The sequence below is a fragment of the Streptomyces sp. NPDC053367 genome (genome assembly GCF_044545925.1).
In the GTDB taxonomy this organism is placed as follows: Bacteria; Actinomycetota; Actinomycetes; order Streptomycetales; family Streptomycetaceae; genus Streptomyces.
Genome location: NZ_JBITYN010000005.1, coordinates 380,455 through 493,403, shown reverse-complemented (window position 1 = coordinate 493,403; position 112,949 = coordinate 380,455). Strand labels below are relative to the sequence as shown.

Sequence of the window (112,949 nt, the reverse complement as noted above, 5' to 3'; positions counted from 1 at the left end):
ACCGCCTGGGCGAACTCGGCGTTCTCGGAGAGGAAGCCGTAGCCCGGGTGGATGGCGTCGGCCCCGGACTCCCGGGCGGCGTTCAGGATCTTGTCGATGACGAGATAGCTGGTGGCCGGGGTGTCACCGCCCAGGGCGAACGCCTCATCCGCCGCGCGGACATGCAGAGCGTCCCGGTCCGGGTCGGCGTAGACGGCCACGCTGCCGATCCCGGCGTCCCGGCATGCACGGGCCACGCGGACAGCGATTTCGCCACGGTTGGCGATGAGCACCTTGCGCACGATTGAGGCTCCCTCCTTGAAACAAGCCGAGTTTAGGGACTGCCGACACGGCAGTTCGACCCGTCCCCAATGGTGAGCTGTGCCACACGGAGCGTGATGCGAGGCGTGCTCCACCCGTGAAATCCCTTGTCGTACCTCGGTACGCAGGACTTCTCCGGGCAACCCTAGCCCTCTCGTGTGGCCAAGGTCTCTGTGCGGGCGTGCTGCGGCCCACTCTGATTCTTTGTCGAGTCCCTACGAATGGCCCAATGATTCTTTGCCCGGCACCGAACCCTTGTCCGCTGGTTTACCCGTTAGTAGCGTTCGCGGTGGCTCGAACGTCGCGTTCGGAAGAGGGTGGGGACCCGTGGTGCGCAGACCTGTGGCATGGCTCTTGGCGCTCGTCCTGCTCCTGGAGGGCCTCGTGATCGCCGCGGTCAACTGGTTCCTCGGAGTGGTCGTCGAACGTCAGCGCATGTCCATGGGCGGCCTCGACCCGGACGTGATGTCCCTGGCCTCGAAGGGCGGCGGAATTCTGTTCGGTCTCTACTTCCTGCTGTGCGCCTACGTCGCCCTGCTCGTCGCGCTGCGGGATCGCGCGCCCGCGGGCTTCGGGCGTGTCGTGCTGGTCAGCGCGGCGGTCGTGCACGGACTGCTGGGCGCCCTGACCTGGGGTCTGGTGGGCCTGGGCGCCTTCCTGTCCATGGTCGCCGTACTGGCCCTGATCGTCCTGCTGCTGATGACGTACGACGCCCAGGGCGCCCGCGAGGAGAGCGCGGGCCCGGAACCCACGGGTGAGGCCGCGCCCGCGTAGTGACGGGGATCAGGTCCACAGCTCGGTGATGGAGACCCCCAGCCGGCCGAGCAGCCGGCGCAGCAGGGGCAGGCTGAGGCCGATGACGTTGCCGTGGTCGCCGTCGATGCCGTCGATGAACGGGGCCGAGCGGCCGTCGAGGGTGAAGGCGCCCGCGACATGGAGGGGTTCCCCGGAGGCGACGTACGCGGCGATCTCCTCATCGGTGGGCTCGCCGAAGCGGACGACCGTGGAGGCGGTCGCAGAGGCGTAGCGGCCGGTGTCCGTGTCCCAGACGCAGTGGCCGGTCTGCAGGACGCCCGCGCGGCCGCGCATGGACTTCCAGCGGGCGGTGGCCTCCTCGGCGTCGGCGGGCTTGCCGAGGGCCTGTCCGTCGAGTTCGAGCACCGAGTCGCAGCCGATCACCAGCGCGCCCCGCGCCTCGGGCCGGGCGGCCACCACGGAGGCCTTGGCCTCGGCCAGGGCGAGCGCCAGTTCGGCCGGCGTCGGCGCGCTGACGGCGTCCTCGTCGACGCCGCTCACGATCACCTCGGGGGCGAGCCCTGCCTGGCGCAGCAGCCCGAGCCGGGCGGGGGACTGGGAGGCGAGGACGAGTCGGCGGCGCGGCTGATCAGTCATGCCGCCAGCGTATCGGCGCGGTCCGCCGGTGGCAGGCCGTGTCTCACCTCAGGCCGATCGCGATCATCGCCAGCACCATGGCCACGGCCATGAGAACGCCCAGTCGCCGCAACATCGCCTGCATCTCACGCAGTTCCTCGGGCGGCTCGTTCTCCGGGTCGGACCACAGCATGACCGCAATGGTCCGGCCGGCGGCTCGGGCGGCGCCTGAGTACGCGTACTCAACTTCAGCAAACGGGACTCTGGTTCTGTTAGTCTAATGGCACTTCGGTTCCATTAAGATTCTTCGTCAAGGCCGGGAGGGCCCTGCCGTGTTCACCACCGTCTGGACCGCGTCACCCCAGCTCCCCAGCGAGGGCTTCACCCCCAACTGGTCCCGCGAGGGGTTCTGGCGGCAGTCCCTGCGCCAGGTCGTCCGGCTCTCCGGAGGGGGAGAGCGGGTGCGGATACGGCTGTCCCACGCCTACGGCACCTCACCCGTGCGGGTCGCGGCGGCGAGTGCGGGGCGGGCCGGGGAGCCGGGCTCGCTGCGGCGGCTGACCTTCGCGGGAGCGGCGGGCGCGGAGATCCCCGCCCGCGGCGAACTCGTCAGCGACCCCGCCGAACTCGCCGTCGGCGCGGGGGAGTCCCTCGCCGTCACCCTGTACTTCGACGGCGCGACCGGGCCCGCGACCTTCCACGCGCAGGCCTTCACCCGCAGCTACCGCGGCGAGGGCGACCTCACGGCCGCCGCCGACGGCTTCGACGCCGCCACCGAGTCCTGGTACTTCCTCACCGCCGTCGAGACGGACGCGGGCCGCCGGGACGCCGTCGCCCTCTTCGGCGACTCGATCACCGACGGCTTCGGCTCGACCCCGGGCGCGGACCGCCGCTGGTCCGACGCCCTCGCCGCCCGCACCGGACGGCCCGTGCTGAACGCCGGGATCGGCGGGAACCTGCTCCTCAACGACTCCGCGTGGTACGGCGAGAAGGGCCTGAACCGGCTCTCCAGGGACGTGCTCGCCCACCCGGGCGTGGACACGCTCGTCGTCCTGCTCGGGCTCAACGACATCGGCTTCAGCGAGACCGACGAGCAGCCCACGTACAAGCCGGCGCCGGTCGTGGAGGCGGCGGAACTGATCGCCGGGCACCGTGAGTTGATCCGGCAGGCGCGCGGGGCCGGGCTGCGCGTGATCGGAGCGACCCTGCTGCCGTTCGGCGGCTCGGACCACTGGGGCGAGCACGCGGCGAAGGTGAGCCACGAGCTCAACGAGTGGATCCGCGGCTCAGGGGAGTACGACGCCGTGGTGGACCTCGACCGGGCCCTGGCCGACCCGCAGGACCCCGGCCGGCTGCGGCCCGCGTACGACTCCGGCGATCACCTGCACCCGAACGACGCCGGGTACGCGGTGATGGCCGAAGCCGTCGCGGACGTGCTGTGAGGCCCTACGAGGGCCAGTACGTGCGGGCCCATGACGTCGGCCCCGCCTGGGGCACCCGCCGGCCCGAGATACGGGACGGGTCGGACCAGGAGTCCCTCGGGGCGGGCGCGCCGGACGGCACGGCCGAAGCCGCCGCGGCGCGGGCCCTGACCACCGCCAGGGCGGCGGCCAGCTCCTCGGGGGTCGGGTTGCCCCGTACGACCTTGATCGTCACAGCGGCTCCTTACAGAGGGATGTTGCCGTGCTTCTTCGGGGGCAGGGATTCCCGCTTGGTACGCAGCTGACGCAGGCCGCGCACGATGTGGCGGCGTGTGTCGGACGGGGCGATGACGGAGTCGACGTAACCGCGCTCGGCGGCGATGTAGGGGTTGAGGAGGGTGTCCTCGTACTCCTGGATCAGCCGGGCGCGCACCGCCTCCAGGTCCTCACCGTTCGCCTCCGCCTCGGCGAGGGTGCGCCGGTGCAGGATGTTGACCGCGCCCTGGGCGCCCATCACCGCGATCTGGGCCGTCGGCCAGGCGAGGTTGAGGTCGGCGCCGAGGTGCTTGGAGCCCATCACGTCGTAGGCGCCGCCGAAGGCCTTGCGGGTGATGACCGTGATCAGCGGGACGGTCGCCTCGGCGTAGGCGTAGATCAGCTTGGCGCCGCGGCGGATGATGCCGTCGTGCTCCTGGCCGACACCGGGCAGGAAGCCGGGTACGTCCACGAACGTCAGCACCGGGATGTTGAAGGCGTCGCAGGTGCGCACGAACCGGGCCGCCTTCTCGGAGGCCGGGATGTCCAGGCAGCCGGCGAACTGCATCGGCTGGTTGCCGACGACACCGACGGGGTGGCCCTCGACCCGGCCGAAGCCGGTGACGATGTTCGGCGCGAACAGCGGCTGCGTCTCGAAGAACTCGCCGTCGTCCAGGACGTGCTCGACGACCGTGCGCATGTCGTACGGCTGGTTCGCCGAGTCCGGCACGATCGTGTCCAGCTCGCGGTCCTCGTCCGTGACCGCCAGGTCGGCCTCCTCGGGGAAGGCCGGCGGCTCGGAGAGGTTGTTGGACGGCAGGTACGACAGCAGCTGCTTGACGTACTCGATGGCGTCCTTCTCGTCGCCGGCCATGTGGTGGGCCACACCGGAGACGGAGTTGTGGGTGCGGGCGCCGCCCAGCTCCTCGAAGCCGACGTCCTCGCCGGTGACCGTCTTGATGACGTCCGGGCCGGTGATGAACATGTGCGAGGTCTGGTCGACCATCACCGTGAAGTCGGTGATCGCCGGGGAGTACACCGCGCCGCCCGCGCACGGGCCGACGACCAGGCTGATCTGCGGGATCACACCCGAGGCGTGGGTGTTGCGGCGGAAGATCTCGCCGTACGCGCCCAGCGAGGCCACACCCTCCTGGATGCGGGCGCCGCCGGAGTCGTTGATGCCGATGACCGGGCAGCCGGTCTTCAGCGCGAAGTCCATGACCTTGACGATCTTCTGGCCGTAGACCTCGCCCAGCGCACCGCCGAAGACGGTGAAGTCCTGCGAGAACACCGCGACCGGGCGGCCGTCGACCGTGCCGTAGCCGGTGACGACGCCGTCGCCGTAGGGGCGGTTGGCCTCCAGGCCGAAGTTGGTGGAGCGGTGCCGGGCGAACTCGTCCAGCTCGACGAAGGAGTCCTCGTCGAGAAGCAGGTCGATCCGCTCACGGGCCGTCAGCTTGCCCTTGGCGTGCTGCTTCTCGACGGCACGTTCCGAGCCGGCGTGCGTCGCCTCCTGGATGCGGCGCTGGAGATCCGCGAGCTTGCCCGCGGTGGTGTGAATGTCGATCTCTTCCGGCTCGGACATCGGGATGCGGCTCCCTGCCTGCTCAAAAGGGGGGACGATTACTCATCCGTAGCGTAGTGCTGGGCCTACCGATCGGCAGTGCGGCGTACACCACACCTAGGGTGGCTTGCATGACGCCGCGAGAGCCTTCCGACAACCGCTGGTCCGACCTGGACCGGCCGCCCCTGAACGTCATGTCCCTGCGCCGGGGGCTGATCCGTGAGGGAGGGCTGTGGCGGGCCGTGGACGTCGTCCGCAGCACCGGCTCCACCAACTCCGACCTCGTCGCGCTCGCCGCCGCGGGCAAGGCCGGGGAGGGGACCGTGCTCGTCGCCGAGGAGCAGACCGCCGGACGCGGCCGCCTGGACCGGCAGTGGTCGGCCCCGCCCCGCTCCGGCCTCTTCCTCTCCGTCCTGCTGCGCCCCGCCGAGGTCCCGGTCGCCCGCTGGGGCTGGCTGCCCCTGCTCACCGGCGTCGCCGTCGCCACCGGCCTGTCCCGCGCGGCGGGCGTGGACACGGCACTCAAGTGGCCCAACGACCTCCTCGTCACCGTGGGCGGCGAGGAGCGCAAGGCCGGCGGCATCCTCGCCGAGCGCGCCGGAGACGACATGGTCGTCCTGGGCATCGGCATCAACGTCACCCTCCGCGAGGACGAACTCCCCGTCCCCCAGGCCGGCTCCCTCGCCCTCGCGAACGCCGTCAGCACCGACCGCGACACCCTCCTGCGGGCCGTCCTGCGCGCCCTGGAGGACTGGTACGGCCGCTGGCGCGCGGCCGGCGGCGACCCCGCGGCGTCCGGCCTCCAGGAGACGTACGCGGCGGGGTGCGCGACGCTGGGACGGACGGTCCGGGCGGAGCTGCCCGGCGACCGCTCCCTCGTGGGCGAGGCGGTCGCGGTCGACGGCGACGGAAGGCTGGTCATCGCCACGAAGGAGGGAGTGCAGGAACCAGTAGGAGCAGGAGACATCGTCCACTTGAGACCGGCCTAGGGGATGCGTGGCCGAGGGGCGCGGGGCCGTATCGATGTGCGGCTCCGCCGCGTGGGCGCGATGGGCACACGCAGCCCCGACGCGGCGAAACCCGGCGTAGCGAGGCCGTACAGTTGAGGCCGGTCGATATCTGACCGCGGCAGATCGGAAGGGCAGCAGGCGTGACCGTCGACGACACGGGCTCCGGCAGGGACCCGCAGGGCGCCGACTCCGGCGAGGACCCGCTGGCGCTCCGTCTCGAACAGCTCATCCTGGGCGCCGAGCGCCGCTACACCCCCTTCCAGGCTGCCCGCAGCGCGGGCGTCTCCATGGAACTGGCGTCCCGCTTCTGGCGCGCGATGGGCTTCGCCGACATCGGCCAGGCCAAGGCGCTCACCGAGGCGGACGTGCTGGCGCTGCGCCGGCTGGCCGGTCTGGTGGAGGCGGGGCTGCTCAGCGAGGCGATGGCCGTGCAGGTGGCCCGTTCCACCGGGCAGACCACGGCCCGGCTGGCCGAGTGGCAGATCGACTCCTTCCTGGAGGGCCTGACCGAGCCGCCGGAGCCGGGCATGACCCGGACCGAGGTGACGTATCCGCTGGTCGAGCTGTTGCTGCCCGAGCTGGAGGAGTTCCTGGTCTACGTCTGGCGCCGGCAGCTGGCCGCCGCGACGGGCCGGGTCGTGCAGGCCGCCGACGACGAGGAGATGGTCGACCGCCGGCTCGCCGTCGGCTTCGCCGACCTGGTCGGCTTCACGAGGCTCACCCGCCGCCTGGAGGAGGAGGAGCTCGGCGAGCTGGTCGAGGCCTTCGAGACGACCGCCGCCGACCTCGTGGCCGCGCGCGGCGGGCGGCTGATCAAGACGCTCGGTGACGAGGTGCTGTACGCCGCGGACGACGCGGGCACGGCGGCGGAGATCGCGCTGCGCCTGATCGAGACGATGGCGAACGACGAGACGATGCCGGAACTGCGGGTGGGCATCGCCTTCGGCACGGTCACCACCCGTATGGGCGATGTCTTCGGCACGACGGTCAACCTGGCCTCCCGGCTGACCTCCATAGCCCCGCGTGACGCCGTGCTCGTCGACAGCGCCTTCGCCGAGGAGCTGATCCGCACCGGTGAGGCGCCCGCCTCCGAGACGGAGGCCGCGGAGGCGGCGGCCGCCGCGGAGAAGGAGGGCGAGGAGCCGCCGGTCTACCGGTTCGCGCTCCAGCCCATGTGGCAGCGGCCGGTCCGCGGCCTCGGCGTGGTCGAGCCGTGGCTGCTCACCCGCCGCGAGGGCGCGCCCACGGCGTGACCACCGCGCGCCGCCCGTACGGCGTGTCAGTGCTCGTCGTCCAGTACGCACAGCCCGATGACCGGGAGGCACAGCCCCGGCGGCGGCGTCGGCCGGTCGGTGGCCGGAGGGGGCGAGGACGGCTGCGGGGCGGTGGTCGACGTCGGCTGAGGGGCCGGGGAGCGGGTGTCCGAGGGCGGCCCCGCGGTCGGCCGGCCGGTCCCGGACGTCGGGGTGCTCGGCGCCTGCGGGATGCCGGTGGCGGTCGGTACGGGCGCGACGGGCGCCTCGGAGACGCCGCTCGCGGAGCGCGACGGTACGGCGGCCGGAGCCCCGGAAGGTGTTCCGGCGGCGCCCGGCACCGGGGAGGAGCCGGCCCCGCCGAGCGGGACGGTCGCGGACGGGCTCACCCGCGGCACGGTGGTGACGGTGGCCCCCGCGTTCGTCGCCCGCTCGGTCCCCCGGTACGGATCGATCCGCGGCTCGGCCTCCGCCGTCCCCGTCCCTAGCCCCCCGATCCCGGTGTCCGGCGCCATCCGCACCAGGCTCAACGCCCCCGCCGCCAGCGCCAGTCCACCCACCGCCAGCACGGCCCTCCGGGGCCTCGGCCGCCGGTGCCGGCCCCGCGGCCGGACGGGTCCGGCGGGGACGGAGGCGCCCTCGGCCGTGGTCCGCGCGGTCCTGCCGCCGGTCCCTGTGTCCCTGGTCCCTGTGTCCCCGGTCGTGTCGTCCGTCATCGTGCCGCCTCCCCGATGCGCTCGCGCCCCCGTGCGCCGTGGGCGTGCACGCTATGCGCTCCGGCGGCGCGGGGCGGGGGAGTCGACCGGATGTCACTCGAACGGGTTGTCGGCACTGGACCGAGGGCCGCTCTTCCCCCGGAGGGGCCCGGCTGCGATGATCGGGTTGAGTGTTGTTAACCCGCGTTAACCGGAGGGTGTCATGAGCGAGGAGCGGTTCGGGGAGTTCGTGGCCGTGCGGCGGCACGGGGACGGGGGCCACGTGGCCGAGCTGGCCCTGGACCGGCCGAAGGCGATGAACGCCGTGTCGACGGAGATGGCCCGTTCCGTCGCCGGGGCGTGCGCGGCGCTGGGGGCGGACCGCGGCGTACGGGCCGTCGTGGTCACCTCCACCCATGAGCGCGCCTTCTGCGTCGGCGCCGACCTGAAGGAGCGCAACTCCTTCACCGACGCCGAGCTGGTGCGTCAGCGCCCGGTCGCCCGCGGCGCCTACACCGGCGTGCTGGAGCTGCCCGTGCCGACGATCGCCGCGGTGCACGGCTTCGCCCTCGGCGGCGGCTTCGAGCTGGCCCTGTCCTGCGATGTGATCGTGGCCGACCGCACGGCCGTGGTGGGCCTGCCCGAGGTCTCCGTCGGCGTCATCCCGGGCGGCGGCGGCACCCAGCTGCTGCCCCGCCGCGTCGGCGCCGCCCGCGCCGCCGAGCTGATCTTCACGGCCCGCCGCGTGGAGGCCGAGGAGGCCCGCGAGCTCCGCCTGATCGACGTCCTCGTCGACGAGGGCCGAGACCGCGAGGAGGCCCTCGCCCTCGCCGGCCGTATCGCCGCCAACTCCCCCGTGGGCCTGCGCGCCGCCAAGCGGGCCCTCCGCCTCGGCCACGGCCTCGACCTCCCCGCCGGGCTGGAGGTCGAGGACGCGGCGTGGAGGTCGGTGGCCTTCTCGGGGGACCGGGCGGAGGGGGTCAGGGCCTTCAACGAGAAGCGCAAGCCCCTGTGGCCGGGTGAGTGACGACCGGGACGGCGGAGACCCCACCTGTTCGCCACACAAACGCCCCACCCCACCCCAAATCTCCCTAACCTGGAGCAATGGGCGAGGACAAGCGACTCTCCGCGGTGGTCGCACTGGCGCAGGGCATGGCCGCGGTACACACTCCCCGCGAGTCCTGGCGCGCGGCGGCGCAGGGCGCCTGCCACGCGCTCGACGGCAGCTTCGCCGCGCTCTCGGTCTGGGAGCGCGAGCGGGGCCGTCTGAAGGTCCTGGTGAACGTGGGGGAGCGGGCCTTCGGCGAGGTGGAGTACCCGGAGGACGAGACCTACCCCGTCCACCAGTTCCCGGAGATCACCGAGTTCCTGCACGAGCGCTGGGCGGGGGGCGGTGGCCCCAACGCCTGGGTGGAGACCGCCGAGGGCCCCGCCGCGGGCCGCCCCGGCTACATCCACCAGCGCGTCGCGGCCCTGCGCCGCCGCGGCCGGGGCAGCTGCGTCGTCGCCCCGGTCGTGCTGCACGGACGGGCCTGGGGCGAGCTGTATGTCGCCCGGCCCGTCGGGGAGCCCGTGTTCGAACCGGCCGACGCGGAGTTCGCCACCGTGCTCGCCGCGGTCGTCGCGGCGGGCATCGCGCAGACCGAGCGCCTGGAGGAGGCCCGCCGGCTGGCGTTCACCGACGCGCTGACCGGTCTGGCCAACCGCCGGTGCGTCGACATGCGCCTGGACGAGGCGATCGAGCGCCATCGCGACCAGGGCGTGGTCGTCAGCCTCGTCGTCTGCGACCTGAACGGCCTCAAGCGGGTCAACGACACCCTCGGTCACGCCGTCGGCGACCGGCTGCTGGAACGCTTCGGCTCGGTTCTCTCCCTGTGCGGCGCGATGCTGCCCGGCGCGCTGGTCGCCCGGCTCGGCGGGGACGAGTTCTGCCTGCTGGCGGCCGGCCCGCCCGCGGACGACGTGGTCGAGGTCGCCGAGGAGGTGTGCCGCAGGGCCGCCGAGCTGGAGCTGGGCGAGGGCGTCGCCTGCGGGGTGGCGTCCACCGGGGACCCCATCGGGGCGGTCCGCTCGGCGCGGCGGCTGTTCCGGCTGGCCGACGCCGCCCAGTACCAGGCCAAGGCCGTACGGGCGCACAAGCCGGTGGTGGCCGGCCGCGAGGGCCCCGACGACCCCGTCGTGCGCCTCGCCGACGAGCCCGCGCACGAGACCGGGGCCGAGCGCCGCCGGTTCCGCGGCCGCCACTGACGTACGTCCACCGCGACGGCGTGGATGTGACGTATTCGGTAAGGGGCGAACCGGGGTCCCACTGGTGACATCTTCGTCTTCACTGCGTACGCTCCTGAATATGGATATGCACACTGTGGTGGTGGGGACGTCCGGCACGACCGCGTCCGACGTCCTCGCCGTGGCGCGCGGCGGCGCCCGGGTCGAGCTGTCTCAGGAGGCGGTGGCGGCACTCGCGGCGGCCCGCGAGATCGTGGACGCGCTGGCCGCCAAGCCCGACCCCGTCTACGGCGTGAGCACCGGCTTCGGCGCCCTGGCGACCCGGCACATCAGCCAGGAGCTGCGCACCCAGCTCCAGCGCAACATCGTCCGCTCGCACGCCGCCGGCATGGGCCCGCGCGTCGAGCGCGAGGTCGTGCGCGCGCTGATGTTCCTGCGGCTGAAGACCGTCTGCTCCGGCCACACCGGTGTCCGCCCCGAGGTCGCGCAGACCATGGCCGACCTGCTGAACGCCGGGATCACCCCGGTCGTGCACGAGTACGGCTCCCTCGGCTGCTCCGGCGACCTCGCCCCGCTCTCGCACTGCGCCCTGGCCCTGATGGGCGAGGGTGACGCCGAGGGCCCCGACGGGACCGTGCGGCCCGCCGCCGAGCTGCTCGCCGAGGCCGGCATCGCGCCCGTCGAGCTGCGCGAGAAGGAGGGCCTGGCCCTCCTCAACGGCACCGACGGCATGCTCGGCATGCTGATCATGGCCCTCGCCGACCTCGACACCCTCTACAAGAGCGCCGACATCACCGCGGCCCTCTCCCTGGAGGCGCTGCTCGGCACGGAGAAGGTCCTCGCCCCCGAGCTGCACGCCATCCGCCCGCACCCGGGCCAGGGCGACTCCGCCGCCAACATGCTGGCCGTGCTGCGGGGTTCCGGCCTCACCGGCCACCATCAGGACGACGCCCCGCGCGTGCAGGACGCCTACTCGGTGCGCTGCGCCCCGCAGGTCGCCGGCGCCGGCCGGGACACCATGGCCCACGCCCGGCTCGTCGCCGAGCGCGAGCTGGCCTCCGCCGTCGACAACCCGGTCGTGCTGCCCGACGGCCGCGTCGAGTCCAACGGCAACTTCCACGGCGCCCCGGTCGCCTACGTCCTGGACTTCCTCGCCATCGCCGCCGCCGACCTGGCGTCCATCGCCGAGCGGCGCACCGACCGGCTGCTCGACAAGAACCGCAGCCACGGCCTGCCGCCGTTCCTCGCGGACGACGCCGGCGTCGACTCCGGCCTGATGATCGCCCAGTACACGCAGGCCGCGCTGGTCAGCGAGCTGAAGCGGCTGGCCGTCCCGGCCTCGGCGGACTCCATCCCGTCCTCCGCCATGCAGGAGGACCACGTCTCCATGGGCTGGTCGGCCGCGCGCAAGCTGCGCACCGCCGTCGACAACCTCACCCGGGTCATCGCCGTCGAGCTGTACGCCGCCGCCCGCGCGGTCGAGCTGCGCGAGGGCCTCACCCCGGCCCCGGCGACCCGCGCGGTCGTCGACGCCGCCCGCGCGGCCGGTGTCGGCGGCCCCGGCCCGGACCGCTACCTCGCCCCCGACCTGGCCGCCGCGGACGCCTTCGTCCGCGACGGCTCGCTGGTCGCGGCCGCCGAGAAGGTCACCGGCCCGCTGCGCTAGGCAGCGACCGCGAAGGGCCCCGTCCGTGAGTCGGACGGGGCCCTTCGCGCAGGCGTACAGCCGGGGTTACTTCAGCTTGGCGCCCTGGGCGTTCACGACCGCCGCGGGGACCGTGTAGTCCTTGCCGGTCATCATCGCGCCGAGGTTCATCGTGAAGTACGAGGCGATGGTGTTGCCGTGCCGCACGACCTGGGCGTGGACGTCGGCCGTCTCGCCGGTGTCGGCGTCCATCTCGCCGGTCGCGGTGAAGGCCACGGCCTCGTCGCCGGTGGCGCCGACGGCCTTCGCCTCGGCGACCTTGTTGAACTTGCCCTCGTCGTCGGCGGAGGCGCCGTCCGTGGCGCTGAAGCCGCCGGCGCAGTCCTTGACCGCGTCGGAGACCGCCTTGAACGCGTCCGCGGCGCCCTCACCGTCGTACGAGGACAGCGCGACGACCGTCACGTCGACGCTCATCGCGTCCGCGAGGGCGTCCTCGGCCGCGCCGTCGGCCAGGTCGTCCAGCGACTTGGAGGCGGCGTCGGAGGGCTTCTTCTCCTGCGTGGCCATGGTGTTCGTCTCGGCCGGCGCGTCGGTGGGCGCCAGGCCGCTCATGACGTAGGCGAGCGGCAGGCACTTCTCGTCGCCCTTGAGCTTGCTCTTGTCGGTGCTGAGCTCCTTGTCGACCGGCTCGACCTTGTAGCCGGTCACATCGCCCTGGGCGATGATCAGCTTCTCCAGCTCGGCCTTGGTGTAGGTCTTCGCCTGCTCCGAGGAGCCGGCGTCCTTGCCGTCGCCGGAGCCGCCGTTGTCCGAGCCGTTGTCCGAGCAGCCGGTGAGGAGGGCCAGCGACAGCGCGCCCACCACAGCCGTGGCGCACAGACGCGCCCCCGTTGATCTGTTCATGAGCGGACTATGGGTGTTCGGTCAAAGACGCGTCAAGCTTGGGTATTTAGAACCCAAGTCGCTCTCTACGCACCGAATACGTCACGAATCCGGCGCCGACCGTGAGGAAGAGCGTGCCGCCCACGACGTAGGGCGTGCTGTCGAAGCTTCCGGTGTCGGCGAGTTCGGTGCCGCCGGACGAGTTCTGCAACGTCTCGGTGCTGGCCGCGACGGCCGCCCTGGCCTGGGTCGTCGTGGTCGTCGAGGGCTGCGCTCTCGCCGGGGAACCGTCCGTGGCGTTGGCGGACGGGACGAACCACAGGGCGCCCAGCAGGGTGGCCGCGGCGGTGGCGGTCAGCAACGGACGGCGAGCGGATGACACGGAATATCGATCCCCTTGTGGCGCTGGCGAATTGGCCGTGTGCGCCGATGCTAGGGCCTCTCCGCCGGATCAGGCCAGCCGTGCGAGGCGGCGCTTGTCCGCGCTGGTGGGCGCGGAGCTGGGGCGGCCCGCCGGTCGGGGGCGGGTCGCGGGAAAGCCCTGGGCGCGCGGAGCCGTACGCTCGCGGCATGAGCACTCCTGAGACCTCACGATTCGTACGGCTTCGCGTGGAACTCGTCCTGGAGGTGGACGACGTGGAGGCGGTGACCGGCGCCGCACTGGCCCGCATCGCCGAGAACGTCGCGGACGGCGCGATGCCCGACACCGAGCGCACCCACGCCGAGGGCGCTGTGACGGAGGACACGGCGGAGGCCCTCGCCTACCTCGTGGACCCGTTCGACCTGGTGGGCGACGTGCCCGGGGTCGAGCTGCAGCAGGCGTCCTGGAGCAGCGAGCTGATCGACTACGACCCCGATTCGCCGGACTGGGACCTCGACGAGGATGATGACGACGGCGACGACGGCGACGACGAAGCCGCCGACGAAGAAGGCGGAGAAGAAGGCGGAGAAGAGTCGGTCCGCTGAGCCGGATATGGGGAAATCGTGACCTCGGACGGCAACCGCCGTCCGGGGTTTCGTCGTCTCACGGACGGCAACCGCCGTCCGGCGACGTGGCGTGGCCCACACATACGGGACATGTGGAACGGGACGGGCCGGTCGTAGCGTTGAACGTTATTGGCGGGGAACTCTCCGGGTTTCCGGGGATTCGGCAACGATGGAGAAGCGTGTGATGACGAACAGTAAGCGGCGCAGGGGCCTGACGGTCGCGTCCGCACTGCTCGGCGGTGTACTGGTGCTCTCGGCCTGCTCCGGCGGCGACGAGGCCAAGGCCGACGGGGCCGAGGACACCTCGCAGGCCAAGGTCGACGAGGCGGCGGCCCAGAAGACCTCCGAGGCCCAGATCAAGATCACACCGGCGGACGGCTCGAACAACGCCTCCATCAACAACTCGGCCACCGTCACCGTGGGCAAGGGCACGCTCACCGAGGTGACGATGACCACCGCGGACGGCACCGCGGTCGCCGGTGAGATATCCGCCGACAAGACCAGCTGGAAGCCCACCGCCCAGCTGGAGCGCTCCACCACCTACAAGATCGCCGTGACCGCGCAGGACGCCGAGGGCCGTGAGGCCCACGAGAACGCCTCCTTCACCACGGTCTCGCCCGACAACAGCTTCATCGGTTCCTTCACGCCGGAGGACGGCTCGACCGTCGGCGTGGGCATGCCCGTGTCGATCAACTTCGACAAGGCGATCACCAACAAGGTGGACGTCCAGAAGGGCATCACCGTCACCTCCTCCAGCGGCCAGGAGGTCGTCGGCCACTGGTTCAACGCCAACCGCCTCGACTTCCGCCCCGAGGACTACTGGCAGGAGAACTCGACCATCACCCTGAAGCTGGCGCTCGACGGGGTCGAGGGCGCCGACGGCGTCATCGGCGTCCAGCAGAAGACGGTCACCTTCAAGATCGGCCGCAACCAGGTGTCGTACGTCGACGCCAACACCAAGCAGATGAAGGTCACGCAGGACGGCAAGGTCGTCAAGACCATCCCGATCTCCGCGGGCTCGCCCGACAACAAGACCTACGAAGGTCAGATGGTGATCTCCGAGAAGTTCAAGGAGACCCGGATGAACGGCGCCACGGTCGGCTTCACCGACGACGACGGCAAGGGCGAGTACGACATCAAGGACGTGCCGCACGCCATGCGCCTGACCACCTCGGGCACCTTCATCCACGGCAACTACTGGGGCGCCGACTCGGTGTTCGGCAACGTCAACACCAGCCACGGCTGCGTCGGCCTGAACGACACCAAGGGCGCCGACGACCCCAACACCGAGGCCGCGTGGTTCTACAACAACTCGATCATCGGTGACGTGGTCGTCGTGCAGAACACCGGCGACAAGACCGTCTCGCCGGACAACGGCCTCAACGGCTGGAACATGAGCTGGGCGGAGTGGAAGGCCGGCTCGGCCGTCTGACCCTCCCGCCGACGCCTCCCGCAGGCATCCCCGCTGCCGCCGCGCCCTCGGGCCCGGCGGCAGCGGCTTTTTGACGGGCGGTGCGCGCCGGGGCCGCCTGCCGGCCGAGACGTCCGGAGACCGGCGCCGGCGCGTCGCCCCAGCCGGAGCGGGCCGGCCTTCGTGACGGTCACGCACGACTCCGCGGTCGCCGAGCGCGCTCCACGCCTCGCGACGATCCGCAAGGGCGCCGTCTCGGTCACGGAACGCACGATGTCCTGAAAACGCTCCCTGTGCACGGGTTTTATGACCGAGTCGTGACGAAGTCGTGTTGAGGCGTCTGATCACCCCCCGGCATACTTCATCCTCCGGGGGGAGTACGCGCAGGTGTACGGGATGACCCCCGGCCGGGTGAACGGGGAAGTCGCCCGGCACTTCATCTCCCAGGGGGAGTCTTGCGCAGACAAGTGAAAAAGGTCGGCGCGGCCACAGTGGCCGGCGCCGCAGCCGTCGCCCTGGCCGCGGGTCTGACCAGCCCGGCCTCGGCCGAGGCCGGCACCCAGCACCATGACACCGCCGCCAAGCTGACGGACCGTCACCGCATCACCCTGATCACCGGCGACCGTGTCACGGTCGACGGCAAGGGCCGCATCCTCGGCCTGCAGCGCGCGGAAGGCCGCGAGAACATACCCGTCGCCGTCCGCAAGTTCGAGGGTCACACCCTGGTCATTCCGGCGGACGCGGCCCGTCTGGTCGCCGCCGGCAAGCTGGACCAGCGGTTGTTCGACATCACCGAGCTGAACAAGGCCACGACCCGCAAGTCCCAGAAGGACGGGCTGAAGGTCATCGTCGGCTACAAGGGAGCCGCCACGTCCGCCAAGGCGGACGTCCGGGACGCCGGCACCCTGCGCCGCACCCTGCGCACCCTGAACGCCGACGCCGTCCAGGCGGACCAGGCCGACACGCCCGAGCTGTGGGACGCGGTCACCGACGGCGACAGGACGGCCGCCGGTATCGCGCACGTCTGGCTCGACGGTGTCCGCAAGGTCACCCTCGACACCTCCACCACGCAGATCGGCGCCCCCACCGCGTGGGCGGCCGGCTACACCGGCAAGGGTGTCAAGATCGCCGTCCTGGACACCGGTGTGGACGCCACCCACCCGGACCTGAAGACCCAGGTGACGGCGTCGAAGAACTTCACCCCCGCCGCCGACGCCTCCGACAAGTTCGGCCACGGCACGCACGTCGCGTCCATCGCGGCGGGCACCGGCGCCAAGTCGGGCGGCAAGTACAAGGGCGTGGCCCCGGGCGCGACCATCCTCAACGGCAAGGTGCTGGACGACACCGGCTCCGGTGACGACTCCGGCATCCTCGCCGGCATGGAGTGGGCGGCCGCCGAGGGCGCCGACGTCGTCAACCTCAGCCTGGGCGGCCCGGACGGACCCGGTGTCGACCCGCTGGAGGCGGCCGTCGACAAGCTGTCCGCGGAGAAGGGCATCCTCTTCGCGATCGCGGCCGGCAACTCCGGCCCCGAGAGCGTCGGTTCGCCGGGCAGCGCGGACGCCGCGCTCACCGTCGGCGCCGTGGACTCCGGCGACAAGCTCGCCCCGTTCTCCTCGACCGGCCCGCGCGTCGGCGACGGCGCGATCAAGCCGGACGTCACCGCCCCGGGCGTGGACATCACCGCCGCGTCCGCCAAGGGCAGCGTCATCGAGCAGGAGGTCGGCGAGAGCCCGGCCGGGTACCTGACCATCTCGGGCACCTCGATGGCCACCCCGCATGTCGCGGGCGCCGCCGCGATCCTGAAGCAGCAGCACCCGGACTGGACGTACGCCGAGATCAAGGGCGCCCTGACCGCCTCCACCAAGGGCGGCAACTACACGGCGTTCGAGCAGGGCGCGGGCCGCATCCAGATCGACAAGGCCCTCAAGCAGACCGTGATCGCCGAGCCGGTCTCGGTGAGCTTCGGCACCCAGCAGTGGCCGCACACCGACGACACTCCGGTCAACAAGCCGCTGACGTACCGCAACCTCGGTGACACGGACGTCACGCTGACCCTCAAGGCCAGCGCCAAGAACCCGCAGGGCCTCGCCGCCCCGGCCGGCTTCTTCAAGCTGGGCGCCACCACGGTGACCGTCCCGGCGCACGGCAAGGCATCCGTCGACGTCACCGTCGACACCCGCCTCGGCGGCACGGTCGACGGCGCGTACTCCGCCTACGTCACCGCGACCGGCGGCGGCCAGAGCGTGCGCACGGCCGCCGCGGTCAACCGCGAGGTCGAGTCGTACGACCTGACCGTCAAGCACATCGGCAAGGACGGCCAGCCGTCGGGCCAGTACAGCACCGCCCTGTTCGGCTACTCCGGCCTCGCCAACGGCCGTCTGGTGGACGTCCCGCTGGACAACAGCGGTGTCACCACCATCCGTGTCCCGCGCGGCACGTACGGCGTGGACGGCTGGATCGTGAAGGACCTCAACTCCTTCGAGGGCGGCGTCGACTGGCTCGTCCAGCCGAAGCTGAGCGTCACCCGGAACACCACGCTGACGCTCGACGCCCGTACGACGAAGGCGGCCGACATCACGGTGCCCGACACCGCGGCCAAGCCGCTGTCGGCGACCATCAACTACTCCTACGAGGCCGGCGGCTTCGGCGTCGGCGTCCTGGCGTCCTCCTTCGCCGACCTGCGCATGGCCCATGTGGGCCCGACCGTCACCGGTGTCTCCCAGACCTGGAACGGCCAGTTCACCAAGGGCACGGCCACCGAGTGGGACGTGGCGCTGTCCTCGTCCAACCTCACCAGGGTCGTGGGCGACAAGGTCAAGCACTTCAAGGCGAGTGAGCTCGCGACCCTGAGGAACGTCCTGGCCTCGGCCACCTCGGGCAAGACCGGCGCGCTCACCGTCTACGGCCTGCTCCCGGACGACTTCGTGATGGGCCTCGCGGTCCAGCAGAAGCTGCCCGGCACCCGCACGGTCCACGTGTCCACCGCGAACGGTGTCGCCTGGGGCCTGGACTTCGAGCAGTTCGGCGGCGCCAGGGACGCCGACGGCTTCCCGATCGCCGAGGCGTTCTACACCTCGGACGGCGTGAAGGTCTACCAGGCCGGCAAGACGTACGCGACCACCTTCAACAAGCCGGTCTTCGGCCCGCGCATCACGGCCGAGTACGGCCTGTACCGCAACGGCAACAAGATCGGCGGCCTGCTGCCGCTGTACGCCGACTCCGCCGGTCACCCGGGCACGTCGGACTTCACCTCGGTGGCCACCACCCTCTACCGCAACGGCGTCAAGGTCGCCTCGCACGACGACCCGCTGCTCGGTGAGAAGGAGTTCACGGTCCCGTCCACGGACGCCGAGTACCGTCTGACCACCTCGGTCAAGCGCAGCGTCCGCGTCGCCGCCGCCTCCACGCGGATCGACGCCAGCTGGACCTTCCGCTCCAAGAAGCCGACGACCACCGACGACGTGGCGCTGCCCGCGTCCACCGCGGTCTTCGGTGCCAAGACCGGCGCGGACGGCCGTGTCGCGGCCGGCGCGACGCAGACCCTCCCGGTCACCGTCCTCGGTGCGGCGCGGGGTACCAACCTCAAGTCGCTCTACGTGTACGTGTCGTACGACTACGGCCAGACCTGGCGGAAGGTCACCGTGACGAACGGCAAGATCACCGTGAAGAACCCGGCGGCGGGCAAGGGTGTCTCCTTCCACGCCAAGATCACGGACAAGAAGAACAACAAGTCGACGGTGTCGATCTACAACGCCTACTACGGCAAGTGACGCACCTGCGGCCCGGTGAGCCGGCCTCGGCTCGCTGATCCGTCCTCGGCTCGCTGATCCATGAGTGGACCGCCCCCGGAAGCTCGGCTTCCGGGGGCGGTTCGTGTTTGTGTGCCTGTATGACCGCTGCTGTCACCGCCATGATCACCGCCGTCGTCGGTGTCCTCGGCACCCTCTTCGCGCCCGTCCTCAGCCAGCGGCTGACCGACCGGCGGCGTGCCGAGGAGGCGGCCGTCGCCGCGCAGGAACGGCGACTCGCCGAACGGCGGGAGGCGTACACCGCGATGAACCGCTCCTCCCGGCAGTTCCACACCCTGCTCAAGGACGCCCTGCACCGCCTCCGGGACGGTGTCTTCGGCGAGCCGGACCGCGATCACCTGGAGGAGGTGCGCCGGGAGTACCGCGACCGGTACGCCGAGGCGCAGATGATCGTGCCCGAGCGGATCCTGGAGGCTTCCCGGTCCGTCAACGAGGTCCTCGCCGGGGGCGACGCGGCCGTCAAGCGCCTGGACCGGGGCCTGGCCCGGGAGGGCGAGAACCCCGACACCGCCCTGCTCGCGCTGAAGGAGGCCGAGCCACGGCTGTCGGCGATGCGGCGGCTGATGCGGGAGGACCTGGGCGTGGCGGACTGACTCAGCCCTGCACGCCGCTGTCCTGCCCGGCGCGGGTCGCGTCCGTGCCCCAGCTCGCCAGCAGCCGGAGCACCTCCGCCGAGGGGGTGCCCGGGTCGGCGTGGTAGGTCACCAGGACCTGGTCGGCGTCGTCGGCGAGGCGGAAGGACTCGAAGCGCAGGGACAGTTCGCCCACCAGCGGATGGCGCAGCAGCTTCACCCCGTGGCTCTTCTCCTTCACGTCATGCGTGGCCCACAGCCGCCGGAACTCCTCGCTCTTCACCGACAGCTCGCCCACCAGCGCCGACAGCCGCGGGTCGTCCGGATAGCAGCCGGCGTCCATCCGCAGATGGCACACGATGTCGATCGCCTTCTGCTCCCAGTCCTGGAACAGGTCGTGATACTCGGGCTTCATGAACACGAGCCGCGCCCAGTTGCGGTCCGTGGCCGGCAGCTCCGCCCAGTCCCCGAACAGCGCGGCCGCCATCCGGTTCCACGCCAGGATGTCCGAGCGCCGCCCGACGACGTACGCCGGGACCGCGTCCATGGTGTCCAGCAGCTGCCGCAGCGCGGGCCGCACCTGCTGGGTGCGCGTGGCCGGCTTCTTCTTGTGCTGCTTGGGGTTGGCCAGGTGCGTCAGATGCGCGTGCTCGGCGTCGGTCAGCCGGAGCGCGCGGGCGATGGCGTCCAGCACCTCCGTGGAGACGTTGCGGCCGTTGCCCTGCTCCAGGCGCGTGTAGTACGCCACCGACACCCCGGCCAGCTGGGCCAGCTCCTCGCGCCGCAGCCCCGGCACCCTGCGCTGCCTGCCGAACTCCGGCAGTCCCACGTCCTGCGGCTTGAGCCGGGCGCGCCGGGTGCGCAGGAACTCGCTGAGCTCGGCTCTGCGGTCCAGGGCGGCGCCGGACTCGGACTCGGGCCCCGACGCACGCACGGGCTCGGATGCGGGCTGTACTTCCATGTGTTCCAGTATTCCCGGACGTACGCCCGGGAGCCTGACCTTGCCAGTGGTAGGCACGGTGTGCGTAGGCACAGCCGTGGCCTGGGTGGACGCTCCGCTTTCGGGCAGGCTGGTCGTCGTGCCCGGTGGAAAGGCAGCCGGGTACGGATCACTCTGCTAGGAGAACCCCGGGCATGACCACTGTTGCTGCGTACGCCGCCCCCGCCGCCAAGGCTCCGCTGGAGCGCACCACCATCGAGCGGCGCGAGGTCGGCGAGCACGACGTCCTGATCGACATCAAGTACGCCGGCATCTGCCACTCGGACATCCACCAGGCCCGCGAGGGCTGGGGCGAGGCGATCTTCCCCATGGTCCCCGGCCACGAGATCGCGGGCGTCGTCTCCGCCGTCGGCTCCGGTGTGACCAAGTACGCCGTCGGTGACCGGGTCGGCGTCGGCTGCATGGTCGACTCCTGCCGCGAGTGCGACAACTGCAAGGCCGGCCTGGAGCAGTACTGCACCGGCGGCGGCATGGTCGGCACCTACAACGCGATCGGCAAGGACGGCGAGCCCACCTACGGCGGCTACTCCGAGAAGATAGTCGTCGACGAGAACTACGTCGTGCGCATCCCCGACGGCCTGAAGCTCGACGAGGCCGCGCCGCTGCTGTGCGCCGGCATCACCCTGTACTCGCCGCTCAAGCACTGGGGCGCCGGCCCCGGCAAGAAGGTCGCGATCCTCGGCATGGGCGGCCTCGGCCACATGGGCGTGAAGATCGCGCACGCCCTCGGCGCCGAGGTGACCGTGCTGTCGCAGTCGCTGCGCAAGAAGGAGGACGGCCTCAAGCTGGGCGCCGACCACTACTACGCCACCAGCGACCCGAAGACCTTCGAGGAACTCGCCGGCACCTTCGACCTGATCGTCTCGACGGTCTCCGCCCCGCTGGACTTCAACGCGTACCTCGCGCTGCTGAAGACCGACGGCGCCCTGGTGAACGTCGGCGCCCCCGAGGAGCCGATCTCCCTCAACCTCTTCTCCGTCATCGGCAACCGGAAGACCCTCGCCGGCTCCATGATCGGCGGCATCGCCGAGACCCAGGAGATGCTCGACTTCTGCGCGGCGCACGGGTTCGGCGCCGAGATCGAGCTGATCCGGGCCGAGGAGATCAACGAGGCGTACGAGCGCGTGCTGAGCAGCGACGTGCGCTACCGCTTCGTGATCGACACCTCCACGATCTGAGCCGTACTCCCGGCCAAGGCCTGCCCCGTACCCGCGGGGTAGGCCCATCGACCGACCCGTATCGTCCCCGGGACGGTGGTTCGGCGAAGGCCCGCTGCCTAGCGTGGAAGGCATGACCGTGCAGCTGAACCACACCATCGTCAGCGCCCACGACAAACAGGCCTCGGCCCGCTTCCTCGCCGACCTCCTCGGCCTGGAGGTGGGCCCTCGCTACGGCCCCTTCGTCCCCGTCGAGATCCCCAACGGTGTGACCCTCGACTACATGGACGTCCCCGGGGCCATCACACCCCAGCACTACGCCTTCCTGGTCTCCGAGGCCGACTTCGACACCATCTTCGCCCGCATCCGCGCCGCCGGCCTGCCCTACTGGGCCGACCCGTTCCACTCCCGCCCGGGCGAGATCAACCACAACGACGGCGGCCGCGGCACGTACTTCGAGGACCCGAACGGCCACAACCTGGAGATACTGACGCGGCCGTACGGCAGCGGCGGCTGAGGCCCGCCGCCGGCGCCCGCCCGGCTCAGCTGTGCAGCGTCGCCGGTGTGCCGCCGTTCGCCTCGTAGCCCGCGACCGCGAGGGCCCGGTATATCGCGAACTCGGCGGCCGGGTCCGAGGCGAGGGTCCACGGCAGGGCGCCGACGTGGCCGTCGACGTGGACCAGCTGGCTCATGGCCTCCGACCAGCGCTCGGCGCGGACCAGGAAGAAGAGCAGCAGGTGCCGGACGTGGGCGAGCATCGGGTCGTCGGCGCGCGCGGTGTGCACCGCGTGCAGTGCGCCGTGCATCGCCTTGGTGACGACCTCGCTCTGGTAGAAGCCGGCGACCAGGTTGACCTCGGGCAGGTGCTCGAACACCGCGAACAGCGGCATCGCCGCGAGCAGCGATCCCCGGGGGGCCCGCGCCGCCGCGGCCTCGGCGAAGGCGTAGGCCTGCTCGCGCGAGCCGTGCCACTTCTCGCACCAGTAGTGCAGGGCGGCCAGGTGGGCGCCCATGTGGGCGGGCGCGCGGTCCAGGATCTTCAGCCAGAGCTGCTCGAACTCCTGCTGCGAGTAGGCCAGGCCGCGGGCCACCGACAGCTCGATGATGTAGGGGACCGGGTCGCCGGGGGAGAGCAGGGCGGCGTCGGCGCACGCCGCCCTCGCCTCCTCCATGATGATCCGGAAGTCGTCCGTGCCCGGCGTCGACGTACGCCACGCCTGCTGCACCAGGAACTCGGCGTGCACCGCGGCGCCGCCCGCGTCCTTCGGCGCCTCCGCGCGCCACACCCGCAGCCACTGCCCGCCGGGCGTCTCGCTGACCCCGCCCGGCCGCTGCTGGAGCTCCAGCGCCGCCGCGCCGGCGAAGGCCTGCACGCGCTGCCAGCGGCGCTCGCCCTCGGTCTCGGTCCCGGCGAGCAGCTGGGCCGCCGCCCGGTGGTCCTGGGTGCGCTGCACCAGGTCCAGCACGTCCAGCAGGTCCTGGTCGGGGCCGGGCATGCGGACGTCCAGCTCCTCCTGCCGGACGAACCCGTAGTTCGCGGGGTCGGCGGCGTCCGGGTGCTGCGGGGACACCAGCTCGATGCCGCGGCGCCTGCGCATGACGAACGGGCCGAGCACCAAACCCAGCATGAGCAGTGCCATCAGGACCCAGAGAATCTCCATGCCTCAAGCGAACCAGACGGCGCCGACAATTGGCCAACCTGGGCCCCGGTCTGTGGAAAACCGCCTGTGGAAAACCGAGGGGGATCCCTCGTGCCCGCCACTCGTCCGGCACCCGCCCGTCAGGAGCACTACGCTCGGTGCACATGAGCGACAGGCACATCAGTCAGCACTTCGAGACGCTCGCGATCCACGCGGGCAACACCGCCGACCCCCTGACCGGGGCGGTCGTCCCGCCGATCTACCAGGTGTCCACCTACAAGCAGGACGGCGTCGGCGGCCTGCGCGGCGGCTACGAGTACAGCCGCAGCGCCAACCCCACCAGGACCGCCCTGGAGGAGAACCTCGCCGCCCTCGAGGGCGGCCGCCGCGGCCTCGCGTTCGCGTCCGGACTGGCGGCCGAGGACTGCCTGCTGCGTACGCTGCTCAGCCCCGGCGACCACGTGGTGATCCCGAACGACGCCTACGGCGGCACCTTCCGTCTCTTCGCCAAGGTCGTCGCCCGCTGGGGCGTGGAGTGGTCGGTCGCCGACACCAGCGACCCGGCCGCCGTCCGGGCCGCGATCACCCCGAAGACGAAGGCCGTCTGGGTGGAGACGCCGTCCAACCCGCTGCTCGGCATCACCGACATCGCCGCCGTCGCACAGGTCGCCCATGACGCCGGCGCCAAGCTGGTCGTCGACAACACCTTCGCCACGCCCTACCTCCAGCAGCCGCTGTCGCTCGGCGCGGACGTCGTCGTGCACTCCCTCACCAAGTACATGGGCGGCCACTCCGACGTGGTCGGCGGCGCGCTGATCACGGCCGACGAGGGCCTCGGCGAGGAGCTGGCGTACCACCAGAACGCGATGGGCGCGGTCGCCGGTCCCTTCGACTCCTGGCTGGTGCTGCGCGGCACCAAGACGCTGTCGGTGCGCATGGACCGGCACAGCGAGAACGCCACCAAGATCGCCGACATGCTCACCCGCCACGCGCGCGTGACGCGCGTGCTCTACCCGGGCCTGCCGGACCACCCCGGCCACGAGGTCGCGGCCAAGCAGATGCGGTCGTTCGGCGGCATGATCTCCTTCCGGGTCCAGGGCGGCGAGGAGGCGGCCGTCGAGATCTGCAACCGCGCCAAGATCTTCACCCTCGGCGAGTCGCTCGGCGGCGTCGAGTCGCTGATCGAGCACCCGGGCCGCATGACCCACGCCTCCGCGGCCGGCTCGGCCCTGGAGGTCCCGGGCGACCTCGTACGTCTCTCCGTCGGCATCGAGAACGTGGACGACCTGCTGGAGGACCTCCAGCAGGCCCTCGGCTGACGGTCACCAGCCCTCCAGGGGTGGGGTCGTCTCCGACGGCGGCTCCACCCACGGCTGGACCGTCACGGCCCAGACGGTGAACGCGACGACCGCCACGCAGAGCAGCACCCACAGCAGGCGCCGGACGACGACCTGCCGGTGCAGCAGCCGGCTGCCCAGGCGCACGGCGTCCGCGTACAGCTCGGGCGGCACCGGCGGCGGGGTCCGTTCCATGACCCGCCGCGCCGCGGCCTCCCGGTCGGCCCGGCTCATCGGCGTCTCTTCCCGTCAGGACCCGTCACGAGCCCGCTCCCTTCCCGGCCCCGCCTTGTCGTCCGCGACGCCTTCCGGTCCCGCCGCGTCGTCCACGACGTTTCCCGGTCCCGTCATGTCGTCCACGACGTTTCCCGGTCTTCTCGTCTTGTCGTCCACGACGCTTCCGGTCCCGTCATGTCGTCCACGACGCTTCCCGGCCCCGCCGTGTCGTCCACGACACCTCCCGGCCCGTTCGTCGTTCACGACGCCACCGCATTGGCGCCCACGACCGACGGTGCCGGTCCCCGCGGCGGATGCAGCAGGGTCGCCGTCGCGCGGTCGCAGACGGCCCGCACGCGCTCCACGGGCAGGCCCAGCAGAGCGGCGGCCTGCTCCTCGGCGACACCCTCGTAGAGCCGCAGGACGAGAATCAGCCGCTCCTGCGGGCCGAGCACGGCCAGGACGCTGTCCGGGTGCGGGCGCGCCCGGCCGAGACCGCCGTACTGGTGCCAGGCAGCGCGGGCGAAGCGGGTGGCGAGGTACTGGCGGGTGCGCACATACGGATCCTCGCCGCGCAGCCGGTCCCAGCACGCGTACGTGTGCGCGAGGGCGAGCACGAGCAGACGTCGCGCGCGCGGGTTGTCGTCCGGGACCTCCGCCGTGAGCAGTGTCGCGGTGTGCAGCAGCCGCCCCGAGGCGCCCGCGACGAACGCCTCGAACTCCCGGTCGCGGCGGGCGCCCCGGTCCGCTTGCCGTTCTCGCACCGCACCTCCCCCTGAGGGCGACCCTGAGGAATCGGGCCCCGGCGGCGCACGGCCGCCGAGTGGCGAACCGGCGTACGACGGGGTCCGGTCTCATATGAGGCCAGGGGTGCCCTTTCGGTCAAGAGCCGCGCAGCAGGCTCCGCGGGGCGGCCGGGGCGCTTCCGGGAGGCGGCCGTGGTCGGCGTACGGCCCTCCAGGTGCCCCGAGGCGGCGGCGCGCGGTGCTTCCGGGCGGCGGCCCGGTCGTCAGGACGCCGAGGCGGGCTCCTGCCCGGGCACGCCGTGCGCGCTCATCCGCGCGGACAGGGCGTCATTGAAGCGCGTCAGGAGCGTGCAGAACGCCTCGCGCTCCTGCGGGGCCCAGTCGTGGGTCAGCTCGGCCATCAACTGACGCCGGGAGGAGCGCACTTCCTCCAGCCGCGACAGCCCGCGCGGGGACAGCTGGAGCACCACGGCCCGCCCGTCCTCCGGATGCGAGGTGCGCTTGACGAGCCCGGTGTCGACGAGCGGGGCCACCTGCCGGGTCACCGTCGAGGAGTCGATGCCCATGCTCGCGGCGAGCGCCTTGACACCCATCGGGCCCTCCTTGTCGAGCCGGTTGAGCAGCAGGTACGCGGCGCGGTCCATGGAGTTGCGCACCTGACCGACCCCGCCGAGCCGGGTCTGTTCGGCACGGCGGGCGAACACCGCCACCTCGTGCTGCAGAGCGTCGAGGAGACCGGTGTCACCGACGGTCTGCATGTCCATCGACATTTCAGGTGTTGTGGGCATGGCCGGAGGCTCACTTCATGAAGGGGTGGCTGAGTTGGGGGACAGAGTACGCGGATGGGGGACGGGCCGTACCTGCGCTGCGCAAACCGGTCTCGGAGGTTGGTCACAACCGCGCTCGCGGGGTGTGAACTGCGAGACTTGAGCCATGAACCACCTCAAGGCCGATCCCCTGCCGCCGGTCACCCTCGACGACGTGCGCGGGGCCCGGAAGATGCTCGCGGGGGTGGCCCGGGTGACCGCGATGGAGGGCAGCCGGCACCTCACGCAGCTGGTCGGGGCGCCCGTCCACTTCAAGTGCGAGAACCTCCAGCGGACCGGCTCGTTCAAGCTGCGCGGCGCCTATGTGCGGATCGCCGGGCTGCTGCCCGAGGAGCGGGCCGCCGGGGTGGTCGCCGCGAGCGCAGGCAACCACGCGCAGGGCGTCGCCCTGGCGTCGTCGCTGCTCGGGGTGCGCTCGACGGTGTTCATGCCCAAGGGCGCCCCGCTGCCCAAGATCAGCGCCACCCGCGACTACGGCGCCGAGGTCCGGCTGCACGGCCAGGTGGTCGACGAGACGCTCGCGGCGGCCGAGGAGTACGCCCGGGAGACCGGCGCGGTCTTCATCCACCCCTTCGACCATCCCGACGTCATCGCGGGGCAGGGCACGGTCGGCCTGGAGATCCTGGAGCAGTGCCCGGAGGTGCGCACGATCGTCGTCGGCATCGGCGGCGGCGGGCTCGCCGCGGGCATCGCGGTCGCGGTGAAGGCGCTGCGGCCGGACGTGCGGATCGTCGGCGTGCAGGCCGCGGGCGCCGCCGCCTACCCGCCCTCGCTGTCCGCAGGGCGTCCGGTGGCGCTCGCCGGCCCGGTGACGATGGCCGACGGAATCCGCGTCGGACGGCCGGGCGACGTGCCGTTCACGCTGGTCAGCGAACTGGTGGACGAGGTGCGCACGGTCACCGAGGACGACCTGGCCACTGCGCTGCTGCTGTGCCTCGAACGAGCCAAGCTGGTGGTCGAGCCGGCCGGGGCCAGCCCGGTGGCGGCGCTGCTGAGCGACCCGGGGGCGTTCGAGGGGCCGGTGGTGGCGGTGCTGTCCGGCGGCAACGTCGACCCCGTGCTGCTCCAGCGGGTGCTGCGGCACGGAATGGCCGCACAGGGCCGCTACCTCGCGGTCCGGCTGCGGCTGACCGACCGGCCGGGGGCGCTCGCGACCCTGCTCGGCGTGTTGTCGGCGGCCGACGCCAACGTCCTCGACGTCGGCCACGTACGGACCGACCCGCGGCTCGGGCTCACGGAGGCCGAGGTGGACCTGCACCTGGAGACGAAGGGGCCCGCGCACTGCGCGGAGGTCGGCCAGGCACTGCGCGAGGCCGGGTACCGGGTCATCGACTGAGGTCACGTCCGGTCACGTCCGCCGCAACGGCAGGGTCGGTCACTCGTTCGAGCGAAGCCCATTGAGAGACGCGATACATCGCGATAATGTGGATCCGCGGCACCGATCCGCGGGCCCGATCCGCGGGCCCGATCCGCGGCACCGCCCCGGCGGGCCGCGCACCACCGCACAGCGCGCGGAAAACACCGAGCGGGCCGAAAAGCCCGAACCTAGGCTTTCCGAGGCAACCGCAAGGACGAAAACCGCAACGACGATCCCCAACGACGTGGAGACTCATATGCCAGGCGCCATTCACGCCGAAGGTCTGGTGAAGACCTTCGGCAAGGTAAGGGCACTGGACGGCGTCGACCTCGATGTCCCCGAGGGCACCGTCCTCGGCCTGCTCGGGCCCAACGGCGCGGGCAAGACCACGACGGTCCGCTGTCTGACCACACTCCTGCGCCCCGACAGCGGCCGGGCCGTCGTCGCCGGCCTCGACGTGCTCGCGCAACCCGACGAGGTACGCCGCTCCATCGGCCTGTCCGGCCAGTTCGCGGCCGTCGACGAACTGCTCACCGGCCGCGAGAACCTCCAGATGGTCGGCCGGCTCTACCAGATGAAGGCCAAGGCCGCGAAGGCCCGGGCCGATGAGCTGCTGGAGCAGTTCCACCTCACCGAGGCCGCCGACCGCACCGCCAAGACGTACTCCGGCGGCATGCGCCGCAGGCTCGACCTGGCGGCGGCGCTGGTCGTCTCCCCGCCGGTGATGTTCATGGACGAGCCGACGACCGGCCTCGACCCCCGCAACCGCCAGCAGCTGTGGGAGGTCATCAAACAGCTCGTCTCCGGCGGTACCACGCTCCTGCTGACCACCCAGTACCTGGAGGAGGCCGACCACCTGGCGCACGACATCGCGGTGGTCGACCAGGGCAGGGTCATCGCCCGCGGCACCTCCGACCAGCTCAAGGCCCGCACCGGCGGCGAGCGCGTCGAGGTCGTCGTCCACGAGCGCGAGGACATACCGGCCGCTGCCGAGGTGCTCACCGGCCTCGGCAAGGGCGAGACCGGCTACGAGGAGCACACCCGCAAGCTCACCGTGCCCGTCACCGGCGGCGCCAAGCTGCTCGCCGAGATCATCCGCGAACTCGACGTCCGCGGCATCGAGATCGACGACATCGGCCTGCGCCGCCCCACCCTCGACGACGTCTTCCTCTCCCTGACCGGCCACGCCGCCGCGACCGAGCCGGAGAACGAGACGGCCGACGGGGACAGTCCCGCCGACGCGGAGAACCGCGGCGGCACCCGCAGGAAGGAGGCCGGCCAGTGAGCGCCGTGAGCGATTCCCTGGTCATGACCCGCCGGAATCTGATCCGTATGCGTCGGATTCCCGAGATGATCATCTTCGGGCTCGTCCAGCCCGTCATGTTCGTGGTGCTGTTCACCTATGTGTTCGGCGGCTCCATCCAGGTCGGCTCGTCCACCTCGACCCAGGCGTACCGAGAGTTCCTGATGGCCGGCATCTTCGCCCAGACGGTCACCTTCGCCACGGCCGGCGCCGGTGCGGGCATCGCCGACGACATGCACAAGGGCCTCATCGACCGCTTCCGGTCCCTGCCGATGACCCGTGGCGCCGTCCTGACCGGCCGCACGATCGCCGACTCGGTGCAGACGACGCTCACCCTCGTCGTCCTGGCCGTCGTCGCGGTCATCGTCGGCTGGCGCACGCACGAGAACTTCGGCAAGGTGCTCGCCGGGTTCGGACTGCTGCTGCTCCTCGGCTACGCCTTCACCTGGATCGGCGCGCTGATCGGCCTGTCCGTGCGCACACCCGAGGCGGCGACCTCCGGCGGCCTGATCTGGCTGTTCCCGCTGACGTTCATCTCGAACGCGTTCGTCGACGCGAACCAGATGCCGACGTTCCTGCGGCACATCGCGGAGTGGAACCCGTTCAGCGCCACCGTGCAGGCGTGCCGTGAGCTGTTCGGCAACCTCCCCCCGGGCTTCAAGACGCCGGACGCCTGGCCCATGCAGCACCCCGTGTGGGCATCGCTGATCTGGTCGGTGGTGATCATCCTGGTCTTCCGTACGCTCGCCGTCCGCAAGTACCGCTCCGCGGCCTGAGCGGGCCGGGGCACCGGGCGGGCCCGGACGCGACGAGCCCCCGGCGTCAGCGAGGACGCCGGGGGCTCACCGGAAAGGCTCTGCGCAAGGCTGAGAGCGGGCTCAGTTCTGGTAGGGCTCGGCCTTGAGGATGCGCACGGAGGCCTTCTTGCCGTTGGGCAGCTCGTACTCCGCGTCCTCGCCGACCTTGTGGCCGATCACGCCGGAGCCCAGCGGGGACTGCGGCGAGTAGGTCTCGATGTCGGAGCTGGCGTACTCGCGGGAGGCGAGCAGGAAGGTCAGCGTGTCGTCCTCGTCACCGTCGAAGGCGATCGTCACGACCATGCCGGGGGCCACCGCGCCGTCCGCCGAAGCCGGGGCCTCGCCCACCTTGGCGCTCTCCAGAAGCTGGGTCAGCTGGCGCACACGGAGCTCCTGCTTGCCCTGCTCCTCCTTGGCCGCGTGGTACCCGCCGTTCTCACGCAGGTCGCCCTCCTCGCGCGCGGCCGCGATCTTGGCGGCGATCTCCGTGCGCGCAGGACCAGTAAGGTACTCAAGCTCGTCCTTGAGCTTGTTGTACGCCTCCTGGGTCAGCCAGGTGACGTTCTCGCTGGTCTGGGTCACAGGGTGCTCCTCGTCGGTACTGGGAATACAAAGCATCGCCCTACCCAGAAGAATGTTCCTTCATGAGTGGGCGAAACCACGAGCCTAACAATTCAGGGGCGGAAGGGGGAGGACATAAGTCACCAAAATCCCGTCAACGCAGGTCAGCGCCGAGTATTCCGAGCGACGGCCGCCGTGATCGGTTGACGTCGGCCCGCTGCCCGTCCTCGTGCGGGTGGGCGGCTCAGTCCTCGTGGCAGCCGACCAGCTCGGCGGTGGTGCCCCGCGAGGTGGTACGCAGCGTGACGACCTGGTCGATCCGGGTGGCGGAGCCGTCGAAGCGGAAGTCCGCCCGGCCGACCTCGGCGCCGTTCTCGGCCTGGGAGCGGACCGTGCAGTAGCCGGTGATCCCGGAGTCCTTGTGCACCTCCAGATGCACCTTCACCCGGTCGTCCTCGGCCTGGAAGCCGATCACCTGGGCGCTGATGTCGGTGCCCGCCACATAGTGGTAGCCGAACCAGCCCACCACGGCGAGCAGGGCGGCGCCGAGGGCGATGCCGACGACCTTGAGCGTGCGGTCGGCGCGTTCGTCCGAGGAACGGCCGTAACGGCCCTCGGGCAGTCGCGTACTCGCCGTACTCATGATCGTCCTCTCGGCAGTGCGGGACGAACGTCCCGAAAGGGGCCCCGGACCCGGAGCCGGAATTATTCGCCCCCCGATTCGGTCACTATAGAAGCCGCCGTTCGCACCCGGTCACCCCGGGCGCCGACTTCGACTTGAGGATTGAGTCTTGACTGACCAGCTGCGACTGATGGCCGTGCACGCCCACCCCGACGACGAGTCGAGCAAGGGCGCGGCCACCATGGCCAAGTACGTGTCCGAGGGGGTGGACGTGCTGGTGGTGACCTGCACGGGCGGAGAGCGCGGGTCCATCCTCAACCCGAAGCTGCAGGGTGACACGTACATCGAGGAGCACATCCACGAGGTGCGCAAGAAAGAGATGGACGAGGCCCGCGAGATCCTCGGGGTCAAGCAGGAGTGGCTGGGCTTCGTCGACTCCGGGCTGCCCGAGGGCGACCCGCTGCCGCCGCTGCCGGAGGGTTGTTTCGCCCTGGAGGACGTCGACAAGGCGGCCGGCGAGCTGGTGCGCAAGATCCGCGCGTTCCGTCCCCAGGTGATCACCACCTACGACGAGAACGGCGGCTACCCCCACCCCGACCACATCATGACCCACAAGATCTCGATGGTGGCGTTCGAGGGCGCGGCCGACGCCGCGAAGTACCCCGAGGACGAGTTCGGGCCGGTGTACCAGCCGCGGAAGCTGTACTACAACCAGGGCTTCAACCGGCCCCGCACCATGGCCCTGCACCAGGCGATGCTGGACCGGGGCCTGGAGTCCCCCTACGGCGAGTGGCTCAAGCGCTGGGACGCCTCCGGCCACAAGGACCGCACCCTGACCACGCACATCCCGTGCGCCGAGTTCTTCGAGATCCGCGACAAGGCGCTGGTCGCGCACGCCACGCAGATCGACCCCGAGGGCCCCTGGTTCCGCGTGCCGATGGAGGTCCAGAAGGAGGTCTGGCCGACGGAGGAGTACGAGCTCGCCAAGTCGCTCGTGGACACCACCCTCCCCGAGGACGACCTCTTCGCGGGCATCCGCGACAATGCCTGACATGAGCGCAAGCCTGGCACTGACGCACCTGGTCCCCCTCGCCGAGGAACTCGACAAGGACAAGGTGACCCCCGGCGTCCTCGGTTTCATCGTCTTCGCGGTGATGGCCCTGGCCGTGTGGGGGCTGATGAAGTCGATGAACCGCCACATGGGCAAGGTCGACTTCAAGGAGACTCCCGAGCGGGACACCGAGACCGACACCCCCGGCAAGGCCTCGCCCGCCAAGGGCTGAGCCCGGCCGCACACCGCGGGCACCGGCGCGGCCCGGCGTCCGGGGAGCGACCCCTGAAGGTCACTCCACCGCAGGTCACGCCGAGCCGCGCCGTGTGCTGTCCCGGTGCCTACGGGGGGTGTCTCGCCCCCTAGGAAGCCGCCCGCGCCGCCGGCACCCCCATCACCTCACGGGCGTGCCGGTCCGGCACCATGCGCAGCCGCCAGCCCTGCCAGCCGGCCTCCAGGCTCACCCCGCGCTCCAGCAGCAGCTGGTACGCCTCGATGAAGTCGTCCAGCTTCTCGTCGCGCAGCCCGTGCGTGTCGCGGGCCAGCTGGGCGAGCTCCTCCTGCGCCACCGCCGTACCGACGTCGACCCCGCCGGGGGCGGCGTACGGCAGGAGGGTGCAGCGCAGGAAGCGGGCCCAGTCCTCGCCGCGGCGGTCGCCGTACCCGGCGAACAGGCCGGTCGCCTCGTCGCACAGCGCGAGGGCCTGGGCGGTGCGGGCGTTGCCCGCGTCCACCACCGCCAGCTCCAGACACGTCCACGCCTCCCCGTGGGCGACACCGATGCGCTGGAAGTCGGCGCGGGCGTCCACCAGCAGCTGGCGGGCGAAGCCGGAGTTGCGCAGGGAGCCCGTCTGCGCGGCGCGCTGGTCGCGGGTCACCCGGGCCGAGTGGTGCCGGGCGCAGGCCAGGCCGTAGACGTCCCGCATCCGGGAGAACATCGTGCGGGACCGCTCCAGCGTCCGCACCGCCCGGTCCAGGTCGCCGGACTCCTCCAGGGCCTGCCCCAGGTAGTACAGCGTCCACGCCTCGCCGCGCGCGTCCTCGTTCTCCCGGTGCCGTGTCTCCGCCTGCCGCAGCCCGTCCGTCGCGGGCGGGATGTCGCCCGCCACGAGCCGGGCCCGCGCCAGTTGCGTCAGCGCCCACGCCTCACCGCGGGCGTCGCGGGTGCGGCCGTACAGCTCCAGGGCCGTCCGCAGCTCCGACTCCGCGCGCGGTACCTCGCCCAGCCGCAGCCGGAGCTGGCCGAGCTGGTAGTGCGCCCAGGCCTCGCCGTGCACCGACTCGCCCGCGCGGTGCAGCTCCAGGGAGCGGTCGAGCAGGTCCAGGGCCTCGGAGACGTGCGCGCGGTCGCGTTCCACCGCCGCCAGGGCGTGCATCGTCCACGCCCGGTCCGTGGCCAGCTCGGGCGCCGCCTGCAGATCCAGCGCCTCGCGCAGCTTCGCCGACGCCTCGGTCAGGTTGCCCTGGTGGTGCAGGGTGATCCCGAGCGAGCACAGGGCGCGGGCCGCGCCGGCGTCGTGATGCGCCTCCCGGTACAGGTCGACCACCGACGTCAGCGTGGCCCGGGCCCGGTCCAGCTCGCCGAGCTGGCGGGCCGCGATGCCCGTGCGCCACTGCACCGAGCGCAGCAGCAGCCCCTGGTCGACGGCCTGCGCCAGCTCGCTGATCTCGCCCAGCCGGTACAGGTCGCCGCGCAGCAGGCAGTAGTCGCACAGCGCCCCCAACAGGTTCAGCACGGCCGCCTGGCCGACTCCCTCGGCGTGCCGCAGCGTGGAGGTGATGAAGCTCGACTCGTCGTCCAGCCAGCGCAGCGCCTCGTCCAGGGACGTGAAGCCGTGCGGGCCGAAGCGGTCCGAGCGCGTCGACATGTTGCCGTCGACCAGCCGCAGCACCGAGTCGGCGAGGTCGGCGTAGTTCACGATCAGCCGCTCCTGGGCCGCCGTACGCTCCGCCGGGTCCTCCTCGTCCAGCAGCCGGGCGTGCGCGAAGGCGCGCACCAGGTCGTGCAGCCGGTAGCGGCTGCCGCGGACATGGTCGATCAGGCCCGCCCGGGACAGCGCCACCAGATGCCGGGTCGCCTCCGCCTCGTCCGTCGCCAGCAGCGACGCGGCAGCCGCCGCGCCCAGTGAGGCCCGCCCGGCCAGCGCCAGCCGCCGCAGCAGCCGCCGGGCCTGTTCGGGCTGATCGGTGTAGCGCAGCCACAGCGCCCGCTCGACCGGCTCGACGGGACCGTACGCCCCGAGGTCGGCGGCCAGCGCCCGCGGCGACCGCGACCCCGTGCCCGTGCCCGTCCCCGTCGCCGTCCTGGACCCCGCCTCCAGCGCCGACCCCGCGATCCGCAGCGCCAGCGGCAGCCCGCCGCACAGCCGCCTGATCTCCGAGGCGGCCTCCCCGTCGGACGACCCCGCCCCGAGCAGCTCCTTGGCGCCCTCCGCGTCCAGCGGCTCCACCGCCAGCTCGTGCACCCACGCCGGCAGGTCCGGCGGCAGCTGCAGCGGCCGCCGCGCGGTCACCAGCACCAGGCTGTCGGAGCGCTCCGGCACCAGCGTGCGCACCTGCTCCGGATCGCAGGCGTCGTCGAGCACGACGGTGACGGGCACGCCGGTCAGATGCTGGTGGTACAGCTCACTGAGCCGCTTGACCTGCTGATCCGCCGACGAGCGCTCCCGGAACAGCAACTGCTCGCGCGGCGCGCCCAGCCGGTTCAGCAGATGCAGCAGCGCGTCGCGCGTGGACAGCGCGGGCTCGTCCGGGCTGTCGCCGCGCAGGTCCACCAGACACGCCCCGCGGAACTGGTCCCGCAGATCGTGCGCGGCCCGCACCGCGAGTGTCGTACGGCCGCTGCCGGACGCCCCGTGCAGCACCACCACGGTCGGCCGGGTGCTGGTGTTCGCCCGGGCCGCCTGCACCCACTGCCGGATGCGCGCCAGCTCCTGCCGCCGCCCCGCGAACGGCCCCGACGGCTCGGGCAGATGCCCGAAGGACTGCTCCAGCACACTGCGGCCCCGGGCCGCCGCGCTCTTGTCGGCGCCGAGCAGCTTGGGCCCGCCCTTCTTCGGGCCGGTCGACGCGGCCAGTACCCGCTGCTGATCGAGGAAGGGCCGGATCCCGCGCACCTCCAGCGCGGTCAGCCACTGCAGCCGCAGCTGCTCGGGCCCGCCGGGCCGGCCGGCCGCGCCCGCCCGCCGGTGGGCGGCCGGCAGATGGGAGCCGGCCACCTTCACCACGGTCGCCGCCGCGCCCGCCACGCCGACCGTCGCGCCCGCGCCCAGCGCGGTGCCGCCGCCGGTGCCCAGGGCCAGGTCGGCCACCACCGCGGCGCCCGCGGCGACGGCCGCCACCAACAGCGGGGTGCCGCCGCCCTCGCGGGCGTAGCGCTGCCCGAACGTCAGCCGGCCGGCGTCCGCCTCGTCCAGCGCGCGCACATAGGCGGCGTACTCCTCGGCCGCCGCGCCCGCCATCGTGTCCAGCGCCGCCCGCGCCCGGGCCAGCAGCACCTTCCCGTCGGTGCGGCCGCCCGACCGGCGCACCTCCTCCTCCACGGCCCGCGCCAACAACCCCTCGGCCTCCGCCCGATGACCGTCCCTCATGTCATGTCCCCCTCCGGCGCTACGGCTACGGGGTCAAGTGTGCGGCGCACGGGGCAGCGGGGCGAGGGGGCGGGATGTGGCCGAAGTGTGGGGGACGGGTTCGAGTGGAGCGTCCGGGAGCCGCCCGGCGCGTGACGTGAGGGACCCTGCGGCAGGATGGGGGTATGCCGAATCGACTGGCCCATGAGACGTCCCCCTATCTGCTCCAGCACGCCGACAACCCGGTCGACTGGTGGCCCTGGTCGGACGAGGCGTTCGAGGAGGCGCGCAGCAGCGGGAAACCGGTCCTGCTCAGCGTCGGGTACTCCAGCTGCCACTGGTGCCATGTGATGGCGCACGAGTCCTTCGAGGACCGGGCGACCGCCGACTACCTCAACGAGCACTTCGTGAGCGTCAAGGTCGACCGCGAGGAGCGCCCCGACGTCGACGCCGTCTACATGGAGGCCGTGCAGGCGGCGACCGGGCAGGGCGGCTGGCCCATGACCGTGTTCCTCACGCCCGAGGGCGAGCCGTTCTACTTCGGGACGTACTTCCCGCCCGCCCCGCGGCACGGCATGCCGTCCTTCCGGCAGGTGCTCGAAGGCGTGCGGCAGGCCTGGACCGACCGGCGCGAGGAGGTCGCCGAGGTCGCCGGGAAGATCGTCCGGGACCTGGCCGGGCGGGAGATCGACTTCGGCGGCACCGCGGCGCCCGGCGAGCAGGAACTGGCACAGGCGCTGCTCGGGCTGACGAGGGAGTACGACCCGCAGCGCGGCGGGTTCGGCGGGGCGCCGAAGTTCCCGCCGTCCATGGTGATCGAGTTCCTGCTGCGCCACCACGCCCGCACCGGCGCCGAGGGCGCCCTGCAGATGGCGCAGGACACCTGCGAGCGGATGGCCCGCGGCGGCCTCTACGACCAGCTCGGCGGCGGCTTCGCCCGCTACTCCGTCGACCGCGACTGGATCGTGCCGCACTTCGAGAAGATGCTGTACGACAACGCCCTGCTGTGCCGCGTCTACACCCACCTCTGGCGCGCCACCGGCTCCGAGCTGGCGCGTCGGGTCGCGCTGGAGACCGCCGACTTCCTGGTCCGTGAACTGCGCACTCCCGAGGGCGGGTTCGCCTCGGCCCTGGACGCCGACAGCGACGACGGCACCGGCCGGCACGTCGAGGGCGCCTACTACGTCTGGACGCCGGCCCAGCTGAGGGAGGTGCTCCAGGACGACGCCGGCCTCGCCGCGCGGTACTTCGGCGTCACCGAGGAGGGCACCTTCGAGGAGGGCGCATCGGTGCTGCAACTCCCTCAGCAGGAGGGCGTCTTCGACGCCGGAGAGGTCGCCTCCGTCAGGGCCCGCCTGCTGGCCGCCCGCGCCGAGAGGCCCGCCCCCGGCCGGGACGACAAGGTCGTCGCCGCCTGGAACGGGCTCGCGATCGCCGCGCTCGCCGAGACCGGCGCCTGCCTGGAGCGGCCGGACCTGGTCGACGCCGCCCTCGCCGCCGCCGACCTGCTCGTCCGCGTGCACCTCGACGAGCACGGCCGCCTCGCCCGGACCAGCAAGGACGGCCGCGTCGGCCCCAACGCCGGTGTCCTGGAGGACTACGCCGACGTCGCCGAGGGCTTCCTCGCACTGGCCTCGGTGACCGGCGAGGGCGTGTGGCTGGACTTCGCCGGGCTGCTCCTCGACCACGTCCTGACCCGGTTCGCCGACGAGGAGTCGGGCGCCCTGTACGACACGGCCGTGGACGCCGAGCGGCTGATCCGCAGGCCCCAGGACCCCACCGACAACGCCGCCCCCTCCGGCTGGACCGCCGCCGCGGGCGCCCTGCTGTCCTACGCCGCGCACACCGGGGCCGAGCCCCACCGGGCCGCCGCCGAGCGGGCGCTGGGCGTGGTGAAGGCGCTCGGGCCGCGGGTGCCCCGGTTCATCGGCTGGGGCCTCGCCGTCGCCGAGGCGCTGCTCGACGGGCCGCGCGAGGTCGCCGTCGTCGGCCCCGCGCTCGACGACCCGGCGACCCGCGCCCTGCACCGCACGGCCCTGCTGTCCACCGCGCCCGGCGCGGTCGTGGCGTACGGCGTCCCGGACGGCGAGGAGTTCCCGCTGCTGGCCGGCCGCACGCTGGTGGGCGGCGCCCCGACGGCGTACGTGTGCCGCAACTTCGTCTGCGACCTGCCGGTGACGGACGGGCAGGCCCTGCGGGAGAGGCTCACGCGGTAGGGCTCGCCGCGTCAGCCCGGCGGGTCCGTCACCGGCTCCCGCACGGGCACGGCGGCCTGAGGTGTGCGCGGCCCGCGGTACAGCAGACGGTCCACGACCAGGAAGCGGGCGGTGAACACGAGCACCATCGCGAGCGCCGTCGCCGGTACGGCCGTCATGTCCGCCGTGCTCATCAGCAGCGCGGCGAGCGGGATGCGGGCGACCAGATCGGCGTTGCCGACCGCCGCGAACGACAGCAGGCGTACCGCGCGGCGGTGGCGCCGCTGACGGCGGTAGACGAAGGAATCGATCAGCGCGAAGTTCCACAGCAGCCCGGCCTGGTTGGCCAGGATCTCCGCCGGCGTGTAGGCCAGTCCCCAGCCGTGGAGCAGCCGCAGCAGGAGCAGGTTGGGCACGAATCCGGACAGCCCGATCAGGCCGAAGACGACCGCGCGGGCCCTCGGGTCGGCGGTGCGCAGGGCGAGGAGCCGGCGCAGGAACCGCAGGCCCCGGCGGGCGGTCGCCCGGGAACGGCCGGCCTGCCGCCCGCCGTGCTCGTACGGCACCTCGTACGGCACCTCGGCGATGCCGCGCGGACGGCAGCGTACGGCCAGGTCCAGCAGGATCCCGTGGCCGGGCGGCGCGAAGTCCGCCTCAGGGGCGGCCCGGTCGACCGCAGACCTGCGGATCGCGAAGATCCCGCTCGTCGGGTCGCTCAGCCCGCTCAGGGCGCGCGGGAAGAGGGACTTGGCGAGCAGCGCGGACGCGCGGAAGGCCGGCCGGCGCCGGCCCGCCACGACGAGTTCCGCGCCGGTCGCCTCCCCGCGCGCCACGAGCGCGGGGATCAGCTCCGGCGGGTGCCGCAGACCGGCGTCGACGACGACGATCCAGGGCGCGGCGGCCCCTTCGATCACCGGCGGGTGTCGCCGCCGAGGACCACCTCGGCGCGCGGCCCGGCCGGGATCGCGGCGCCGGCCCGGGTGAGCAGTCCGCGGACGTCCGCGGTGTCCCCGCGGGCCGGGGCGACGACGGACACATCGGCGGCCTCGGCCGTCACCTGGCCTCCTGGGGCTGGGGCGCCGGCTGCGCGAGGTGCGCGCCGACGTGGGAGGTCAGCTCCCAGTCGCGGCGGCCGGTGTACTCGCGCCACACGGCCCGCAGCGCGGCGGCCGCGAGGATGACGGCGTAGACGGGTCCGCCGAGGATCAGCTTGGCGTAGTGGCCGAAGCCGATCCTGAAGCCGTACTCACGGCCGAAGTCGTGCAGCGCGACCGCCTCGAACACGATCATCGCGGCCATCGGCAGCATGGGCAGCCACGCGAACATCGAGAACGGCAGCGGGACACCGCCGATGACGGCGAACAGGATGCCGAGCGGGATCATCACGCCGGTCGCGGCCTGCACGAACGGCGTGCTGAGCGTGTAGCGGGCGAGCAGGCGCTGGCCGACACCGGGCAGTCTGCGCCACTCGCCCTTGCGCAGGACCTGCAGGAAGCCCTGGTTCCAGCGGGTGCGCTGCTTGTAGAGCGCCTTGACCGAGTCGGGCGTCTCCTCGCGGGTGACCAGCGCGGAGTGGTAGGCGACGACGACCTTCGCGCCGCCGGAGGACAGGCGCACACCCAGGTCGCAGTCCTCGGCCAGGCAGTTGCCGTCCCAGCCGCCGGTCTCGCGCAGCAGGTCGGACCGTACGAACACGGTGTTGCCGCCGAGCGGGATGAACCCCTTGCGGGCGTGCAGGTGCAGCCGGCTGCGGAACCAGAAGAAGTACTCCAGGCAGTTGCGCAGGCTGTACCAGCTGCTCTCGTAGTTGATGAGCTGGACCCCGCCCTGGACGACGTCGGCGTCCTCCCGGCGGAAGGCGAAGTCGACGTGGGCGAGCAGCTCGGGGTGGACGACGTCCTCCGCGTCGAAGACGCCGATGACCTGGCCGCGGGCGTGCGGCAGGGCGGTGTTGAGGGCGCGGGGCTTGTTCTTCTTCTCGTGGGTGTCGACGACCGTGCGCACGACGCCGGGGTGCTCGGCGGCGAGTTCGTGGGCGATGGCGGAGGTGCCGGGGTCGTCGTGGCCGACGATGAGGACGATCTCGTAGGCGGGGTGGTCGATGCGGAGCATCTGCTCGACCGTGTGTCTGAGGACCGCCTCCTCGTGGCGGGCCGGTACCAGCAGTGTGAAGGACAGTTCGGCGCGCCCGTCCGGTGCGGCGAAGGCCGTGGACTCGAGTGTCTCGGGCGTGCGCCAGGCGTGCAGCATCCACCACAGCGTCACGCCGGCGGCGGCCATGAGCACGACGGAATCGATGAATAGCACAACGGAGACCATGAATTCCCCCCCTGGTCTTTCTGGTCACCCATGCTGTGTGATCTTCCGACTTAGGCAAAGTCGGGCCCGAAACTAGCAGCTCGGCATTTCTGTCGCAATATGGCCTTGAGGTGAGGGTTCCCGTCTCCGGCGGAATTCGCGGTTCCTCTCATGTGCTGCCGGAAGCTGTGCCATGATGCGTCGGCATGCCTGATTCCGGGGGGTTTCAGTGGGGGGATTCCGCATGGAGACGGTCGTGTCGCACGCCCGTGTGCACGACCGCGACGAACGTCAGCGCGAAGTCGGAGCTTCCGAACGCTCACCTTCCGTTTATCGCCCGCCGCGCCGAGGACTGTTGCGGCGGGATTATTTCTGGGTTACGCCCGTACTCGCCGTCGGCATTCTGATCCGGACCCTCGGAATAGGGAATTATCCCTTTCCCAACGACGACGAGGGCACGTATCTCGCCCAGGCCTGGGCGGTCCGGCACGGCGGACTCGCGCATTACACCTACTGGTACGACCACCCGCCGCTCGGCTGGATGCAGCTCGCCGGACTGTCCTGGCTGCCCGACTGGCTGCTGCCCGGCCTGCCCGCCCATGTCCAGGGCCGGATCGCCATGCTGCCCGTGGCCGCAGCCGCGGGTGTCCTCGTCTATGTGATCGGCCGGCGCCTCGGCCTCGCCCGGCCCACCGCCGCCGCCGCGATGCTGCTGTACGCGCTGTCCCCGCTCGCGGTCGTCCTGCACCGGCAGATCTACCTGGACAACTTCGCCGTCCTGTGGGTGCTGGCCGCGCTCGCCTTCGCGCTCTCACCGCGCCGCCATCTGTGGCACCACGTGGCCGCCGGCATCGCCCTCGCGCTGGCGGTGCTCTCCAAGGAGACCATCGCCGTCCTGCTGCCCGTGCTGGTGGTGGCCCTCTGGCAGGGCAGCCACCCCAGCACCCGCAAGTTCTCGCTGGCCGGCTTCGGCTCCGGCTTCGTGCTGACCGTCCTCTTCTATCCGCTGTACGCCCTGCTCAAGGGCGAGCTGCTGCCCGGCGCCGGACACGTCTCGCTGCTCGGCACACTCAAGTTCCAGCTCGGCGGCCGCGAGGGCAGCGGCTCCGTCTTCCAGGACGGCACCGACGCCCACCGGCTGTTCACCGACTGGCTGGACCGCGACCCCTACCTGCTGATCGGCGGGGCCGTCGCCGCCCTGCTCGCCGTACCCGTACGACGGCTGCGGCCCGCCGCGCTCGCCGTGCTGGTCCTCGCCCTGGTCGCGCTCAGGCCCGGCGGCTATCTGCCGCAGATGTACATCGTCCAGGCCCTGCCGTTCCTCGCCCTGACCGCCGCCGGACTCGCCGAGGTGCTGGTCACCCGGCTGCCCCGGACGGCCGGACGGGCCCGGCCGCGTCCCGTCGCGGCCGTCGCCGTCCTCGCCGCGGCGGCCGTACTGGCGGCACCGCACTGGTACGCGCGCGACCGCGCCGCCGCCACCGCCGACGACAACGGCGTCTACCGCGACGCCGCGCGCTGGCTGCACGACACCGAGGTCGGCGACCGCTCCGAGCTGCGGGTCGTCACCGACGGCGTGCTGTGGCTGGACGCGGTCGACGCCGGATACCGGCCGGGCACCGGAGTCATCTGGCACTACAAGCTCGACCAGGACCCGGCCGTCACCAGGACCCTGCCGCACGGCTGGCGGGACATCGACTACGTCGTCTCCACGCCCGCCCTGCGCGGCGAGCGCGAGCATCTGCCCACCCTGCGCGACCTGTTCGCGCACGGCACGCCCGTCGCCACCTTCGGCGAGGGCGGCGGCCGCATCGACGTCCTGCGCATCCGCGACGACGGCTGACCAGGGCCTCTTCACGCACCAAGGGGGGACGAACCTGTGCAGTACCCATTCCGAAGGCCATCCCGAAGGCCATCCCGAAGGCCGGCACGCGGCAGAACCACCCGTCTGCTGACCACCGCTCTCTTCCTGTTCGCCGCCGCGCTCGGCCTCGGCCCGCTCGGCGCCCAGCCCGCCACCGCCGCCACCAACCTGGTGAAGAACCCCGGCCTGGAAGTCCTCGACGCGGCCTCCCGGTTCCCGCAGTGCTTCGAGAAGTCCGGCTGGGGCGACAACGACTTCAGCTTCACCGTCACCGACGACGCCCACGCCGGCGAGAGCGCCGTACGCATCGCGCTGACCCGGCGCGCGAACGGCGACCGCAAGACGATGATGCTGGAGAACTCCTGCGCCCCGCAGGTCACTCCGGGCCACCAGTACGACCTGTCCTTCTGGTACAAGTCGACGACCCCCGACGTGGCCTTCACGATCTTCCGCCACGACACCGGCCTCGGCTGGGTCTACTGGACCGACCTCAAGACCCTGGCGCAGTCCGCCGCCTGGGCCCGCACCGAGGTCCGCACCCCCGTCATCCCGCCCGGCACCGACCAGGTGACCTGGGGCGGCGCCCTGTACGGCGTCGGCACCCTGACCACCGACGACTACACCATGACCGACGCGACCGTGCCGTCCGGGCCCGACCCCTGCGAGGCGGGCGGCACGGGTCCCGAGTGCCGGGGCGAGTGGACCGTCCAGACGCTCCGCTCACCGGTGCGCGCCATCCACTCCGTGCTGCTGCACAACGGCAAGGTGCTGCTGATCGCGGGCTCCGGCAACGACCAGGACGCCTTCCGGGCCGGCACCTTCAGGACCTCGTTGTACGACCCGGTCGCCGGCACCTACACCGACATCCCCACGCCCGAGGACTTCTTCTGCGCCGGGCACGTCCAACTCCCCGACGGGCGCGTGCTGGTGATGGGCGGCAACAAGGACTACGCGGCCCCCGACGGCAGCGTCGGCTACAAGGGCCTGCGGAGCAGCTACGTCTTCGACCCGGCGCTCAACCAGTACGTCAGGGTCAACGACATGCTGGCCGGCCACTGGTACCCGTCGGCCACCGCGATGGGCAACGGCGACGTGATCTCCCTCGGCGGCCTCGGCGAGGACTCCTCCGGCACGGTCGTCAACGAGCACTTCTCCTACGCCCAGAACAAGTGGCTGCCCATGGGCGAGGCCAAGCAGGCCTGGTCCTTCTGGGGGCTGTACCCGTCGATGATCCTGCTCCAGGACGGCCGCCTCTTCTACACCGGCAGCCATGTCTTCGGCGGCGGCCTGCCCGGCAGCGGCGCGTCCGTCTACGACTACCGGGCCGGAACGATCTCCGACGTGCCGGGCCTGCGCAGGAAGGACGAGCGCGACCAGTCCATGTCGGTGCTGCTGCCGCCCGCCCAGGACCAGAAGGTCATCACGATCGGCGGCGGCAACCACACCGTCTCGCCCGACGCGCACCGGCTCGTCGACGTCGTCGACATGAAGGCCGACTCCCCGGCCTACGTCCCCGGACCGGACCTGCCGCAGGGCCACTACCAGGACGGCCGGCCGCAGACCGGCGACCAGGGCAAGGTGTACGTCTCCGCGGTGATCCTCCCGGACGGCAAGGTCCTGGAGACCGGCGGCGCCCTGCACACCTACCGCGAGGACCCCGTCTTCGAGGCGTCCCTGTACGACCCGGCGACGAACGCCTTCCAGCCGGGCCTGGCCACCGACCCGGTGCCGCGGACCTACCACTCCTCGTCCGTGCTGCTGCCCGACGGCCGCGTGCTGTCCATCGGCAACAACCCGGGCGACGGCTCCTTCGACCAGCGCGTGTCGATCTACGAGCCGCCCTACCTCTTCAAGGGCGCGCGGCCGCGGATCACCTCGCTGCAGAACACCGCCTGGGCGTACGGCAGCACCCAGCGCATCACCGTCGACGAGCCGGTGGTGAAGGCCTCGCTGATCCGCCCGGCCGCGGTCACCCACTCCTCCGACCCCAACCAGCGCTACGTCGACCTGCCGATGAGCGTCGACGGCACCACGGTCGACCTCAGCCTGACCAGCAACCCCAACCTGGCCCCGCCCGGCTGGTACATGCTGAGCGTGGTCGACGCCGCAGGCGTGCCCTCGGTGTCCCGGTGGGTCCGCGTCGGCGCCTTCGGCCAGGCCGCCGAGGCCCGCGTCCAGCCGTACGCCTCCGACCTGGAGGAGACCCCGGCGGCCGAGGCCCCCTCCGGCCACGGCCACCACCACGGCATGAAGATGCCCCGGGGCTACGACGGCTGCGACCACTCCTACGGCTCCATCGACCAGTGCGTGCCGTGGAAGTTCCCGGCGATGCCGCGGTCCGAGCGCTGCGCGTGGCTGAAGCAGAAGGGCTACGGCACGAAGCTCACGGTCCACGGCCGCGACCGGCACCGCCTGGACCGCAACGGGGACGGCACCGCCTGCGGCCGGGGCGACACCGTCAGGACCGTCAGGCGCCACTGAGGACCGGCGCGGCCGGCGTGTTCAGCCGCGCCGGCCGCGCATGCTCAGCGCGCCCTCCACGATCGCCTCCAGCTGGTCGTGGTGGGCGCCCTTCCAGTAGGCGCGGCCGCAGGTGCGGCACTGGGCGAACACGTCGTAGGTGCGCCGGGTGCCGTGGGCGAGCTGGCCGGCGACCTCGTCCTTGGTGGCCTCGCGCAGCAGGCCGTTGCAGGCGGTGCAGCGGGTCCAGGGGCGCAGCTCGGGGTCGAAGCGGTCGAGGACGTCGCGGAGCTGCTCCTCGGGGCGGGTGCTGTAGACGTAGGCGCCCGCCCACAGCTCGCGGCGCCGCAGCAGGCCGCGGTCGCGGCTGAGCATGACCCGCTGCTCGGCGGCGGAGCGCGCGGCGAGCGCCGGGTCGCCGATGTCCGTCGACTCGTACGCCGTGTCCACGCCGAGCAGCCGCAGCCGGCGGGCGAGGGTGCCGAGGTGCACGTCGAGGAGGAACCGCAGGGGCGCGCCGGGCACCCGCTGGGGCCGGGCGACCGGACGCACGCCGACCCTCTCGCCGTCGCGCGGGACGTGTCCGACCGGGGTGTCACGGCCGTCGACGAGCAGCGCGCCGACCTCGGTGAGCGGCACGCCGAGGGACTCGACGACATGGCCGAGGGTGGAGACGCCGTCGGTGCGCAGGGCGGTGCTTCCCCGGCGCCGGTCGGACGGGACGAACACGGCCAGTTCGGGGGCGAATTCCACGTGGATCTCGGGTGCGTTCACCCGATCAGCATGGCACGCGAGCGGTGGCCGGCTCTCAGGAATCCAGCCGGGGCAGCCCGCGCTGCAGAACCTCAAGGGCCCGGTCGACGAGGTCCGGGAAGTCGTCCCGGTGGCCGTTCTCCGCCCAGTACAGGGTGGTCTCCATCAGGGCGCCGACCAGCGCCATCGCGGTCACCCGCACCTCCAGGCCGCCCGGGTCGCGGCCGGTGCGCTCGCCGATGGCGGAGCACAGCACACGGCCGGTGACCGACATGCTCTGCATCATCCGCGAGCGCACCGCGGGCACCTCCACCATGAGGCGGGTGCGCAGCCGGGCGACCTCCGCGTCCTCCTCCACGCCGGTGCGCACGGCCTCGCGCAGCATGTGCCGCACCGAGTCGGGCCAGGGCTCGTCCGCCGGCCGCGCCCGCAGCTCCTCCAGCAGCAGCGGGTCGTACTCGTCGGTGAGGACGATGTCCTCCTTGGTCGGGAAGTAGCGGAAGACGGTCGACGGGGACACCTCGGCGCGCTCGGCGATCTGGTCGATCGTGGTGGCGTCGTACCCCTGCTCGCGGACCAGCTCGTAGGTCGCCCGGCGGATCGCCTCACGCGTCTTGATCTTCTTGCGCTCGCGCAGGCTCAGCTGGGGGCGGTCGGCGGGGGAGGTGCTCTGTGCGGCCGTCATGCAGGTCATTGTCGGACATCGGCCTTCGCGGCGGCCATGTCCGGGGCGGCGGTGGCCCGCACCGGGCGCGCGCCGGGGAGCAGGGCGGCGGCAAGCAGCGCGGCCACCAGGGACGTGATCCCGCTGACCAGCAGGGCCAGGTCCATGCCGTGCACGTAGGCGCGGTCGGCGGACGCGGTGAGGCTCGCCGCGTCCAGCTCGCCGGCGAGCAGGCTGCCCAGCAGCGCGATGCCCAGCGCGGCACCGACCTGCCGCAGGGTCATCAGCAGGCCCGATCCGCTGCCGGCCCGGTCGGCGGGCAGGGTGCCGAGCGCGCCGGCCATCGCGGGGACGACCGCCAGGCCGAAGCCGGCCCCGGCCAGGGTGAGCCACAGCGCGGCGAAGCCGTAGCCGGACTCCACCGTCGTACGGGCGCCCAGGATGCCGGCGAAGGCGAGGACCGCCATGCCGGCGCTGACCACGGCCCGCGGCCCGAAGCGCACGACCAGCGGCTGGGCGGCCCGCGCGGTGACCAGCAGGCCGCCCATCATCGGCAGCAGCCGCACCCCGGTGCCGAGGGCGTCCTGCCCGAGGACGGCCTGGAGGTAGGCCGGCAGCACGAACAGCAGGCCGGACAGCACGAACATCACCACGGTCGCGGCGAGCGCGTTGAACAGGAAGCCGCGCTGGGTGAGCAGCCCCATGTCGAGCATGGGCCGCGCGGACCGCCGCTCCCGCAGCGCGAGCAGCCCGATCAGTACGACGGCCAGCGCCGACCCGGCCAGGACCAGCGGGTCGCCCCAGCCGCGGGCGGGAGCCTCGATGATCGCGTAGACGAGCGAGCCGAGGCCGGCCGCGGTGAGCGCGGTGGACAGCGCGTCGACGCGCGGGGAGGCGGGGTCACTGGTCTCCGGCAGCAGGAACACGCAGGCCAGGATGCCGATCGCGGCCATGGGCACATTGACCAGGAAGACCGAGCCCCACCAGAAGTGGTTCAGCAGCCAGCCGCCGAGGATCGGGCCGACCGGCAGGCCGAGCGTGGAGGCGGCGGAGACGATGCCGACGGCCTTGGTGCGCTCCTCGGACGTGAACAGCGAGGGCAGCACCGACAGCGAGAGCGGGGTGACCAGCGCCCCGCCCACGCCCATCACCGCGCGGGCGGCGATCACCCAGGTGACGTCGTCTGCGAGGGCGCCGAGGACCGACCCGGCGAGGAAGATCCCCAGCCCGGTGATCAGCATGCGGCGCCGCCCGAAGCGGTCGCCGAGCAGTCCGGCGGGCAGCATCAGCGCGGCGAAGACCACGACGTACGCGTCCGCCATCCACTGCGCCTCCCCGGTCGTGGCGCCGAGACCGGCGGCCATCGTCGGCAGGGCGACGTTGAGGATCGTCATGTCGAAGCCGAGCGTGAGCATGCTCGCGACCAGAGCACCGAGAGCCCACCAGCGGCGTGGATTGGAAGTAGCCATGGAATGAGAGTAGCTATCAAAAAGTAGTGACTGTCAATCGCCGAACGGTTTCCGGGCACGCAAAAAGGCCACGGCTCCGATGAGCCGTGGCCTCGCGGAGAGGGGTGTGCGCGTTACGCGTGCTGGTAGGCGACCAGTGAGATGCCGATGTAGTGGGCGATGAAGGCGGCCAGCGTGAACGAGTGGAACACCTCGTGGAAGCCGAACCAGCGCGGCGAGGGGTTGGGGCGCTTGATGCCGTAGACGACACCGCCCACGCTGTAGAGCAGGCCGCCGACGATCACCAGGACCAGCACCGCGATGCCACCCGCGCGCATGAAGTCGGGCAGGAAGAACACCGCCGCCCAGCCCATGGCCAGATAGCAGGGCGTGTACAGCCAGCGCGGGGCGCCGACCCAGAACACCCGGAAGACGATCCCGGCCGCCGCCGCGGCCCAGATGCCCCACAGCAGCCACTGCCCCTTCGCGCCGGGCAGCAGCAGCATGGTCAGCGGGGTGTAGGTGCCCGCGATGATCAGGAAGATGTTGGCGTGATCCAGCCTGCGCAGGACGCCGTCCATGCGCGGGCTCCAGTTGCCCCGGTGGTACAGGGCGCTCACGCCGAACAGCAGACAGGCGGTCAGGGCGTAGATGCCGCAGGCCAGGCGGCCGCGCGGGGAGTCCGCGAGCGCGGTGAGCACCAGGCCCGCGACGAGTGCGGCCGGGAACATGCCGAGATGCAGCCAGCCGCGGAGCTTCGGTTTGATCGGATGCGGCGACGAGGGCGCGACGGAACCGCGGCCGGCGGCCGGCGTGTCCAGAGGCGCGTCGGTGGCGGACGCAGTCATGCCTGAATCGTACCTACGGAACCGTAAGTTACGGACGGACCCGGGCGGATGAGTGGCGAAGAGTGGCCATCGTCTCACGCGCGTCCGCCCCGAGTCTGCCCCGCGCACCCCTGTGTCCGCCCCCGTGCGCCCCGTGTCCGCCCCTCGTCAAGGCAAAGAACTTTTTGCTGAACGCCATGTGGACGCAAAGAAGCGTCGCTAAGCGTGGCGATCCTCACTCTGCTCACCTGTGAGGTCCTCTGGACAGATGGGCGCGGACGTCGGATGATCAAATGAGTGCGGTCGGCACCGGATGAGCAGCTGCGAAGCATCCGGGTCGCGGCCCCCACGGGGCAGACAGGACAAAAAACCCTCTTTCTAGGAGCAATCGTGGCGCGAGACATCGCGGCTCCCTCCGTCGTCCCCACCAACCACCAGGAGTTGGTCTCCTGGGTCAACGAGATCGCCGAACTCACGCAGCCGGACAACGTGGTCTGGTGCGACGGATCCGAAGCCGAATACGAGCGGCTCTGCGAGGAACTGGTCGCCAAGGGCACGTTCAAGAAGCTCGACCCGATCAAACGCCCGAACTCCTACTACGCGGCCTCCGACCCCACCGACGTGGCGCGTGTCGAGGACCGTACGTTCATCTGCTCCGAGAAGGAGGAGGACGCGGGCCCGACCAACCACTGGAAGGCCCCCGCCGAGATGCGGGAGATCTTCGCCGGTGAGAAGGGCCTGTTCCGCGGCTCCATGAAGGGCCGCACGATGTACGTCGTGCCCTTCTGCATGGGCCCGCTCGGCTCCCCGCTGTCCGCGATCGGCGTCGAGATCACCGACTCCGCCTACGTCGCCGTCTCCATGCGCACCATGACCCGCATGGGACAGCCGGTCCTCGACGAGCTCGGCTCCGAGGGCTTCTTCGTCAAGGCCGTCCACACCCTCGGCGCCCCGCTCGCCGAAGGCCAGGAGGACGTGCCGTGGCCGTGCAACTCCACCAAGTACATCTCGCACTTCCCCGAGTCGCGCGAGATCTGGTCCTACGGATCGGGCTACGGCGGCAACGCCCTGCTCGGCAAGAAGTGCTACGCCCTGCGCATCGCGTCCGTCATGGCGCGCGACGAGGGCTGGCTCGCCGAGCACATGCTCATCCTCAAGCTGACCCCGCCGCAGGGCGAGTCGAAGTACGTCGCCGCCGCCTTCCCGAGCGCCTGCGGCAAGACCAACCTCGCCATGCTGGAGCCCACGATCTCCGGCTGGACCGTGGAGACCATCGGCGACGACATCGCCTGGATGCGCTTCGGCGAGGACGGCCGCCTCTACGCGATCAACCCCGAGGCCGGCTTCTTCGGCGTCGCGCCCGGCACCGGTGAGCACACCAACGCCAACGCGATGAAGACGCTGTGGGGCAACGCGGTCTTCACCAACGTCGCCCTCACCGACGACGGCGACGTGTGGTGGGAGGGCATGACCGAGGAGGCCCCCGCCCACCTCACCGACTGGAAGGGCAACGACTGGACCCCGGCGTCCGAGACCCCGGCGGCCCACCCCAACGCCCGCTTCACCGTGCCCGCCTCGCAGTGCCCGATCATCGCGCCCGAGTGGGAGGACCCCAAGGGCGTGCCGATCTCCGCGATCCTCTTCGGCGGGCGCCGCGCCACCGCGGTGCCGCTGGTGACGGAATCCTTCGACTGGAACCACGGCGTCTTCCTCGGCGCCAACGTGGCCTCCGAGAAGACCGCCGCCGCCGAGGGCAAGGTCGGCGAGCTGCGCCGGGACCCGTTCGCCATGCTGCCGTTCTGCGGCTACAACATGGGCGACTACATGGGCCACTGGGTCGACGTCGCCAAGGGCAAGGACCAGTCCAAGCTGCCCAAGATCTACTACGTCAACTGGTTCCGCAAGAACGACGAGGGCAAGTTCGTCTGGCCCGGCTTCGGCGAGAACAGCCGCGTGCTCAAGTGGATCGTGGAGCGCCTGGAGGGCAAGGCCGAGGGCGTCGAGACCCCGATCGGCGTGCTGCCGACGAAGGCCGCCCTGGACACCGACGGCCTGGAGCTGTCCGAGTCCGACCTGGACTTCCTGCTCACCGTCGACAAGGACGTGTGGCGCGAGGAGGCCGCCCTGGTGCCCGACCACCTCAACACCTTCGGCGACCACACGCCGAAGGAGCTGTGGGACCAGTACCGCGCCCTGGTGGAGCGCCTGGGCTGACGACCCGCAGAAAAAAACAGGGCGCACCGACGCCCTCCGAGATCCCCCGCGGCCGGCCCCGATGGGAGCCCTGACCAGTGATCGTCACGGCCGGCCGCGGGAGGCGGCACATCGTCACGAACCGTGGCCCCGCACAATGGCGTGCGGGGCCGTGCTGCTTCCCGCCCCCGCGCGCCCGTGACGCTGGGCCGGCGCCTGCCCCTCCGGGTGGCCGGCGCTTCGGTGCCGCCGGCGCTTCCACGTGGCCGGGGCTTTGGTACCGCCGGCGCTTCCGCGCGGCCGGTGCTTCGGTGCCGCCCGAGCTTCCGCGCTGTCGGCGCTGCGATGGTGCCCGCGCCTTCGCGCCGCACGTGCTTCGGCACCGCCTGCGCGTCCGTGCTGCCGGTTTCGCCGCTGCCCGCTGCCCGCTGCCCGCTGCCCGCGCCCCCCGCGCGCTCGCCGCACCCCCGGCGACACACCCGCGGGGATGGATTCCTGCGTCCGGTGAGGGCAACGCCGGTCGTGCCGGAGGGCCGTGTGTGTGAGCGGCGAAAGGCTGTCGGTCATGCTCACACCCCATGCGCGCCGGGCGCGGCGCGGCCCCGGGTCCCTTCTGGCCCGGGCCGGGACCGTCGCGGCGACCGTCCTGGCACTCGTCCTGACCCTCCCCGGCACCGCGAACGCGGCCCCCGGCGACCTCGACCCCACCTTCGGCGGCGACGGCAAGGTCCTCGCCCCTCTCGCCGGTGACGACTACGCACACGACGTGGCGGTGCAGTCCGACGGCAAGATCGTCTCCGTCGGCTCCTCCGCCGACAACGCGCTGCTGGAGAGTCACTTCGCGCTGACCCGCCACAATGCCGACGGCACCCTGGACACCAGCTTCGGCGGCGACGGCAAGGTCACGACCGCCATCAACAACATGAACCCCGGCCTGCAGTGGAGCGAGGCCCACGCCGTCACGCTCCAGGCGGACGGCAAGATCGTCGTGGTCGGCAACAGCTGGCGAGAGTACGAGGACTGCTGCTGGTTCGTGGTGGCCCGCTACAACACCGACGGCACCCTGGACACCAGCTTCAGCGGCGACGGCCGGGTCTTCGCCGACATCGCCGGCCCCACCGACGCCCTCGACGTGGCGATCGACGCCGGCGGGAGGATCGTCGCGGCCGGCTACACGGGCGGTGAGATGGCGGTGCTGCGCCTCACCGGCGACGGCACCCCGGACCCCGCCTTCGGCGGCGGCGACGGCATCGTGACCGCGAACCCGGCGGGCCCGATCCTTCAGGAGGGCGGCGACGGCCGCGCCCTGGCGCTGCAGCCCGACGGGAAGATCGTCGTCGGGGGCGAGGTCGGCTCGACCGCCTTCGACTTCGCGCTGATGCGCTTCACCACCGACGGCAGCGTGGACACCACCTTCTCCGGCGACGGCATCGTCCGCACCGACTTCGGCGGCTACGAGGCCGTGGAGGCGCTCGCCGTGCAGCCGGACGGCCGGATCGTCGCGGCCGGCTCCAGCGACGGCCGGGCCGCAGTGGGCCGCTACCTGAGCGACGGCAGCCCGGACACGAGCTTCGACGGCAACGGCCGGGTCCTCACCACCGGCGCCACGATCGCCGACATCGCGCTGCAGTCCGACGGGCGGATCGTCGCGGCCGGCACCAACGGGGACGACTTCTCCGTCCTGCGGTACAACCCCGACGGCAGCCTCGACGGCGGCTTCGGCGCCGGCGGCCGGGCGACCGCGGGCTTCGGCGGCAGCAGCGACGCGGCGCGCGGCGTGAAGCTCGACTCGGCCGGCCGGATCGTCGCCGTCGGCGCGGGCGGCACGAACACCGACTTCGCCCTGGCCCGCTTCCTGGGCGGCGGCACCACGCCCCCGCCGCCGGCCGGCGCCGACCTGTCGGTCACCAAGACCGGCACCACCACGATGAGCATCGGCAGCCGCGCCACGTACACGGTGACCGTCACCAACAACGCCGCCGACACCTCGGCGACCGGTGTCACGCTCACCGACACGCTCACCGGCCCCGCCGGCTCGGTCATCTCCGCCACCACCAACCGGGGCAGCTGCACGATCAACGCCGACGGCGCGGTCTGCAGCCTCGGCACCCTCGCCCCCGGCGCCGCGGGCGCGGCCACGGTGACGATCGTGGTCGAGCCGCGCGCCACCGGCACCCTCACCGACCGGGCCACCGTCAGCTCCACCACGTCCGACCCGGTGTCGGGCAACAACACCGCCACGAAGACCACCACGATCGACAACGCCCGCGGCTGCACCCGTGTCGGCACCAGCGGCAACGACACCATCACCGGCACCAGCGGCGCCGACGTCATCTGCGCGCTCAGCGGCGACGACGTCGTCAACGCGGGCTCCGGCAACGACACCGTCCACGGCGACTACGGCAACGACCGCGTCGACGGCGGCTTCCAGGACGACCGGCTCGTCGGCGGCCCGGGCAACGACACCCTGACCGGCTACTACGGCAACGACCGGCTGGAGACCGTCGACGGCGTCCCGGGCAACGACACCGCCAACGGCGGCCCCGGCACCGACACCTGCACCACCGACGCGGGCGACACCCGCATCAGCTGCCCCTGACAGCAGAACATCCTGAAGCACGGGCGGCGGCCCTGGATCTTCGCAGGGCCGCCGCCACGGCAACGCCCGAGGGGCGCGGGGAACTGCGCGAGCGACCACGGACAGCCGTAACCTGCCCGCCGGCATCAGACCCCGCGGCGCTCGACGGCTCAGGCCGACGCAGTGCATGGCGCCCGGTCCGCGCGTCGCTGCGGGTGCACGCGGACCGGGGCCGTGGAGGGGAGCCCCGGACGAGGGGGGCTCAGGAAAGGGCCGGCTCGCGGGACGCGAGGGCCTCGGTGTGGGCGTCCATGCGCTCGGCGGCGAGGATCGCGGACGCCGTGTCCGCGCGGGACGCGGCGACGACCAGGGCGCGCCCGGCGAGGGCGTGGGCCCGCCGGTGCAGGGCCGCTGCCTCCCCGGTGGCGGTGGGGACCGCGCGGACCGGCGCCGTGCCGCCGCGCAGGCGCGAGATCTGCGAGGCGAGCCGTTCCGCCGCCTGGTCGAGGTCGGCGGACGGCGCCAGGGCCCGCAGTTCGTCGGTGACCGCGAGCAGCGCGCCGAGATGACTCGCGAGCTGGATGTCCAGCTCTTCCTCACGCGTGCGGTGGGGGAAGTCCGAGGACGTGCCGGCCATCGCCCGGTGGACCGAGTTGGTGCGGATCGGTTCGTACATGGATGGCCTCCTGCTCTCTACGGAAGCCATCCTAGCTTGGATTCAGTCTAAAGTTGAGCTGTTCGTAGAAAGCGTCGCCGTCCCGGGGCTCACGGCTGGCTGTAGCCGTCCAGGAAGTTCCCGATCCGGCCGATCGCGTCCTGCAGGTCGCGTGCCGTCGGCAGGGTCACCACCCGGAAGTGGTCCGGCTCGGGCCAGTTGAAGCCCGTGCCCTGCACGACCATGATCTTCTCGCGCCGCAGCAGGTCCAGCACCAGCTGCCGGTCGTCCTTGATCTTGAACACCTTCGGGTCCAGGCGGGGGAAGAGGTACAGCGCACCCTTGGGGCGGACGCAGGTCACGCCCGGGATCTGCGTCAGCATCGAGTGGGCGACGTCCATCTGTTCCTTCAGCCGCCCGCCCGGCAGCACCAGGTCGTTGATCGTCTGGCGCCCGCTGAGCGCCGCGACCACCCCGTGCTGGCCCGGCATGTTCGCGCACAGCCGCATGTTCGCCAGGATCGTCAGACCCTCGATGTAGGACTCGGCGTGCGCACGCGGGCCGGAGATCGACATCCAGCCCACCCGGTAGCCGGCCACCCGGTACGCCTTCGACATGCCGTTGAAGGTCAGGGTGAGCAGGTCCGGGGCGACCGACGCGGTCGGGATGTGCTGCGCGCCGTCGTAGAGGATCTTGTCGTAGATCTCGTCCGAGCAGACCAGCAGGTTGTGCCGGCGTGCGATGTCGGTGAGGCCCTCGACCATCGCCCGGTCGTACACCGCGCCGGTCGGGTTGTTCGGGTTGATGATCACGATCGCCTTGGTGCGGTCGGTGACCTTGCGTTCGACGTCCGCCAGGTCCGGCATCCAGTCGGACTGCTCGTCGCAGCGGTAGTGCACGGCCGTACCGCCGGACAGGGACACCGCCGCCGTCCACAGCGGGTAGTCCGGGGCGGGCACCAGCACCTCGTCGCCGTCGTCCAGCAGGCCCTGCATCGCCATCACGATCAGCTCGGAGACGCCGTTGCCGATGTAGACGTGCTCGACGTCCGTCTCGATGCCGAGGGTCTGGTTGTGCATGACGACCGCCCGGCGCGCGGCCAGCAGGCCCTTGGCGTCGCCGTAGCCGTGGGCGCCGGAGACATTGCGGAGGATGTCCTCCAGGATCTCCGGCGGGCACTCGAAGCCGAAGGCGGCCGGGTTGCCGGTGTTCAGCTTGAGGATGCGGTGGCCCGCCGCCTCAAGCCGCATGGCCTCCTCGAGAACCGGGCCCCGGATCTCGTAACAGACGTTGGCGAGCTTGGTCGACTGGATCACCTGCATGTAGGGAGCTTACGGGCCGCTCCGTCGCCCCGGGTCGTGTTTTCCGCCACGTGAGACGCCGGGTTTGTTCGGTTATCGCCGGTAGCTGTCGCAACCTACCCGCCAGTCTCTAAAATGCGCGCCCATGTCTGAGTACCGTCAACCCGACCCCGGGACGTACCCCCTGAGCGCGGCCGGCGCCGCCACCGACGGGTACGACGGGCAGGCCGTGCCGCGGACGCCGCCGAACGTCTACCACCCGCAGGCCGCCGACGCCGTCCCCGCCTACGACGAGTACGCGGACCCCGCCGCCGCCCACGGCTGGCAGAACGCCTACGACGAGACGGCCCGGCTTCCCCAGGTGCCGGACGGCCCTGCCGGCGCTCCCGGGGGCCGCGTCGCCGCGCGCGGCGCCCGCCGGGCGGCCGCCCGCCGTGACCGCCGGCTGCTGTTCGCGGGCGGCGCCGTCGGTGCCCTCTCCCTCGCCGCGCTGGTGGCGGGCTTCTCCCTCGGCGGGTCCTCGGACGACGGCCCGGCCGGCCGGGGTGAGCGTACGGTGCCGACGGCCCAGGACACCGCGGGTGCCACGGACCTCCAGGAACCGGGCGCGGCCGACGCCACCTCCGAGGGCCCCGCCGCGCCCGCCTCCCAGGAGGCGGGCCCTTCCCCGGACGCCTCCCCGACGGACTCCCCGGACGCCTCGGCCGCGCCCGGCGGTGACCCCGCGGCGACGGGGCGGCCCACGGAATCCACCGGCCCGGCCGCGCAGCCCTCGGCCCCCGAGGTCTCACCCACGGCCACCGGCGCCAAGCCGGGCCGCGGGCAGGGCAGGCCCGAGACCAAAGGGCCCAAAGGGTAGGCCCGAGCCCGCGGGTCGGTAATCGGCCATCCGGGCCTGAAACGGCTCCTTGTCCCCTCCTGTCCCTGCACTAACAATGCGCATGACAAGAACGGGGCGGCCGGAAGATCTCCGGCCGCTCACGTCCATAGAGGGGACCCCACATGAACAAGCCTCTCCTCGCCGCGCTCGCCGCCCTGGTGATCGCCGGGGCGGGTGCGGCACCCGCCGTCGCGGCCACCGGGACGGACAGCGGGAGCGCGGCGCCCGCGGTCAAGGCCGTCAACTTCGCCGGCACCGTGGCGCTCAGCAACTGCTCCGGCTCCGTGATCCGCATGCCCGACTCGGCCGACGACGACCCGGCGCTCGTCCTCACCAACGGCCACTGTCTGGAGACCGGGATGCCGGACCCGGGCGAGGTCGTCGTCGACCAGCCCTCCACCCGCTCCTTCAGCCTGCTGAACTCCTCGGGCACCCGCGTCGGCACCCTGCGCGCGAGCAAGATCGCCTACTCGACGATGACCGACACGGACGTCGCCGTCTACCAGCTCACCCGCTCCTACGCCTCGATCCGCAGCACCTACGGCATCAACGCCCTCACCCTGAACGACACCCACCCGGTCGCCGGCACCGCCATCAGCGTCGTCTCCGGCTACTGGAAGCGGATCTACAACTGCTCCGTCGACGGCTTCGTCTACCGCCTGCGCGAGGGCGGCTGGACCTGGAAGGACTCCCTCCGCTACACCTCCGCCTGCAACACCGTCGGCGGTACGTCGGGCTCGCCCGTGATCGACCAGAGCACCGGCCGGGTCGTCGCCGTCAACAACACCGGCAACGAGGACGGCCAGAGCTGCACCGTCAACAACCCCTGCGAGGTCGACGCGAACGGCAACGTCACCGTCCGCCAGGGCATCAACTACGCCCAGCAGACGTACACCCTCGCCGCCTGCTTCGGCCTGGACAACAAGCTCGACCTGTACGCGAGCGGCTGCGTCCTGCCCAGGCCGTAAGGGCGTCACACGGGCGTGCGGCGCACCGACCGCCCGGCCAGCACGTCCGTCCGCCGCCCGTCCTCGATGACGAACCGGCCGTCCACCAGGACGTACGGGATGCCCGTCGGCAGGGCGCGCGGGCGGTCGTAGTCGGAGCCCGCCGCGACGGTCGCCGGGTCGAAGAGCACCAGGTCGGCCCGGTGGCCCTCGCGCACCAGACCGCGGTCCGGCAGCCGCAGCCGGGCCGCGGGCCGCGAGGTGAGGTGCGCGACGCACTCCTCCAGCGACAGCACGCCCAGCTCACGGACGTAGCGTCCGAGGTAGTGCGGGAACGTGCCGTACGCCCTCGGGTGCGGCTTGGCGCCCTGCAGGATGCCGTCCGAGCCGCCGGTGTGCGCCCGGTGGCGCATGATGGTCCGGACGTTCTCCTCGTGGCCCACGTGCTGGAGGATCGAGGTGGCCAGCCGGTCCCCGAGGAGCAGCCGGCGGGCCGTCGCCCAGCCGTCCAGGCGGCGGCCGACCTCACCGGACAGGGCCGGGTCGCCCACGCCCGAGATCTCGATCGTGTCCCAGTCGACCGGCACCCCGTGGCAGCCGTCCGAGCCGGTCACCTCCAGGTCGTGCCGGATGCGCTCGGCCGTCTCCTCGTCCGCGAGCCGCCGCAGCACCGCCTCCGGCCCGCCCTCGCCCGCCCAGCTCGGCAGCAGCGCCGCGAGCGTGGTGCTGCCCGGAGTGTAGGGGTACGTGTCCAGGCTGATGTCGGCCCCCGCCGCCAGGGCCTCGTCCAGCAGGGCCAGCAGCTCCGGCGCCCGGCCCTCGTTCACGCCGAAGTTCATCGTCGCGTGCGCCAGGTGCAGCGCGCAGCCCGCCTTCCTCGCGAGCTCCACCATCTCCGCGTACGCCTCCAGCGCGCCGGCGCCGTAGGAGCGGTGGTGCGGGCAGTAGTAGCCGCCGTACGAGGCCACCACCCGGCACAGCTCGGTCAGTTCGGCGTCCTCGGCGTACATGCCCGGCGTGTACGTCAGCCCCGACGACAGTCCGACCGCGCCCTGCTCCAGCCCTTCGGCGACCAGCCGCCGCATCCGGTCCAGCTCCCCGGGCGTGGCCCTGCGGTCCTCCCAGCCGACGACGAGCGCGCGGACCGTGCCCTGCGGGACCAGATAGGCCGCGTTGACGGCGATGCCCCGGTCCAGGCGGTCCAGGTACTCGCCCACCGACCGCCAGTCGAAGTCGATGTCGTCGCCGTGGCCGTTCCAGCCGGTGATCGCCCGGCGGACCTCCTCCAGGGTGCGGTCGTCGACCGGGGCGTACGACAGCCCGTCCTGGCCGAGGACCTCCAGGGTCACCCCCTGCGCGGCCTTGGCGCTGTGGTCGGGGTCGCGCAGCAGCGCGAGGTCGCTGTGGGCGTGCATGTCGATGAAGCCGGGGGAGAGGACGAGGCCCTCCGCGTCCAGCTCCCTCATGGCCCGGGGGCGCTGGCAGCCGGCGGCCGCCGCCTCCTTGACGATCGAGACGATCCGGCCGCCGTCGACCACGACGTCCGCCCGGTAGGAGGGCGCGCCGGAGCCGTCGACGACGTCCGCGTCCCGGATGACGAGGTCTTCCACAGGGCCTGCCTCCTAGAAGAACGTCCGGATGTATTCGACGACCGTCCCGTCCGCCTCGGCCACCGGGATCAGCTGCCACTTGTCGAACGACGTGCACGGGTGCGACAGGCCGAGCCCCACCCAGTCCCCGACCTCCACGTCCGCCTCGTCGGTGGTCCGCAGCCAGGCGTGCTGGTCGGACAGGGCGGTCACCGAGACGCCGGTGGCCGGGCGCTCGGTGCCGCCGCGGCGGACCACCTGGGCGAGGGGCAGGCCGAGGTCGTACGCCGCGTCCCGCTTGCCCGTGTTGACGAACGCCTGCTCGGGCGAGGGCCGCGAGACCACCTGGGCCCACAGCCGCAGGGCGGGCTCCAGCGCGCCTTCCGCTGGCACCCGGTTGAAGGGCGTCAGCCTGCTGTAGTGCCCGTCGTCGTGCGAAACGTACGCGCCGGAGCGCAGCAGCTTCAGCACCGGCCGGGACAGGGCGGGGATCTCCGCGAACACGTCGGCGACGGCGTCGAACCAGGCGCTGCCGCCCGCGCTGACGACGATCTCCTCGGCGCGGTCGAACCGGCCTGCCTTGTCGAGGTCGACGGCCAGCGCCACCAGCCGCCGCAGCCACGCGGTCACCCGCTCCGGGGTCGCCTGCGGCACCTCGCCCTCGTAACCCGCGACGCCAGCCAGGCGCAGGGTGCCGGTCGCGGCGACCGCCTCGGCCACGGCCACGCACTCGGCCTCCGTGCGGGCGCCGGTCCGCGCGCCCTCGCCGGCCGCCAGCTCCACGACGACGTCCAGGGGGCGTTCCGTGCCCGCGAGGGCCTCGTCCATCAGTTCCACACCGCGTACCGAGTCGACGTAACAGACGAGCCGGAAGTCCGGGTCGGCGGCGAGTTCGGCGGCGATCCAGCGCAGGGCGGCGGGGTCGACGAGTTCGTTGGCGAGGAAGACGCGCCGGATGCCGAACGCCCGGGCCACCCGCACCTGGTGCGGCACGGCGAGGGTGATGCCCCACGCCCCGTGCTCGATCTGCCGCTGGAACAGCTGGGGCGCCATGGGGGTCTTGCCGTGCGGGGCGAAGGCGAGGCCGTGGCGTTCGGCGTACGTCTCCATCAGCCGCAGGTTGTGCGCGAGGCGCTCGGCGGACAGGGCGAGCACGGGCGTGGTGAAGCCGCCGGTGAAGAGGTTGCGGCGCTGGGCGGCCAGCTCGCCGACGGTGAGGCCCTCGGCGTCCGGCGGGAGGCCCTTGAAGCGGTGGTCGACTCGTTCGGCGGCCAGCTCTGCGAGCGACTCGGTACCCATGGAACCTCCCTGATCAGGTGCGTTGCGCTAAGCGCAACGACCATTGCGTATGCCGCTTACGGCTGTCTAACATCTCGCCCGACGCCGGGTCAACGAAACCGGCCCCGCGCGGCCCTGAGGAGCGTCCGACCATCGTGACCGCCACCGGACCCACCCCGTACGCCGTGGACCTCGTCGCCCTCGGCGAGTCCATGGTCACGTTCCTGCCCACCCGGCCGGGACCGCTCGCCGACGTGCCGTCCTTCGAGCGCGGCATCGGCGGCGCGGAGTCCAACGTGGCCTGCGCGCTCGCCGCAGCGGGCCATGCCGTGCGATGGGTCAGCCGGGTCGGGGCCGACGGGTTCGGGGACCATCTGGTGGAGGCCGTGGGCGCGTACGGCGTCGATGTGTCGGCCGTCGGGAGGGATCGGGAGCGGCCCACCGGGGTGTACTTCCGTACCGCCGGGGACCGTTCGACGGACGCGCACGAGGTGGCGTACTACCGGACCGGGTCGGCGGCGTCCGCGATGAGCGTGGCGAACGTCGACCTCTCCGCGGCCCTCTCGGGGCGGGTGCTGCACCTTTCCGGGATCACGGCCGCGCTGTCGGGGGAGTGCCTGGAGCTGCTGCGCGAACTGACCGCACGGCGGGACGGGCGCCCTCTGGTGTCCTTCGACGTGAACCACCGGCCCGGACTGTGGCCCCGCCGGGGAGGGGCGGACGTAGTCCTGGACCTGGCACGGGCGGCGGACATCGTGTTCGTCGGGGCCGACGAGGCGCGGGACGCGTGGGGGCTCCACGGAGCCCGTGCCGTCAGGGACGCCCTGCCGGAACCCGGCACCCTGGTCGTCAAGCTCGGCAAGGGCGGCGCGATCGCCTTCGACCGGAACACCGAGGGCCCGGAGGACGCCGACGGGACCGCCACCCTCCAACGCGCCCCCCGAGTCGACGTCGTCGCCGCGGTCGGTGCCGGGGACGCCTTCGCCGCGGGTTTCCTCTCCGCCACCCTGCGCGGGCTGCCCCCGCGCGACCGCCTCCGGCACGGGCACCTCTGGGCCGCGGCCGTGCTCACCGAGGCCGGGGACCTGGCCGCGCCGCCCTCCCGGGGGCACGCCGACCGGCTCGCCGCCCTCGACGACGACGCGTGGGGGAGACTTCGACTCGGCCCCGGCTGGACGTGTGCCGGTAAGGCCTCGGAGGAGGTACGTACGCCATGAGCCAGACCGTCGACCGGGCACTGAGCATCCTGCCGCTGCTCGCGGAGGGCCCCGCCGACCTGGGGCAGGTCGCCGACCGCCTCGGTGTCCACAAGAGCACCGCCCTGCGCCTGCTGCGCACCCTGCACGAACACGGGCTGGTCTACCGCCAGTCCGACCAGCGCTACCGGCTCGGCGCCCGGCTGTTCGCGCTCGCCCAGGAGGCGATGGAGAACCTCGACATCCGCGAGATCGCCCACCCCCACCTGCTGCGCCTCAACGAGGAGTGCGGGCACACCGTGCACCTCGCCGTGTACGAGGAGGGCGAGGTGCTCTACATCGACAAGGTCGACAGCCGCTACCCGGTGCGCATGTACTCGCGGATCGGCAAACCCGTCGCGATCACGGTCGCGGCCGTCGCCAAGCTGCTCCTCGCCGACCTGCCCGAGGCCGAGCGCCGCGCGGTCGCGGAGAAGCTCGACTACCCCCTGTACACGCCCCGTTCGACGCCGAACGCCGCCGCCTTCCTCAAGGAGCTGGAGCGGGTGCGCGAACAGGGCTGGGCCTCCGACCTCGGCGGCCACGAGGAGTCCATCAACTGCGTCGCCGCGCCGATCCGCGGCGCCGACGGCCGGGTCGTCGCCGCCATGTCGGTGTCCGCGCCGAACGTCGTCGTCACCGCCGACGAACTCCTCACCCTGCTCCCGCTGGTGCGCCGCGGCGCGGACGCCATCAGCGGCGAGTACTCCGGACGAACCACCGTAAGGGACCCCGCATGACGGACAAGATCGCGCTCACCCCGAAGACCCACACCACCCCGCCCGCGAAGTTCTCGCACGGCGTGAAGAAGGGCAACATCCTCCAGGTCGCCGGCCAGGTCGGCTTCCTGCCCGCCGAGGACGGCAAGCCCCCCACGCCCGCGGGACCCACCCTGCGCGAGCAGGCCCTGCAGACCCTCGCCAACGTCAAGGCGATCCTGGAGGAGGGCGGCGCCTCCTGGGACGACGTGCTGATGATCCGCGTCTACCTCACGGACGTGGCCCACTTCGCCGAGATGAACGAGATCTACAACGCCTACTTCGAGGCGCAGAACCTCACCGCCCCGCCCGCCGCCCGCACGACCGTCTACGTCGGCCTCCCCGCCGGGCTGCTCATCGAGATCGACGCGCTCGCCGTCCTCGGCTGACGCCTCCCCCCTCTCCTCCGCACGCCGCATCCCACGGCACGGCACCCACCGCGGTGCCGTGCCGCGGTCCGCCCTGCCCGAAAGCTCCATGCCCTTACCCAGAGGACCCCCGTATGTCCTACTCGCTCGCCGCCCCCGCCCCCGAGGCCCCACCCCACACGGGTGGCCTCCTGACGCTGATCGACGGCACGGCGGGACTGCTCACCGTCGCCGCCGTCGGGATCGCCCTGCTGCTCCTCCTGATCATCAAGGTGCGGCTCCAGCCGTTCGTCGCGCTGCTCGCCGTGTCCATAGCCGTCGGCCTGCTCGCCGGCCTCTCCGTCACCGAGCTGTTCGGCACCGTCCAGCGCAGCGACGCCGTGTCCACCATCGAGTCCGGCATGGGCGGCATCCTCGGCCATGTCGCGATCATCATCGGCCTCGGCACCATGCTCGGCGCGATCCTGGAGGTCAGCGGCGGGGCCGAGGTGCTCGCCTCGCGCCTGCTCGGCCTGTTCGGCGAGAAGCGCGCCCCGCTCGCCATGGGCGTGACGGGTGTCGTCTTCGGCATCCCGGTCTTCTTCGACGTCGGCATCTTCGTCCTCGCGCCGATCGTCTACGCCGCCGCCAAGCGGTCCGGCAGATCGATCCTGCTGTACTGCCTGCCGCTGCTCGCGGGCCTGTCCATGACCCACGCCTTCCTGCCGCCGCACCCCGGCCCCGTCGCCGCCGCCGGACTCCTCCACGTCGACCTCGGCTGGGTCATCCTCATGGGCGTCGTCTGCGGCATCCCCGCCGTGCTGGCCGCCTGGGTGTTCTCGGCCTGGGTCGGGCGCCGGATCTTCGTCGCCGTGCCGCAGGACATGGTGGAGGCGGCCGAGGACGCCAGGCGCGCGGTCCGGGCCGAGCAGGCCGAGCCGCGCGAACAGCCCGTCGCCCTCGGCACGGTCCTCGCCGTCATCGGTACGCCGCTGATCCTGATCCTCGCCGCGACCTTCTCCTCGATCGCCCTGGACCCCTCCACCCCGCGTTCGGTGATCGAGTTCTTCGGGCACCCCTTCGTGGCCCTGACGATCGCCCTGCTGCTCGCCTACTACGTCCTCGGCGTCCGCCGCGGCTGGTCCCGCAAGTCGCTGGAGACCGTGTCCACCGCGTCCCTGAAGCCGGTCGGCAACATCCTGCTCGTCGTCGGCGCGGGCGGGGTCTTCGGCGCCGTACTGAAGGCGAGCGGGGTGGCCCAGGCGCTGTCCGACACCTTCCACGACGTCGGCCTGCCGGTGATCGTGCTGTCCTATCTGATCTCCGTGGTGCTGAGGGTCGCCCAGGGCTCGGCGACGGTCGCCATCGTCACCACCGCCGGCATCGTCGCCCCGCTGCTCGCCGGGGGCGACCACTCCCAGGCGTTCGTCGCCCTCGTCATCATGGCCGTCTCGGCGGGCTCCATCTTCGCCTCGCACGTCAACGACGGCGGCTTCTGGATGGTCGCCAAGTACTTCGGCATCAGCGAGCGGGACACCCTGCGCAGTTGGACCGTGCTGGAGTCGGTGCTGTCGGTGGTGGGCTTCGTGACGGCCGCCGGGCTGAGCATCTTCGTATAACGATGCAGGGGCTGACTGTGTGCGACACAGGATCGTCGACCATACTGCTCCGCTGTGGAGCAGCGCATAGGTTCGAGCAGTCAGCCCCTGGACGCCGGAGTGAACCCGGCGCACATCCCCGGGCTCACGGTCCCCGTGTCCAAGGACGAGCCGCAGGACGCCCGGCCGCAGGCCGAGGACGCCGGGGCGGCCGTCGAGGAGGCCGCCGCGGAGGTCACCGAGGAGGCCGTCGCGGAGGCCCCCGCGGAGGGCTCCGCGGAGGCGCCCGCCGAAGTGCCCGCCGACGGCCCCGTGTTCGAGGCCGCCGACCGGCGTGCGCGGATCGTCGCGGACGCCGCCGGTGTCCGGCTCGCCCTGGACGACCAGGAGTGCGAGTTCCGCTGGGACGAGATCGGCGCGGTGGAGACGGCGACCGGCCGCTTCGGCAAGCGGTACACGGTCACCGTCCACACCCCCGACCGCCGCTGGTACCCGATCGAGATCGAGGCCAAGTCGCGTGCCCAGCACAAGGAGTGGGACACGCAGCTGGACGCGGTCCTCGACGCCTACTTCGAGGAAGAGGCCGCCGGTTAGGCGCAGTACTGCGCGGCCTTGCCGATCGACCGGTACATGCAGTCGGCGTTCTCCAGCAGCTGGAGCACCGCGTCCCGGTTGCGGGACGTCTCCCGCTCGATGACCTCGTCGGGCGGGTAGAAGCCGCCGCCGCCGGACGACGGGTACATCTCGAAGGTGTAGCCGAAGATCTTGTGGGCGCCCCACAGGTAGTCGTCGATGGACCCGTCGGTGATGTACAGGTCGCTCGACTGCTCGGGCGTGTAGCCGTTGCTGGCGGCCATCTTCTGGCCCACCGTCGCGAAGGCGTTGCGGTCGTCGGCGGTCATGCCGGTGGTGGTGTCGGAGTAGGTGTAGCCGAACGGCCACAGCACCAGCTCGCTGTACGTGTGGAAGTCGATGCCCGCCTTGATCTGCTGCACGCCCCCGACGACCCGGCTGCGCACGAAGTCGGCGACGACCTTCACCTCGGGCGCCGACTCGGGCGCCGGGCCGCGGTAGGTCTCGGAGGACGTCGAGCCGGAGGACCCGCCGCAGCAGCCCCAGCGGTAGTTCCAGTTTCGGTTGAGGTCCGTGCCGACGTACGAGGAACCGGAGTTGGGCTGCCGGTTCTTGCGCCAGGAGCGGTAGGAGCCGGAGGCGATGTCGTACTCGCCGCCGTCGGGGTTGAGGTCGGGCACGATCCAGATCTCACGGCTGTTCACCATGCTCGTGACGCGTGAGTCGGTGCCGTAGCCCGCGCCCAGCTCGCGCAGCAGGTAGAGCGCCATCTCCACGGTGAGGTGCTCGCGGGCGTGCTGGTGGTGGGTGAACAGCACCTCCGGCTCGGCCTCGTCGGTGGCCACGTTGTCGCTGATCTTGATGGCGACGATGTCGCGGCCCTGGTAGGACTTGCCGATCACCCGCTTGCTCATGATGCCCGGGTAGGCGGCGAGCCGCTGGTCGATCTCGGCGTTCATCTCGGCGTAGTTGTGGTAGCGCGAGTCGGCCGAGGGGAAGTCGTAGAGCCGGATGTCGTCCTCGGCGATCCGGGCGGAGGCGTCGGGCAGCGCGGTGACCCGGTAGCCCTCCGCCCGCAGCCTGCGGATCTGGTCCGCGCGGCCGGAGACGACCAGGCCCTCCTCGTCGGCCTGGTCCACGGTCACACCGGCCGCGGTGACGGCGGTGCGCTCGGCGGCGGTGCTGTTGTGGACGTGGACCTCGTACTGCCGGACGTCGTCGGCGGAGGGGGCCGCCTTCGCCGCGCTGTCGGCGCTCGCGGCGGTGAGGTCCGCGGAGAGCGGGGCGGCGAGCGCCAGGGCGAGGACGCCGGCGAGTGCGGTCGCCCTACGGGTGCCGCGGGCGCCCGAGCCGCGTATGCGGAGTCGCATGAAGTCTCCTCGTTTCTCCAGGGATTCCGGGATCTGCCGGAAGTGGGGAGTGGAGCGGGGGGTGGTTCTCCGGTGCGACGTACGCGGACCCGTCCGGGCGGGCGTGGGGTCCGGCCGGCCGGGTCCGAGGTGCGGTGGTGGCGCTCATGGTGAAGGTGTGGCATGAGCCGGTCAAGACGAAATCGGGCCGACGCGTTCGGGCACATCCGGTGCGGATCCCGGCAGGCCCTCTTGTCCCGCACCCGCCCTTGCGCTTTCTTGACGCTCATGGCGGACACCACGGGACACCCCACGGAACCAGGCGTCGCATCCGAGACCGATCCATCCACGCGCCCGTCGAGTTGGCGGCACATCGGGCCGGGCATCGTCGTCGCCGCCACCGGCGTCGGCGCCGGTGACCTCGTCGCCACCCTCATCGCGGGCAGCAGCTTCGGCTACACCCTGCTGTGGGCCGCGATCGTCGGCTGCCTGGTCAAGATCTCCCTCGCGGAGGCGGCCGGCCGCTGGCATCTGTCCACCGGCCGCACCCTCTTCGACGGCTGGGCGAGCCTCGGCCGCTGGACGACCTGGTTCTTCGCCGTCTACGCCGTCGTCTGGGGTTTCGTCTACGGCGCCGCGGCCATGTCCTCCAGCGCGCTGCCGCTGCAGGCGCTGTTCCCGGACGTGATGGACCTGAAGTGGTGGGCGGTCGCCTGCGGCCTGTCGGGCCTGGTGTTCGTCTGGTTCAACCGGTACGCCGTGTTCGAGAAGGTCATGACCGTCCTGGTCGGCGTGATGTTCCTGGTGACGGTCTACCTCGCGATCCGGGTCACCCCCAACCTCCCGGACGCCTTCGCCGGTCTGCTGCCGGTGCTGCCCGACGAGAAGGACTCCGTCCTCAACACCCTCGGCCTGATCGGCGGCGTCGGCGGCACCATCACGCTCGCCGCGTACGGCTACTGGGTCAACGCCAAGGGCTGGACCGACACCGGCTGGATGAAGGTCATGCGCCTGGACAACCGGGTCGCCTACGCCACCACCGGCATCTTCGTCGTGGCCATGCTGTTCGTCGGCGCCGAGCTGCTGCACTCCGCGAACGTGGCCCTCGCGAGCGGCGACAAGGGCCTGATCCAGCTCGGCGACATCCTGGAGGGCGAGTACGGCTCCGCCACCGCCACGTTCTTCCTGGTCGGCTTCTTCGCCACCTCCTACACCTCCCTGATCGGCGTCTGGCACGGCGTGAGCCTGATGTTCGCCGACTTCGTCGCCCGGCTGCGCCCCGGCACGGAGGCGGCCCGCGGCGAGGAGGTCGCCTCCGGCGCGCGCGAGCGCTCCTGGCCCTTCCGCGCCTATCTGCTGTGGCTGACCTTCCCGCCGATCGTCCTGCTCTTCCAGGACCAGCCCTTCCGCCTGGTCATCGTCTACGGCGTCCTCGGCGCGGCCTTCCTGCCGTTCCTGGCGGGCACGCTGCTGTGGCTGCTCAACTCGGCCCGCACCCCGCGCGCCTGGCGCAACGGCCCGCTCAGCAACACCATGCTCGTGCTCGCCGGGCTGCTGTTCCTGGTGCTGTGCGTGAAGCAGATCTGGGACCAGCCGTGGTCGGAGTTCTTCTGAGCCCCTCGGGGACCCCGACCACGGCCGGCGCGAGGCCCTACGGCAGCGCGTGCACGTGCGGCCCCACCGCGTTCGACCACGCGTTGCCCGCGGTGGCGTCCCAGTTGGTGGACCAGGTCATCGCGCCCCGCAGGTCCGGGTAGGTGCGCGACGGCTTGAAGGTGCCGCAGTTGGTGCCCCGGGCCAGACAGTCGAGGGCGTTGTTGACGATCGTCGGGGACACGTAGCCGCTGCCGGCACCGCGCGTGGAGGCGGGCAGCCCCAGGCCCACCTGGGAGGGGGCGAGCCCGCCCTCCAGCTGGATGCAGGCGAGCGCGGTGAGGAAGTCCACCGAGCCCTGCGAGTACACCTTGCCGTCGCAGCCCAGCATGGAACCGCTGTTGTAGTACTGCATGTTGACGACCGTGAGGATGTCCTTGATGTTCAGGGCCGTCCGGAAGTAGGCGTTCGACGTCGACTGCATGTCGATCGTCTGCGGTGCCATCGTGATGATCAGCGAGGAGCCCGCCTTGGCCGACAGCGACCGCAGCGCCTGGGTCATGTAGGTGGCGTTGAGCCCGTTCTCCAGGTCGATGTCGACGCCGTCGAAGCCGTACGTCTGCATCAGCGCGTACACGGAGTTCGCGAAGTTCGTGGCCGAGGCGGAGTCGTTGACGCTCACCGTGCCGCGCTCGCCGCCGACCGAGATGATGACCTTCTTGCCCGCGGCCTGCTTGGCGCGGATGTCGGCCTTGAACTGGTCGACGGTGTAGCCGCCGAGCCCGGTCGAGTCGAGGTTGAAGGTGACGGCACCCGGTGTGCCGGTCGCGTCCGCGAAGGCCACGGCGATGATGTCGTACTGGTTCGGCACGTCGGAGATCTTCTGGACGGTCGCGCCGTTGTCGAAGTTCTGCCAGTAGCCGGTCACCGCGTGCTTGGGCAGGTTCCCGCCCCCGCCGCCGCCCGTGGGCGCGGTCGTGCCGCTCACGGCCGCCGACTTCGGCGACTCACCGGCCGCGTTGGTGGCGGTGACCTGGAAGGAGTACGACGTGGAGGCGGCCAGCCCGGTCACGGTCGCCGAGGTGCCGGTGACCGCGGTGACCTTGGTGCCGTCGCGGTAGACGCTGTAGCCGGTCGCGCCGGAGACGGTGTTCCAGGCCAGCGACACCGAGGACGACGTCGTACCGGACACGGCGAGTCCCGTCGGGGCTCCGGGGACGGACGGGCCCGGGTCGGTGCCCCCGCCGCCGTCCGGGCCGAACACCGAGACGTCGTCGGCGAGATAGGCGGCCTGTCCGTACCAGCCGTGCAGATAGACGGTGACCGAACTGGTGGAGGCGCCGGTGGTGAAGGTCGTCGACAGCTGCTTCCAGGACGACGAGTCCGGTGTCCAGGTCGACACGTCGGTGGTGCCGGTGCCGGTCGCGCCCAGATAGGTGTAGCCGCCCTGCACCCAGGCGCTGAGGGTGTACGTCGAGTTCGGCCGGACGGCGACGGTCTGGGAGCAGCGGGCGTTGTCCTGCCCGGCCGGGGTCGCCTTCAGCGCGGCCGTGCCGCCGTGCACGGGCGAGGAGACGGTGGTGCCGCTGTTCGCGCCGCACGTCCAGTTGGCGAGGCCCGACTCGAAGCCGGCGTTCCTCGCGTTGTTGACGTCGGCGGCGGACGCCTCGGTGGCGGCGGTGAGGGACAGGGCGAGGGCGGCGGTGACGGCACCGGCCCACAGGCGGGTCCGTCTCGGGCGTGTTGCGCGGTCCACTGGGGCCTCCGGGTGGGGGAGTGGGATGGGGACGGTGGCCACCGCTGGACGTCCAAGTTGGTCCAGACCAATAGGACGTGTCAAGAGGTCCAGACCAACTCGCCCGCAGGAGTGGAACATGAGGGCGCCGGTGCGCAACCTGACCCGTTTTGACGCGACTTGTGCGCGGGAGTTCCACCGGAGCTCACCAAACGCTGTTCTCCGGTCACAGAGCCGTGGGTACAGTGCCGAGGAAGTCACGCAATGAAGTCATCTCGGCGCCGCGGAGTAACACCCGGCGGGCCGACCGGCGGGGATTCGGGGAGCTGCGTGTGCCAACTGCCGTTGCCGTGACCGGAGCCGATCTGGCACTGCCGCCGCTGGACGAGCGCACCCTGCCCGCCGCCGTCCTCGACGGCCTCGACCGCGAGCCGCTCGACCGGTCCGTCGCCCGCCTGCACGCCCTCGTCGAACAGCACGGCCATGTCGTCGTCGTGTACGCGTCCGGCGTCTCCCCGGCCGTCGAGCGGCGCCTGCACACCGTCCGCTCCCTGCTGGAGAGCGACCGCATCGCCCTCTTCGCCCCCGACCTGCCGCCGCTCGCCCTCGCCGTCCTCGCCCGGCAGCTGCGCCAGCTCGCCTCCTGCGACCTCGGTCCCGGCGTGCTCGCCTGCGCGGGCCGGCTGCTCACGCACTACCTGCACGCCGGCGCCGTCCTCGGCTCCGTCGCCAGGCTCGACCGCGTCCCCGTCACGCTCAAGGCGCACGCCAAGTCCTGGATGCCCGGCAGCCAGTTCGCCGTCGTCGCCCACCCCGCGCCCCAGCTCGTGCGCGTCGGCCACGAAGCGGTCCTCACCGGGCCGGAGTTCGCCACCTCGATGCTCCTCGCCAAGGGCCAGCTCCAGACCGACTGGGTCGCCGCCACCCTCGCCCCCGCCTGGAACACCCAGGGCCTGCGCGAGACACCGCTGCCCGCCGAGTCACCCGCCTGGTGGGGCACCGGCCGGCTCACCGAGTTCTGCAGCTTCCTGCCCGACCTGTCCGTGCTCTACCAGCTGGTCGCCTCGGTGCGGCAGAGCGTGTGCCACTGGTGCGGGCTCGACGTCATCGGCGACCGCTGTGTGTTCTGCTCCGCCGTCCCGCCCGCATCGGAGAGCCGCATGCTCACCGGCTGACCCCTCGCACCGCAGTCCCCCGACCCCACCCCCCCAGAGGTTGCTCGGTCCATGAACTCCCGTCAGCGCCGCGGCGTGATACTCCTGCTCCTGTCGGTCCTGGGCGCCCTCGGCGCCTTCGCCGGCGTGCTCTCCGTCGTCAACGACGTGAAGTCCAAGGTCGGCCCCGAGGTCACCGCGTACGAGGTGCGGTCGGAGGTACAGCCGTACGACGTCCTGAACCCGGGCCAGTTCAAACGGATCAGCATGCCGGAGCGCTGGCTCTCCGCCAACGCGGTCACCGACCTCGACGACATCCGCGGCAAGATCGCCGTCACCACCCTGAAGAAGGGCTCCCTGCTCCAGAGCGACATGATCGTCGACCAGCCGGAACTGCGGCCCGGCCAGCAGGAGGTCGCCATCATGATCGACGCGGCGACCGGCGTGGCCGGCAAGATCACCCCCGGCTCCACCGTCAACGTCTACGCCACCTTCGAGGGCGAACGCGAGGGCGCGCCCGACCAGTCCCGGATCGTCGTCACCAACGCCCGCGTCCTCGACGTCGGCGAACTGACCCCCCTCGAACCCGGCGCGAGCGACCGCACCCGGCGCGCCACCGAGGCCGTCCCCATCACCTTCGCGCTGTCCACCCTCGACGCCCAGCGCCTCACCTACGCCGAGTCCTTCGCCCAGCGCGTCCGCCTCGCCCTGGTCGCGCCCGGCACCGACACCGCCGTCCCCGACAAGGACCGCACCTACGAACTCGCCCAGGACAAGTGAGAGGCGGCCGCGCATGCCCACGAGGATCCTCCCGGCCGTCGGCGACGCGGACGCGGTCCGGTCCCTCACGACCCTGCTCAGCCAGCTCCCCGACGCCGAACCCCTCACCCCCGTCGTCGACTCCACCCAGCTCGTCGACACCCTCGCCCGCCTCGCCGCCGACTCCGTCGACGAACTCCCCGAGGTCGTCGTCGTCCACGAACGCATCGGCCCCGTCCCCGCCCTGGAGCTGATCCGCGAGGTCGCCCTGCGCTTCCCCGCCGTCGGCGTCATCCTCGTCACCACCGACGCCGGCCCCGGCCTGTTCGCCGCCGCCATGGACGCCGGCGCCCGCGGCCTGGTCGCGCTGCCGCTGTCGTACGACGAACTCGCCAGCCGCGTCCAGGCCGTCGCCGGCTGGTCCACCGGTGTGCGCCGCCACCTCGGGCACGGCGGCGCCGACGTGTTCTCCGGCGTCGGCGGCACCGTCGTCACCGTCAGCGGCGCCAAGGGCGGCGTCGGCACCACCCTGGTGGCGATCCAGCTCGCCCTCGCCTCCCAGACCTCCGGCCGCGCCACGGCCCTCGTCGACATGGACCTCCAGGCCGGCGACGTCGCCTCCTTCGTCGACGTCCAGTTCCGCCGCTCGGTCGTCGACCTAGCCGCCATTACCGACATCTCCCCGCGCGTCCTCGCCGACGCCGTCTTCCGCCACGACACCGGACTCGCCCTGCTCCTCGCCCCCGCCGAGGGCGAGCGCGGCGAGGAGGTCACCGACCGCGCCGCCCGGCAGATCGTCAGCGCCCTGCGCTCCCGCTACGACACCGTCGTCATCGACTGCGGCGCCCAGACCACCGGCGCCTCCGCCGCCGCCGTCGAGATGGCCGACACGGCTCTCCTCGTCACCACCCCCGACGTCATCGCCGTACGCGGCGCCAAACGGGTCGTGCGCATGTGGGACCGGCTGCAGATCCGCAAGGCCGAGGAGACCACCGTCGTCGTCAACCGGCACAGCCGCAGCGCCGAGATCCAGCCGCCCCTGATCCAGAAGATCACCGGCACCGCGCTGGCCGGCACCGCCGTGCCCGCTCACTTCAAGGAACTCCAGTCCGCCGTCGACGCCGGCCGCGTCCACGAACTCGACGCCAAGGGCCAGATCCGCCAGGCCCTGTTCGCCCTCGCCGGCGAGCTCGGCCTGGTCAAGGCGCAGCCAGGCGGCCAGAAGCACGGCCGGCTGCGCGGGGACCGGCGGCGCAAGGACGGTGGCGGATGAGGGCCCGGCGCCTCGGGGACCGGGGGCAGGTCACGATCGAGTTCCTCGGGATGACCCCGACCATCCTGGTCACGCTGGTGGTGCTGTGGCAGTGCGTGCTGGTGGGTTACACGTACACGCTGGCGGGCCACGCGGCGGACGAGGCCGTACGGGCGGGTACGGCGTCGGAGGGCCAGTCGGCCTGCAGCGAGGCGGGCCTCGCCGATCTGCCGAGTGCCTGGGAGGGCGGCGCGAGCGTGAACTGCGGCGGGGACGGCGACTACGTCACCGCCGACGTCAGGCTGCAGGTGCCCATCCTCTTCCCGGGCGTGATCGGCTTCCCGCTCCCGGTGGAGGGACACGCCGGCGCCGTACAGGAGGAGGGCCGGGATGCGGGGCCGTGACCGCGGGCAGGTCGCCATCGAGTACCTGGGCTTCATCCCGATCCTGGTCCTCGTCGCCCTCGCCGGGGTGCAGATCGGGTTCATCGCGTACGCCGGTCAGCAGGCGGGTACGGCGGCGCGGGCGGGCGCGCGCAACGCGTCCCTCCAGGAGAGCGCGCAGGACGCGTGCGAGCGGGCGGTCAGCGACTGGCTGTCCGTCAGCTGCGGCGAGTCCTTCGGCGGCGACGAGGTGGAGGTCACGGCGAGAGTGAAGATCCCGAGTCTCGTCCCCGGCTGGGACTTCGGCGACGCCACCAAGACCGCCACCATGCCGCTCGACCACACCGACGAGGAGCCGGTACTGCCATGAGTCTGCGGGCACGCATCAACTCCCCCGAGGAGCACGGCAGCAGGGGCGAGGACGGCCATCTGGTCGCCTCGTACCGGGCGAAGCTGCTGGAGGAGATCGACCTCGCCGAGATGGGCTCGCTGGCGGCCGCCGAGCGCCGGGCGCGCCTGGAGCGGGTCCTCGGGCACATCATCAGCCGCGAGGGCCCGGTCCTGTCGACGGTCGAGCGCTCGCAGCTGATCCGCCGGGTCGTCGACGAGGCCCTGGGGCTCGGCATCCTGGAGCCGCTGCTGGAGGACGCTTCCATCACGGAGATCATGGTGAACGGCCCCGACGCGATCTTCGTGGAGCGCGGCGGCCGGGTGGAGCAACTGCCGCTGCGGTTCGCGTCCGTGGACCAGCTGATGCAGACCATCGAGCGGATCGTGTCGACGGTCAACCGCCGCGTGGACGAGTCCAACCCGATGGTCGACGCCCGGCTGCCGTCGGGTGAGCGCGTCAACGTGATCATCCCGCCGCTGTCCCTGACCGGCCCGATCCTCACCATCCGCCGCTTCCCGCGCTCCTTCACCCTCCAGGAGCTGATCGGCTTCGGCTCGCTCGACGAGCACATGCTGTTCCTGCTGGCGGGGCTGGTGCAGGCGAAGTTCAACATCATCGTCTCCGGCGCCACCGGCACCGGCAAGACCACCATGCTCAACGCCCTGTCCGGACTGATCCCCGGTGGCGAGCGCATCATCACCATCGAGGACTCCGCCGAACTCCAGCTCCAGCAGGCCCATGTCATCCGCCTGGAGTCCCGCCCGCCCAACGTCGAGGGCACGGGCCGTGTCACGATCCGCGACCTGGTGCGCAACTCGCTGCGCATGCGGCCCGACCGGATCGTCGTCGGCGAGGTCCGCGGCGGCGAGTCCCTCGACATGCTCCAGGCGATGTCGACCGGCCACGACGGATCGCTCGCGACGGTGCACGCCAACAGCGCCGAGGACGCGCTGACCCGGCTGCAGACCCTCGCCTCCATGTCCGACGTGGAGATCCCCTTCGTCGCCCTGCACGACCAGATCAACAGCGCCGTCGACGTGCTCGTCCAGCTCGCCCGGTTCGCCGACGGCGCCCGCCGCATCACCGAGATCGCGATCCTCGACAGCCACGGCGGAGAGCCCTACCGGCTGGCCACCGTGGCCCGCTTCGACGCCCAGCCCATGACCCCCGACGGCCGCGTGCACGGCACCTTCCGCCACTTCCCGCTCCCGCGCCGCACCGCCGACCGCCTCTACATGGCGAGCCAGCCCCTCCCGCAGGCCTTCGGCGTGGCCCAGCACGCCGACCAGCTCGCCACCCGAGAAGCCAGGTAGACCCATGGAACCCGTCAGGCTCATCCAGCTCACCCTCGGCCTCACCCTGCTCACCTGCCTCCTCGCCGTGATCGGCGTGCACTCCTACGCCACCGGCCGCGCCCAGCGCGAGGCCCTGGTCGACCGGCTGGCGCTGGAGGCGGGCCACGGCTCGGCCCCCGGACGCAGGCGCCACTTCCAGGGCCTCGACCGGCGGCTGCGCCGCACCCGGCTCGGCCGGCTGCTGGAGCTGCGTCTGGCCTCCACCGGCCTCGACATCACCCCGGGCGAGTTCTTCGCCGCCGTGCTCACCGCGGTCGCCGCCCTCTGGCTGGCCGGGCAGGCCGCCCTCGCCCCGTTCTTCGGGCCCATCGCCGGCCTCCTCGGCATCTGGGCGGCCTGGCAGTACCTCAACTGGCAGCGCCAGAAACGCATCGAGCGGTTCATCAACCAACTCCCCGAACTGGCCCGCATCCTGGCCAACGCCACCCAGGCCGGCCTCGCCCTGCGCACCGCCATAGGCATGGCCGCCGACGAGCTGGAGGCGCCCGCCGGCGAGGAACTGTCCCGGGTGGCCGACCAGCTGGCGATGGGCGCCTCGATGGACGACGCGCTCGGCGAGCTGGCCGACCGGCTCCCCTCACGCGAGCTGGTCGTCCTGGTGACGACCCTGGTGCTCTCCAACCGGGCGGGCGGCCAGGTGGTGGGCGCCCTGCGCAACCTCACCGAGACCCTGGAGGAGCGCAAGGAGACCCGCCGCGAGATCCGCACCCAGCTCTCCCAGGTCAGCATGACCTCGTACGCCGTGCCCGTCATGGGCATCGGCTCGCTGTTCCTCATGAACGGCGTCAAGGACGGCGCCCTGGACCGTATGACCGGCTCCCCGGTCGGCCAGGCCTGCGTGATCATCGCGTTCGCGCTGTACGCCGTCGGCTTCGTCCTCATCCGCCGCCTGTCCCGCATCGACGTCTGAGGAGGCCCACACATGGCTGTGCTGCTCGCCCTGCTGATGGCCCTGAGCGTCGGGGGCATGGTCGCCGGCATCCGCATGTACCGGGCCGAGGCCCGGCTCCCCGGCGACCTGGCCCTCGCCCTGGAGGTCGGCGCCACCCGCACCGGCGCCGTCGACTCCCTCGTCGACCGCATGGGCATGCGCTACGCCCCCGCCGTCCTGCGCCTGATGGGCCCCACGCTGGTCGCCAGATACCGCCGCAAGATCGACCTGGCGGGCAACCCGGGCGGCCTGACTTTGGACCGGTACGCGGCACGGCGGGCGGTCTACGGCGCCCTCGGGGCGGTCGGCGCGCTGGTGTTCCTGCTGCGGGGCGACTTCTTCGTGGCGCTGCTGCTGCTGGCCTTCGGGGCGTTCTGGACGGAGGTCGGCATCTGGTCGGCGATCCGCGTCCGCAAGGACGTCATCGAACGCACCCTGCCGGACTTCCTCGACGTCCTCGCGGTCGTCGTCGGCGCCGGCCTGGGTTTCCGCCAGGCACTGGACCGGGTGGCCTCCCGCTACGAGGGCCCCTGGGCGGACGAGATCCGCATCACCCTGCGCCAGATGGATCTCGGCATGAGCCGCAGGCAGGCGTTCGCGGAGCTGCGGCGGCGCAACGACTCCGAGCAGGTGGCGATGTTCGTCACCGCCCTCCAGCAGGGCGAGGAACTGGGCGCGCCGATCGTCGACACCCTGGTGGCGCTGGCCAGGGACATGCGCCGTACCGACGCCCAGAACGCCCGCCGCAAGGCCGCCCGGGCCGTCCCCAAGGCCACCATGATGATCACCACCTTCATGGTCCCGGCCACGATGCTGCTGCTCGGCGCCGGCCTGATCCTCGGCTCCGGCACCGACTTCGGCTCGATCACGGGCCGCTAGGAGGACGTGTGGCGACGATCGCGACGACGGGCCGCCGGTCCGTGGGGTGGCGCGTCCGGCGAGGCAGGCCGGCCGTGGGAGCCCCCCCGCTGCCCATCCAGGTGAACGCCGTCCAGGCCATGTGCCGCCAGGTCTTCGGCTTCCGCCTGGCGATGATCGCCGTGGCGTCCCCGGCGGCGCTGCTGAACGCGAGCCCCGGCCTCGGCGTACGCCTGGTCGGGGCGGCGGTGGTGGTCACCTTCATGGGCTCCTACGCCCTCTTCCGCGACTGGGAACGCTTCGGCCCCCTCCTCCTGCGCCACCCGTCCCTGCTGGTGGTGGACACGCTCTTCGGCGCGCTGCTGCTGGTCTCGGCGGGCCCGGACACGACCCTGGCCTACGTCAGCGTCTGTACGCCCCTGCTGGCCGGCATCGTCTACGGCTGGCGCGGCGCCGCCTTCTTCGCCTCCCTCCAGGGCCTGATCCTGCTCCTGGTCCACGCCACGCTGGGCCCGGGCGAGGCCGTGGCGGAATCCCTGCTCCTCCCGGGACTGTGCGTCATCACGGGCGCCGTCGGCTCCACCCTGCGCAACCTCCTGCTCGGCTTCGGCGAGGCGACGGAGGCCCTGTCCGCCACCCGGGCCCGCCTGGCCGTGACCGAGGCGGTGGGCGCCGAACGCGCCGAGCTCGCCCGCGAGCTGCACGACACCCTGGCCAAGACCCTGCACGGCGTGGCCCTGGCGGCGGAGGCCCTGGTGGACACGGCCTCGGCGGCGGCCCCCGACTCCGCGGCCCTGCGTGCCCAGGCCGGCCTGGTCGCCCGCTCGGCCCGCAGAGCGGCGGCGGAGTCCCGCGAACTGCTCACCGACCTGCGGCGGGTGTCCGGCGAGCAGGACGACACGGCCGAGGTGGACGTCGCGGGGGAGCTGGCGGCGAGAGTGGCGGAGTTCGCGCGGAGGGCACCGCTGAAGGCGACGTACGAGGGCCGGCCGCCCGGCACGCCGGTGCCGATGAGCCGCCCCCGGTGCCGTCACGTCCTGACCGTCGTCGCGGAGGCCCTGGACAACGCGGCACGCCACGCGGAGGCCAGTCACGCGAGAGTGCGGTCGGAGGTGTCGGGCGGCGCTCTGCGGATCACGGTCCAGGACGACGGCCGGGGCCTGCGGCGCGGCACCACGGTGGACGAGCTGCGCCACTCGGGCCACTTCGGCCTGCTGGGCATGACGGAACGCGCGGCGTTCCTCGGCGGCACCCTCGCCGTCGGGCCGGGCGAGGACGGCCGGGGCACGCAGGTGACCCTGGAGGTGCCGCTGGACGGGGAGGGGAGGCGCCGATGCTGAGGGTGATCGTGGCGGACGACAACCCGGTCGTCCGCGCGGGCCTGACGGCCCTGCTCTCCGGCCGCGACGACATCACGGTCGTCGCCCAGGCCGCCGACGGGAACGAGGCCCGCGAGGCAGCCGCCCGCCACCGGCCGGACGTCGTCCTCCTCGACGTCCGCATGCCCGGCCTCGACGGCCTCGCCGCCCTGCCGGACCTGGCCCGGCACGCCCCCGTCCTCATGCTCACCTACAGCCGTGAGTCGCAGACCGTCCAACAGGCCCTCCGCCTCGGCGCGGTGGGCTACCTCGTCCACGGCGAGTTCACCCCGGAGGAACTGCTGACGGCCGTACGCGACGCGACCCGGGGCCGGCCGCACTTCACCGCCAGCGCGGGGGCGGTGGTCCTGGCGTCACTGCGGGGAGGTGTGGGAGGTGCGACTGCAATGGACGTAGAGGAAGTACGCGCGGAAAACAGGGATTTAGGTTCAGAAAACATTTCGCAACTGCAACGAGATATGAGACAGTCGACACCGTCGAACCGGACCGTCTACCGCCTGAGCCCCAGGGAGGCCGAGATCATGGACCTCATCGCCTCCGGCATGACCAACTCCCAGATCGCCGCGGCCTGCTTCATCAGCGAGAAGACCGTCAAGAACCACATCAACCGCATCTTCGCCAAACTCCACAGCACCACCCGCGGCGAAGCCGCCGCCAAGTGGCTCGGCACGACCCCGAACCCCCGAGGGGGCCCCCGATGACCCGCCCTTGGGCCCCCGATTGGGCCCACGGACCCTCCCCCTGCTCCCCGGCCCCCGGTACTGCTGACGGAGACACAGTTTCCGGTGCAGCGGGAGGCAATCGCCATGCGCAACGACAAGGGTCAGACCGCGGTGGAGTACCTGGGGATCATCGCGGTGGTGGTGGCGATTGTGCTGGCTATTACGGGGACGGACATCGGGACAGCCATCTTCGATGCGATCAGCAACAAGATCACCGAGGTCACGGGCGGCTGACTCGGCTCCGCAGTCGCAGCGACGCAGGGCAGGCCTTCCCCATCTACATCACTGTGGTGGCGGGCCTGCTCTTTCTTGCGTTCGCCTACCTTGCGGTCGGCCAAGCAGCTGCGAATCGCAATGGCGCACAGACGGCGGCAGACGCCGCAGCGCTCGCTGCAGCGCAGGATGCAAGGGACCAGCTGGCCCGAGCGTGGGCCGAGAACGTACTCGATCCGACCAAGTGGCAGATCATCTTCGATGGCAAAGCGCCCCTCGACGATGCGTGCTGGCGCGCCTATGACCTCGCCGCACTGAACAATGCCGAGGTGGAGGACTGCGGTACGGAAGGCCCCTTGCGCTACCTCGTGCTCGTCGAGAGCAACGAGCCGGTCGGTGACTCCATAGTCCCCAACACGGAAAATCAGTACTCAAAGGCGTCCGCAACCGCCGTGGTCGAGCCTCTTTGCCAGTTCGACCCGCTTGGTGCGGACGCCGCTGACGATGAGCTGCCGAGACTGATGTGTGAGGACCGGTTCTGGGACCTGGACCCTGAGGATCTCGATGAGCTTCCGAAACCCGAGGACCTTTTCGATGTCCATTTGGCTGACTGATGAGAAGCGAACGGCGAACGAGGGAGAAGGAAGCCAAGCCATGAGCATGCGGTTCACGACGATGGCCCTCAGGGGGATGGCCGCGATGACCGTTGCGGCCACTTTGGCCCTCGGTGTGGCCGGCTGCGGGGGCGGAGGAGACGACGACAAGCAGGCGGAGCGCTCCACGTCCGCTCCCAACCCCCGGGACCGGCAGTCCGACCCGAGCACTCAGGAAGGACAGTCCGAAGAACCGTTGGCGGAGTTGAAGGGCCCTAACGGCCTCCTCCTTCAAATCACCTCAGCCATGCGCGATGCCGGCGGTTTCGTCACGGTGAACGGAAACCTGAAGAACGACGGTGGCGAAACCGTCATGGTGCCTGGCGTCCTCCGAGGTGACGAGACGGAGATCATTCGGCACGGCCGGTCACTGGGTGGGGCCACTCTGGTCGATTCCAGAGGGAAGAAGCGCTACTACGTTCTGCGTGACACGGATGGGCGGCCCTTGACCACCACGGACCTTGGCACGCTCAAGTCGGGAGAGTCCGTCCCCGTCTTCATGCAATTCCCCGCCCCCCCCACCAACACCACAGAAGTCACCTTCCAGCTCCCCACCTTCGCCTCGGCCCCCATCCAGATCGCAGGATGAGCCCCACGATGACCCCGACCCGTCTCACCATGACCCTCGCCGCGGCCGCGCTGCTGGTCCTGGCGGCCGGTTCCGCGCAGGCGGATGACGATCCGAGTGTGCCGCCGGGTACGGAACCGACCGCGGTCGCCCCGGTGGAGGTCGACGGCAACGACCCGGACCTGAAGCTGCCGGAAGGGGCGACCCTGGCGGAGCCCAAGGTGCTGGACATCAAGCAGGTCGTCGAGGACGAGAGCGGAGACGAACGCCGCGAGGACACCAACGCGGACGTGAAGTTCGCCCTCCAGGCGGAGGTGCTGTTCGGCAAGGACAGCGCCCGGCTCGGCCCGGAGGCGAGGGCGCGGATCGCTGCGATCGCGGAGGAGATCAGGGCCCAGAACGCCACCAAGGTCAGGGTCTTCGGCTTCACCGACGACCTCGGCTCCGCCGCCCACGGCGACGTCCTGTCCAAGCAACGCGCCAACGCCGTCCACGCCGTCCTCGGCGACACCCTCAACGACCCCGACATCACCTTCGAGGTCCGCGGCTACGGCGAGCAGTACCCCATCGCCTCCAACGCCACGGAAGCCAGCCGCAAGAAGAACCGCCGGGTGGAGATCTCCTTCCCGAGGGGAGAGGGCTGACCGTCGCCTCCTCCTCCTCCACCTCCACCTCCACCCCCGCCCGCAGCCCCCAGCCGTCCATCGCCCCCGCCTCCGCCTCCAGCACGTGCCGTGCGCGCAGGCGGGGGAGGCCCAGCCGGCCGGGGGGCATGGTGCGGACGGACAGGACCCTGAGCCGGCGGTCGAGGTAGGCCACGTCGATCGGGATGCGCATGCCGAAGGTGTGGATGCTGTTGGCGGGCGTGAGGAGGAGCGCGCCGCTGACCGAGGTCCGCCCCAGCAGGCCCTTGCGGCGGGCCCGGTACGACCTCGCGATCTCCAGCGGCACCCGCACCGGGCCGTCCGGGCCGGTGCCGGCCCCGATCGTCAGCCGGGCATGGCCGTCCTGCCGGCGGGGTCGCCCTCCGCGTGCCATGTCCGCCCCCCTTCGTCTCCGGTTCCCCCTCAACGTAAAGGAGTTGTCCCCGCACCGGCTCCCGGATAGGAAAGCCCCATGACTGAACTGGGTGTCGTCTTCCGTCCGCAGCTTCCGCCCGAGCGGCTCAGGGACGTCGTCGGCGTCGCGGAGGACAGCGGGCTGGAGCAGCTCTGGCTGTGGGAGGACTGCTTCCTGGAGGGCGGCATCTCCACCGCCGCGGCCGCGCTGGCGTGGAGCGAGCGGGTGAGGGTCGGGGTGGGACTGCTGCCGGTGCCGTTGCGGAACGTGGCGGTCACCGCGATGGAGGCCGCCTCGCTGCACAGGATGTTCCCCGGGCGGGCCGTGCTCGGTGTGGGGCACGGCGTGCAGGACTGGATGGGGCAGGTCGGCGCGCGGGCGGAGTCGCCCACCACGCTGCTGCGGGAGTACCTGCTCGCCCTGCGCGCCCTGCTGCGGGGCGAGCGCGTCAGCACCGAGGGCCGGTATGTGAAGCTCGACGACGTCGCCCTCGACTGGCCCCCGTCCGGCCCGGTCGAGGTGTTCGCGGGCGTCACCGGGCCGCGCTCGCTGCGGCTGTCGGGGGAGGCGGCCGACGGCACCATCCTCACCGCGGCCACGCCCCCGGACGGCGTACGACGGGCTCGGACGCTCATCGAGGAGGGGCGGGCGGCCGGCGGGCGGAGCGACGCGCACCGTGTCGTCGTCTATCTGCTCGCGGCCACCGGCGCCGATGCCGCCGGCCGGCTGCGGGCCGAACTGGAGGCCGAGAAGCTGGCCGGTGTGCCCGGGCTCGGAGCCGCCGGGGACGCGGGCGAGGTAGCCGAGGCCGTACGGCGGCTCGTCGACGCCGGTGCCGACACCGTCGTCCTGCAGCCGACCGCCGACGAGCCGGACCCCGAGGGCTTCGTACGGTTCGCCGCGCAGCAGGTGCGCCCGCTGGTGTCCTGACGACCGGCCAGGGGCGGCCGGCTCGCGGAAAACGGGCAGCCGCCACACCCCCGCCCCTGTCACCATCGCCCCATGGGAACCCGCACCTTCGAAGCCCTCGTCGCCGAAGCCGTCGCCGCGCCCACCGAGGGCTGGGACTTCTCCTGGTTCGAGGGACGGGCCACCGAGGAGCGGCCCTCCTGGGGCTATGCCGCCTCGCTGGCCGGACGGCTGGGCGGGGCGCGGGCCGCGCTGGACGTCCAGACGGGGGGCGGGGAGGTACTGGACTTCGCCCTCGCCCGCGCCTCCCGGACGCCCGCGTACACCGCGGCGACCGAGGGCTGGCCGCCGAACGTCGAGAAGGCCGCCGCGCTGCTCGGCCTGCGGGGCGTGCAGGTGGTGGCCTCGGACGAGGACGCGCCGCTGCCCTTCGCGGACGGCGCGTTCGACCTGGTCTCCAGCCGCCACCCGGTGCGCCCGCACTGGGACGAGATCGCCCGGGTACTGAAGGCGGGAGGCACCTACTTCGCCCAGCACGTCGGGCCGAGCAGCGTCTTCGAGCTCGTCGAGTTCTTCCTGGGACCGCAGCCGGACGAGGTGCGCACCGCCCGGGCTCCCGAGCGGGAGCGCGCCGACGCGGAGGCCGCCGGGCTGGAGGTCGTCGATCTGCGGGCCGAGCGGCTGCGGGTGGAGTTCCACGACATCGGCGCGGTCGTGCACTTCCTGCGCAAGGTCGTCTGGATGGTGCCGGGCTTCACCGTCGAGGCCCACGAGCCCCGGCTGCGCGCGCTGCACGGGCGGATCCTGCGGGAGGGGCCGTTCGTCGCGTACAGCAGCCGTCATCTGTTCGACGTACGCAAGCCGTAGTCCTGAGCCGTCCGGCCTAGGCGGGGCGGTGGCCGGGAACTGCCGTTCGGCCACACTCGGCGTTCCGCTTTGCAGCTGGACTCCGTGCTGAAGTCGGCATAGCCCTTTCCGTGGGCTTTCCATCGGCGCGGGTGAGGACCTTCACCCCCCTCCTGCCTCAGCATTCACAGCTTTTCCACATCGTTACCCCGAACGGCTCGCTTTGGACCGCCCGTGTCACGTAAGTTCAGACCAAAGGTAATTCGCGTGAGCAAAGCTGCGCGGGCGGTACCGCGCAGTGGAGGGGGCTGCGCGGTGCCCTGCCTTCTCACCCTTCGCCTGCACGGCCGTCAAGTGCGGGTTCGCCGCCCGGTTACTCCGTCGGAGGGACCCCGCACGCTGCCGGCCCGTCGCCGCGTTCCGGCCATGAACAGCAGGTGAACGGGGTATTCCGGGGTCATCGTGGCGTCGCCGCCCGAATTCGGAGAGTAATTGCGGCACGCCGATGCACACAGCATCACTTACGAAGGGTTATGGTGGAAACCCCCCCTCGGGCCGGTCCGTCTCCCCCCCACGGACCGGCCCGTTTTTCATGTCCCGCGTTTTCCCGTCCCCGCGGGGGCGCTCCGGGTCCTCCAGCGGCCCTCAACCCCCGGCCGCGCGGCCAAATCAACAGCGGGGGTAGGCTGTCGGCCCCGCGGGGACCGTATCCGCACAGGAGGGGCTGACAATCACGTGAACCTGCGCGACAAGCTGCGCGGCCTGCTCGTCAGGCTGTACACGCGCCGGGTGGAGGGCCACCTGGACCACGCTCAGGTGCCCAAGCACATCGGCGTGATCATGGACGGTAACCGCCGCTGGGCGAAGGCCTCCGGCTCCACCACCGTGCACGGTCACCGCGCCGGTGCCGAGAAGATCGAGGAATTCCTCGGCTGGTGCACCGAGGCGGACGTCGAGGTCGTCACCTTCTGGATGCTGTCCACGGACAACTTCACCCGGCCCGAGGAGGAGCTCGTCCCGCTCCTCGGCATCATCGAGGACGTCGTCCGCACGCTCGTCGCCGACGGCCGCTGGCGGGTGCACCACGTCGGCACGCTCGATCTGCTGCCCGCCGGCATGCAGCGCACCCTCAAGGAGGCCGAGGAGGCCACCGCCCACGTCGACGGGATACTGGTCAACGTCGCCATCGGCTACGGCGGCCGCCAGGAGATCGCCGACGCGGTGCGCTCGATGCTCCTGGACGCGAGCGAGAAGGGCACCTCCCTGGAGGAGCTCGCCGAGTCCGTTGACATCGACATGATCGGCCGCCACCTCTACACCGGCGACCAGCCCGACCCCGACCTCGTCATCCGTACCAGCGGCGAACAGCGGCTGTCGGGTTTCATGCTGTGGCAGACGGCCCACTCGGAGTACTACTTCTGCGAGGTCTTCTGGCCGGCCTTCCGCAAGGTCGACTTCCTCCGGGCCCTGCGTGACTACGCCGCTCGCCACCGCCGTTACGGCGGCTGACGCACCGGCACGCCCGGCACGCGCGGGCGGGACCCCGCGCGTGCGGACGTACCCGGCGTAACGAGGAGTTCACCGGTCTGCCGTCATATGCCGTGGCATGGCGGCGCGTGTTCGAGGGCATAAGCCAAGCAGGTCGACACCCGAACCACGGGTGTCGGATCTCAGCGGGCGGCACGGGGCCGTCCGCCCGGGAGGCCCTTTGCACCAGCCCCACCGTGCGGCCACCGCGCGGAAGCAGCCGCGGAGGGCCGGTTCTCGGCCCGCGGCGCGCGACAGGGTCGTCAACCGGTCCAGCTCCACCTTCGTCGCTCCCCGACCTCATCCGAGGGGGTACGTCCTTCCGTGGTGACCAGCACAAAGCGCCACAAGCCAGACCGGCGCACCTATGTTCTCGACACCAGCGTCCTGCTGGCCGACCCCAAAGCCATGAACCGCTTCGACGAGCACGAGGTCGTGCTCCCCGTCGTGGTGGTCACGGAGCTGGAGGCCAAGCGGCACCATCCCGAACTCGGCTACTTCGCCCGCCAGGCCCTGCGCCTGCTGGACGACTACCGCGTGCGGTACGGCCGTCTCGACTCCCCGATCCCGACCGGGGACCTGGGCGGGACGCTCCGTGTCGAGCTCAACCACTCGGACCCCAGCGTGCTGCCCAGCGGCTACCGCCTGGGGGACAACGACTCCCGCATCCTCGCGGTCGCCCGCAACCTGCAGGCCGAGGGGTTCGACGTCACCGTCGTGTCGAAGGACCTGCCGCTTCGGATCAAGGCGTCCTCCGTGGGACTCCAGGCCGAGGAGTACCGGGCCGAACTGGCCATCACGGACAACTCGGGCTGGACCGGGATGTCCGAACTGACCCTGCCCGCCGAACAGGTGGACATCCTCTTCGAGGAAGGACGGGTGTACGTCCCCGAGGCCGCGGACCTGCCCGTGCACACCGGCCTCACCCTCCACTCCGAGCGCGGCAAGGCGCTCGGCCGGGTCACGCCGGACGGCAACGTCCGCCTGGTGCGCGGCGACCGGGAGGCGTTCGGCATCCACGGCCGCAGCGCCGAACAGCGGATCGCCCTCGATCTGCTGCTCGACCCCGACATCGGCATCGTCTCCATGGGCGGCCGGGCCGGCACCGGCAAGTCGGCGCTCGCGCTCTGCGCGGGGCTGGAGGCCGTGCTGGAGCGGCGGCAGCACCAGAAGGTGATGGTCTTCCGCCCGCTGTACGCGGTCGGCGGACAGGAGCTCGGCTATCTGCCGGGCACCGAGGCCGAGAAGATGAGCCCGTGGGCGCAGGCCGTCTTCGACACGCTGTCGGCGGTCACCAGCCGCGAGGTCATCGAGGAGGTCACCGCGCGCGGGATGCTGGAGGTCCTGCCGCTCACCCACATCCGGGGCCGTTCGCTGCACGACGCGTTCGTGATCGTGGACGAGGCGCAGTCGCTGGAGAAGAACGTCCTGCTGACCGTGCTGTCCCGGATCGGTGCCAACTCCCGGGTGGTTCTCACCCATGACGTGGCACAGCGGGACAATCTGCGCGTCGGGCGCTACGACGGTGTGGTCGCGGTCGTGGAGAAACTGAAGGGACATCCGCTTTTCGCGCATGTCACCCTGACCCGTTCCGAGAGATCCCAGATCGCCGCACTTGTGACCGAAATGCTGGAAGACGGGCAAATCTGAGGTCTGTCCCCTCTGTTGGCGCCGTCCGCAAAGGCCGAGAGCCTAGCGGGCGGCGCCTTCGCGTGTGGGCGTTCGATGAAATCGCCTGGGCCGAAAGGGATGTGAGCTTTCACACGCAACACAGAATTGCCTTGCGCCGTCCGGTTACGGCAGAGTCTCACTCCTGTCAGGCCCCGCATACGGCACACGTGTACCCCCAGCGGTACACAGCAACCGAAGCATCACCAACTCCATAGCGCCGCCGTATGCCGCCCGAGCACCACGCGGCGCTCCCCGTGCGGGAGTTGCCCACCGGGCCCGTGCCTCCCGTGACCCGTACGTGGGGAGGCCAGCGTCAGGGGCACGATTGCGTCCGCGAGGGTCACCGAAGCGGGCGATGCTGGAAGGAAACCGTGTGAGCCGGATTTCGGTCCGGGGATTCGCAGTGGCCTCGGCCACCGCGGTCACCGCTGTCGGAAGCGTCGTCGGTGTTGCCTCGGGCAGCACCGCGCAGAACAACGACGCCGAAGCGACGGCAGCCGACGCCACGCTCCTCGCGGACCTGCCCGCGGGTGAGTACGCCCAGGTGCAGACCGCGTCCCTGACGCAGCAGGCCGACTCGCAGGCCATCGCCGCGGACTTCACCGCGAAGAAGGACGCCGAGGAGGCGGCCCGCAAGGCGGCTGCCGAGACCGCGATCGCCAAGAAGGAAGCAGCCGTCAAGGCCGAGCAGGAGGCCAAGGAGCGCGAGGAGGCCGAGAAGGCCGCCGCCGCGAGCCGCAGTGCCGCCCGCGCCGACGCCTCGACCTTCGCCGTCCAGAGCTCGTACAGCATCGGCGACATCCAGGCCATGGCCCGTCAGATGGTGCCGGGGGACCAGTTCTCCTGCTTCAGCAACATCGTGGACCACGAGTCGAGCTGGAACTACCAGGCGGTCAACCCCTCCTCCGGCGCGTACGGCCTCTTCCAGGCGCTGCCCGGTTCCAAGATGTCCTCGGTCGGCTCCGACTGGCAGACCAACCCGGCCACGCAGATCAAGTGGGGCCTGAACTACATGAACGAGCGCTACGGCAGCCCCTGCGGCGCCTGGTCGTTCTGGCAGGCCAACCACTGGTACTAGGCACACCGCTCAACCCTTCGAAGCCCCTCCCCGTCTTCACGGAGAGGGGCTTTCGCCCTGTACGGTCGGACGCGACGGCTCCGGGGGAGTGGTGGGGCGAGACGGGGGAAGAGGACGGATCATGTCGCGAGTGCCAGGGTGGCTGGGCCGGATCGGGTCGGGGCTGACCGAGATGGGTCAGCGGTTGGACGAGCGGCGCGCCGAGGTGGAGCAGGAGCACATCCAGCACACCGGACACGCCGCGCACGCCGAGCACCGCCCCGCTCAGGACGGGACCTCCGCGCAGGTGCCGGCCCCGCCCACGCACCCGCCCGCCGTCGGGCCCCGCCCCGACCCGGCGCAGGCCGTGCCCTGGGGCATGCGGGTCGCCGCCGAGGCCGGCTGGCGGCTGCTGGTGCTGGCCGGCACGCTCTGGGTGCTGATGCGGGTCATCAGCGCCGTACAGCTGGTGGTGCTGGCTTTCGTCGCCGCGCTGCTGATGACCGCGCTGCTCCAGCCGAGCGTGGCGTGGCTGCGCCGGCACGGCGTACCGCGCGGCCCGGCCACCGCGCTCACCGCCATCCTCGGGTTCGTCGTCATCGGGCTGATCGGATGGTTCGTGACCTGGCAGGTCATGGAGAACATCGACGACCTCTCCGACCAGGTGCAGGACGGCATCGACGAGTTGCGGCGCTGGCTGCTGGACAGTCCGTTCCATGTCACCGACAAGCAGATCAACGAGATCGCGAAGAACCTGCGCGAGGCGATCGGCGCCAACACCGACCAGATCACCTCGGCGGGCCTCGAAGGCGTCACCGTCGTCGTCGAGGCGCTCACCGGCATCCTGCTGACCGTCTTCTCGACGCTGTTCCTGCTCTACGACGGCCGGCGCATCTGGGAGTGGACGCTGAAGCTCGTCCCGGCGGCGGCCCGGCCGGGGGTCGCGGGGGCCGGTCCGCGGGCCTGGCGGACCCTGACGGCGTATGTGCGCGGCACGGTGGTGGTCGCCCTCATCGACGCGATCTTCATCGGCCTCGGCATCTACTTCCTCGATGTGCCGATGGCGGTGCCGCTGGCGGTGTTCATCTTCCTGTTCGCCTTCATCCCGCTGGTCGGCGCCGTCGTCTCGGGCGCGCTCGCGGTGGTGGTGGCGCTGGTGACGCAGGGCGTGTTCACGGCCGTGATGACGCTTGCCGTGGTGCTGGCCGTGCAGCAGATCGAGGGGCACATCCTGCAGCCGTTCATCCTCGGCCGGGCGGTGCGGGTGCATCCGCTGGCGGTCGTGCTGTCGGTGGCCGCGGGCGGCATGGTGGCCGGGATCGGCGGCGCCGTGGTCGCGGTGCCCCTGGTGGCCGTGACCAACACCGTGGTCGGCTATCTGCGCGCCTACTCCCACGAACGGGCGCTGCTGCACGCGGTCGAGCCCCGGGGAGCGACGGCGCTGGACGCCGCGCCGGTGGGCGCGCCCGGGGCCCGGGACGACGAAGGCCCCGCTCACCAGGAAGGGTGAACGGGGCCTCGTAGGAACGCGGTTGTCCGCTACTCGGCGAGGACGGCCTCGGCGTCGAGGGTGACGCCGACGGCCTGGATCACCGAGGCGATCTTGAAGGCCTCCTGGACGACCTCGCGCTCCAGGCCCGCCTTGCGCAGCACCTGCTCGTGCGAGTCCAGGCACATCCCGCAGCCGTTGACGGCGGAGACGGCGAAGGACCACAGCTCGAAGTCGACCTTGTCGACGCCGGGGTTGCCGATGACGTTCATCCGCAGACCGGCGCGCAGGTTCCCGTACTCGTGGTCCGAGAGCAGGTGGCGCGTCCGGTAGAAGACGTTGTTCATCGCCATGATCGCGGCGGCGGACTTGGCGGCCTGGTACGCCTCCGGCGTCAGGTTCGCCTTGGCCTCCGGCTCCAGCTCACGCAGCACGATGGGGGAGCGCGAGGCGATGGCGGTCGCCAGCACGGCGCCCCACAGCTGCTGCGCGGGCAGGTCGGAGTTGCCGATGACCGAGCCCAGGTTGAGCTTCAGGTCCTTGGCGTAGTCCGGTATCCGGGACTTGAGGGAGTCGAGGGACATGCCTCACTCACCGGCCAGCAGCTTGACCGGGTCCAGGGTCTCGTCGCCCTTGCTCCAGTTGCACGGGCACAGCTCGTCGGTCTGCAGGGCGTCCAGGACCCGCAGGACCTCCTTGGGGTTACGGCCGACGGAGCCGGCGGTCACCATGGAGAACTGGATCTCGTTGTTCGGGTCGACGATGAAGACGGCGCGCTTGGCGAAGCCGTCCTCGCCCTCGATGCCGAGGTCGCGCATCAGCTCGTGCCGGGTGTCGGCCAGCATCGGGAAGGGCAGGTCACGCAGGTCGTCGTGGTCCTTGCGCCAGGCGTGGTGCACGTACTCGGAGTCACCGGAGAAGCCGAGGATCTGGGCGTCGCGGTCGGCGAACTCCTCGTTCAGCTTGCCGAAGGCCGCGATCTCCGTCGGGCACACGAAGGTGAAGTCGGCAGGCCACGCGAACACGACCTTCCACTTGCCCTCGTAGGACTTGTGGTTGATCTGCTCGAACTCCTGGCCCTTCTCCAGCGAGACGCAGGCGGTCAGTTCGAACTCGGGGAACTTGTCACCGACAGTGAGCACACGCTCTCCTTGCAGCGAGGAAACACCCTTTTTGGGGGCGTTTCCCATGGGTTGGACGTTGTCGATGTTGGCACAGGGGCCATTGATTACGGAAATAGCTACACTCGGACGTGTTGATCGGAGGTGGTTATCAGTGACGGTGAGTGTCGCCGGGGCCAAGAGGCGCCAGCCCAGTCTGTCCCAGCTGCGGGCCTTCGCGGCCGTGGCCGAGCAGCTGCACTTCCGGGACGCGGCCGCCGCGATCGGCATGAGCCAGCCCGCCCTGTCCGGCGCCGTCTCCGCGCTGGAGGATGTCCTCGGCGTGACCCTCGTCGAGCGTACGACGCGCAAGGTGCTGCTCACGCCCGCGGGCGAGCGCCTCGCGATCCGGGCCAAGGCCGTCCTCGCCGAGGTCGGTGCGCTCCTGGAGGAGGCCGACGCGGTCCGCGCCCCCTTCACCGGCGTCCTGCGCCTCGGGGTCATCCCCACCGTCGCGCCGTACCTCCTGCCGACGGTCCTGCGCCTGGTCCACGAGCGCTATCCGCACCTCGACCTCCAGGTCCACGAGGAGCAGACCGCGAGCCTCGTCGAGGGCCTGAACACCGGCCGCCTCGACCTGCTCCTGCTGGCCGTGCCGCTCGGTGTCCAGGGCGTCGTCGAACTCCCCCTCTTCGACGAGGACTTCGTCCTCGTCACCCCGCTCGACCACTGGCTCGGCGGCCGCGAGGGCATCCCCCGCGAGGCGCTGCGCGAGCTGAACCTGCTGCTCCTGGACGAGGGGCACTGCCTTCGCGACCAGGCCCTCGACATCTGCCGCGAGGCCGGCCGCGAGGACGCCGACGTCACGACGACGGCGGCCGGTCTGTCGACCCTGGTCCAGCTGGTCGCGGGCGGCCTGGGCTGCACCCTGCTGCCGCGCACGGCCGTCAAGGTCGAGACGAGCCGCAGCAATCAGCTGCTCACCGGGTACTTCGCCGAGCCGGCCCCCACCCGTCGTATCGCACTGGCGATGCGGGCGGGGGCGGCGCGGGGAGAGGAGTACCGGGAGCTGGCGGAGGCCCTGCGGGAGGCACTGAGCCCGTTGCCTGTCAGGGTCGTCGACGGTGACGTCGCTTAGGGGCGCGGGAACTGCGCGAGCGACCACGACGCACCCGCAGACGGCGGGACCCCCGACGGCCGTTACTCCGTCCGCAACCCGTCCGGCCGCACAAGCCGCAGCAGCGGAGGCAGGCTGAGCACGGTCACCACGAGCACCACGCCCGCCCCGACGCCGGTCATGGCCAGCACACTCGCCCAGTCCACCCGGACCGACGCCGCGGCCATCCGCAGCAGCACGGCCCCCAGGGTCAGCCCCACGGCACACGCCAGCGCCAGGCCCAGCGCGATCGGCACAGCCGTCTGCCACAACACCGACAGAGCCAGGGTGGAACGCCTCGTACCGAAGGCGACCAGGGACGACAGCAGCTTGCGCCGCTCGCGCAACTGCTCCAGCTGGGACACCAGCAGGCTGACCCCGATCAGCGCCAGCACGGCCGCCGCGCCGACGAACAGCCCGGTGCGGATGGCGGAGAACCGGTTGTTCTCCTCGGTGCTCACCCAGGTCATCGGCTCCACGGACGGGTCGATCGCGGCCGCGGTGTTCCGAACGTAGTCCCGCGCGTCCGGCACCGACTCGTCCAGCCGCAGGTACAACTGGCCGGGCACGGACGCCACGGCCGCACGGGGCAGCGCGCTGCGCGTCAGCAGGATGCCGCCGCGCCGCATGCCGGCCGGGTCCGGGATCGAGCGGGCCTCCTTCAGGTCGCGCGGCACGGGCCAGGCGACCGGATGCGACGGCTCGTCCTCGGAGCTGGGGGAGAAGTACAGGGTGCGCCCCTGCTTGACCATCGCGGGCGTGTCGGTGTCGTACTCGGCACCCCGTACGACGAAGGCGTCACCCTCCTCGCAGGAGGGCAGCGCGGCCAGTTCGCGCAGGGACGCGCAGTCCCCGACGGTCACCGACGCCATCCGCTCGGGTGTGTCGGCGCGGTCGCCGACATAGCCCTCGGAGAAGCCGTACACCGTCGTCACGCCGCGCGTCGCCTCGAAGCGGGCCCGGGTCGCGTCGAGCGACATCCCCTCCGGCACCCCGACCTGCATCTGGGCGCGGGTGAGGTCCTTGCCGGTGCTGCCGGTGTAGTCGTCGTCGACGCCCGCGAACAGCATCTGCAGGGCGATCGCACCGGCCACCGCCACCGCGATGCCGTTGACCATGCGGGCCGCCGTACCGCTGCTCAACTGCAGGCGACGCACGGCCAGTTGCCAGGAGACCGCACCCGAGCCGAGCCGGGCCACGACCGCCTCCACGATCCACGGCAGCAGCGCGGTCACGCCCACCAGCAGGAAGAGCACACCACCGGTGACGAGGTACTGGTTGAACTCTCCGCCGTCCCTGCCGTTGCCGACCATCGGGTAGAGCATCGCGAGGCCCGCCAGCGGCAGCAGCAGCCGCCACCACAGCCGGCGCCGGGCGGGCCGGGCGGTGCGCACCACGCCGAGCGGCTCGATCACCACGCCCCGCAGCGCGAACTGGGTGACCAGCACGGCGGCGGCCGGCACGGCGACCGCGACCAGCAGGGCGAGCAGCGGCGAGGGGGTGAGATAGCTCGGGAAGACGCTGACGTCGAAGACCTCGACCGACCCCGCCCACTGCCGGCCGAGCAGGAAGAACCCGGTGCCGAGGACGAGCCCGAGCAGGGCCCCGGCCATCGCCTCGCCCGCGGCCACCCGCCGGGTCATCCGGCTGTCGGAGCCGACCAGCCGCAGCGCCGCGAGGCGCCGGTCACGGCGCTCACCGCCGAACCGTACGGCCGTGGCGATGAAGACGCCGACCGGCATCAGCAGCACCACCACCACGACCAGGATCAGCAGGAGCAGCACCGGGTCCATGCGCTCCGTCGACACCATCGGGTCACCGAACCGGTCCAGGCGGATCACGCCGTCGTCGAGCCGGTCCCCGAGCCCCTCGCCGCCCCGGTAGAAGGCGAGTTCGGCGGAGCCCACCAGACCGCTCTCGTCGATCGTGCCGGTGATCCGCTGCGGCAGCCGCTCACGCAGCAGCTCGGCCTCGTCGGACTCCAGCAGGCGCTTGAGCGCGGGGGAGACGACCATCTCGTCCGGGCCGGGGAACTCCTCCAGCCCCGGCGGCAGCGGAGCGCGCGGCCCCTCGGGCTGCAGTGCCCGGCCGCGTATGTCCTTGTCGCGGAAGGTCGTGTCGACGGTGTCGACCAGCACGGTGGCGTCACCGCGCTCCGGTTCCGTGCGGTTGAAGCCCATGTCGGAGCGGGCGTTGCCCCGTTCGTCCCGTTCCGCCAGCGCGTTCGGTATCGCCGTCGTGAGCAGCAGCACCGCCACGCCGAGGCCGACGCCGACGGCGGTGAGCAAGGTGCGGATCCACCCCTCGCGCCCGCCGGCGAACGCGAACCGGAAGCCCAGGCGCACATCCCTGGACCACTGCCGCAGCCTCATACGATCCGCTCCATGTCGCGCGACCGGCCGTCGCGCACGACGATCTCGCGGTCGGAGTAGGCGGCCACCCGCGCCTCGTGCGTGACCAGCACGACGGCCGCGTTGGTGGACCGGGCCGCGTCGGTGAGCAGCTCCATCACGCGTTCGCCGTTGAGGGAGTCGAGCGCGCCGGTCGGTTCGTCGGCGAACAGCACGCGCGGGCCGGTCACCAACGCCCGCGCGACGGCGACGCGCTGGCCCTGGCCGCCGGACACCTCGCCGGGCCGCTTGCCGGCGATGTCGTCGACCTCCAGACGGGCCATCCACTCCCGGGCCGCGCGTTCGGCGGCCTTGCGGGACGTGCCGTTCAGCCGCAGCGGCAGGGCCACGTTCTCGACGCAGGTGAGCTCGGGCACCAACTGGCCGAACTGGAACACGAACCCGAACTCGGTGCGGCGCAGCGCACTGCGCTCGGAGTCGTTCATCGTGGCCATCTCGCGGCCGGCGTACCGGATGGAGCCCGCGTCGGGCGGGACGATCCCGGCGAGGCAGTGCAGCAGCGTCGACTTGCCGGACCCGGAGGGGCCCATGACGGCGACGACCTCGCCCGGGTGGATGGAGAACCCGGCGCCGTCCAGCGCCGTCGTCGGCCCGTACGTCTTGCGCAGCCCCTCGGCCACGAGCAGGGCACCGTCGGGGGCGGTCACTGGGCCACCACCGCCTCCGCCAGCTTGTCGAGGCGCGCGGCGGTCAGCTCGAGCCAGCGCAGGTCGGCCTCCAGGTGGAACAGCGCGTGGTCGCAGATCAGCTGGTCGGCGAGGTCGCCCTTGCGCTTGCGGTCGGTGAGGATGCGCATCATGCGCAGATGCTCGGAGCGCTGGGTGTCGAGGATCTCGGCGGCGTCGCGCCGGGTGAGCAGTGCGAGGACGACCTTCGTGTAGAGGGTCGACTGGAGGTAGGGCTCGGGCTTCTCCGGAGTGGCGAGCCACTGCTCGACGTCCGTGATGCCGGCGTCGGTGATGGCGTACCGCTTGCGCTCGGGGCCGTCGCCCGCCTCGATGCCGTCGACCTCGACGAGGCCGTTCTTCAGCAGGCGGGACATCGTCGAGTAGACCTGGCCGTAGTGCAGAGGCCGGTCCTGACCGAACTTCGCGTCGAAGGCGCGCTTGAGGTCGTAGCCGTGGCGTGGGCCGGACTCGAGCAGGCCGAGAAGGGTGTGACCGATGGACATGCCTCGACTGTACACACCGTGTATACGCGGCATGTATACGCGGAGTGGGTAGTGAGTGCCTGTGGGTAGGACGGCCCAGGTCAGGGCCGAATGTCACAGTTCTGCTACTCGGCGCGGGGTGGCCGGCCCCGGCGGGGGATCGGTCCCGCTTCCCCCGGCAGGCGGCCCGCCTCCGCGAGGGCGCGCCGCAGCAGGAACTCGATCTGCGCGTTGGCCGACCGCAGCTCGTCGCCGGCCCAGCGCGCGAGCGCCTCGTACACCGACGGGTCCAGCCGCAGCAGCACCTGCTTGCGCTGCTGCGGCCGCCGCTGAGGGGCCGGCCCCTCGGAGGGGGTGCTCACTGGTAGAGGGTCCCGGTGTTGAGGACCGGCTGGGCCGCGCGGTCCCCGCACAGCACCACCATCAGGTTCGACACCATCGCCGCCTTCCGTTCCGGGTCGAGCTCCACGATGTCCTGCTCCTCGATCCGCGCGATCGCCGCCTCCACCATGCCGACCGCGCCGTCCACGATCTGCCGCCGCGCCGCGACGACCGCCCCTGCCTGCTGCCGCTGGAGCATCGCGGAGGCGATCTCGGGAGCGTACGCGAGATGCGTGAACCGCGACTCGATGATCTGCACGCCGGCCGCCTCCACGCGCGCGTGCAGTTCCACGGCGAGCTTCTCGGTGATCTCCTCGGCGTTGCCGCGCAGCGACAGGCCGTCCTCGTCGTGGGCGTCGTAGGGGTACTCGATCGCGATGTGCCGGACGGCCGCCTCGGTCTGGGTGGAGACGAACTCGATGTAGTCGTCGACCTCGAAGCTGGCCTGCGCGGTGTCCTCGACCTTCCATACGACGACCGCGGCGAGCTCGATCGGGTTGCCGTAGGCGTCGTTGACCTTCAGGACGGCCGTCTCGTGGTTGCGGACCCGGGTGGAGATCTTGGTGCGCGAGGTGAGCGGGTTCACCCAGCGCAGGCCGTCCTGGCGGATCGTGCCGCGGTAGCGCCCGAAGAGCTGGACGACCCGGGCCTCGCCCGGCGCGACCATGTTCAGCCCGCACATCGCCACGAAGGCGGCGACGCCGATCAGTACCCCGGGTACGATCAGCGCGGCCTTGGCGCCGGCCGCGGAGACGGCGGTGGCGGCGACCACCATGCCGACGCCGCCCAGCAGCCCGAGCAGACCCAGCAGCAGAGCGAGTCCGCCGCCGATGCTGTGCGCGGCGAACTCCCTCACCCGCGGTTCGGGCATGTCGGGTACGTCGGCGGTGGTGGAGGCGTGTGCGGACATGGGTGGTCCCCCGTTCTGTTGCTGCTCTGCGGTATATCTCTGGTCTAGCTAAGTGATATCACTTTAGTCCGGCACGGCAACCCTGGCGACCCCTCGGGCGTCGGTTCCCGTGAGACAGGTGCTCATTGTCACGTCCGGAAAGGACCGGATCGGACGGACTTCGTCACATAAACCGGTGTTAGCTTTCTGAGCTGACCTGAGCCGACGTACGCGTGTGACACCCGAGACCGAAGCGGAGCAGACGGACTGATGGGACGAGCGGAAGAGAGACGAGCGCGGCAGCGCGGTGGCCGCCGCGCGGCGCCGGGGCGCCGCCGTTCGTCGCGTGCGGCGGCCCGCCCGAGCGGCATACGCCGGTTCTTCACCTGGAAGAAGATCCTCGGCACGTTCCTGGGCCTGTGCCTGCTCGGCATCGGCGCGTTCCTCGTGCTGTACATGGTCGTGGACGTGCCCAAGGGCAACCCGCTCGCCCAGCGCCAGAGCAACATCTACAAGTTCAGCGACGGCTCCGTGCTGGCCCGCGACGGCGAGGTCAACCGCGAGATCGTCGACCTGGCGAAGATCCCCGAGCCGGTCCAGAAGACCTTCGTCGCCGCCGAGAACAAGTCCTTCTACCAGGACGCCGGCGTCGACCTGAAGGGCACCGCCCGCGGCCTGCTCAACACCGTCACCGGCAAGGGCAAGCAGGGCGGCTCGACGATCACCCAGCAGTACGTCAAGAACTACTACCTCAGCCAGGAGCAGACGGTCAGCCGCAAGCTCAAGGAACTGGTGATCTCGCTCAAGGTCGACCGCAAGATGTCCAAGGACGACATCCTCGCGGGCTACATCAACACCAGCTACTACGGCCGCGGCGCCTACGGCATCCAGGCCGCCGCCCAGGCCTACTACCGCGTCGACGCCGAGGACCTCAGCGTCGAACAGGGCGCGTACCTCGCGGCACTGCTCCAGGCGCCCAGCCAGTACGACTGGACGGCGGCCTCCGACACCAGCAAGAGGCTGGTGACCAACCGCTGGAACTACGTGCTGGACAACATGGTCGAGGAGCACTGGCTGGACGCCTCCGAGCGCGCGTCGATGGAGTTCCCGGTGCCCAAGGAACCCAAGCCCGCCCCCGGCATGGAGGGCCAGAAGGGCTATCTGATCGAGCTGGCCAACCGGCAGCTGGAGGACCGGCTGATGGCCGAGGAGGGCATCTCCCGCTCCGAGGCCGCGGCCCAGGTCGAGCAGCAGGGCTGGACCATCACCCTGAACATCGACCCCAAGAAGCAGGCCGCGCTGGAGAAGGCCGTCAAGACCCAGCTGCTCGCCGAGCTCGACCCGAAGGAGCGCGCGGTCGACGCCGACGTCCAGCCGGGCGCGGTCTCGGTGGACCCCAGGAACGGCAAGATCGTCGCCCTGTACGGCGGCCGCGACTACTTCAAGCACTACTTCAGCAACGCCACCCGCCGCGACTACCAGCCCGCCTCCACCTTCAAGCCGGTCATCCTGGCGGCCGCCTTCGAGGAGGAGGCCGAGACCCAGGACGGCGACCCGATCACCGCGAGCACGCTCTACGACGGCGACAGCCGCCGCCCGGTGGTCGACGACGGCCGTGAGGTCGGCTTCGCCCCGCCGAACGAGGACGAGCGGGACTACGGCGACATCACGGTCCAGACCGCGATGAACAAGTCCGTGAACTCCGTCTTCGCCCAGATGGGCATCGACGTCGGCATGGACACCGTCATGGCCACGGCCGAGAAGCTGGGCATGGACACCGAGGGCATGCAGGCCGTGCCCGCCCAGACCCTGGGCTCCATGGGCGCCAGCCCGCTGGAGATGGCCGGCATCTACGCCACCCTCGCCCACCACGGCGAGAAGGTCACCCCGACCCTCATCAAATCGGCGGAGAAGCGCGGCCGCACCGTCGAGATCCCCGACCCGATCGGCGAGCAGGTCATCAGCCGCAACGCCGCCGACGGCGTCACCTCCGTCCTGACCGGCGTGGTCGACGACGGTACGGCCCGCCGCTCGGTCCGCGAGAACCCGCTGCGCGACGGCCAGCAGGTCGCCGGCAAGACGGGCACCTCCGACAACAACAAGTCGGCCTGGTTCACCGGCTTCACCCCCAACCTCGTCACCTCCGTCGGCCTGTTCGGCGAGGACGACAAGCCCCCGCACAGGCAGGTCCCGATGTACGAGGCCGGCGGCGAGGACCGCGTCAACGGCGGTGGCTTCCCGGCGCAGATCTGGGCGGCGTACACCTTCGGCGTGATGAAGAAGGTCACCGAGTTCGACCTGGAGACCGACCAAGGCGCCGCGGTGGAGCCGACCTGGACGCCGACGGTCACCCCGTCGCAGACGCCCAGCGAGACCCCGTCCGAGGAACCCACCACCCAGGCCCCGACGACCAAGGCGCCCACCACCCGGCCGCCGACGACGCAGCCGACCACCGAGGAGCCGACGACCCAGCCGCCGACCACGACGGCACCCCCGACGTCCACCCCGACGACCGCGCCCCCGACGACGGAGACCCCACCCGTCCCGGAGGACCCGGCAATCGTGGATCAGTAGGCGTGAAGAGGGGGCCCGGCATCTCGATGCCGGGCCCCCTCTTCGCGCCTCCAAAGGGCGCCGGGAAGTGCAGGGGCGGTCAGTTCCGGTTCAGCTCGAACCACACCACCTTGCCGGTGCTCAGCCGCGTGGCTCCCCACCGCCGGGCCAGCTTGTTGACCAGGTACAGCCCACGCCCGCCCTCGTCCGTCGCCCGGGCCTGCCGCAGCCGGGGCAGCTGGGGCACGTCGTCGCCCACCTCACAGCGCAGCACGTCGGTCCGCAGCAACCGCAGCGTGACCGGCCGGGAGGCGTACCGCACGGCGTTGGTCACGACCTCGCTCACCAGCAGCTCCACCGAATCGGTCAGCTCCTCCAGCTCCCACCGCGCCAGCGCGCTGCGGGCCAGCCGCCGCGCCCGGCCCGGCGCGGAGTCCTCCGGCTCCAGCGACCAGTACGCCACATCGCTCGGCGCGATCCCGTCGAACCGGGCGGCGAGCAGCGCGATGTCGTCGTCCCGGTCGCCCGGGCCGAGCATGTCGAGCACCTCGTCGCACAGCGCCTCCAGCGGAGGCGGATGATCCGGCCCCGTCAGCTGCGCGGTCGCGGCCAGCCGCTCCCGCAGCTGCTCTATGCCCGTCCACACGTCCCGCAGCCGCGACTCCACCAGCCCGTCGGTGTACAGCAGCAGCGTCGCCCCGGCCGGCGCGTCCAGCTCCACCGCCTCGAAGTCGACCCCGCCCACGCCGATCGGCGCGCCCGGCGGCACCCGCAGCACCTCGGCCCGGCCGCCCAGATGCAGCAGGACCGGCGGCGGATGGCCGGCGTTGGCGATGGTGATCCGGTGGGTGACCGGGTCGTAGACGGCGTACAGACAGGTCGCCATGCGGTCGGTGCCCAGGCGCTGCGCCTGCTCGTCGAGGTGGTGCAGCACCTCCTGCGGCGGCAGGTCGAGCCCCGCCAGGGTCTGCGCCGTCGTGCGCAGCTGGCCCATGATCGCCGCCGAGGTCATGGAGTGCCCCATCACGTCACCGACGACCAGCGCCACCCGCGAACCCGGCAGCGGGATCGCGTCGTACCAGTCGCCGCCCACCCGCGCGGTCTCGGCCGCGGGGAGGTAGCGCGAGGCCAGCCGGACGCCCGTCGGGCGCGGCAGGGTCTCCGGGAGCATGGTGCGCTGCAGCTCGTCGGCGATGTACGCCTCACGGCCGTACAGCACCGCCTTGTCGATGCCGAGCGCGCTGTGCGTGGCGAGCTGCGCCGCCACCAGCAGGTCGTCGGTCTCGAACGGGATGCGCTCCGGGCGGCGCAGGAAGACGGCCGCGCCGATCACCCGGCGCCGGCCACGCAGCGGCGCGAGGACCGCACGGCGGCCACCCGGCACGATCGACTCGCCGTGGTCGCCGAGGAGTTCGGGCAGCGCGGCACGGGCCGCGGGCGCGTCGGCGAACACCGGCCGCACCCCGCGCAGCACCTCGGCGAGCGCCCCGCCGGGCCGCACCTCGCACAACTCGGCCGTCAGCGACGACAGTTCGGCCGGCTCCGGGGTCTGGGCGGGCAGCAGGCCGCCGTCGGTGTCCCGCTCCTCGGGAATCCGGTCGGTACGGCGCAGCCGCAGCACCACCGGCCCCGTGGGCCGCTCGTCGCCCACCGGCAGCGGGTCGCGCAGATACACCAGGATCGCGTCGGCGAAGGTCGGCACGGTCGCCCGGCACAGCCCCATCACGATCTCGTCGAGGTCGATGCCGCGGGCGATCCGCCGGGTCGCCGCGCCGACGAACCGCAACCGGTCGCCGTCGCGCCGCATCGGGGTCGGCCGGCCGCCGGGCACACCGCTGCCGCTGCGCCGCTCCTTGCCGCCGGGTCCGCGCCCCGCGCCGTCCGGCTCGGTGCCGGGCTGGGCGGGGATCGCCTCGGGCGCGGGACGCGGGCGGTGGGTGCCGGTCTCCGCGGCAGCCGGCTGGGAGTGCTCCGGGCCGGTGTCGCCGTCGGGCGTCACGGACGTACCCGCCGGCGGGCTCTCGCCGGAGCCGGACCGGGCCTGCGCCGGTAAGGCGGAACCCGGGGTCCGGGCGCCCGCCGGGGTATGCAGGAGCGCCCCGCGGGGGTCCGCGGGGTCGACGCCCGCCTGGGGGCGTTCATAGGAGGTCGGGTTCTCCGTCACGCGTATGAAATCCGTCCGTCCGGGGCTGCGCGCCGCGCGTGCAGTTCGTCCCGCAGAAATTCCGATACCCGGAATACGTGCCCCAGGAACGGAGTTCCCGCGTGGTCAGAGACTGTTCCTGTGTCACCGGCGGACCTGCCGCGGTCCGCACGGGTGTTGCCGTCGTACCCCTCGCTCACGCCCTGCCGCCCCTCGGTGACATCCGGTCAGACTCGCTGTGCGCTCCGGGAGTTGCCCCCACGCGCCCTTGCGGAGGACGATCCTACGTTTCGTGCCCGGGGGCGCATCAAGGGTCTCATGACGACATGTGCGCGGGCGTACGGTCCCAGTCGTCCGGCAGTGACGGTACCGTCCAGGACGGATCCGGGCGCCAGTTCTGCCAGCCGTCCTTGAACGGGGCGCCCCAGGAGCGGATCTCCTCCACCGCGTCCCGGCCCGCCGCACGGACCCGCCCGGCCAGTTCGGCGTCGATGAGCCCGTCGCGCTGGGCCTGGGCGAACTCGTCCTCGTCCCGCCAGTGCCAACTGCGGTCCGGGTGCACGGAGATGTCCAGGAAGTGGTCCTCTGAGTCGACGCCGCCCTGCCAGCGGGTCAGCGGTTCCTCGAGGTTGACGTACCAGTTCTTGAACTGCCAGCCCGGGTCCCAGAACAGCCACACCGACCACGGCCGGCCGGGCTGCGCCAGTTTCAGCACGCCCGTGCCGAACCAGCGGTCGCGCTGCACCGTGCGCGGCTTGGTGTAGCGCGACTCCAGCGGCTCCCCGTGCACGGGCGTGCCGTCGGCCAGGACCGGCTTCACGCACTCGGTGCCGGGCGCCAGCCACACGGCGAGCAGTTCGGCGTCGTCGCGGACGACGGTGACGGGACGCGCGATGTGGAACCCGGTTCCGGCGTTCTCCCGGTACCGCCACAGGATCCGGCTCCCCGGCGCCCAGAAGGCCCCTGTCCCGTCCGCCGTGCCGTCCGCAGTGCCGTCCGCCGTTCCGCGTCTCATCGCTCCACCGTCTGCCATGCACAGATATTAGGTGTCACGGTGGTACGGCGCTGCGGTGCGGGTCACGGTTCATACGGTCGGCTCATGTGGTCACGGGTGCGTCATGCGCAGCACGTCCAGGGCCTCGTCGAGCTGCTCCAGGCTGAGGTCGCCGCGCTCGACGTAGCCCGCCTCCAGGACGACTTGACGGATGGTCTTCCGCTCCACGAGGGACCGCTTGGCGACCTTCGCGGCCTCCTCGTAGCCGATGTACTTGTTCAGCGGGGTCACCACCGACGGCGACGACTCCGCGTACTCGCGGGCCCGTTCGCGGTTCGCGGTGATGCCGTCCACGGTCCGGTCGGCCAGCAGCCGGGAGACGTTGGCCAGAAGCCGCACCGACTCCAGGACGTTGCGGGCGATCACCGGCAGCATCACGTTCAGCTCGAAGTTGCCCGCGGCGCCGGCCGCGGCGACGGTGGCGTCGTTGCCGGTGACCTGCGCGGCGACCATCAGCACCGCTTCCGGGATCACCGGGTTGACCTTGCCCGGCATGATCGAGGAGCCCGGCTGGAGGTCGGGCAGGGCGATCTCGGCGAGGCCGGTGCGCGGCCCGGACGCCATCCAGCGCAGATCGTTCGCGATCTTCGTCAGCCCGACCGCGACGGTCCTGAGCTGACCGCTGGTCTCCACGATCCCGTCCCGGGCGCCCTGCGCCTCGAAGTGGTCGCGCGCCTCGGTCAGCGGCAGCCCGGTGGCCCGGGCGACCTCCTCGATGACGGCCGCGGAGAAGCCGGGCGGGGTGTTGATGCCGGTGCCCACGGCGGTCCCGCCGAGCGGCAGTTCGGCGAGCCGGGGCAGCGACGCGGTCAGCCGCTCGACGCCGTGGCGCACCTGGGCGGCGTACCCGCCGAACTCCTGGCCCAGCGTCACGGGCGTCGCGTCCATCAGATGCGTCCGCCCCGACTTCACCACGTCGGCGAACTCCTCGGACTTGCGCCGCAGGGCCGCCGCCAGGTGCTCCAGGGCGGGGATCAGATCGCGGGTGACGGCGGCGGTGGCGGCGATGTGGATCGAGGAGGGGAAGACGTCGTTGGACGACTGGGAGGCGTTGACGTGGTCGTTCGGATGCACCGGCCGGCCGAGCCGCTCGCTCGCCAGCGTCGCGATCACCTCGTTGGTGTTCATGTTCGACGACGTCCCGGACCCCGTCTGGAACACGTCCACCGGGAAGTGCTCGTCCCAGCGGCCCTCGGCGACCTCGGCTGCCGCGTCCTGGATCGCGTCGGCGATCTCCTGGTCCAGCACCCCCAGCCCCGCGTTGACCTTCGCCGCGGCCCCCTTGATCCGGGCCAGCGCCTCGATGTGCGCCCGCTCGATGCGCTGCCCGGAGACCGGGAAGTTCTCGATCGCCCGCTGCGTCTGCGCCCGCCACTTGGCGTGCGCCGGGACCCGCACCTCTCCCATGGAGTCGCGCTCGATCCGGTAATCCTGCTCTTCGTCGGCCACTGCCGATCACCTCCACCTGTCACAGCATCCGGGACGTGACAGCTGTTCCCCCGACGACACGACCTTCACAACGCCCGGCAGGGACGGGCGCGTACGGCGAGGCCGAGCCTGTCTCGGCCGCACCGGCTTGCCGGTCGAAGGGGTGGCAGACCCTGGGAGGGGACGGGCAGGGGCGGCGGGGGCGGGGTCCGGCCCCGCCGCCCTGGAGTGCTACGCCAGACCGGGGCCCCGGACCGGGATCGACGTGAACGTCGGCTGCGGTGCGGGGTCCTGGAAGAAGTCGTTGCCCTTGTCGTCGACCACGATGAACGCCGGGAAGTCCTCGACCTCGATCTTCCAGACCGCCTCCATGCCGAGCTCCTCGTACTCGACGACCTCGACCTTCTTGATGCAGTCCTGGGCGAGACGCGCGGCCGGCCCGCCGATCGAGCCGAGGTAGAAGCCGCCGTGCGCGGCACACGCGTCGGTGACCTGCTTGCTGCGGTTGCCCTTGGCGAGCATCACCTTGGAGCCCCCGGCGGCCTGGAACTGCTCCACGTAGGAGTCCATGCGCCCGGCCGTCGTCGGGCCGAAGGAGCCGGAGGCATAGCCCTCCGGGGTCTTCGCCGGACCGGCGTAGTACACCGGGTGGTCCTTGAGGTACTGCGGCATCTCCTCGCCCGCGTCCAGCCGCTCCTTGATCTTCGCGTGCGCGATGTCCCGCGCCACGACCAGCGGACCGGTCAGCGACAGCCGCGTCTTGACCGGGTACTTGGTCAGCTCCGCGAGGATCGTGTCCATCGGCTGGTTCAGGTCGATCTTCACCACGTCCGAGGACTCCTCCAGCTGCTCGTCCGTGGTGTCCGGCAGGAATCGCGCCGGGTCGGTCTCCAGCTGCTCCAGGAACACGCCCTCGGCGGTGATCTTCGCGACGGCCTGCCGGTCGGCCGAGCAGGACACGGCGATGGCGACCGGGCAGGACGCGCCGTGGCGGGGGAGGCGCACCACGCGGACGTCGTGGCAGAAGTACTTGCCGCCGAACTGCGCGCCGATGCCGATCTTCTGCGTGAGCTCGAAGACCTTCTCCTCCAGCTCCTTGTCCCGGAAGCCGTGCCCGAGCGGGGAGCCCTCGGCGGGGATCTCGTCCAGATAGTGCGCGGAGGCGTACTTGGCGGTCTTCAGGGCGTACTCGGCGGACGTACCGCCGACGACGATCGCCAGGTGGTACGGCGGGCAGGCGGCCGTGCCCAGCGAACGGATCTTCTCCTCCAGGAACTTCATCATGGAGGCCTCGTTCAGGACGGCCTTCGTCTCCTGGTAGAGGAACGACTTGTTGGCCGAGCCGCCGCCCTTGGCCATGAACAGGAACTTGTAGGCGCCGCCGTCGGTGGCGTACAGCTCGATCTGCGCCGGCAGGTTCGAGCCGGTGTTCTTCTCCTCCCACATGGTGAGCGGAGCCATCTGCGAGTAGCGCAGGTTCAGCTTGGTGTAGGCGTCGTAGATGCCCTTGCTGAGCGCCTTCTCGTCCTCGCCCTCGGTCAGCACGTTCTGCCCGCGCTTGCCCATGACGATGGCCGTGCCGGTGTCCTGGCACATCGGCAGCACGCCGGCGGCCGCGATGTTGGCGTTCTTCAGCAGGTCCAGCGCGACGAACTTGTCGTTGTTCGACGCCTCCGGGTCGTCGATGATCCGCCGCAGCTGGGCGAGGTGGGCCGGACGCAGGTAGTGCTGGATGTCGTGGACGGCCTCCTCGGCCAGCTTGCGCAGCGCCTCCGGCTCGACCTTGAGGAACGTCCGCCCGTCGGCCTCGAAGGTGGAGACACCCTCGGAGGTCACCAGCCGGTAGGGGGTGGTGTCCTCTCCCATGGGGAGCAGATCGGTGTACGCGAACTCAGGCATCTCAGCCCATTCCTCACTCTGACGGACGGCGCCCGCCGACACTGGCGAGCCTCACCAGCGTAGAACCTGCCACTGACGGCGAGGTTGTGAGGTAAGGCTCAGTCGGCAGCCGCGGGCCCGCCTCGAGGGGTGTCGCGATCTATCGTGTTTCGGTACGCTGCTGCCGTGGACCTTCAGAAGCAGACCGCACCCCCGCCCGCGGCCGAGCTGCGCGCCTCCGACGCCGACCGCGACCGTGTCGCCGACATCCTGCGCGAGGCCCTGGCCGAGGGCCGGCTCACGGCCGACGAGCACGCCGAGCGCGTCGAGGGCGCCCTGGCCGCCCGGACGGTCGGCGAACTGGAGGCCTTCATACGGGACCTGCCCGCGGCGCACGCACCCCGCCCCGCCTCCCCGTACACCGCCCCGAACCGCCCCACCGCCGGCGCCATCCCCGTCGACCCGGACGACAACGTGGTCGCGGTGTTCGCGAGCGCCGTCCGCAAGGGCCGCTGGCGCGCGGGCCGCCGCATCCACGCCTACGCGATCTTCGGCAGCGTCGAGATCGACCTCGCCGAGGCGCTGTTCGAGTACCAGCAGGTCGTGATCAAGGCGTTCTCGGTGTTCGGCAGCGTCGAGGTCCGCGTCCCGGAGAACGTGTCGCTGCGCGGCACCGGCGGCGGCGTCCTCGGCAACTTCGAGGTGGCCCCGCTGGACGCGGCCGACCCGCAGGCGCCGGTGGTCTTCGTCGACGGCTGGGCCGTCCTCGGGAACGTGGAGGCGCGGGCGAAGCGCGGCAAGGTCGTCGCGGACATCCTCGACCGCGTGCACCGCAAGGCCGACCGGAGTCTGCGCAGGCATCCGGGTCATTGACGGGTGTGAACCGCTCGTTTCCGGCGGTTGGGAACTCCCTGCATAGGCGCGCGCACAGCGGGTAGACCTTGCTGCATCGTCTCTCGCTCGCGAAGCCGTCGTCAGGAGTAGACCGTGCTGCAACCGCATTCGTCCCTGCAGGTAGCTGCCGTTCCGGCCCAGCGGGTGCCAGTGCGGGACAGGGACCAAGACGCACCCTGGCACACCGAGGCGGTGTGCCGGCGCGACGAGGCAGGCCTGTTCTTCGCTCCCTCCAAAGAACCCACCGCCGCCCGGCTCTCCCGGGAAGAGGCCGCCAAGCGCGTCTGCGCCCGCTGTCCGGTCATGGTCGAGTGCCGCGAGCACGCCCTCCTCCAGCCCGAGCCGTACGGCGTCTGGGGCGGCCTGACCGCCGCCGAACGCCGCGTGGTCCTGGCCCGGCGCCGCCGCCGCGAACTGGAGCTGCAGAAGGCCGCGCGGGCGGCGACCCGCATACCCCAGGCCGGCTGACGCCGGCGTCGGACATACGAGAAGGGGCGCCCCTCTCCGCACAGAGGGGCGCCCCTTTTTCTCGACAGCACGTTCGGTCCCCGACAGCGGGACCCGCGAGCCGCACCGGCAGCCCTACGGCGCCGAGGCGCTCACTTGGCCCGGTCGAAGTCGATCGCGCTGTAGGCCCGCAGCTTGCTCAGCCGGTGCTCGGAGTCGATCCGCCGCACGGTCCCGGACTTGGACCGCATCACGATCGAGTCGGTCGTCGCCGTCTCCGACCGGTAGCGGACACCGCGCAGCAGCTCGCCGTCGGTGATGCCGGTCGCCACGAAGAACACGTTCTCCCCGGTGACGAGGTCCTCGGTGGTCAGCACACGGTCCAGGTCGTGCCCGGCGTCGATCGCCCGCTGCCGCTCCTCGTCGTCCTTCGGCCACAGCTTGCCCTGGATGGTGCCGCCGAGGCACTTCACCGCACAGGCCGAGATGATGCCCTCCGGCGTACCGCCGATGCCGAGCAGCAGATCCACGCCCGTGCCCTCACGCAGCGCCAGGATCGAGCCGGCCACGTCACCGTCGGAGATCAGCTTGATGCGCGCGCCGGTCTCCCGGATCTCCTTGATGATGCCCTCGTGGCGGGGCCGGTCCAGGATGACGACCGTGACGTCCTCGGGCGTCGCCCGCTTCGCCTTCGCGACCCGGCGGATGTTCACCGACACCGGCGCGTCGATGTCCACGAAGTCCGCGGCCTCGGGGCCGGTGACCAGCTTGTCCATGTAGAACACGGCGGACGGGTCGAACATCGCCCCGCGCTCGGTGGCCGCGAGGACGGCGATCGCGTTGGGCATGCCCTTGGCGGTCAGCGTGGTCCCGTCGATCGGGTCGACGGCGATGTCGACCTCCGGCCCGGTGCCGTCGCCCACGCGCTCCCCGTTGAAGAGCATCGGGGCCTCGTCCTTCTCGCCCTCGCCGATGACGACCACGCCGTTCATCGACACGGTCGACACGAGGGTCCGCATGGCGCGCACCGCGGCACCGTCGGCGCCGTTCTTGTCGCCACGCCCCACCCAGCGGCCCGCGGCCATCGCGGCGGCTTCGGTCACCCGGACGAGTTCCAGGGCGAGGTTGCGGTCGGGGGCCTCGGAGGGGACGTCCAGCTCGGACGGCAAGTGATGATGCTCGGTCATCGGAGCGCACCTTTCTGATACGACGACGGCCGGATGAGGGTTGTGCCTGACGACTCTATCGTCAGACCGACAAACTGAGCAGGGGGGCCCACGGATGAGCGGAGGGGGGCACCTGCGACCATAGGGGACGTGGCAGGCACGTACGGCAAGCAGAAGTCGGCCCGGGACATGATTCTGTCCCTGGGCCTCATCGTCCTCGCGGCGTTGGTCGTCTACGTCTTCATCCCGCACGACGACCGCGAACCCGACGTCAGGCGCGTCGACTACCGGGTGGAGCTGCTGACCGCGCGCCGCGCCGCCTCGTACCCGGTGGCGGCCCCCGTGGGCCTGCCGGACACCTGGAAGGCCACGTCGGTGCGCTTCCGCGGCGACAAGTCCGACGCGTGGCACCTGGGCTTCCACGACCCCGACGGCGAGTACGTGGCCGTCGAGCAGTCCACCGAGCGGCAGGCCGTCTTCGTCGACCAGGCCACCCAGGGCGCCGAGGAGACACGGACCACCGAGAAGATCGGCGGCCGCACCTGGACCCGCTGGACCGGAGGCCGCTACGACGCCCTGGTCCTCAAGGGCGAGGACGGCGAGACCACGATGGTCACCGGCACCGCCTCCTTCGCCCGTCTGACCGAGATGGCACGGGCGCTGAAGCAGGGCTGAGCGGCACCATCCGCGCCGGGTGCGCCCCGTCTCGCGCGGATGCCGACTTTCGGACCTCGCCCGTACGCGACGAAGCCCCGGCACGCGGCCGGGGCTCCTCCCGCGCCTGCCGCCTACGCGTCGCTCTCGGCGGGGTCCTGCCCGGACGCCTCCTCCGCCGCCAGCGCCGCGTCCAGCCGTGCCCGCGCGCCCTCCAGCCAGCGCCGGCACACCTTGGCCAGCTCCTCGCCGCGCTCCCACAGCGCGAGCGACTCCTCGAGCGTCGTACCGCCGGCCTCCAGCCGTCGGACGACCTCGATCAGCTCGTCGCGCGCCTGCTCGTAGCCGAGCGCCTCTTCCACCTTGCTGGTCATCCGCCCACCCTATGCATCCACTCGTACGGAGAACTCGCCCTCGGCGACCCGTGCCCGCAGCGTCTCGTCGGCCGACACCTCGCCCGGGTCGCGCACCACGTGCCCGTCGGCCCGCTGGAGCACCGCGTACCCGCGCTGGAGGGTCGCCGCCGGGGAGAGGGCGACCACGCGCGCGTGCGTGTGCGTCAGCTCGGAGTCGGCGCGGTCCAGGAGATGGCCGAGGCAGCGCCGGGACCGCTCCACCAGGGAGGCCAGCTGGTCGGCGCGCTCGTCGACCATGCGGTGCGGGTCCTCCATCGCCGGCCGGGCCAGCGCATTGGCGAGCCCGCGCTCCTCGCGCCCGAGGTAGCCGTCCATGCAGCGCCGCGCCCGGTCGCGCAGCTGCCGCACCCGCTCCAGCTCCTCGCCGACGTCCGGGACGACCTTCTTGGCCGCGTCGGTGGGCGTGGAGGCCCGCAGGTCGGCGACGTAGTCGAGCAGCGGGGTGTCCGGCTCGTGGCCGATCGCGGACACCACCGGCGTACGGCAGGCGGCGACGGCCCGCACGAGCTGCTCGTCGGAGAACGGCAGCAGGTCCTCCACGCTGCCGCCCCCGCGCGCGACGATGATCACGTCGACCTCGTCGAGCGCGTCCAGCTCCTTGACCGCCTGCACGACCTGCGGCACCGCGTGCACGCCCTGCACGGGGACGTTGCGCACCTCGAAGCGGACGGCCGGCCAGCGGTGCCGGGCGTTCTCCAGCACGTCCCGCTCGGCGGCCGAGGCGCGCCCGCAGACGAGGCCGATCAGCTGCGGCAGGAACGGCAGCGGCTTCTTGCGCTCCGGCGCGAACAGTCCCTCGCCCGCGAGGGTCTTCTTCAGCTGTTCCAGCCGGGCCAGCAGCTCCCCGACGCCCACGGGCCGTATCTCGGCGGCCCGCAGCGACAGCTGGCCCCGCGGCGCGTACCACTCCGGCTTGGCGAGCACCACGACCCGCGCGCCCTCGCCGACCACGTCGGCCACCGCGTCGAACACCTGCCGGTAGCAGGTCACGCTCACCGAGATGTCGTACGACGGATCGCGCAGCGTCAGGAACACCACGCCGGCCCCGGGCCGCCGCGACAACTGCGTGATCTGGCCCTCGACCCACACGGCCCCCAGCCGGTCGATCCACCCGCCGATCAGCCGCGACACCTCACCGACGGGCAACGGGGACTCGGGGGTCGTGTTCACAGCCATGCCGCCGAGCGTAACGGCCGCCACCGACAATCCGGCCCGGTGCGCGGGTGCGCCAGGCCAGGTGCCGACGAGCACCGGCGCCCGGGACCCGCCGTGGCCGGTGGTGCTCGTCCGCCGCGGGCGCCTGTGTTCGGGCCGGGACACCAGTGCCTCCGCCCCTCCCGCCGGACCGCCTCCCTTCCGGTTCCGCCTGCGCCCCGCCGGGCGCGCGATCTTCGGGCGGCCGGACACGGCCTTACGATGGGACGCATGACTTCTTCGCCTGGCCGCCGTGTCCTGCTCGCCGCCCCCCGCGGCTACTGCGCGGGTGTGGACCGCGCAGTGATCGCCGTCGAGAAAGCCCTCGAGCAGTACGGCGCCCCGGTGTACGTCCGGCACGAGATCGTCCACAACAAGTACGTCGTGCAGACCCTGGAGAAGAAGGGCGCGATCTTCGTCGAGCAGACGGAGGAGGTGCCGCCGGGCAACATCGTCATGTTCTCCGCGCACGGCGTCGCCCCCGTCGTCCACGAGGAGGCCGCGCGCGGCAGGCTCGCCACCATCGACGCCACCTGCCCGCTGGTCACCAAGGTCCACAAGGAAGCCGTCCGCTTCGCGGACGAGGACTACGACATCCTCCTGATCGGCCACGAGGGCCACGAGGAGGTCATCGGCACCTCCGGCGAGGCCCCCGACCACATCCAGCTCGTCGACGGCCCCGAGGACGTGGCGAAGGTCGAGGTCCGCGACGAGTCGAAGGTCGTGTGGCTGTCCCAGACCACCCTGAGCGTGGACGAGACGATGGAGACCGTCGACGCGCTGAAGGCGAAGTTCCCGCAGCTGATCTCCCCGCCGAGCGACGACATCTGCTACGCCACGCAGAACCGCCAGCTCGCCGTGAAGCAGATGGGCGCCGAGGCCGACCTCGTCATCGTCGTCGGCTCGCGCAACTCCTCCAACTCCAAGCGTCTGGTGGAGGTCGCCAAGCTGGCCGGCGCCCGCGCAGCCCACCTGGTGGACTTCGCTGGCGAGATCGACGAGGCCTGGCTGGAGGGCGTCTCCACGGTGGGCGTCACCTCGGGCGCCTCCGTGCCGGAGGTGCTGGTCGAGGAGGTCCTGGCCTGGCTCGCCGAGCGCGGCTACGAGGACGTCGAGCTGGTCAAGGCCGCCGAGGAGTCCATCACCTTCTCCCTGCCCAAGGAGCTGCGCCGTGACCTGCGCGCCGAGGCGGCGGCCCTGGTGGCCCAGCGCGGCGGCAGCGGGCCGGTCGAGTCCGCAGGGGCGTGACTGTCGGTCCTCCGTCGTAACGTAGGGCCATGCAGATCTTCGGCGTGGACATCGGCGGATCCGGGATCAAGGGCGCTCCTGTGGACCTGGACAGGGGCGACCTGACCCAGGAGCGTTTCAAGGTGCTGACACCGCATCCGGCGACGCCGGACGCGGTGGCCGACGGCGTGCGGGAGGTCGTCGGGCACTACGGCTGGACGGGTCCGGTCGGCATCACCTTCCCCGGCGTCGTGACGGGCGGCTCCACGATCCGCACCGCGGCCAATGTCGACAAGGGCTGGATCGACACCGACGCGCGCGCCCTGCTGAGCGAGCGCCTGGGCGGCCTGCCCGTCACGGTCGTCAACGACGCCGACGCGGCGGGCGTCGCCGAGATGCGCTTCGGCGCCGGCCGTGACCGCAGAGGCACGGTCATCCTCCTCACCTTCGGCACCGGCATCGGCAGCGCCCTCTTCGTCGACGGCGTCCTCGTCCCCAACTCCGAGCTCGGCCATCTGGAACTGGGCGGCCATGACGCGGAGAAGCGTGCCTCCAGCAAGGCCAAGGAGGACGCCGACCTCACCTGGGAGCACTGGGCCCGCCGCGTCCGCAAGTACCTCGCCCACGTCGAGATGCTCTTCTCCCCGGAGCTCTTCATCATCGGCGGCGGCGTCAGCCGCAAGTCCGACAAGTTCCTCCACCTCCTCGGCGGCATCAAGGCGGAGATCGTCCCGGCCCAGCTGCAGAACAACGCGGGCATCGTGGGAGCGGCGATGCGCGCGGCGGAGGAGGGAGCCCGGGCTCGCTGAGCGGCTGGGGCGGGGAGGGCCGCTCCACGCGACAGCTTCGCCGGAACCGTCGCGCGGCCGACCGGGTCCCGGCCGCTGTGGCGTCGGCCGGGACAAGGACACGGCCGCCGGTGGCGTCGGCCGGGACAGGACGCGGTGGCGGTCCGTGCCCGGGACGCGGACGCGGTGGCGGTCCGTGGCCGTGGCCTTGGCCGTGGCCGTGGCCGTGACAAGGGTGCGGTGGTGGTCCATCGGAGGGGGCGCGGTCCGGTGACGGACGGGAGCCCGCCGCCGGCGTCCCCGTGCCGCCCCGCCCCGCCTAGGAACCGGCGGGCGGGTGGGGCCTGACTCCCGGAGGGGTCGGGCGGGGGACTGCGGGGCGGAATCTCCTGACGGTCACGATCACGCCGGTGATCAGCGTGCCGCCGTACAGCCAGCCGGCCTGGGTGGCCAGTGCGGTGAACAGGGCCATCAGCCGGCCGCCCAGTCCCTCCCCGCCGGCGATGGGCAGCAGCCCGACGACAAAGGCGATGGGCACGACGACCGGCCCGGTCATCAGGTCCCCGCGCCGTACCCACAGCGCGGTCAGGGCGCTGACCGGCAGGAACAGCACGCCCAGCACCGTCAGGGAGGAGCCGAAGAGCAGCCGGTCCAGCGCGCCCAGTGCGAGCATCACGGCCGTGGAGAAGAGTCCGCCGCCGAGCCCGGTGAGCCGGGGGTCGGGCAGGCGCCGTGGTGCGCGCGCGAGTGGGGGAGCGGTCCGGCGCGGACCCGCGGGGCGGGGCCGGGCGGCAGCGGAGGGGCGGGCCGAGTCGGCCGGGGGGCCGGAGCCACGGCGGGGCGGACGGGAGCGGGAACCGTCGGATGCCGGACCGGCCGCGGCGCCCCGCTGAACCTCGGGCTGCGGTGGACGCGAGCCCCGCTGGACGTCGGGCTGCGATGGACGCGAGCCCCGCTGGACGTCGGGCTGCGGTGGACGCGGACCGCCCCGGTCGGGCCATGAGCCGCCCTGGTCCGGGCCTGGGCCCCCCTGGCCGCGGGGCCCCGGGGCGGCAGGCCGGGCCTGGCGGGGGGACGGTGGGGCGGACCGGGGCGGGCGGGCACCCGGGTCGGCGGAGCCGGCCTGCGGCGGCAGCGGGGGCGTGCCGCGGCGCGGTCCGGGCCGGTCGGGGCGAGTCCTGTGTTGCTCCACTGGACCAACTTAGGTCGGTTTATGTGTCGAATGACCCATCAGACACGCCGGGGCAGTGAGCTTGGCCAAGCGTTCGACGGACCGCCCGGACCCGCACCGGGCACCCCGTAAACTGGGGGATCGGCCAGCCTGTCCTCTGGCCCTGGCCCGAAGGCCCCCAGGCCTCGAAGGTCCCCTGGCCCCTCTCACGTAACGGGAAGTCGCAACGTGTCGCTCACGATCGGAATCGTCGGTCTGCCGAATGTCGGCAAGTCGACCCTGTTCAACGCCCTGACCAAGAACGACGTGCTGGCGGCCAACTACCCGTTCGCCACGATCGAGCCGAACGTCGGCGTGGTCGGCGTCCCCGACGCCCGCCTGACGAAGCTGGCGGAGATCTTCTCCTCCGAGCGCGTCCTCCCGGCGACGGTCGACTTCGTCGACATCGCGGGCATCGTGCGCGGCGCGTCCGAGGGCGAGGGCCTGGGCAACAAGTTCCTGGCGAACATCCGCGAGTCCGACGCGATCTGCCAGGTCATCCGCGCCTTCAAGGACGAGAACGTCGTGCACGTCGACGGCAAGGTCTCGCCCAAGGACGACATCGAGACGATCAACACCGAGCTGATCCTGGCCGACCTCCAGACGATCGAGAAGGTCCTGCCGCGCCTGCAGAAGGAGTCGCGGATCAAGAAGGACATCGCCCCGAAGGTCAAGGCCGTCGAGGAGGCGAAGGAGATCCTGGAGAAGGGCGACACCCTCTTCTCCCAGGGCATCCTCCAGGGCACCGAGCGCGCCGAGCTCCTGCACGACCTGCACCTGCTGACGACGAAGCCCTTCCTCTACGTCTTCAACGTCGACGAGGACGAGCTGACGGACGACGCCTTCAAGGACGAGCAGCGCGCCCTGGTCGCCCCGGCCGAGGCGATCTTCCTCAACGCCAAGCTGGAGGCCGACCTCGCCGAGCTGGA

The 112,949-nt window shown here is 71.8% G+C and carries 104 protein-coding genes and 2 pseudogenes (2 of these 106 only partly in view); 61 read left to right on the top strand and 45 right to left on the bottom strand.

The annotated features are described in order from the left end of the window. A protein-coding gene (locus ACIGXJ_RS17655) for an acetyl/propionyl/methylcrotonyl-CoA carboxylase subunit alpha (protein ID WP_399645826.1) crosses the window boundary here: on the bottom strand, positions 1 to 281 show its beginning. 1,492 nt of this gene lie to the left of the window's left edge; only the first 281 of its 1,773 coding nucleotides appear in the window; it begins with the start codon at positions 279 to 281; its stop codon lies beyond the left edge, outside the window. Positions 282 to 642: 361 nt separating this feature from the next. Here ACIGXJ_RS17655 and ACIGXJ_RS17650 point away from each other — a divergent pair, with 361 nt between their 5' ends. Next, positions 643 to 1,074 (top strand): hypothetical protein, encoded by a 432-nt coding sequence (locus ACIGXJ_RS17650; protein ID WP_399645823.1) that lies wholly within the window; start codon positions 643 to 645, stop codon positions 1,072 to 1,074. Positions 1,075 to 1,083: 9 nt separating this feature from the next. Here ACIGXJ_RS17650 and ACIGXJ_RS17645 read toward each other — a convergent pair whose 3' ends face one another. Further along, on the bottom strand, positions 1,084 to 1,692 hold the full coding sequence (locus ACIGXJ_RS17645) for a Maf family protein (protein ID WP_399645819.1): 609 nt from the start codon (positions 1,690 to 1,692) through the stop codon (positions 1,084 to 1,086). 43 nt (positions 1,693 to 1,735) lie between these two features. Then, complete coding sequence (gene mmpB, locus ACIGXJ_RS17640; RefSeq protein WP_399645817.1) at positions 1,736 to 1,864, bottom strand: morphogenic membrane protein MmpB; 129 nt, start codon at positions 1,862 to 1,864, stop codon at positions 1,736 to 1,738. A gap of 139 nt (positions 1,865 to 2,003) precedes the next feature. Here mmpB and ACIGXJ_RS17635 point away from each other — a divergent pair, with 139 nt between their 5' ends. After that, positions 2,004 to 3,113, top strand: a complete 1,110-nt coding sequence (locus ACIGXJ_RS17635) for an SGNH/GDSL hydrolase family protein (protein ID WP_399645815.1) — start codon at positions 2,004 to 2,006, stop codon at positions 3,111 to 3,113. 4 nt (positions 3,114 to 3,117) lie between these two features. Here ACIGXJ_RS17635 and ACIGXJ_RS17630 read toward each other — a convergent pair whose 3' ends face one another. Both ACIGXJ_RS17630 and ACIGXJ_RS17625 read right to left on the bottom strand, forming a co-directional pair. Beyond that, positions 3,118 to 3,327, bottom strand: coding sequence for an acyl-CoA carboxylase epsilon subunit (locus ACIGXJ_RS17630; protein WP_399645812.1), 210 nt, complete (start codon positions 3,325 to 3,327; stop codon positions 3,118 to 3,120). 9 nt (positions 3,328 to 3,336) lie between these two features. After that, on the bottom strand, positions 3,337 to 4,932 hold the full coding sequence (locus ACIGXJ_RS17625; protein ID WP_399645810.1) for an acyl-CoA carboxylase subunit beta: 1,596 nt from the start codon (positions 4,930 to 4,932) through the stop codon (positions 3,337 to 3,339). Positions 4,933 to 5,042: 110 nt separating this feature from the next. Between ACIGXJ_RS17625 and ACIGXJ_RS17620 the strand changes: the two genes are divergently transcribed. Both ACIGXJ_RS17620 and ACIGXJ_RS17615 read left to right on the top strand, forming a co-directional pair. After that, complete coding sequence (locus ACIGXJ_RS17620; protein WP_399645808.1) at positions 5,043 to 5,900, top strand: biotin--[acetyl-CoA-carboxylase] ligase; 858 nt, start codon at positions 5,043 to 5,045, stop codon at positions 5,898 to 5,900. A gap of 161 nt (positions 5,901 to 6,061) precedes the next feature. Beyond that, positions 6,062 to 7,174, top strand: a complete 1,113-nt coding sequence (locus tag ACIGXJ_RS17615; protein ID WP_399645805.1) for an adenylate/guanylate cyclase domain-containing protein — start codon at positions 6,062 to 6,064, stop codon at positions 7,172 to 7,174. A gap of 26 nt (positions 7,175 to 7,200) precedes the next feature. Here ACIGXJ_RS17615 and ACIGXJ_RS17610 read toward each other — a convergent pair whose 3' ends face one another. Continuing rightward, entirely contained in the window at positions 7,201 to 7,890 is a 690-nt protein-coding gene (locus ACIGXJ_RS17610) for a hypothetical protein (RefSeq protein ID WP_399645803.1), read from the bottom strand. 202 nt (positions 7,891 to 8,092) lie between these two features. Here ACIGXJ_RS17610 and ACIGXJ_RS17605 point away from each other — a divergent pair, with 202 nt between their 5' ends. From ACIGXJ_RS17605 to hutH, 3 genes are all read left to right on the top strand, one after another. Beyond that, on the top strand, positions 8,093 to 8,896 hold the full coding sequence (locus tag ACIGXJ_RS17605; RefSeq protein ID WP_399645801.1) for an enoyl-CoA hydratase/isomerase family protein: 804 nt from the start codon (positions 8,093 to 8,095) through the stop codon (positions 8,894 to 8,896). Between the two features lie 77 nt (positions 8,897 to 8,973). Beyond that, entirely contained in the window at positions 8,974 to 10,116 is a 1,143-nt protein-coding gene (locus tag ACIGXJ_RS17600) for a diguanylate cyclase domain-containing protein (protein ID WP_399645799.1), read from the top strand. Between the two features lie 106 nt (positions 10,117 to 10,222). Beyond that, on the top strand, positions 10,223 to 11,761 hold the full coding sequence (gene hutH / locus ACIGXJ_RS17595) for a histidine ammonia-lyase (protein ID WP_399646007.1): 1,539 nt from the start codon (positions 10,223 to 10,225) through the stop codon (positions 11,759 to 11,761). A gap of 66 nt (positions 11,762 to 11,827) precedes the next feature. On the opposite strand, the gene ACIGXJ_RS17590 is transcribed toward hutH, so the two are convergent. Both ACIGXJ_RS17590 and ACIGXJ_RS17585 read right to left on the bottom strand, forming a co-directional pair. Beyond that, positions 11,828 to 12,643, bottom strand: coding sequence for a hypothetical protein (locus ACIGXJ_RS17590; RefSeq protein ID WP_399645796.1), 816 nt, complete (start codon positions 12,641 to 12,643; stop codon positions 11,828 to 11,830). A gap of 46 nt (positions 12,644 to 12,689) precedes the next feature. After that, positions 12,690 to 13,004, bottom strand: coding sequence for a hypothetical protein (locus ACIGXJ_RS17585; RefSeq protein WP_399645793.1), 315 nt, complete (start codon positions 13,002 to 13,004; stop codon positions 12,690 to 12,692). Between the two features lie 188 nt (positions 13,005 to 13,192). Here ACIGXJ_RS17585 and ACIGXJ_RS17580 point away from each other — a divergent pair, with 188 nt between their 5' ends. The 5 genes and pseudogenes from ACIGXJ_RS17580 (at position 13,193) to ACIGXJ_RS17560 (ending at position 19,425) form a co-directional block, all read left to right on the top strand. Next, positions 13,193 to 13,588 (top strand): hypothetical protein, encoded by a 396-nt coding sequence (locus tag ACIGXJ_RS17580; protein WP_399645790.1) that lies wholly within the window; start codon positions 13,193 to 13,195, stop codon positions 13,586 to 13,588. Positions 13,589 to 13,778: 190 nt separating this feature from the next. Beyond that, positions 13,779 to 15,041, top strand: coding sequence for an Ig-like domain-containing protein (locus ACIGXJ_RS17575; protein ID WP_399645787.1), 1,263 nt, complete (start codon positions 13,779 to 13,781; stop codon positions 15,039 to 15,041). 150 nt (positions 15,042 to 15,191) lie between these two features. After that, positions 15,192 to 15,302, top strand: a pseudogene (locus tag ACIGXJ_RS17570) (ABC transporter ATP-binding protein); the annotation flags it as partial. A 173-nt stretch (positions 15,303 to 15,475) separates the two neighbouring features. Next, the gene (locus tag ACIGXJ_RS17565; RefSeq protein WP_399645785.1) at positions 15,476 to 18,793 is read left to right on the top strand and encodes a S8 family peptidase; all 3,318 of its coding nucleotides are present in this window, start codon (positions 15,476 to 15,478) and stop codon (positions 18,791 to 18,793) included. Positions 18,794 to 18,912: 119 nt separating this feature from the next. Further along, on the top strand, positions 18,913 to 19,425 hold the full coding sequence (locus ACIGXJ_RS17560; RefSeq protein ID WP_399645783.1) for a hypothetical protein: 513 nt from the start codon (positions 18,913 to 18,915) through the stop codon (positions 19,423 to 19,425). Position 19,426: 1 nt separating this feature from the next. Here ACIGXJ_RS17560 and ACIGXJ_RS17555 read toward each other — a convergent pair whose 3' ends face one another. Further along, on the bottom strand, positions 19,427 to 20,365 hold the full coding sequence (locus tag ACIGXJ_RS17555; RefSeq protein ID WP_399645781.1) for a helix-turn-helix domain-containing protein: 939 nt from the start codon (positions 20,363 to 20,365) through the stop codon (positions 19,427 to 19,429). 173 nt (positions 20,366 to 20,538) lie between these two features. Between ACIGXJ_RS17555 and ACIGXJ_RS17550 the strand changes: the two genes are divergently transcribed. Continuing rightward, positions 20,539 to 21,582, top strand: a complete 1,044-nt coding sequence (locus ACIGXJ_RS17550; RefSeq protein WP_399645778.1) for an NAD(P)-dependent alcohol dehydrogenase — start codon at positions 20,539 to 20,541, stop codon at positions 21,580 to 21,582. Positions 21,583 to 21,694: 112 nt separating this feature from the next. Then, positions 21,695 to 22,078, top strand: coding sequence for a VOC family protein (locus tag ACIGXJ_RS17545; RefSeq protein ID WP_399645775.1), 384 nt, complete (start codon positions 21,695 to 21,697; stop codon positions 22,076 to 22,078). Positions 22,079 to 22,103: 25 nt separating this feature from the next. On the opposite strand, the gene ACIGXJ_RS17540 is transcribed toward ACIGXJ_RS17545, so the two are convergent. Continuing rightward, positions 22,104 to 23,222, bottom strand: coding sequence for a hypothetical protein (locus ACIGXJ_RS17540; RefSeq protein ID WP_399645772.1), 1,119 nt, complete (start codon positions 23,220 to 23,222; stop codon positions 22,104 to 22,106). A 143-nt stretch (positions 23,223 to 23,365) separates the two neighbouring features. On the opposite strand from ACIGXJ_RS17540, the gene ACIGXJ_RS17535 reads away from it, so the two are divergent. Beyond that, on the top strand, positions 23,366 to 24,520 hold the full coding sequence (locus ACIGXJ_RS17535) for a cystathionine gamma-synthase (protein ID WP_399645770.1): 1,155 nt from the start codon (positions 23,366 to 23,368) through the stop codon (positions 24,518 to 24,520). A 3-nt stretch (positions 24,521 to 24,523) separates the two neighbouring features. Here ACIGXJ_RS17535 and ACIGXJ_RS17530 read toward each other — a convergent pair whose 3' ends face one another. From ACIGXJ_RS17530 to ACIGXJ_RS17520, 3 genes are all read right to left on the bottom strand, one after another. Next, positions 24,524 to 24,772, bottom strand: coding sequence for a hypothetical protein (locus tag ACIGXJ_RS17530; RefSeq protein ID WP_399645767.1), 249 nt, complete (start codon positions 24,770 to 24,772; stop codon positions 24,524 to 24,526). 242 nt (positions 24,773 to 25,014) lie between these two features. After that, positions 25,015 to 25,518: a sigma factor-like helix-turn-helix DNA-binding protein gene (locus tag ACIGXJ_RS17525; RefSeq protein WP_399645765.1), complete on the bottom strand. Its 504-nt coding sequence runs from the start codon at positions 25,516 to 25,518 to the stop codon at positions 25,015 to 25,017. Positions 25,519 to 25,763: 245 nt separating this feature from the next. Then, positions 25,764 to 26,270: a MarR family winged helix-turn-helix transcriptional regulator gene (locus ACIGXJ_RS17520; protein ID WP_399646004.1), complete on the bottom strand. Its 507-nt coding sequence runs from the start codon at positions 26,268 to 26,270 to the stop codon at positions 25,764 to 25,766. A gap of 163 nt (positions 26,271 to 26,433) precedes the next feature. Between ACIGXJ_RS17520 and ilvA the strand changes: the two genes are divergently transcribed. The 3 genes from ilvA to ACIGXJ_RS17505 all read left to right on the top strand — a co-directional run bounded on the left by ilvA (position 26,434) and on the right by ACIGXJ_RS17505 (position 29,763). After that, positions 26,434 to 27,663, top strand: a complete 1,230-nt coding sequence (gene ilvA, locus ACIGXJ_RS17515) for a threonine ammonia-lyase (protein ID WP_399645762.1) — start codon at positions 26,434 to 26,436, stop codon at positions 27,661 to 27,663. 277 nt (positions 27,664 to 27,940) lie between these two features. Beyond that, positions 27,941 to 28,969, top strand: coding sequence for an ATP-binding cassette domain-containing protein (locus tag ACIGXJ_RS17510; RefSeq protein ID WP_399645760.1), 1,029 nt, complete (start codon positions 27,941 to 27,943; stop codon positions 28,967 to 28,969). A gap of 23 nt (positions 28,970 to 28,992) precedes the next feature. Then, positions 28,993 to 29,763: an ABC transporter permease gene (locus ACIGXJ_RS17505; RefSeq protein ID WP_399646001.1), complete on the top strand. Its 771-nt coding sequence runs from the start codon at positions 28,993 to 28,995 to the stop codon at positions 29,761 to 29,763. A gap of 102 nt (positions 29,764 to 29,865) precedes the next feature. Here ACIGXJ_RS17505 and greA read toward each other — a convergent pair whose 3' ends face one another. Both greA and ACIGXJ_RS17495 read right to left on the bottom strand, forming a co-directional pair. Further along, positions 29,866 to 30,366, bottom strand: a complete 501-nt coding sequence (gene greA, locus ACIGXJ_RS17500) for a transcription elongation factor GreA (protein WP_399645758.1) — start codon at positions 30,364 to 30,366, stop codon at positions 29,866 to 29,868. 223 nt (positions 30,367 to 30,589) lie between these two features. Continuing rightward, a complete protein-coding gene (locus tag ACIGXJ_RS17495) occupies positions 30,590 to 30,988 on the bottom strand; it encodes a DUF4307 domain-containing protein (protein WP_399645756.1) in 399 nt (132 codons plus the stop codon). A 169-nt stretch (positions 30,989 to 31,157) separates the two neighbouring features. Between ACIGXJ_RS17495 and mca the strand changes: the two genes are divergently transcribed. Together mca and ACIGXJ_RS17485 are read left to right on the top strand one after the other, a co-directional pair. Further along, positions 31,158 to 32,018, top strand: a complete 861-nt coding sequence (mca, locus tag ACIGXJ_RS17490) for a mycothiol conjugate amidase Mca (RefSeq protein WP_399645997.1) — start codon at positions 31,158 to 31,160, stop codon at positions 32,016 to 32,018. A 1-nt stretch (position 32,019) separates the two neighbouring features. Beyond that, positions 32,020 to 32,250 (top strand): hypothetical protein, encoded by a 231-nt coding sequence (locus ACIGXJ_RS17485; protein ID WP_399645753.1) that lies wholly within the window; start codon positions 32,020 to 32,022, stop codon positions 32,248 to 32,250. Between the two features lie 130 nt (positions 32,251 to 32,380). Here the strand turns inward: ACIGXJ_RS17485 and ACIGXJ_RS17480 are convergent, their stop codons facing one another. Further along, positions 32,381 to 35,608 (bottom strand): tetratricopeptide repeat protein, encoded by a 3,228-nt coding sequence (locus ACIGXJ_RS17480; RefSeq protein ID WP_399645750.1) that lies wholly within the window; start codon positions 35,606 to 35,608, stop codon positions 32,381 to 32,383. Positions 35,609 to 35,772: 164 nt separating this feature from the next. On the opposite strand from ACIGXJ_RS17480, the gene ACIGXJ_RS17475 reads away from it, so the two are divergent. Further along, positions 35,773 to 37,803 carry a thioredoxin domain-containing protein gene (locus tag ACIGXJ_RS17475; protein WP_399645748.1) on the top strand — a complete coding sequence of 677 codons (2,031 nt, stop codon included), beginning with the start codon at positions 35,773 to 35,775 and terminating at the stop codon, positions 37,801 to 37,803. 11 nt (positions 37,804 to 37,814) lie between these two features. Here the strand turns inward: ACIGXJ_RS17475 and ACIGXJ_RS17470 are convergent, their stop codons facing one another. Genes ACIGXJ_RS17470 through ACIGXJ_RS17460 form a run of 3 tightly spaced genes read right to left on the bottom strand, consistent with a single transcriptional unit; the run spans position 37,815 to position 40,062 of the window. Next, complete coding sequence (locus ACIGXJ_RS17470; protein WP_399645746.1) at positions 37,815 to 38,696, bottom strand: GtrA family protein; 882 nt, start codon at positions 38,694 to 38,696, stop codon at positions 37,815 to 37,817. Further along, entirely contained in the window at positions 38,693 to 38,839 is a 147-nt protein-coding gene (locus ACIGXJ_RS17465) for a hypothetical protein (protein ID WP_399645744.1), read from the bottom strand. Before ACIGXJ_RS17465 ends, ACIGXJ_RS17470 begins: the two co-directional genes overlap by 4 nt. Next, positions 38,836 to 40,062 (bottom strand): glycosyltransferase, encoded by a 1,227-nt coding sequence (locus ACIGXJ_RS17460; protein ID WP_399645741.1) that lies wholly within the window; start codon positions 40,060 to 40,062, stop codon positions 38,836 to 38,838. Before ACIGXJ_RS17460 ends, ACIGXJ_RS17465 begins: the two co-directional genes overlap by 4 nt. 373 nt (positions 40,063 to 40,435) lie before the next feature. Between ACIGXJ_RS17460 and ACIGXJ_RS17455 the strand changes: the two genes are divergently transcribed. Both ACIGXJ_RS17455 and ACIGXJ_RS17450 read left to right on the top strand, forming a co-directional pair. Continuing rightward, on the top strand, positions 40,436 to 41,923 hold the full coding sequence (locus ACIGXJ_RS17455) for an ArnT family glycosyltransferase (RefSeq protein ID WP_399645739.1): 1,488 nt from the start codon (positions 40,436 to 40,438) through the stop codon (positions 41,921 to 41,923). Positions 41,924 to 41,959: 36 nt separating this feature from the next. Next, complete coding sequence (locus ACIGXJ_RS17450) at positions 41,960 to 44,425, top strand: galactose oxidase-like domain-containing protein (protein ID WP_399645737.1); 2,466 nt, start codon at positions 41,960 to 41,962, stop codon at positions 44,423 to 44,425. A 21-nt stretch (positions 44,426 to 44,446) separates the two neighbouring features. On the opposite strand, the gene ACIGXJ_RS17445 is transcribed toward ACIGXJ_RS17450, so the two are convergent. From ACIGXJ_RS17445 to ACIGXJ_RS17430, 4 genes are all read right to left on the bottom strand, one after another. Further along, positions 44,447 to 45,178 carry a Mut7-C RNAse domain-containing protein gene (locus ACIGXJ_RS17445; protein ID WP_399645734.1) on the bottom strand — a complete coding sequence of 244 codons (732 nt, stop codon included), beginning with the start codon at positions 45,176 to 45,178 and terminating at the stop codon, positions 44,447 to 44,449. Between the two features lie 34 nt (positions 45,179 to 45,212). Beyond that, positions 45,213 to 45,851: a TetR/AcrR family transcriptional regulator gene (locus tag ACIGXJ_RS17440; RefSeq protein WP_399645731.1), complete on the bottom strand. Its 639-nt coding sequence runs from the start codon at positions 45,849 to 45,851 to the stop codon at positions 45,213 to 45,215. Further along, the gene (locus ACIGXJ_RS17435; RefSeq protein ID WP_399645729.1) at positions 45,848 to 47,290 is read right to left on the bottom strand and encodes a DHA2 family efflux MFS transporter permease subunit; all 1,443 of its coding nucleotides are present in this window, start codon (positions 47,288 to 47,290) and stop codon (positions 45,848 to 45,850) included. Before ACIGXJ_RS17435 ends, ACIGXJ_RS17440 begins: the two co-directional genes overlap by 4 nt. Positions 47,291 to 47,403: 113 nt before the next feature. Beyond that, the gene (locus tag ACIGXJ_RS17430; protein WP_399645726.1) at positions 47,404 to 48,117 is read right to left on the bottom strand and encodes a hemolysin III family protein; all 714 of its coding nucleotides are present in this window, start codon (positions 48,115 to 48,117) and stop codon (positions 47,404 to 47,406) included. Between the two features lie 369 nt (positions 48,118 to 48,486). Here ACIGXJ_RS17430 and ACIGXJ_RS17425 point away from each other — a divergent pair, with 369 nt between their 5' ends. After that, complete coding sequence (locus ACIGXJ_RS17425; protein ID WP_399645723.1) at positions 48,487 to 50,310, top strand: phosphoenolpyruvate carboxykinase (GTP); 1,824 nt, start codon at positions 48,487 to 48,489, stop codon at positions 50,308 to 50,310. A 544-nt stretch (positions 50,311 to 50,854) separates the two neighbouring features. Further along, positions 50,855 to 52,888 (top strand): calcium-binding protein, encoded by a 2,034-nt coding sequence (locus tag ACIGXJ_RS17420; RefSeq protein WP_399645720.1) that lies wholly within the window; start codon positions 50,855 to 50,857, stop codon positions 52,886 to 52,888. A 241-nt stretch (positions 52,889 to 53,129) separates the two neighbouring features. On the opposite strand, the gene ACIGXJ_RS17415 is transcribed toward ACIGXJ_RS17420, so the two are convergent. Further along, entirely contained in the window at positions 53,130 to 53,543 is a 414-nt protein-coding gene (locus ACIGXJ_RS17415; RefSeq protein WP_399645718.1) for a hypothetical protein, read from the bottom strand. Positions 53,544 to 53,632: 89 nt separating this feature from the next. Beyond that, positions 53,633 to 54,844, bottom strand: a complete 1,212-nt coding sequence (locus ACIGXJ_RS17410) for a pyridoxal phosphate-dependent aminotransferase (protein WP_399645715.1) — start codon at positions 54,842 to 54,844, stop codon at positions 53,633 to 53,635. 124 nt (positions 54,845 to 54,968) lie between these two features. Between ACIGXJ_RS17410 and ACIGXJ_RS17405 the strand changes: the two genes are divergently transcribed. Both ACIGXJ_RS17405 and ACIGXJ_RS17400 read left to right on the top strand, forming a co-directional pair. Then, positions 54,969 to 55,682, top strand: coding sequence for a hypothetical protein (locus tag ACIGXJ_RS17405; protein WP_399645712.1), 714 nt, complete (start codon positions 54,969 to 54,971; stop codon positions 55,680 to 55,682). A gap of 143 nt (positions 55,683 to 55,825) precedes the next feature. Continuing rightward, complete coding sequence (locus tag ACIGXJ_RS17400) at positions 55,826 to 56,671, top strand: serine protease (protein WP_399645709.1); 846 nt, start codon at positions 55,826 to 55,828, stop codon at positions 56,669 to 56,671. 5 nt (positions 56,672 to 56,676) lie between these two features. Here ACIGXJ_RS17400 and ACIGXJ_RS17395 read toward each other — a convergent pair whose 3' ends face one another. Further along, positions 56,677 to 58,260, bottom strand: a complete 1,584-nt coding sequence (locus tag ACIGXJ_RS17395; RefSeq protein WP_399645706.1) for an amidohydrolase family protein — start codon at positions 58,258 to 58,260, stop codon at positions 56,677 to 56,679. A 12-nt stretch (positions 58,261 to 58,272) separates the two neighbouring features. Beyond that, entirely contained in the window at positions 58,273 to 59,538 is a 1,266-nt protein-coding gene (locus ACIGXJ_RS17390; protein WP_399645703.1) for an amino acid deaminase, read from the bottom strand. 134 nt (positions 59,539 to 59,672) lie between these two features. Between ACIGXJ_RS17390 and ACIGXJ_RS17385 the strand changes: the two genes are divergently transcribed. The 5 genes from ACIGXJ_RS17385 to ACIGXJ_RS17365 all read left to right on the top strand — a co-directional run bounded on the left by ACIGXJ_RS17385 (position 59,673) and on the right by ACIGXJ_RS17365 (position 64,049). Then, positions 59,673 to 60,734, top strand: coding sequence for a sugar kinase (locus tag ACIGXJ_RS17385; protein ID WP_399645701.1), 1,062 nt, complete (start codon positions 59,673 to 59,675; stop codon positions 60,732 to 60,734). Further along, complete coding sequence (locus ACIGXJ_RS17380; protein WP_399645697.1) at positions 60,731 to 61,492, top strand: IclR family transcriptional regulator; 762 nt, start codon at positions 60,731 to 60,733, stop codon at positions 61,490 to 61,492. Before ACIGXJ_RS17385 ends, ACIGXJ_RS17380 begins: the two co-directional genes overlap by 4 nt. Next, on the top strand, positions 61,489 to 61,899 hold the full coding sequence (locus ACIGXJ_RS17375) for a RidA family protein (RefSeq protein WP_399645694.1): 411 nt from the start codon (positions 61,489 to 61,491) through the stop codon (positions 61,897 to 61,899). Before ACIGXJ_RS17380 ends, ACIGXJ_RS17375 begins: the two co-directional genes overlap by 4 nt. A gap of 113 nt (positions 61,900 to 62,012) precedes the next feature. Continuing rightward, positions 62,013 to 63,476: a GntP family permease gene (locus ACIGXJ_RS17370; protein ID WP_399645691.1), complete on the top strand. Its 1,464-nt coding sequence runs from the start codon at positions 62,013 to 62,015 to the stop codon at positions 63,474 to 63,476. A gap of 54 nt (positions 63,477 to 63,530) precedes the next feature. After that, on the top strand, positions 63,531 to 64,049 hold the full coding sequence (locus ACIGXJ_RS17365) for a hypothetical protein (protein WP_399645689.1): 519 nt from the start codon (positions 63,531 to 63,533) through the stop codon (positions 64,047 to 64,049). Here ACIGXJ_RS17365 and ACIGXJ_RS17360 read toward each other — a convergent pair. Next, a complete protein-coding gene (locus tag ACIGXJ_RS17360) occupies positions 64,046 to 65,398 on the bottom strand; it encodes a M14 family metallopeptidase (RefSeq protein ID WP_399645687.1) in 1,353 nt (450 codons plus the stop codon). The genes ACIGXJ_RS17365 and ACIGXJ_RS17360 overlap by 4 nt on opposite strands. A 267-nt stretch (positions 65,399 to 65,665) precedes the next feature. Here ACIGXJ_RS17360 and ACIGXJ_RS17355 point away from each other — a divergent pair, with 267 nt between their 5' ends. Then, entirely contained in the window at positions 65,666 to 66,991 is a 1,326-nt protein-coding gene (locus ACIGXJ_RS17355) for an Nramp family divalent metal transporter (protein WP_399645685.1), read from the top strand. A 37-nt stretch (positions 66,992 to 67,028) separates the two neighbouring features. On the opposite strand, the gene ACIGXJ_RS17350 is transcribed toward ACIGXJ_RS17355, so the two are convergent. After that, positions 67,029 to 68,726 (bottom strand): chitinase, encoded by a 1,698-nt coding sequence (locus tag ACIGXJ_RS17350; RefSeq protein ID WP_399645682.1) that lies wholly within the window; start codon positions 68,724 to 68,726, stop codon positions 67,029 to 67,031. A 311-nt stretch (positions 68,727 to 69,037) separates the two neighbouring features. On the opposite strand from ACIGXJ_RS17350, the gene ACIGXJ_RS17345 reads away from it, so the two are divergent. From ACIGXJ_RS17345 to ACIGXJ_RS17280, 14 genes are all read left to right on the top strand, one after another. Next, the gene (locus ACIGXJ_RS17345) at positions 69,038 to 69,880 is read left to right on the top strand and encodes a hypothetical protein (RefSeq protein WP_399645680.1); all 843 of its coding nucleotides are present in this window, start codon (positions 69,038 to 69,040) and stop codon (positions 69,878 to 69,880) included. Between the two features lie 51 nt (positions 69,881 to 69,931). Then, positions 69,932 to 70,639, top strand: coding sequence for a Flp pilus assembly protein CpaB (cpaB, locus tag ACIGXJ_RS17340; protein ID WP_399645677.1), 708 nt, complete (start codon positions 69,932 to 69,934; stop codon positions 70,637 to 70,639). A 13-nt stretch (positions 70,640 to 70,652) separates the two neighbouring features. Then, positions 70,653 to 71,891, top strand: a complete 1,239-nt coding sequence (locus tag ACIGXJ_RS17335; protein WP_399645674.1) for a CpaE family protein — start codon at positions 70,653 to 70,655, stop codon at positions 71,889 to 71,891. Continuing rightward, positions 71,888 to 72,274, top strand: a complete 387-nt coding sequence (locus ACIGXJ_RS17330) for a TadE/TadG family type IV pilus assembly protein (protein ID WP_399645672.1) — start codon at positions 71,888 to 71,890, stop codon at positions 72,272 to 72,274. Before ACIGXJ_RS17335 ends, ACIGXJ_RS17330 begins: the two co-directional genes overlap by 4 nt. After that, entirely contained in the window at positions 72,261 to 72,623 is a 363-nt protein-coding gene (locus ACIGXJ_RS17325) for a TadE/TadG family type IV pilus assembly protein (protein WP_399645670.1), read from the top strand. Before ACIGXJ_RS17330 ends, ACIGXJ_RS17325 begins: the two co-directional genes overlap by 14 nt. Beyond that, the gene (locus tag ACIGXJ_RS17320; RefSeq protein WP_399645668.1) at positions 72,620 to 73,957 is read left to right on the top strand and encodes a CpaF family protein; all 1,338 of its coding nucleotides are present in this window, start codon (positions 72,620 to 72,622) and stop codon (positions 73,955 to 73,957) included. Before ACIGXJ_RS17325 ends, ACIGXJ_RS17320 begins: the two co-directional genes overlap by 4 nt. Before the next feature lie 4 nt (positions 73,958 to 73,961). Continuing rightward, positions 73,962 to 74,909, top strand: coding sequence for a type II secretion system F family protein (locus ACIGXJ_RS17315; RefSeq protein WP_399645665.1), 948 nt, complete (start codon positions 73,962 to 73,964; stop codon positions 74,907 to 74,909). A 12-nt stretch (positions 74,910 to 74,921) separates the two neighbouring features. Next, positions 74,922 to 75,809, top strand: a complete 888-nt coding sequence (locus tag ACIGXJ_RS17310; RefSeq protein ID WP_399645662.1) for a DUF5936 domain-containing protein — start codon at positions 74,922 to 74,924, stop codon at positions 75,807 to 75,809. A gap of 119 nt (positions 75,810 to 75,928) precedes the next feature. Next, positions 75,929 to 77,128, top strand: coding sequence for a sensor histidine kinase (locus ACIGXJ_RS17305; protein WP_399645994.1), 1,200 nt, complete (start codon positions 75,929 to 75,931; stop codon positions 77,126 to 77,128). Further along, a complete protein-coding gene (locus tag ACIGXJ_RS17300; RefSeq protein WP_399645659.1) occupies positions 77,122 to 77,868 on the top strand; it encodes a response regulator in 747 nt (248 codons plus the stop codon). Before ACIGXJ_RS17305 ends, ACIGXJ_RS17300 begins: the two co-directional genes overlap by 7 nt. A 105-nt stretch (positions 77,869 to 77,973) precedes the next feature. After that, positions 77,974 to 78,123: a Flp family type IVb pilin gene (locus tag ACIGXJ_RS17295; protein WP_399645658.1), complete on the top strand. Its 150-nt coding sequence runs from the start codon at positions 77,974 to 77,976 to the stop codon at positions 78,121 to 78,123. Further along, positions 78,120 to 78,716: a pilus assembly protein TadG-related protein gene (locus ACIGXJ_RS17290; RefSeq protein ID WP_399645991.1), complete on the top strand. Its 597-nt coding sequence runs from the start codon at positions 78,120 to 78,122 to the stop codon at positions 78,714 to 78,716. Before ACIGXJ_RS17295 ends, ACIGXJ_RS17290 begins: the two co-directional genes overlap by 4 nt. A gap of 40 nt (positions 78,717 to 78,756) precedes the next feature. After that, the gene (locus tag ACIGXJ_RS17285; RefSeq protein WP_399645656.1) at positions 78,757 to 79,344 is read left to right on the top strand and encodes a hypothetical protein; all 588 of its coding nucleotides are present in this window, start codon (positions 78,757 to 78,759) and stop codon (positions 79,342 to 79,344) included. Positions 79,345 to 79,352: 8 nt separating this feature from the next. After that, entirely contained in the window at positions 79,353 to 79,967 is a 615-nt protein-coding gene (locus ACIGXJ_RS17280) for an OmpA family protein (protein ID WP_399645653.1), read from the top strand. A gap of 10 nt (positions 79,968 to 79,977) precedes the next feature. Here ACIGXJ_RS17280 and ACIGXJ_RS17275 read toward each other — a convergent pair. Next, positions 79,978 to 80,361: pseudogene (locus ACIGXJ_RS17275) on the bottom strand (DUF192 domain-containing protein); the annotation flags it as partial. A 78-nt stretch (positions 80,362 to 80,439) separates the two neighbouring features. Between ACIGXJ_RS17275 and ACIGXJ_RS17270 the strand changes: the two are divergent. From ACIGXJ_RS17270 to ACIGXJ_RS17245, 6 genes are all read left to right on the top strand, one after another. Next, a complete protein-coding gene (locus tag ACIGXJ_RS17270; protein ID WP_399645650.1) occupies positions 80,440 to 81,312 on the top strand; it encodes an LLM class flavin-dependent oxidoreductase in 873 nt (290 codons plus the stop codon). A 72-nt stretch (positions 81,313 to 81,384) separates the two neighbouring features. After that, the gene (locus tag ACIGXJ_RS17265) at positions 81,385 to 82,158 is read left to right on the top strand and encodes a methyltransferase domain-containing protein (protein ID WP_399645648.1); all 774 of its coding nucleotides are present in this window, start codon (positions 81,385 to 81,387) and stop codon (positions 82,156 to 82,158) included. A gap of 714 nt (positions 82,159 to 82,872) precedes the next feature. Then, complete coding sequence (locus tag ACIGXJ_RS17260) at positions 82,873 to 83,646, top strand: isoprenyl transferase (protein ID WP_399645645.1); 774 nt, start codon at positions 82,873 to 82,875, stop codon at positions 83,644 to 83,646. Between the two features lie 342 nt (positions 83,647 to 83,988). Next, the gene (locus ACIGXJ_RS17255) at positions 83,989 to 85,314 is read left to right on the top strand and encodes a PhoH family protein (protein ID WP_399645642.1); all 1,326 of its coding nucleotides are present in this window, start codon (positions 83,989 to 83,991) and stop codon (positions 85,312 to 85,314) included. 394 nt (positions 85,315 to 85,708) lie between these two features. Further along, positions 85,709 to 86,413 (top strand): transglycosylase SLT domain-containing protein, encoded by a 705-nt coding sequence (locus ACIGXJ_RS17250; RefSeq protein WP_399645640.1) that lies wholly within the window; start codon positions 85,709 to 85,711, stop codon positions 86,411 to 86,413. Between the two features lie 121 nt (positions 86,414 to 86,534). After that, positions 86,535 to 87,902, top strand: a complete 1,368-nt coding sequence (locus tag ACIGXJ_RS17245; protein WP_399645637.1) for an AI-2E family transporter — start codon at positions 86,535 to 86,537, stop codon at positions 87,900 to 87,902. Positions 87,903 to 87,931: 29 nt separating this feature from the next. On the opposite strand, the gene ACIGXJ_RS17240 is transcribed toward ACIGXJ_RS17245, so the two are convergent. Next, positions 87,932 to 88,465: an alkyl hydroperoxide reductase gene (locus ACIGXJ_RS17240; protein WP_399645634.1), complete on the bottom strand. Its 534-nt coding sequence runs from the start codon at positions 88,463 to 88,465 to the stop codon at positions 87,932 to 87,934. A 3-nt stretch (positions 88,466 to 88,468) separates the two neighbouring features. Beyond that, positions 88,469 to 89,023 carry a peroxiredoxin gene (locus tag ACIGXJ_RS17235; RefSeq protein WP_399645631.1) on the bottom strand — a complete coding sequence of 185 codons (555 nt, stop codon included), beginning with the start codon at positions 89,021 to 89,023 and terminating at the stop codon, positions 88,469 to 88,471. Between the two features lie 133 nt (positions 89,024 to 89,156). Between ACIGXJ_RS17235 and ACIGXJ_RS17230 the strand changes: the two genes are divergently transcribed. Further along, positions 89,157 to 90,119 (top strand): LysR substrate-binding domain-containing protein, encoded by a 963-nt coding sequence (locus tag ACIGXJ_RS17230; protein WP_399645628.1) that lies wholly within the window; start codon positions 89,157 to 89,159, stop codon positions 90,117 to 90,119. Positions 90,120 to 90,181: 62 nt separating this feature from the next. Here ACIGXJ_RS17230 and ACIGXJ_RS17225 read toward each other — a convergent pair whose 3' ends face one another. The 5 genes from ACIGXJ_RS17225 to ACIGXJ_RS17205 form a co-directional block, all read right to left on the bottom strand. Further along, complete coding sequence (locus ACIGXJ_RS17225; RefSeq protein WP_399645627.1) at positions 90,182 to 92,509, bottom strand: ABC transporter permease; 2,328 nt, start codon at positions 92,507 to 92,509, stop codon at positions 90,182 to 90,184. Further along, complete coding sequence (locus ACIGXJ_RS17220; protein WP_399645624.1) at positions 92,506 to 93,195, bottom strand: ABC transporter ATP-binding protein; 690 nt, start codon at positions 93,193 to 93,195, stop codon at positions 92,506 to 92,508. The genes ACIGXJ_RS17225 and ACIGXJ_RS17220 overlap by 4 nt, the downstream gene beginning before the upstream one ends. Next, a complete protein-coding gene (locus ACIGXJ_RS17215; protein ID WP_399645621.1) occupies positions 93,192 to 93,719 on the bottom strand; it encodes a PadR family transcriptional regulator in 528 nt (175 codons plus the stop codon). The genes ACIGXJ_RS17220 and ACIGXJ_RS17215 overlap by 4 nt, the downstream gene beginning before the upstream one ends. Positions 93,720 to 93,823: 104 nt before the next feature. Further along, complete coding sequence (locus ACIGXJ_RS17210) at positions 93,824 to 94,111, bottom strand: hypothetical protein (RefSeq protein ID WP_399645619.1); 288 nt, start codon at positions 94,109 to 94,111, stop codon at positions 93,824 to 93,826. Then, a complete protein-coding gene (locus ACIGXJ_RS17205) occupies positions 94,057 to 94,989 on the bottom strand; it encodes an SPFH domain-containing protein (protein WP_399645616.1) in 933 nt (310 codons plus the stop codon). The genes ACIGXJ_RS17210 and ACIGXJ_RS17205 overlap by 55 nt, the downstream gene beginning before the upstream one ends. Before the next feature lie 249 nt (positions 94,990 to 95,238). Here ACIGXJ_RS17205 and ACIGXJ_RS17200 point away from each other — a divergent pair, with 249 nt between their 5' ends. Beyond that, positions 95,239 to 97,542, top strand: coding sequence for a transglycosylase domain-containing protein (locus ACIGXJ_RS17200; protein ID WP_399645614.1), 2,304 nt, complete (start codon positions 95,239 to 95,241; stop codon positions 97,540 to 97,542). A 79-nt stretch (positions 97,543 to 97,621) separates the two neighbouring features. On the opposite strand, the gene ACIGXJ_RS17195 is transcribed toward ACIGXJ_RS17200, so the two are convergent. From ACIGXJ_RS17195 to ACIGXJ_RS17180, 4 genes are all read right to left on the bottom strand, one after another. Then, positions 97,622 to 99,685, bottom strand: coding sequence for a SpoIIE family protein phosphatase (locus ACIGXJ_RS17195; RefSeq protein WP_399645611.1), 2,064 nt, complete (start codon positions 99,683 to 99,685; stop codon positions 97,622 to 97,624). Between the two features lie 295 nt (positions 99,686 to 99,980). Then, positions 99,981 to 100,697, bottom strand: a complete 717-nt coding sequence (locus tag ACIGXJ_RS17190; RefSeq protein ID WP_399645609.1) for a DUF402 domain-containing protein — start codon at positions 100,695 to 100,697, stop codon at positions 99,981 to 99,983. A 72-nt stretch (positions 100,698 to 100,769) separates the two neighbouring features. Beyond that, the gene (locus ACIGXJ_RS17185; RefSeq protein WP_399645607.1) at positions 100,770 to 102,167 is read right to left on the bottom strand and encodes a class II fumarate hydratase; all 1,398 of its coding nucleotides are present in this window, start codon (positions 102,165 to 102,167) and stop codon (positions 100,770 to 100,772) included. 210 nt (positions 102,168 to 102,377) lie between these two features. Then, positions 102,378 to 104,045, bottom strand: coding sequence for a fumarate hydratase (locus tag ACIGXJ_RS17180; protein ID WP_399645604.1), 1,668 nt, complete (start codon positions 104,043 to 104,045; stop codon positions 102,378 to 102,380). 165 nt (positions 104,046 to 104,210) lie between these two features. Between ACIGXJ_RS17180 and ACIGXJ_RS17175 the strand changes: the two genes are divergently transcribed. Beyond that, complete coding sequence (locus tag ACIGXJ_RS17175; RefSeq protein WP_399645601.1) at positions 104,211 to 104,897, top strand: DUF1707 domain-containing protein; 687 nt, start codon at positions 104,211 to 104,213, stop codon at positions 104,895 to 104,897. 114 nt (positions 104,898 to 105,011) lie between these two features. After that, entirely contained in the window at positions 105,012 to 105,386 is a 375-nt protein-coding gene (locus ACIGXJ_RS17170; protein WP_399645599.1) for a WhiB family transcriptional regulator, read from the top strand. A 131-nt stretch (positions 105,387 to 105,517) separates the two neighbouring features. Here the strand turns inward: ACIGXJ_RS17170 and glpX are convergent, their stop codons facing one another. Then, positions 105,518 to 106,552, bottom strand: coding sequence for a class II fructose-bisphosphatase (gene glpX, locus ACIGXJ_RS17165; protein ID WP_399645596.1), 1,035 nt, complete (start codon positions 106,550 to 106,552; stop codon positions 105,518 to 105,520). A gap of 129 nt (positions 106,553 to 106,681) precedes the next feature. On the opposite strand from glpX, the gene ACIGXJ_RS17160 reads away from it, so the two are divergent. Beyond that, complete coding sequence (locus ACIGXJ_RS17160; protein WP_399645593.1) at positions 106,682 to 107,206, top strand: DUF4245 domain-containing protein; 525 nt, start codon at positions 106,682 to 106,684, stop codon at positions 107,204 to 107,206. A 113-nt stretch (positions 107,207 to 107,319) separates the two neighbouring features. On the opposite strand, the gene ACIGXJ_RS17155 is transcribed toward ACIGXJ_RS17160, so the two are convergent. After that, a complete protein-coding gene (locus ACIGXJ_RS17155) occupies positions 107,320 to 107,559 on the bottom strand; it encodes an exodeoxyribonuclease VII small subunit (RefSeq protein WP_399645591.1) in 240 nt (79 codons plus the stop codon). A 9-nt stretch (positions 107,560 to 107,568) separates the two neighbouring features. Beyond that, a complete protein-coding gene (gene xseA / locus ACIGXJ_RS17150; RefSeq protein ID WP_399645588.1) occupies positions 107,569 to 108,777 on the bottom strand; it encodes an exodeoxyribonuclease VII large subunit in 1,209 nt (402 codons plus the stop codon). A gap of 249 nt (positions 108,778 to 109,026) precedes the next feature. On the opposite strand from xseA, the gene ACIGXJ_RS17145 reads away from it, so the two are divergent. Together ACIGXJ_RS17145 and ppgK are read left to right on the top strand one after the other, a co-directional pair. Beyond that, a complete protein-coding gene (locus tag ACIGXJ_RS17145) occupies positions 109,027 to 110,043 on the top strand; it encodes a 4-hydroxy-3-methylbut-2-enyl diphosphate reductase (RefSeq protein ID WP_399645585.1) in 1,017 nt (338 codons plus the stop codon). Between the two features lie 29 nt (positions 110,044 to 110,072). After that, on the top strand, positions 110,073 to 110,831 hold the full coding sequence (gene ppgK / locus ACIGXJ_RS17140; protein ID WP_399645583.1) for a polyphosphate--glucose phosphotransferase: 759 nt from the start codon (positions 110,073 to 110,075) through the stop codon (positions 110,829 to 110,831). Positions 110,832 to 111,129: 298 nt separating this feature from the next. Here ppgK and ACIGXJ_RS17135 read toward each other — a convergent pair whose 3' ends face one another. Continuing rightward, a complete protein-coding gene (locus ACIGXJ_RS17135; RefSeq protein WP_399645988.1) occupies positions 111,130 to 111,483 on the bottom strand; it encodes a DUF6542 domain-containing protein in 354 nt (117 codons plus the stop codon). Between the two features lie 726 nt (positions 111,484 to 112,209). Between ACIGXJ_RS17135 and ychF the strand changes: the two genes are divergently transcribed. Then, positions 112,210 to 112,949 carry the 5' portion of a redox-regulated ATPase YchF gene (gene ychF, locus ACIGXJ_RS17130; protein ID WP_399645580.1) on the top strand. The gene runs 349 nt beyond the window's last position, so only the first 740 of its 1,089 coding nucleotides appear in the window; it begins with the start codon at positions 112,210 to 112,212; its stop codon lies beyond the right edge, outside the window.

Coding starts and splice junctions, on each gene's coding strand:
- ACIGXJ_RS17605 (WP_399645801.1), top strand. CDS start 8,093: ATGAGCGAGGAGCGGTTCGGGGAGTTCGTGGCCGTGCGGCGGCACGGG.
- ACIGXJ_RS17555 (WP_399645781.1), bottom strand. CDS start 20,365: ATGGAAGTACAGCCCGCATCCGAGCCCGTGCGTGCGTCGGGGCCCGAG.
- ACIGXJ_RS17180 (WP_399645604.1), bottom strand. CDS start 104,045: ATGCCTGAGTTCGCGTACACCGATCTGCTCCCCATGGGAGAGGACACC.
- ACIGXJ_RS17505 (WP_399646001.1), top strand. CDS start 28,993: ATGACCCGCCGGAATCTGATCCGTATGCGTCGGATTCCCGAGATGATC.
- ACIGXJ_RS17610 (WP_399645803.1), bottom strand. CDS start 7,890: ATGACGGACGACACGACCGGGGACACAGGGACCAGGGACACAGGGACC.
- ACIGXJ_RS17205 (WP_399645616.1), bottom strand. CDS start 94,989: ATGTCCGCACACGCCTCCACCACCGCCGACGTACCCGACATGCCCGAA.
- ACIGXJ_RS17225 (WP_399645627.1), bottom strand. CDS start 92,509: ATGAGGCTGCGGCAGTGGTCCAGGGATGTGCGCCTGGGCTTCCGGTTC.
- glpX (WP_399645596.1), bottom strand. CDS start 106,552: ATGACCGAGCATCATCACTTGCCGTCCGAGCTGGACGTCCCCTCCGAG.
- ACIGXJ_RS17305 (WP_399645994.1), top strand. CDS start 75,929: ATGTGCCGCCAGGTCTTCGGCTTCCGCCTGGCGATGATCGCCGTGGCG.
- xseA (WP_399645588.1), bottom strand. CDS start 108,777: ATGGCTGTGAACACGACCCCCGAGTCCCCGTTGCCCGTCGGTGAGGTG.
- ACIGXJ_RS17330 (WP_399645672.1), top strand. CDS start 71,888: ATGAGGGCCCGGCGCCTCGGGGACCGGGGGCAGGTCACGATCGAGTTC.
- ACIGXJ_RS17190 (WP_399645609.1), bottom strand. CDS start 100,697: ATGGCAGACGGTGGAGCGATGAGACGCGGAACGGCGGACGGCACTGCG.
- ACIGXJ_RS17145 (WP_399645585.1), top strand. CDS start 109,027: ATGACTTCTTCGCCTGGCCGCCGTGTCCTGCTCGCCGCCCCCCGCGGC.
- ACIGXJ_RS17410 (WP_399645715.1), bottom strand. CDS start 54,844: ATGCAGGTGATCCAGTCGACCAAGCTCGCCAACGTCTGTTACGAGATC.
- ACIGXJ_RS17495 (WP_399645756.1), bottom strand. CDS start 30,988: ATGAGTACGGCGAGTACGCGACTGCCCGAGGGCCGTTACGGCCGTTCC.
- ACIGXJ_RS17550 (WP_399645778.1), top strand. CDS start 20,539: ATGACCACTGTTGCTGCGTACGCCGCCCCCGCCGCCAAGGCTCCGCTG.
- ACIGXJ_RS17435 (WP_399645729.1), bottom strand. CDS start 47,290: ATGGCTACTTCCAATCCACGCCGCTGGTGGGCTCTCGGTGCTCTGGTC.
- ACIGXJ_RS17315 (WP_399645665.1), top strand. CDS start 73,962: ATGGAACCCGTCAGGCTCATCCAGCTCACCCTCGGCCTCACCCTGCTC.
- ACIGXJ_RS17485 (WP_399645753.1), top strand. CDS start 32,020: ATGAGCGCAAGCCTGGCACTGACGCACCTGGTCCCCCTCGCCGAGGAA.
- ACIGXJ_RS17300 (WP_399645659.1), top strand. CDS start 77,122: ATGCTGAGGGTGATCGTGGCGGACGACAACCCGGTCGTCCGCGCGGGC.
- ACIGXJ_RS17560 (WP_399645783.1), top strand. CDS start 18,913: ATGACCGCTGCTGTCACCGCCATGATCACCGCCGTCGTCGGTGTCCTC.
- ACIGXJ_RS17215 (WP_399645621.1), bottom strand. CDS start 93,719: ATGTCCATCGGTCACACCCTTCTCGGCCTGCTCGAGTCCGGCCCACGC.
- ACIGXJ_RS17440 (WP_399645731.1), bottom strand. CDS start 45,851: ATGACCTGCATGACGGCCGCACAGAGCACCTCCCCCGCCGACCGCCCC.
- ACIGXJ_RS17200 (WP_399645614.1), top strand. CDS start 95,239: ATGGGACGAGCGGAAGAGAGACGAGCGCGGCAGCGCGGTGGCCGCCGC.
- ACIGXJ_RS17405 (WP_399645712.1), top strand. CDS start 54,969: ATGTCTGAGTACCGTCAACCCGACCCCGGGACGTACCCCCTGAGCGCG.
- ACIGXJ_RS17620 (WP_399645808.1), top strand. CDS start 5,043: ATGACGCCGCGAGAGCCTTCCGACAACCGCTGGTCCGACCTGGACCGG.
- ACIGXJ_RS17415 (WP_399645718.1), bottom strand. CDS start 53,543: ATGTACGAACCGATCCGCACCAACTCGGTCCACCGGGCGATGGCCGGC.
- mmpB (WP_399645817.1), bottom strand. CDS start 1,864: ATGCTGTGGTCCGACCCGGAGAACGAGCCGCCCGAGGAACTGCGTGAG.
- ACIGXJ_RS17310 (WP_399645662.1), top strand. CDS start 74,922: ATGGCTGTGCTGCTCGCCCTGCTGATGGCCCTGAGCGTCGGGGGCATG.
- ACIGXJ_RS17575 (WP_399645787.1), top strand. CDS start 13,779: ATGGAGAAGCGTGTGATGACGAACAGTAAGCGGCGCAGGGGCCTGACG.
- ACIGXJ_RS17335 (WP_399645674.1), top strand. CDS start 70,653: ATGCCCACGAGGATCCTCCCGGCCGTCGGCGACGCGGACGCGGTCCGG.
- ACIGXJ_RS17295 (WP_399645658.1), top strand. CDS start 77,974: ATGCGCAACGACAAGGGTCAGACCGCGGTGGAGTACCTGGGGATCATC.
- hutH (WP_399646007.1), top strand. CDS start 10,223: ATGCACACTGTGGTGGTGGGGACGTCCGGCACGACCGCGTCCGACGTC.
- ACIGXJ_RS17420 (WP_399645720.1), top strand. CDS start 50,855: ATGCTCACACCCCATGCGCGCCGGGCGCGGCGCGGCCCCGGGTCCCTT.
- ACIGXJ_RS17480 (WP_399645750.1), bottom strand. CDS start 35,608: ATGAGGGACGGTCATCGGGCGGAGGCCGAGGGGTTGTTGGCGCGGGCC.
- ACIGXJ_RS17245 (WP_399645637.1), top strand. CDS start 86,535: ATGTCGCGAGTGCCAGGGTGGCTGGGCCGGATCGGGTCGGGGCTGACC.
- ACIGXJ_RS17265 (WP_399645648.1), top strand. CDS start 81,385: ATGGGAACCCGCACCTTCGAAGCCCTCGTCGCCGAAGCCGTCGCCGCG.
- ACIGXJ_RS17240 (WP_399645634.1), bottom strand. CDS start 88,465: ATGTCCCTCGACTCCCTCAAGTCCCGGATACCGGACTACGCCAAGGAC.
- ACIGXJ_RS17460 (WP_399645741.1), bottom strand. CDS start 40,062: ATGGCCGCCGCCGGCGTGACGCTGTGGTGGATGCTGCACGCCTGGCGC.
- ACIGXJ_RS17285 (WP_399645656.1), top strand. CDS start 78,757: ATGAGCATGCGGTTCACGACGATGGCCCTCAGGGGGATGGCCGCGATG.
- ACIGXJ_RS17600 (WP_399645799.1), top strand. CDS start 8,974: ATGGGCGAGGACAAGCGACTCTCCGCGGTGGTCGCACTGGCGCAGGGC.
- ACIGXJ_RS17320 (WP_399645668.1), top strand. CDS start 72,620: ATGAGTCTGCGGGCACGCATCAACTCCCCCGAGGAGCACGGCAGCAGG.
- ACIGXJ_RS17430 (WP_399645726.1), bottom strand. CDS start 48,117: ATGACTGCGTCCGCCACCGACGCGCCTCTGGACACGCCGGCCGCCGGC.
- ACIGXJ_RS17370 (WP_399645691.1), top strand. CDS start 62,013: ATGTCCTACTCGCTCGCCGCCCCCGCCCCCGAGGCCCCACCCCACACG.
- mca (WP_399645997.1), top strand. CDS start 31,158: ATGGCCGTGCACGCCCACCCCGACGACGAGTCGAGCAAGGGCGCGGCC.
- ACIGXJ_RS17590 (WP_399645796.1), bottom strand. CDS start 12,643: ATGAACAGATCAACGGGGGCGCGTCTGTGCGCCACGGCTGTGGTGGGC.
- ACIGXJ_RS17270 (WP_399645650.1), top strand. CDS start 80,440: ATGACTGAACTGGGTGTCGTCTTCCGTCCGCAGCTTCCGCCCGAGCGG.
- ACIGXJ_RS17325 (WP_399645670.1), top strand. CDS start 72,261: ATGCGGGGCCGTGACCGCGGGCAGGTCGCCATCGAGTACCTGGGCTTC.
- ilvA (WP_399645762.1), top strand. CDS start 26,434: ATGAACCACCTCAAGGCCGATCCCCTGCCGCCGGTCACCCTCGACGAC.
- ACIGXJ_RS17540 (WP_399645772.1), bottom strand. CDS start 23,222: ATGGAGATTCTCTGGGTCCTGATGGCACTGCTCATGCTGGGTTTGGTG.
- ACIGXJ_RS17280 (WP_399645653.1), top strand. CDS start 79,353: ATGACCCCGACCCGTCTCACCATGACCCTCGCCGCGGCCGCGCTGCTG.
- ACIGXJ_RS17535 (WP_399645770.1), top strand. CDS start 23,366: ATGAGCGACAGGCACATCAGTCAGCACTTCGAGACGCTCGCGATCCAC.
- ACIGXJ_RS17155 (WP_399645591.1), bottom strand. CDS start 107,559: ATGACCAGCAAGGTGGAAGAGGCGCTCGGCTACGAGCAGGCGCGCGAC.
- ACIGXJ_RS17475 (WP_399645748.1), top strand. CDS start 35,773: ATGCCGAATCGACTGGCCCATGAGACGTCCCCCTATCTGCTCCAGCAC.
- ACIGXJ_RS17400 (WP_399645709.1), top strand. CDS start 55,826: ATGAACAAGCCTCTCCTCGCCGCGCTCGCCGCCCTGGTGATCGCCGGG.
- ACIGXJ_RS17580 (WP_399645790.1), top strand. CDS start 13,193: ATGAGCACTCCTGAGACCTCACGATTCGTACGGCTTCGCGTGGAACTC.
- ACIGXJ_RS17360 (WP_399645687.1), bottom strand. CDS start 65,398: ATGCGACTCCGCATACGCGGCTCGGGCGCCCGCGGCACCCGTAGGGCG.
- ACIGXJ_RS17545 (WP_399645775.1), top strand. CDS start 21,695: ATGACCGTGCAGCTGAACCACACCATCGTCAGCGCCCACGACAAACAG.
- ACIGXJ_RS17375 (WP_399645694.1), top strand. CDS start 61,489: ATGACGGACAAGATCGCGCTCACCCCGAAGACCCACACCACCCCGCCC.
- ACIGXJ_RS17510 (WP_399645760.1), top strand. CDS start 27,941: ATGCCAGGCGCCATTCACGCCGAAGGTCTGGTGAAGACCTTCGGCAAG.
- ACIGXJ_RS17390 (WP_399645703.1), bottom strand. CDS start 59,538: ATGGGTACCGAGTCGCTCGCAGAGCTGGCCGCCGAACGAGTCGACCAC.
- ACIGXJ_RS17355 (WP_399645685.1), top strand. CDS start 65,666: ATGGCGGACACCACGGGACACCCCACGGAACCAGGCGTCGCATCCGAG.
- ppgK (WP_399645583.1), top strand. CDS start 110,073: ATGCAGATCTTCGGCGTGGACATCGGCGGATCCGGGATCAAGGGCGCT.
- ACIGXJ_RS17520 (WP_399646004.1), bottom strand. CDS start 26,270: ATGTCGATGGACATGCAGACCGTCGGTGACACCGGTCTCCTCGACGCT.
- ACIGXJ_RS17135 (WP_399645988.1), bottom strand. CDS start 111,483: ATGCTCGCACTGGGCGCGCTGGACCGGCTGCTCTTCGGCTCCTCCCTG.
- ACIGXJ_RS17530 (WP_399645767.1), bottom strand. CDS start 24,772: ATGAGCCGGGCCGACCGGGAGGCCGCGGCGCGGCGGGTCATGGAACGG.
- ACIGXJ_RS17625 (WP_399645810.1), bottom strand. CDS start 4,932: ATGTCCGAGCCGGAAGAGATCGACATTCACACCACCGCGGGCAAGCTC.
- ACIGXJ_RS17645 (WP_399645819.1), bottom strand. CDS start 1,692: ATGACTGATCAGCCGCGCCGCCGACTCGTCCTCGCCTCCCAGTCCCCC.
- cpaB (WP_399645677.1), top strand. CDS start 69,932: ATGAACTCCCGTCAGCGCCGCGGCGTGATACTCCTGCTCCTGTCGGTC.
- ACIGXJ_RS17380 (WP_399645697.1), top strand. CDS start 60,731: ATGAGCCAGACCGTCGACCGGGCACTGAGCATCCTGCCGCTGCTCGCG.